At 55.0% G+C, this 114,958-nt stretch carries 105 protein-coding genes, 3 tRNA genes, 7 pseudogenes and 1 other annotated feature (2 of these 116 cut by a window edge); of the genes and pseudogenes, 67 read left to right on the top strand and 48 right to left on the bottom strand.

Going from position 1 to position 114,958, the window contains the following annotated elements:
- The 4 genes in view from dpdI to dpdD are tightly spaced (each overlapping or abutting the next) and all read left to right on the top strand, a layout consistent with a single transcriptional unit that may run on beyond the window.
- Positions 1–315, top strand: partial view of a protein DpdI gene (gene dpdI / locus GVJ63_RS08150; RefSeq protein WP_028715998.1) — the end only. The gene continues 420 nt to the left of window position 1, outside the view; only the last 315 of its 735 coding nucleotides appear in the window; its start codon lies beyond the left edge, outside the window; it ends in the stop codon at positions 313–315.
- Positions 315–4,829, top strand: a complete 4,515-nt coding sequence (dpdJ, locus tag GVJ63_RS08145) for a protein DpdJ (protein ID WP_159226689.1) — start codon at positions 315–317, stop codon at positions 4,827–4,829. The genes dpdI and dpdJ overlap by 1 nt, the downstream gene beginning before the upstream one ends.
- Positions 4,829–5,374, top strand: a complete 546-nt coding sequence (gene dpdK, locus GVJ63_RS08140; protein WP_159226688.1) for a phospholipase D-like domain-containing protein DpdK — start codon at positions 4,829–4,831, stop codon at positions 5,372–5,374. Before dpdJ ends, dpdK begins: the two co-directional genes overlap by 1 nt.
- On the top strand, positions 5,374–7,545 hold the full coding sequence (gene dpdD / locus GVJ63_RS08135; protein ID WP_159226687.1) for a protein DpdD: 2,172 nt from the start codon (positions 5,374–5,376) through the stop codon (positions 7,543–7,545). Before dpdK ends, dpdD begins: the two co-directional genes overlap by 1 nt.
- Positions 7,546–7,579: 34 nt before the next feature.
- Here the strand turns inward: dpdD and queD are convergent, their stop codons facing one another.
- Together queD and GVJ63_RS08125 are read right to left on the bottom strand one after the other, a co-directional pair.
- Positions 7,580–7,942 (bottom strand): 6-carboxytetrahydropterin synthase QueD, encoded by a 363-nt coding sequence (gene queD / locus GVJ63_RS08130; RefSeq protein WP_028716002.1) that lies wholly within the window; start codon positions 7,940–7,942, stop codon positions 7,580–7,582.
- A gap of 630 nt (positions 7,943–8,572) precedes the next feature.
- A complete protein-coding gene (locus GVJ63_RS08125; RefSeq protein WP_235038335.1) occupies positions 8,573–9,061 on the bottom strand; it encodes an inovirus Gp2 family protein in 489 nt (162 codons plus the stop codon).
- 9 nt (positions 9,062–9,070) lie between these two features.
- On the opposite strand from GVJ63_RS08125, the pseudogene GVJ63_RS22220 reads away from it, so the two are divergent.
- From GVJ63_RS22220 to GVJ63_RS08070, 12 genes and pseudogenes are all read left to right on the top strand, one after another.
- Positions 9,071–9,337, top strand: a pseudogene (locus GVJ63_RS22220) (hypothetical protein); the annotation flags it as partial.
- Between the two features lie 200 nt (positions 9,338–9,537).
- Positions 9,538–10,242: a WYL domain-containing protein gene (locus tag GVJ63_RS08120; protein WP_159226685.1), complete on the top strand. Its 705-nt coding sequence runs from the start codon at positions 9,538–9,540 to the stop codon at positions 10,240–10,242.
- Complete coding sequence (locus GVJ63_RS08115) at positions 10,242–10,811, top strand: hypothetical protein (RefSeq protein ID WP_159226684.1); 570 nt, start codon at positions 10,242–10,244, stop codon at positions 10,809–10,811. Before GVJ63_RS08120 ends, GVJ63_RS08115 begins: the two co-directional genes overlap by 1 nt.
- Positions 10,812–10,847: 36 nt before the next feature.
- A complete protein-coding gene (locus tag GVJ63_RS08110; RefSeq protein WP_159226683.1) occupies positions 10,848–11,300 on the top strand; it encodes a YfjS/YafY family lipoprotein in 453 nt (150 codons plus the stop codon).
- Positions 11,297–11,746 (top strand): IrmA family protein, encoded by a 450-nt coding sequence (locus GVJ63_RS08105; protein WP_159226682.1) that lies wholly within the window; start codon positions 11,297–11,299, stop codon positions 11,744–11,746. The genes GVJ63_RS08110 and GVJ63_RS08105 overlap by 4 nt, the downstream gene beginning before the upstream one ends.
- 70 nt (positions 11,747–11,816) lie before the next feature.
- Positions 11,817–12,047 (top strand): DUF905 domain-containing protein, encoded by a 231-nt coding sequence (locus GVJ63_RS08100; protein WP_159226681.1) that lies wholly within the window; start codon positions 11,817–11,819, stop codon positions 12,045–12,047.
- Between the two features lie 98 nt (positions 12,048–12,145).
- On the top strand, positions 12,146–12,967 hold the full coding sequence (locus GVJ63_RS08095) for a DUF932 domain-containing protein (protein ID WP_159226680.1): 822 nt from the start codon (positions 12,146–12,148) through the stop codon (positions 12,965–12,967).
- 30 nt (positions 12,968–12,997) lie between these two features.
- Positions 12,998–13,441 (top strand): antirestriction protein, encoded by a 444-nt coding sequence (locus GVJ63_RS08090; RefSeq protein ID WP_159226679.1) that lies wholly within the window; start codon positions 12,998–13,000, stop codon positions 13,439–13,441.
- Between the two features lie 12 nt (positions 13,442–13,453).
- Positions 13,454–13,996, top strand: a complete 543-nt coding sequence (gene radC / locus GVJ63_RS08085; RefSeq protein ID WP_159226678.1) for a DNA repair protein RadC — start codon at positions 13,454–13,456, stop codon at positions 13,994–13,996.
- Entirely contained in the window at positions 13,993–14,214 is a 222-nt protein-coding gene (locus GVJ63_RS08080) for a DUF987 domain-containing protein (protein ID WP_159226677.1), read from the top strand. Before radC ends, GVJ63_RS08080 begins: the two co-directional genes overlap by 4 nt.
- Before the next feature lie 25 nt (positions 14,215–14,239).
- Positions 14,240–14,596, top strand: coding sequence for a type IV toxin-antitoxin system YeeU family antitoxin (locus GVJ63_RS08075; protein WP_159226676.1), 357 nt, complete (start codon positions 14,240–14,242; stop codon positions 14,594–14,596).
- 38 nt (positions 14,597–14,634) lie between these two features.
- The gene (locus GVJ63_RS08070) at positions 14,635–15,024 is read left to right on the top strand and encodes a TA system toxin CbtA family protein (protein WP_159226675.1); all 390 of its coding nucleotides are present in this window, start codon (positions 14,635–14,637) and stop codon (positions 15,022–15,024) included.
- A 548-nt stretch (positions 15,025–15,572) separates the two neighbouring features.
- On the opposite strand, the gene GVJ63_RS08065 is transcribed toward GVJ63_RS08070, so the two are convergent.
- A complete protein-coding gene (locus GVJ63_RS08065) occupies positions 15,573–15,845 on the bottom strand; it encodes a MarR family transcriptional regulator (protein WP_159226674.1) in 273 nt (90 codons plus the stop codon).
- Positions 15,842–16,888: a hypothetical protein gene (locus GVJ63_RS08060; protein WP_159226673.1), complete on the bottom strand. Its 1,047-nt coding sequence runs from the start codon at positions 16,886–16,888 to the stop codon at positions 15,842–15,844. The genes GVJ63_RS08065 and GVJ63_RS08060 overlap by 4 nt, the downstream gene beginning before the upstream one ends.
- 203 nt (positions 16,889–17,091) lie before the next feature.
- Between GVJ63_RS08060 and GVJ63_RS08055 the strand changes: the two are divergent.
- The 3 genes and pseudogenes from GVJ63_RS08055 to symE form a co-directional block, all read left to right on the top strand.
- Positions 17,092–17,337, top strand: a pseudogene (locus GVJ63_RS08055) (type II toxin-antitoxin system RelE/ParE family toxin); the annotation flags it as partial.
- Positions 17,321–17,644, top strand: a complete 324-nt coding sequence (locus tag GVJ63_RS08050; protein ID WP_159226672.1) for a DNA-binding transcriptional regulator — start codon at positions 17,321–17,323, stop codon at positions 17,642–17,644. The pseudogene GVJ63_RS08055 and the gene GVJ63_RS08050, both read left to right, overlap by 17 nt.
- A 382-nt stretch (positions 17,645–18,026) precedes the next feature.
- Positions 18,027–18,356, top strand: a pseudogene (gene symE, locus GVJ63_RS08045) (endoribonuclease SymE).
- 78 nt (positions 18,357–18,434) lie between these two features.
- Here the strand turns inward: symE and GVJ63_RS22535 are convergent.
- Positions 18,435–18,676 (bottom strand): annotated as a pseudogene (locus tag GVJ63_RS22535) (hypothetical protein); the annotation flags it as partial.
- Positions 18,677–19,087: 411 nt separating this feature from the next.
- Here GVJ63_RS22535 and GVJ63_RS08040 point away from each other — a divergent pair.
- Both GVJ63_RS08040 and GVJ63_RS08035 read left to right on the top strand, forming a co-directional pair.
- Positions 19,088–19,615 carry a DUF2778 domain-containing protein gene (locus tag GVJ63_RS08040; protein WP_159226671.1) on the top strand — a complete coding sequence of 176 codons (528 nt, stop codon included), beginning with the start codon at positions 19,088–19,090 and terminating at the stop codon, positions 19,613–19,615.
- 1,371 nt (positions 19,616–20,986) lie between these two features.
- Positions 20,987–21,625, top strand: coding sequence for an acyl-homoserine-lactone synthase (locus GVJ63_RS08035; protein ID WP_159226670.1), 639 nt, complete (start codon positions 20,987–20,989; stop codon positions 21,623–21,625).
- Between the two features lie 14 nt (positions 21,626–21,639).
- On the opposite strand, the gene GVJ63_RS08030 is transcribed toward GVJ63_RS08035, so the two are convergent.
- Positions 21,640–22,296: a LuxR family transcriptional regulator gene (locus tag GVJ63_RS08030; protein WP_235038334.1), complete on the bottom strand. Its 657-nt coding sequence runs from the start codon at positions 22,294–22,296 to the stop codon at positions 21,640–21,642.
- Positions 22,297–23,097: 801 nt separating this feature from the next.
- Between GVJ63_RS08030 and GVJ63_RS08025 the strand changes: the two are divergent.
- The 4 genes and pseudogenes from GVJ63_RS08025 to GVJ63_RS08010 all read left to right on the top strand — a co-directional run.
- Positions 23,098–23,442 (top strand): annotated as a pseudogene (locus GVJ63_RS08025) (putative T6SS immunity periplasmic lipoprotein).
- Positions 23,443–23,631: 189 nt separating this feature from the next.
- A complete protein-coding gene (locus GVJ63_RS08020; protein WP_159226744.1) occupies positions 23,632–24,408 on the top strand; it encodes a CDP-diacylglycerol diphosphatase in 777 nt (258 codons plus the stop codon).
- 305 nt (positions 24,409–24,713) lie between these two features.
- Entirely contained in the window at positions 24,714–24,962 is a 249-nt protein-coding gene (locus GVJ63_RS08015; RefSeq protein ID WP_010251542.1) for a CopG family ribbon-helix-helix protein, read from the top strand.
- 22 nt (positions 24,963–24,984) lie between these two features.
- Positions 24,985–25,242, top strand: a pseudogene (locus GVJ63_RS08010) (type II toxin-antitoxin system RelE/ParE family toxin); the annotation flags it as partial.
- 137 nt (positions 25,243–25,379) lie between these two features.
- On the opposite strand, the gene GVJ63_RS08005 reads toward GVJ63_RS08010, so the two are convergent.
- The 10 genes and pseudogenes from GVJ63_RS08005 to GVJ63_RS07965 form a co-directional block, all read right to left on the bottom strand.
- On the bottom strand, positions 25,380–26,240 hold the full coding sequence (locus GVJ63_RS08005; RefSeq protein WP_010671740.1) for a ketose-bisphosphate aldolase: 861 nt from the start codon (positions 26,238–26,240) through the stop codon (positions 25,380–25,382).
- Between the two features lie 5 nt (positions 26,241–26,245).
- Positions 26,246–27,670, bottom strand: coding sequence for a PTS fructose transporter subunit IIC (locus GVJ63_RS08000; RefSeq protein ID WP_159226668.1), 1,425 nt, complete (start codon positions 27,668–27,670; stop codon positions 26,246–26,248).
- A 107-nt stretch (positions 27,671–27,777) separates the two neighbouring features.
- Entirely contained in the window at positions 27,778–28,251 is a 474-nt protein-coding gene (locus tag GVJ63_RS07995) for a PTS sugar transporter subunit IIA (RefSeq protein WP_050679765.1), read from the bottom strand.
- A gap of 18 nt (positions 28,252–28,269) precedes the next feature.
- Entirely contained in the window at positions 28,270–29,475 is a 1,206-nt protein-coding gene (locus GVJ63_RS07990) for a PRD domain-containing protein (RefSeq protein ID WP_235038339.1), read from the bottom strand.
- Between the two features lie 126 nt (positions 29,476–29,601).
- A pseudogene (locus GVJ63_RS22480) lies at positions 29,602–29,781 on the bottom strand (HTH domain-containing protein); the annotation flags it as partial.
- Positions 29,782–30,063: 282 nt separating this feature from the next.
- Complete coding sequence (uhpT, locus tag GVJ63_RS07985; RefSeq protein ID WP_159226667.1) at positions 30,064–31,455, bottom strand: hexose-6-phosphate:phosphate antiporter; 1,392 nt, start codon at positions 31,453–31,455, stop codon at positions 30,064–30,066.
- Positions 31,456–31,607: 152 nt separating this feature from the next.
- Complete coding sequence (locus GVJ63_RS07980) at positions 31,608–32,936, bottom strand: MFS transporter (protein ID WP_045140806.1); 1,329 nt, start codon at positions 32,934–32,936, stop codon at positions 31,608–31,610.
- A gap of 9 nt (positions 32,937–32,945) precedes the next feature.
- Entirely contained in the window at positions 32,946–34,445 is a 1,500-nt protein-coding gene (gene uhpB / locus GVJ63_RS07975) for a signal transduction histidine-protein kinase/phosphatase UhpB (RefSeq protein ID WP_159226666.1), read from the bottom strand.
- Entirely contained in the window at positions 34,442–35,035 is a 594-nt protein-coding gene (gene uhpA, locus GVJ63_RS07970) for a transcriptional regulator UhpA (protein ID WP_010251517.1), read from the bottom strand. The genes uhpB and uhpA overlap by 4 nt, the downstream gene beginning before the upstream one ends.
- A 181-nt stretch (positions 35,036–35,216) precedes the next feature.
- Entirely contained in the window at positions 35,217–35,885 is a 669-nt protein-coding gene (locus tag GVJ63_RS07965) for a YecA family protein (RefSeq protein ID WP_010671734.1), read from the bottom strand.
- Between the two features lie 240 nt (positions 35,886–36,125).
- Between GVJ63_RS07965 and GVJ63_RS07960 the strand changes: the two genes are divergently transcribed.
- From GVJ63_RS07960 to GVJ63_RS07950, 3 genes are all read left to right on the top strand, one after another.
- Positions 36,126–37,379, top strand: a complete 1,254-nt coding sequence (locus GVJ63_RS07960; RefSeq protein WP_159226665.1) for a serine hydrolase — start codon at positions 36,126–36,128, stop codon at positions 37,377–37,379.
- A 132-nt stretch (positions 37,380–37,511) separates the two neighbouring features.
- Positions 37,512–38,018, top strand: coding sequence for an RcnB family protein (locus GVJ63_RS07955; protein ID WP_022625353.1), 507 nt, complete (start codon positions 37,512–37,514; stop codon positions 38,016–38,018).
- A gap of 230 nt (positions 38,019–38,248) precedes the next feature.
- Positions 38,249–38,962, top strand: coding sequence for a GNAT family N-acetyltransferase (locus tag GVJ63_RS07950; RefSeq protein ID WP_159226664.1), 714 nt, complete (start codon positions 38,249–38,251; stop codon positions 38,960–38,962).
- 16 nt (positions 38,963–38,978) lie between these two features.
- Here the strand turns inward: GVJ63_RS07950 and GVJ63_RS07945 are convergent, their stop codons facing one another.
- The 3 genes from GVJ63_RS07945 to GVJ63_RS07935 form a co-directional block, all read right to left on the bottom strand.
- Complete coding sequence (locus tag GVJ63_RS07945) at positions 38,979–39,482, bottom strand: hypothetical protein (protein ID WP_159226663.1); 504 nt, start codon at positions 39,480–39,482, stop codon at positions 38,979–38,981.
- 219 nt (positions 39,483–39,701) lie between these two features.
- Positions 39,702–41,993 carry a phosphatidylglycerol--membrane-oligosaccharide glycerophosphotransferase gene (gene opgB, locus GVJ63_RS07940; protein ID WP_010251501.1) on the bottom strand — a complete coding sequence of 764 codons (2,292 nt, stop codon included), beginning with the start codon at positions 41,991–41,993 and terminating at the stop codon, positions 39,702–39,704.
- A 221-nt stretch (positions 41,994–42,214) separates the two neighbouring features.
- Positions 42,215–42,604, bottom strand: a complete 390-nt coding sequence (locus tag GVJ63_RS07935; protein ID WP_010251498.1) for a tautomerase family protein — start codon at positions 42,602–42,604, stop codon at positions 42,215–42,217.
- A gap of 102 nt (positions 42,605–42,706) precedes the next feature.
- Here GVJ63_RS07935 and GVJ63_RS07930 point away from each other — a divergent pair, with 102 nt between their 5' ends.
- Complete coding sequence (locus GVJ63_RS07930; protein WP_159226662.1) at positions 42,707–43,624, top strand: LysR family transcriptional regulator; 918 nt, start codon at positions 42,707–42,709, stop codon at positions 43,622–43,624.
- Here the strand turns inward: GVJ63_RS07930 and GVJ63_RS07925 are convergent.
- A complete protein-coding gene (locus GVJ63_RS07925; protein WP_033769592.1) occupies positions 43,601–44,614 on the bottom strand; it encodes a glycosyltransferase family 32 protein in 1,014 nt (337 codons plus the stop codon). The genes GVJ63_RS07930 and GVJ63_RS07925 overlap by 24 nt on opposite strands.
- Before the next feature lie 504 nt (positions 44,615–45,118).
- Here GVJ63_RS07925 and GVJ63_RS07920 point away from each other — a divergent pair.
- On the top strand, positions 45,119–46,084 hold the full coding sequence (locus GVJ63_RS07920) for a WD40 repeat domain-containing protein (protein WP_159226661.1): 966 nt from the start codon (positions 45,119–45,121) through the stop codon (positions 46,082–46,084).
- Here the strand turns inward: GVJ63_RS07920 and GVJ63_RS07915 are convergent.
- Entirely contained in the window at positions 46,066–46,620 is a 555-nt protein-coding gene (locus GVJ63_RS07915) for a histidine phosphatase family protein (protein ID WP_010671720.1), read from the bottom strand. The genes GVJ63_RS07920 and GVJ63_RS07915 overlap by 19 nt on opposite strands.
- 580 nt (positions 46,621–47,200) lie before the next feature.
- Here GVJ63_RS07915 and GVJ63_RS07910 point away from each other — a divergent pair.
- The 3 genes from GVJ63_RS07910 to GVJ63_RS07900 all read left to right on the top strand — a co-directional run bounded on the left by GVJ63_RS07910 (position 47,201) and on the right by GVJ63_RS07900 (position 50,696).
- Positions 47,201–48,589: an MFS transporter gene (locus GVJ63_RS07910; protein WP_031593277.1), complete on the top strand. Its 1,389-nt coding sequence runs from the start codon at positions 47,201–47,203 to the stop codon at positions 48,587–48,589.
- An 86-nt stretch (positions 48,590–48,675) separates the two neighbouring features.
- Positions 48,676–49,698, top strand: coding sequence for a LacI family DNA-binding transcriptional regulator (locus GVJ63_RS07905; RefSeq protein ID WP_029519642.1), 1,023 nt, complete (start codon positions 48,676–48,678; stop codon positions 49,696–49,698).
- Between the two features lie 11 nt (positions 49,699–49,709).
- Positions 49,710–50,696 carry a nucleoside hydrolase gene (locus GVJ63_RS07900; protein WP_159226660.1) on the top strand — a complete coding sequence of 329 codons (987 nt, stop codon included), beginning with the start codon at positions 49,710–49,712 and terminating at the stop codon, positions 50,694–50,696.
- A gap of 155 nt (positions 50,697–50,851) precedes the next feature.
- Here the strand turns inward: GVJ63_RS07900 and GVJ63_RS07895 are convergent, their stop codons facing one another.
- The 3 genes from GVJ63_RS07895 to GVJ63_RS07885 form a co-directional block, all read right to left on the bottom strand.
- Positions 50,852–51,316 (bottom strand): YbaK/EbsC family protein, encoded by a 465-nt coding sequence (locus GVJ63_RS07895; protein ID WP_010251476.1) that lies wholly within the window; start codon positions 51,314–51,316, stop codon positions 50,852–50,854.
- 94 nt (positions 51,317–51,410) lie between these two features.
- Positions 51,411–52,205, bottom strand: a complete 795-nt coding sequence (gene fhuF / locus GVJ63_RS07890; protein WP_159226659.1) for a siderophore-iron reductase FhuF — start codon at positions 52,203–52,205, stop codon at positions 51,411–51,413.
- Between the two features lie 193 nt (positions 52,206–52,398).
- Entirely contained in the window at positions 52,399–53,496 is a 1,098-nt protein-coding gene (locus GVJ63_RS07885; protein ID WP_010251470.1) for a diguanylate cyclase, read from the bottom strand.
- A 231-nt stretch (positions 53,497–53,727) separates the two neighbouring features.
- Here GVJ63_RS07885 and GVJ63_RS07880 point away from each other — a divergent pair, with 231 nt between their 5' ends.
- Complete coding sequence (locus tag GVJ63_RS07880) at positions 53,728–54,012, top strand: DUF1435 domain-containing protein (protein ID WP_010251467.1); 285 nt, start codon at positions 53,728–53,730, stop codon at positions 54,010–54,012.
- Between the two features lie 161 nt (positions 54,013–54,173).
- On the opposite strand, the gene GVJ63_RS07875 is transcribed toward GVJ63_RS07880, so the two are convergent.
- The 4 genes from GVJ63_RS07875 to rsmC all read right to left on the bottom strand — a co-directional run bounded on the left by GVJ63_RS07875 (position 54,174) and on the right by rsmC (position 55,675).
- Positions 54,174–54,260 (bottom strand) — tRNA-Leu (locus GVJ63_RS07875).
- A 28-nt stretch (positions 54,261–54,288) separates the two neighbouring features.
- Positions 54,289–54,375: transfer RNA gene (locus GVJ63_RS07870), tRNA-Leu, on the bottom strand.
- Between the two features lie 30 nt (positions 54,376–54,405).
- A tRNA-Leu gene (locus GVJ63_RS07865) sits at positions 54,406–54,492 on the bottom strand.
- 151 nt (positions 54,493–54,643) lie between these two features.
- Complete coding sequence (rsmC, locus tag GVJ63_RS07860) at positions 54,644–55,675, bottom strand: 16S rRNA (guanine(1207)-N(2))-methyltransferase RsmC (protein WP_010253598.1); 1,032 nt, start codon at positions 55,673–55,675, stop codon at positions 54,644–54,646.
- A 106-nt stretch (positions 55,676–55,781) separates the two neighbouring features.
- On the opposite strand from rsmC, the gene GVJ63_RS07855 reads away from it, so the two are divergent.
- Genes GVJ63_RS07855 through yjjG form a run of 3 tightly spaced genes read left to right on the top strand, consistent with a single transcriptional unit; the run spans position 55,782 to position 57,303 of the window.
- Positions 55,782–56,192: a DNA polymerase III subunit psi gene (locus GVJ63_RS07855; RefSeq protein WP_022625367.1), complete on the top strand. Its 411-nt coding sequence runs from the start codon at positions 55,782–55,784 to the stop codon at positions 56,190–56,192.
- Complete coding sequence (gene rimI, locus GVJ63_RS07850; RefSeq protein WP_010253603.1) at positions 56,164–56,604, top strand: ribosomal protein S18-alanine N-acetyltransferase; 441 nt, start codon at positions 56,164–56,166, stop codon at positions 56,602–56,604. The genes GVJ63_RS07855 and rimI overlap by 29 nt, the downstream gene beginning before the upstream one ends.
- Positions 56,605–56,622: 18 nt before the next feature.
- The gene (gene yjjG / locus GVJ63_RS07845; RefSeq protein WP_159226658.1) at positions 56,623–57,303 is read left to right on the top strand and encodes a pyrimidine 5'-nucleotidase; all 681 of its coding nucleotides are present in this window, start codon (positions 56,623–56,625) and stop codon (positions 57,301–57,303) included.
- 664 nt (positions 57,304–57,967) lie between these two features.
- Here the strand turns inward: yjjG and GVJ63_RS07840 are convergent.
- On the bottom strand, positions 57,968–58,618 hold the full coding sequence (locus tag GVJ63_RS07840; RefSeq protein WP_010253606.1) for a YtjB family periplasmic protein: 651 nt from the start codon (positions 58,616–58,618) through the stop codon (positions 57,968–57,970).
- Between the two features lie 107 nt (positions 58,619–58,725).
- Here GVJ63_RS07840 and serB point away from each other — a divergent pair, with 107 nt between their 5' ends.
- The 3 genes from serB to nadR all read left to right on the top strand — a co-directional run bounded on the left by serB (position 58,726) and on the right by nadR (position 62,416).
- Positions 58,726–59,703 (top strand): phosphoserine phosphatase, encoded by a 978-nt coding sequence (gene serB / locus GVJ63_RS07835; protein WP_061901779.1) that lies wholly within the window; start codon positions 58,726–58,728, stop codon positions 59,701–59,703.
- Positions 59,704–59,716: 13 nt separating this feature from the next.
- Positions 59,717–61,099, top strand: coding sequence for a DNA repair protein RadA (gene radA / locus GVJ63_RS07830; RefSeq protein WP_010253610.1), 1,383 nt, complete (start codon positions 59,717–59,719; stop codon positions 61,097–61,099).
- Positions 61,100–61,174: 75 nt separating this feature from the next.
- Positions 61,175–62,416 carry a multifunctional transcriptional regulator/nicotinamide-nucleotide adenylyltransferase/ribosylnicotinamide kinase NadR gene (gene nadR, locus GVJ63_RS07825; protein ID WP_010253612.1) on the top strand — a complete coding sequence of 414 codons (1,242 nt, stop codon included), beginning with the start codon at positions 61,175–61,177 and terminating at the stop codon, positions 62,414–62,416.
- Positions 62,417–62,461: 45 nt separating this feature from the next.
- Here nadR and GVJ63_RS07820 read toward each other — a convergent pair whose 3' ends face one another.
- Positions 62,462–63,463 carry a zinc-binding alcohol dehydrogenase family protein gene (locus tag GVJ63_RS07820; protein ID WP_045140797.1) on the bottom strand — a complete coding sequence of 334 codons (1,002 nt, stop codon included), beginning with the start codon at positions 63,461–63,463 and terminating at the stop codon, positions 62,462–62,464.
- A gap of 204 nt (positions 63,464–63,667) precedes the next feature.
- Here GVJ63_RS07820 and GVJ63_RS07815 point away from each other — a divergent pair, with 204 nt between their 5' ends.
- Positions 63,668–64,564, top strand: a complete 897-nt coding sequence (locus GVJ63_RS07815; protein ID WP_010253616.1) for a LysR family transcriptional regulator — start codon at positions 63,668–63,670, stop codon at positions 64,562–64,564.
- On the opposite strand, the gene GVJ63_RS07810 is transcribed toward GVJ63_RS07815, so the two are convergent.
- From GVJ63_RS07810 to deoR, 4 genes are all read right to left on the bottom strand, one after another.
- Entirely contained in the window at positions 64,545–65,147 is a 603-nt protein-coding gene (locus tag GVJ63_RS07810) for a putative adenosine monophosphate-protein transferase Fic (RefSeq protein ID WP_033770937.1), read from the bottom strand. The genes GVJ63_RS07815 and GVJ63_RS07810 overlap by 20 nt on opposite strands.
- Before the next feature lie 12 nt (positions 65,148–65,159).
- On the bottom strand, positions 65,160–65,324 hold the full coding sequence (locus GVJ63_RS07805; protein ID WP_109652447.1) for a YhfG family protein: 165 nt from the start codon (positions 65,322–65,324) through the stop codon (positions 65,160–65,162).
- Between the two features lie 64 nt (positions 65,325–65,388).
- The gene (ettA, locus tag GVJ63_RS07800; RefSeq protein ID WP_031593292.1) at positions 65,389–67,056 is read right to left on the bottom strand and encodes an energy-dependent translational throttle protein EttA; all 1,668 of its coding nucleotides are present in this window, start codon (positions 67,054–67,056) and stop codon (positions 65,389–65,391) included.
- 190 nt (positions 67,057–67,246) lie between these two features.
- On the bottom strand, positions 67,247–68,011 hold the full coding sequence (gene deoR, locus GVJ63_RS07795) for a DNA-binding transcriptional repressor DeoR (RefSeq protein WP_159226741.1): 765 nt from the start codon (positions 68,009–68,011) through the stop codon (positions 67,247–67,249).
- 392 nt (positions 68,012–68,403) lie between these two features.
- Here deoR and rbsK point away from each other — a divergent pair, with 392 nt between their 5' ends.
- The 3 genes from rbsK to GVJ63_RS07780 are packed head-to-tail and all read left to right on the top strand — an operon-like array spanning position 68,404 to position 71,666.
- A complete protein-coding gene (gene rbsK, locus GVJ63_RS07790) occupies positions 68,404–69,321 on the top strand; it encodes a ribokinase (RefSeq protein WP_159226657.1) in 918 nt (305 codons plus the stop codon).
- A gap of 9 nt (positions 69,322–69,330) precedes the next feature.
- Positions 69,331–70,656 carry an L-fucose:H+ symporter permease gene (fucP, locus tag GVJ63_RS07785; protein WP_022625375.1) on the top strand — a complete coding sequence of 442 codons (1,326 nt, stop codon included), beginning with the start codon at positions 69,331–69,333 and terminating at the stop codon, positions 70,654–70,656.
- Positions 70,653–71,666: an aldose 1-epimerase family protein gene (locus GVJ63_RS07780; protein WP_159226656.1), complete on the top strand. Its 1,014-nt coding sequence runs from the start codon at positions 70,653–70,655 to the stop codon at positions 71,664–71,666. Before fucP ends, GVJ63_RS07780 begins: the two co-directional genes overlap by 4 nt.
- 7 nt (positions 71,667–71,673) lie before the next feature.
- On the opposite strand, the gene urtE is transcribed toward GVJ63_RS07780, so the two are convergent.
- The 8 genes from urtE to atzF all read right to left on the bottom strand — a co-directional run bounded on the left by urtE (position 71,674) and on the right by atzF (position 83,317).
- Positions 71,674–72,372, bottom strand: a complete 699-nt coding sequence (urtE, locus tag GVJ63_RS07775) for an urea ABC transporter ATP-binding subunit UrtE (protein WP_010253632.1) — start codon at positions 72,370–72,372, stop codon at positions 71,674–71,676.
- A gap of 1 nt (position 72,373) precedes the next feature.
- A complete protein-coding gene (gene urtD, locus GVJ63_RS07770) occupies positions 72,374–73,165 on the bottom strand; it encodes an urea ABC transporter ATP-binding protein UrtD (RefSeq protein WP_010671705.1) in 792 nt (263 codons plus the stop codon).
- Positions 73,162–74,235, bottom strand: coding sequence for an urea ABC transporter permease subunit UrtC (gene urtC / locus GVJ63_RS07765; RefSeq protein ID WP_061901775.1), 1,074 nt, complete (start codon positions 74,233–74,235; stop codon positions 73,162–73,164). The genes urtD and urtC overlap by 4 nt, the downstream gene beginning before the upstream one ends.
- Positions 74,235–75,800 (bottom strand): urea ABC transporter permease subunit UrtB, encoded by a 1,566-nt coding sequence (gene urtB / locus GVJ63_RS07760; protein WP_159226655.1) that lies wholly within the window; start codon positions 75,798–75,800, stop codon positions 74,235–74,237. The genes urtC and urtB overlap by 1 nt, the downstream gene beginning before the upstream one ends.
- Positions 75,801–75,892: 92 nt before the next feature.
- Complete coding sequence (gene urtA / locus GVJ63_RS07755; protein WP_033756912.1) at positions 75,893–77,161, bottom strand: urea ABC transporter substrate-binding protein; 1,269 nt, start codon at positions 77,159–77,161, stop codon at positions 75,893–75,895.
- A gap of 28 nt (positions 77,162–77,189) precedes the next feature.
- Positions 77,190–77,891, bottom strand: coding sequence for a GntR family transcriptional regulator (locus GVJ63_RS07750; protein ID WP_159226654.1), 702 nt, complete (start codon positions 77,889–77,891; stop codon positions 77,190–77,192).
- A gap of 9 nt (positions 77,892–77,900) precedes the next feature.
- Positions 77,901–81,518 (bottom strand): urea carboxylase, encoded by a 3,618-nt coding sequence (gene uca / locus GVJ63_RS07745; RefSeq protein ID WP_159226653.1) that lies wholly within the window; start codon positions 81,516–81,518, stop codon positions 77,901–77,903.
- 2 nt (positions 81,519–81,520) lie between these two features.
- Positions 81,521–83,317 (bottom strand): allophanate hydrolase, encoded by a 1,797-nt coding sequence (atzF, locus tag GVJ63_RS07740; RefSeq protein ID WP_159226652.1) that lies wholly within the window; start codon positions 83,315–83,317, stop codon positions 81,521–81,523.
- A gap of 269 nt (positions 83,318–83,586) precedes the next feature.
- Between atzF and sltY the strand changes: the two genes are divergently transcribed.
- The gene (gene sltY, locus GVJ63_RS07735; RefSeq protein WP_033756501.1) at positions 83,587–85,506 is read left to right on the top strand and encodes a murein transglycosylase; all 1,920 of its coding nucleotides are present in this window, start codon (positions 83,587–83,589) and stop codon (positions 85,504–85,506) included.
- A 45-nt stretch (positions 85,507–85,551) separates the two neighbouring features.
- Positions 85,552–85,869, top strand: coding sequence for a trp operon repressor (trpR, locus tag GVJ63_RS07730; protein ID WP_010253656.1), 318 nt, complete (start codon positions 85,552–85,554; stop codon positions 85,867–85,869).
- Here the strand turns inward: trpR and yjjX are convergent, their stop codons facing one another.
- Complete coding sequence (gene yjjX / locus GVJ63_RS07725) at positions 85,870–86,388, bottom strand: inosine/xanthosine triphosphatase (RefSeq protein ID WP_010671697.1); 519 nt, start codon at positions 86,386–86,388, stop codon at positions 85,870–85,872.
- A gap of 206 nt (positions 86,389–86,594) precedes the next feature.
- Between yjjX and gpmB the strand changes: the two genes are divergently transcribed.
- The gene (gene gpmB, locus GVJ63_RS07720; protein ID WP_010253664.1) at positions 86,595–87,242 is read left to right on the top strand and encodes a 2,3-diphosphoglycerate-dependent phosphoglycerate mutase GpmB; all 648 of its coding nucleotides are present in this window, start codon (positions 86,595–86,597) and stop codon (positions 87,240–87,242) included.
- A 42-nt stretch (positions 87,243–87,284) separates the two neighbouring features.
- Here gpmB and robA read toward each other — a convergent pair whose 3' ends face one another.
- A complete protein-coding gene (gene robA / locus GVJ63_RS07715) occupies positions 87,285–88,166 on the bottom strand; it encodes an MDR efflux pump AcrAB transcriptional activator RobA (RefSeq protein WP_010253667.1) in 882 nt (293 codons plus the stop codon).
- A 194-nt stretch (positions 88,167–88,360) separates the two neighbouring features.
- Here robA and creA point away from each other — a divergent pair, with 194 nt between their 5' ends.
- Entirely contained in the window at positions 88,361–88,834 is a 474-nt protein-coding gene (gene creA / locus GVJ63_RS07710; protein ID WP_010253671.1) for a protein CreA, read from the top strand.
- A 71-nt stretch (positions 88,835–88,905) separates the two neighbouring features.
- Here the strand turns inward: creA and arcA are convergent, their stop codons facing one another.
- Positions 88,906–89,622 carry a two-component system response regulator ArcA gene (arcA, locus tag GVJ63_RS07705; protein ID WP_010253677.1) on the bottom strand — a complete coding sequence of 239 codons (717 nt, stop codon included), beginning with the start codon at positions 89,620–89,622 and terminating at the stop codon, positions 88,906–88,908.
- 609 nt (positions 89,623–90,231) lie between these two features.
- Between arcA and GVJ63_RS07700 the strand changes: the two genes are divergently transcribed.
- From GVJ63_RS07700 to thrC, 5 genes are all read left to right on the top strand, one after another.
- Positions 90,232–90,936: a tRNA/rRNA methyltransferase gene (locus GVJ63_RS07700; RefSeq protein ID WP_064703485.1), complete on the top strand. Its 705-nt coding sequence runs from the start codon at positions 90,232–90,234 to the stop codon at positions 90,934–90,936.
- A gap of 188 nt (positions 90,937–91,124) precedes the next feature.
- The gene (gene thrL, locus GVJ63_RS07695; RefSeq protein ID WP_071591720.1) at positions 91,125–91,193 is read left to right on the top strand and encodes a thr operon leader peptide; all 69 of its coding nucleotides are present in this window, start codon (positions 91,125–91,127) and stop codon (positions 91,191–91,193) included.
- Positions 91,132–91,250 (top strand) — a sequence feature (Thr leader region). Its footprint overlaps the gene before it by 62 nt.
- Before the next feature lie 26 nt (positions 91,251–91,276).
- Positions 91,277–93,739 (top strand): bifunctional aspartate kinase/homoserine dehydrogenase I, encoded by a 2,463-nt coding sequence (gene thrA, locus GVJ63_RS07690; RefSeq protein WP_010671695.1) that lies wholly within the window; start codon positions 91,277–91,279, stop codon positions 93,737–93,739.
- A gap of 2 nt (positions 93,740–93,741) precedes the next feature.
- Positions 93,742–94,671, top strand: a complete 930-nt coding sequence (gene thrB, locus GVJ63_RS07685) for a homoserine kinase (RefSeq protein WP_159226651.1) — start codon at positions 93,742–93,744, stop codon at positions 94,669–94,671.
- A gap of 3 nt (positions 94,672–94,674) precedes the next feature.
- Positions 94,675–95,958 (top strand): threonine synthase, encoded by a 1,284-nt coding sequence (thrC, locus tag GVJ63_RS07680; RefSeq protein WP_010671693.1) that lies wholly within the window; start codon positions 94,675–94,677, stop codon positions 95,956–95,958.
- Between the two features lie 61 nt (positions 95,959–96,019).
- Here thrC and yaaA read toward each other — a convergent pair whose 3' ends face one another.
- Complete coding sequence (gene yaaA, locus GVJ63_RS07675; RefSeq protein WP_010253688.1) at positions 96,020–96,793, bottom strand: peroxide stress protein YaaA; 774 nt, start codon at positions 96,791–96,793, stop codon at positions 96,020–96,022.
- A 209-nt stretch (positions 96,794–97,002) separates the two neighbouring features.
- Between yaaA and tal the strand changes: the two genes are divergently transcribed.
- From tal to GVJ63_RS07660, 3 genes are all read left to right on the top strand, one after another.
- Entirely contained in the window at positions 97,003–97,956 is a 954-nt protein-coding gene (gene tal / locus GVJ63_RS07670; protein ID WP_010253690.1) for a transaldolase, read from the top strand.
- A 126-nt stretch (positions 97,957–98,082) separates the two neighbouring features.
- A complete protein-coding gene (gene mog, locus GVJ63_RS07665) occupies positions 98,083–98,670 on the top strand; it encodes a molybdopterin adenylyltransferase (protein WP_010253692.1) in 588 nt (195 codons plus the stop codon).
- 106 nt (positions 98,671–98,776) lie between these two features.
- Positions 98,777–100,084, top strand: coding sequence for an MFS transporter (locus GVJ63_RS07660; RefSeq protein WP_010671691.1), 1,308 nt, complete (start codon positions 98,777–98,779; stop codon positions 100,082–100,084).
- 51 nt (positions 100,085–100,135) lie between these two features.
- Here GVJ63_RS07660 and satP read toward each other — a convergent pair whose 3' ends face one another.
- Positions 100,136–100,705: an acetate uptake transporter gene (satP, locus tag GVJ63_RS07655; RefSeq protein ID WP_159226650.1), complete on the bottom strand. Its 570-nt coding sequence runs from the start codon at positions 100,703–100,705 to the stop codon at positions 100,136–100,138.
- A 302-nt stretch (positions 100,706–101,007) separates the two neighbouring features.
- Here satP and dnaK point away from each other — a divergent pair, with 302 nt between their 5' ends.
- The 4 genes from dnaK to nhaR all read left to right on the top strand — a co-directional run bounded on the left by dnaK (position 101,008) and on the right by nhaR (position 107,090).
- Entirely contained in the window at positions 101,008–102,918 is a 1,911-nt protein-coding gene (gene dnaK / locus GVJ63_RS07650) for a molecular chaperone DnaK (protein ID WP_010253698.1), read from the top strand.
- A gap of 104 nt (positions 102,919–103,022) precedes the next feature.
- A complete protein-coding gene (dnaJ, locus tag GVJ63_RS07645) occupies positions 103,023–104,168 on the top strand; it encodes a molecular chaperone DnaJ (protein WP_010253699.1) in 1,146 nt (381 codons plus the stop codon).
- Between the two features lie 804 nt (positions 104,169–104,972).
- Positions 104,973–106,151 (top strand): Na+/H+ antiporter NhaA, encoded by a 1,179-nt coding sequence (nhaA, locus tag GVJ63_RS07640; RefSeq protein WP_010671807.1) that lies wholly within the window; start codon positions 104,973–104,975, stop codon positions 106,149–106,151.
- Between the two features lie 30 nt (positions 106,152–106,181).
- Positions 106,182–107,090 (top strand): transcriptional activator NhaR, encoded by a 909-nt coding sequence (gene nhaR, locus GVJ63_RS07635; protein WP_159226649.1) that lies wholly within the window; start codon positions 106,182–106,184, stop codon positions 107,088–107,090.
- Positions 107,091–107,128: 38 nt separating this feature from the next.
- Here nhaR and rpsT read toward each other — a convergent pair whose 3' ends face one another.
- A complete protein-coding gene (gene rpsT, locus GVJ63_RS07630) occupies positions 107,129–107,392 on the bottom strand; it encodes a 30S ribosomal protein S20 (RefSeq protein ID WP_008925553.1) in 264 nt (87 codons plus the stop codon).
- A gap of 306 nt (positions 107,393–107,698) precedes the next feature.
- Between rpsT and ribF the strand changes: the two genes are divergently transcribed.
- The 7 genes from ribF to carA form a co-directional block, all read left to right on the top strand.
- Positions 107,699–108,628 carry a bifunctional riboflavin kinase/FAD synthetase gene (ribF, locus tag GVJ63_RS07625; protein WP_010671809.1) on the top strand — a complete coding sequence of 310 codons (930 nt, stop codon included), beginning with the start codon at positions 107,699–107,701 and terminating at the stop codon, positions 108,626–108,628.
- A gap of 29 nt (positions 108,629–108,657) precedes the next feature.
- Positions 108,658–111,474, top strand: a complete 2,817-nt coding sequence (ileS, locus tag GVJ63_RS07620) for an isoleucine--tRNA ligase (protein ID WP_010671810.1) — start codon at positions 108,658–108,660, stop codon at positions 111,472–111,474.
- The gene (lspA, locus tag GVJ63_RS07615; protein WP_010253719.1) at positions 111,474–111,980 is read left to right on the top strand and encodes a signal peptidase II; all 507 of its coding nucleotides are present in this window, start codon (positions 111,474–111,476) and stop codon (positions 111,978–111,980) included. Before ileS ends, lspA begins: the two co-directional genes overlap by 1 nt.
- A gap of 3 nt (positions 111,981–111,983) precedes the next feature.
- Positions 111,984–112,454 (top strand): FKBP-type peptidyl-prolyl cis-trans isomerase, encoded by a 471-nt coding sequence (gene fkpB / locus GVJ63_RS07610; protein ID WP_010253720.1) that lies wholly within the window; start codon positions 111,984–111,986, stop codon positions 112,452–112,454.
- The gene (gene ispH, locus GVJ63_RS07605; protein WP_010253724.1) at positions 112,435–113,388 is read left to right on the top strand and encodes a 4-hydroxy-3-methylbut-2-enyl diphosphate reductase; all 954 of its coding nucleotides are present in this window, start codon (positions 112,435–112,437) and stop codon (positions 113,386–113,388) included. The genes fkpB and ispH overlap by 20 nt, the downstream gene beginning before the upstream one ends.
- Positions 113,389–113,611: 223 nt before the next feature.
- On the top strand, positions 113,612–114,427 hold the full coding sequence (gene dapB / locus GVJ63_RS07600) for a 4-hydroxy-tetrahydrodipicolinate reductase (RefSeq protein WP_010253726.1): 816 nt from the start codon (positions 113,612–113,614) through the stop codon (positions 114,425–114,427).
- 469 nt (positions 114,428–114,896) lie between these two features.
- On the top strand, positions 114,897–114,958 hold the 5' portion of the coding sequence (carA, locus tag GVJ63_RS07595; protein ID WP_033756525.1) for a glutamine-hydrolyzing carbamoyl-phosphate synthase small subunit. The gene runs 1,087 nt beyond the window's last position; 62 of the gene's 1,149 nt are visible here — the first part of the coding sequence; the start codon lies at positions 114,897–114,899; its stop codon lies off the right edge, out of view.

Below are 114,958 nucleotides of genomic sequence, written 5' to 3'. Positions count from 1 at the left end.
GAACAACAGCGAACGCTGGGGAATGTGTTGGTGTATGACGGTTATCGCAAAGCGCGCGATAGTTTTAATCGACAGAAGTTAAGCGGCCCAGACAGCCTGTCGGTGGTAAAAAACCTGCAGAAGTATAGCGATGAGATGGTCGCGCTTAAACGTTCAATGGACCCGGATGCACCAGACGATGTTCTGCGCTTTTTTGAGGCGCTGGACAGACATAATCATGCCTCGCTTACGCTGCTGGCGCCGGGCGTGATTGCCTGGTTGGAAGAAAAAGGTATGCTGTCAGCGTTTAACGTTACACGTAAGAGAATGATTTAATGAAGGGAATCGAGCTTTCACTTTTGCAACGCGTGCTGGATGCGCTGGAAGAACAAGAAAATGCGCTTTTGGTATGGGGCGACACTGGCGGTTTTTTTAATCTGGATGAACTGTTAAGCGTTATTGGACGGGTGTTACCTGAAGAAGATGCCGAAATGGTTCTGGATGAGATGCTCGACGGCGGTATGTTAATTCAGGTACCGCATCTCGACGGCCCGCCTGTCTGGCGAACTCGTATGGGTGAAACCGTCCATTTACTTCGCAACCTGCGGCAGTGGATGTTTAATAAAAGTCTGGATGAAAGTAAGACACTGGTCTCTGACTACCGTTTTATTCGCCGGCCGCGCAGCTATCCTGAGCGGAAAGCTGAACCGAACTCCCTTATTTCTGATTGGAAAACACGCCTGAAATTAAGCGATCGGGCTTGTGACATTATGCACCAGATGCTGGCGTCAGATTTCCGCCTGGCGGGCTTTCAGGAACGATCCACTGAGCGCATTCTCCAGTACTGGCAGACGCATCGGATTCGATGCGATGCCGCTAGCGGAACCATCGTTTGTGCTGGAACCGGCAGCGGTAAAACGTTGTCATTTTATCTACCGGCGCTAACCCGTCTTGCGGAGGAGATTTGCGCTAATCCTGAGTGTAAGGTTCGCATTCTCGCCATTTATCCGCGAAAAGAGTTGCTCAAAGATCAGTTTGCGGAGACGTTTTCTCAATGCCGCAAACTAGACGACTATATGCTAAAAGCGGCCGGGCGAAAAATTCGCATTGGTGCCTTTTTTGGAGACACGCCAACAATGGCGGCATGGTCTAAGAAAGACATCAAAGGTCGACCTGGACTGCCGTTCGGCTTAATGAAGTGCCAACATCCCCTTTCGACAAACCCAAAGCAGATCTGCGGGGGCGCGCTGATCTGGCGGCGTGAGGATATTTATGCCGATCGAGAAGTCCTGACCTGCACTCAGTGCCAGCATCAACTGGATCAGCGCGAAATTCTGATCACGCGTAATACGCAACAGCAGCGCGGAAATGCGCCGGATATTCTGTTTACCACCACCGAAATGCTGAACCTACAGATGAACTCCAACTGGACCAATCACCTGTTTGGGGTGGGGGAAGGGAATGGGCCAACGCTGGTGCTGCTTGATGAAGTCCATACCTACAGCGGCACCACTGGTGCGCAGACGGCACTATTGCTTCGTCGCTGGATGCAACGTACCGACTGCCTGCCGCATTTCGTGGGATTATCGGCAACGCTGGCTGATGCCCAGCACTTTTTTGCTAGGCTGGTGGGCGCTCCCGATGAGAACGTGGCGCTTATTAAGCCTAAAACCGAAGAGATGATTGAGGAGGGCGCTGAGTACCTGTTAGCGCTGCGTGGCGATCCTGTGTCTGAAACTGCGTTGCTTTCTACCACCATCCAGACCAGCATGCTGATGGCGCGTATGCTGGACAGCAAGGCAGGCAAGTCAAAAGGGACATGGGGTAAGAAGACATTCATTTTTACGGACACCCTCGACGGTAACAACCGCCTTTACCACGATCTCAACGATGCCGAGGGCTGGAAAACCAGTCCGCAACCGCCGCGAATTTATCGCTCCCCGCTGGCGGTACTACGTACCCCATACGGTTCACCTGATGACACCGATCCTAAACGCAGCGAGCGGCGTAAAACTGAGTTGGGCCAGAACTGGAAAGCAGCCATGGAAATCGGCCACGATCTCTCGGAAAACAAAGTTGTCTCCCGCACCTCAAGTCAGGATGCGGGCGTGGATGCTCTGGCCGATATTGTGGTCGCTACCTCTTCTCTGGAAGTGGGCTATAACGATCCTCAGGTGGGAGCAGTTCTGCAGCATAAAGCACCCAATGATGTGGCTTCATACCTTCAGCGTAAAGGTCGCGCCGGGCGTCCACGAGGCATGCGCCCCTGGATGCTAGTCGTGCTGTCAGAATTTGGCCGTGACCGCGTTGCGTTCCAGCGCTATGAAGGGCTAATGAGCCCTGAAATCAAGCGTCAGGGACTACCGTTGCGTAATCAGCACGTGCAAAAAATGCAGGCCGCGATGGCGACGCTCGACTGGCTCAGCAAAGTGGGCGAGTTCAAAGATCTCTGGGGTATGTTAAAGAAACCCAACCGCACCAAGGAGAATTTTGCGCCACTCAGCAAGATGATTGAGGATGTGCTGGATGGCGGTAGACGGTTGCATGAACTGTCCCGCTATCTTGAAGATGCGTTACACCTCCCTGACAGCGACATTCAGAAGATCCTCTGGAGTCCGCCACGTTCCATTATGTTTGAGTTTCTGCCAAGCATCCTGAGAAGCATCAGAACGCATTGGGCGGTTAATGGGGTGGCGTGGGCTGGCCTGCGATCAGTTGTGCAGGATGGTGAAGACGAGCAATCCAGAAGCAGTTCTCCAGCCCCGGAATATATTCCGCAAAACCTGTTCAGTGAGCTGAATCTACCCGAGCTTGATATCCGCTTAAGACGCGGTTACGACGATGAAGAGAAGTGGGAAACGCTCTCCTTCTGGCAAGGACTGCGTGAGTTTGCGCCTGGGCGATTGTCTAAACGCTACGCGATTAAATCGAGCAAAAGCACAGACTGGCTTGTACCAGAAAATTATGTGCCTGTCGCCGGTGAAGAGTTGCAATCTATTGATTTCCCTGTGCGCGAAGCATTTGGCGAAGGGGTGCAAATAGAATATGAAGTTGAGCATCTCGGCGGCATGATCAAGGTAGTTAAACCCTCTCAGGTCATGACAACCCGCGCCGATGTTCGCCAGATGGCGGATAAAAGTAATGCGCAATTGCAGTGGTGTCTTAGCCTGATCAATCCTGGCATTGCCGCGCCGGATGAGGTACCGAAGGGGGTGTGGAAATCTACGCTGCGTGATATTACTTTTTACAACCATCAGCATATGACCCCGCTGGAGTTGATCCGTTTCTCAACTGGATCGCAGGCCTCTCTCCGGTTCAAGAATAAAGGTCGGGCCCACGTCGCTTTTTCCTGGGTCCATGAAGACGAAAATGTTGGGGTCGGGAGTCGTCAGTGGGTTGATGCAATGCGCCTTCGCTTCACACTTTCGAACGATCGCGTGCAAAACCTGTTGCATCAGGAAGCGATCCAACGAGGTATGCGCCCTGTTTACTTCCAGCATTTGGTCAAACAGTTACCTGAATTTGAGTTCGACAGTTTTAAAGCCGACTGGGCTATTGAGTGCTTTATGGCTCTGCTGGCAGAAACGTTCGCGACGGGAAAATACTCGTCAACCGAGGCGGCATTACAAAGCATGGCGTCGGCGAAGGGGATGGAAAGGCTGGCGGCTATTCCCGCGAGCTTATTCCAACCGGATACGGACAACGACGCTGAGAGCGAACAATTGCTGCAAATTAGCCTGCGGGAACTCCTAGGTCGTCCAGAGATCCAGCAGTCGTTGCTGAACTGTGCTCAGGCATTATTCAAGCCACTGGCTGAAATCGACGGTTTTATCGAGTGGGCGCAACAGATACTTGCGGACACACTGGCCGCTGGCGTGCAGCAAACGTTAAGCACGCTGCTGCCGGATGTGGACGATAGGGCGGTTGTTACCGACTCATTCTGGATGAAAGATCCGGTTAAAGGCAGCGAATGGCTCGAGATTTGGCTGTGCGAAATGGAATCTGGCGGCAGCGGGATCCTGATTCGGCTGCAGCAGAAATGGGCTGAAGATCCAGTAACATTCCTGAATGTGCTGGTGCGCAATCTTTCAGCAAGTGATTACGAGCAGATCGATTACGATTTGTACATGGTGCTGCAATTGCTGACAACGGATGATGCACTTTGCCAGGCGATGGCTGCGGTTCGTGAGGCGAGCAATATGGATGCCAGACGTAAGGCGAATAAAAATCTCCATCTGCAGCTTTCTCTACACGGTTTGCGGCTTTCCCACAGTTTCACGACGGTTCTTTATTCACGGATCCTGCGCGCCGGTAGCAGTGAGGTCACCGACATGCAGCTTTATCAACTGCTTACGGACTGGATATCACTAGAAGCGAATTCGGGCATTGAATTCACTTTGAATACGGTTGCGCACGCGTTGGCAGTCAAAACCCTCGGTGAAGTTAACGATGCGTCGATGGTGTTCAACGCGCAGTGTCGAAACCAGAATTTGCTTTGGCCTCGTGGTTACACGATCCGTCAGGCTGAGCTCAGTTTTTACAACATGTTCTGCTCACGCAGAGTCATGACAGAACGTCTGTTAGCTGGCGCGTTGTTCAGCGAACATATTGATCAAATCCCTCTTGATCACTCCGACTGGCTAACGCACGTGCACGGCGCTTTGTGTAAAGGTGGGCGTGCGGAGCTTATTCTGCCGCGTGAACAGCTTAATCGTTTACATGAGGCGATCCTTACTATGCAGATTGTCCCGGTCGACTATCTTGGCCTGTTGCTTTATCCGCGCCTGGGTGAGCTTCGCCGCGAACAAGATAAGCTGATTTTACGTATTGAACTGGCTGAGGTGGCATAGTGATCGATCAGGCAAAACAGCGGCAGATTTTTTTGCACGGCTCTGCCGGACAACGCCAGTTGAGGGAAGTTCTGAGCGCCCAACTTGTCGCGCTGATTATGCAACCTGAACCAATCTGGTTGGTGTCCCCCTGGGTGAGTAATTTTAGGCTGCTGGACAACCGTTCCGGTAACTGGGACAGCATCGAACCAGCCTGGGGAGGACGGGAGGTCGATTTCATCGAACTGCTGGTCTGCGCAGTGAACAACGGCGCGTCGCTCTCGTTGGTCACCCGAGATCAACCGCTCAACCGTGACTTTGTGACGGCGCTGAAGAAACGATTAAACAATCATGCGGATTTTCGCCAGGAATGGCGTAATCAACTGCACACGAAAGGGCTGCTGACCCCCCATTTCTTCCTCAGGGGCTCGATGAACTTTACCTGGAGCGGTGTTAACCGGAACGAAGAGTTTGTCGAATTGAGCAGCGATCCGCATGCAATCGGCGAAGCGTTGGCTGCGTTCGAGAGCCAGTATCACTTTGGCCAACCACAGGGTGCTTTCTGATGTACGCAGAATGGCTGGATAAATTTTACGCCGATGATAAACATCTGCAGTATGACAAGGCGATAGCTGGTGGTTACAGCATTCCGCAAATGAACACGCTGATTCAGCAGGCGGGAGCTAAGGCCTTGCCTTGTATCCTCCCCTCGACCCGAAGAGGGAGGTGGGTGTTATACGCGCTGGCACAAAATGAACGCAGTCTGGATGAGCTTCGCCGTATTTTGACGGCGGCATTAGGGTCAGCGGATACCAGTGCCGATATCAGCACATTCTATGATTCTGATGATGCCGGGGAAAAAATCCTTCTGGAGAAATCTCCGGGCGGCGTTCTGGCACTGACTTTTTTGCCGCTACCAAACGGTGACAAGGATCGGGTCGATGAGTGGCGTAAGGCAAGAATGCAACGGGTCTACGCTATGCTGCAGACGGTGATGGATCTTTATCGTCGTCGGCCGTTGTTCACTTCGCTGGTCAAAAGACCGACTGGACGTATTCTCAGGGATTTCTATACGGCCTGCCACGCACAGGACGGTAAAAAGGCTGAGTATTATCTTGAGGAGTTACGCGGCAACCAAGCGCTGTCTCCACTCAACCTCCTCTTCTTGGAACTGTTGTCAATGGCGGCCTCTTCGAACTGGGACGCTATCTTAAGCCATCCAAGGTTAGAGGCTTTGCTACGGGGTCGGGTGCCAGAACGAATCCAACGGCTATTGTTGCGATCGACGGGGCATTTCAGGATAAATGCTATTCAGGATGCGCAATTTCCGTCAGATACCCGAGAGGACGCGAGAAGGCTGGTTCTCGATTTAATCCCACTCTACAAAGTGACGCCGCGTTTTACCCACCACGCCAGTTTTTTGCCCGATTGGCAACTCTGGGCAATCGGGGCGGCGTTGCTGGGTATTGATGGATGGCAAACAGCAACGCCGCTCCTGCAGCCCGAATGGACTCAACAAGTTGAGCGGTGGGTTACCGGGCAAAGTTCACTCCCGTTAACGGCAGAAGTGGCCGAAAAAGCGCTCATTCAGGCACCCGTTATCACCGTACTCAGCTTTGATGACGCCAAGGAATTGCTCATCGAAGTCATCACCGCCGATCTTGAGCGCGAGAGCGAGATCTTCGCACAGTTGGCAGCAATGCCAGAGATAACGCGGCAAGAAATAGAAAGAATACCTAAGCTTTGGGATATTTGGCTGGGTCTGGAAAAACGCTGTGAGACCCATGATTATGGCTGGAACCACTGGCTGTCTGATTTACAGTTGGCGACTGAACCCGAGCGCTTTGAATCATTGCGCCAGTCCGCTGTTATGCATTGTATGGACTGGCTGCCAACAACGTTTAGCAGTACACAGTGGCAGACGCTGTTAGGGCAACATTCTCACTCTCAGTCCGGAATGGTATTGCGCGATATTTTGCCAAACTTGCTGAGCTGGCTCCAGGAATACGATGTTCAGGTTTCTGCTTCATTGTGGCCAGACTGGCTAATGTTGTTCGTTGTGGAAGATATTCGCTCGGAAGAGGATGTGCGTCTGGCAGGGATGATTCTGGATAAGTTTCTTTCTGGCCGCTTTACCCGCGAGGAATATACTACAGCCCTCGAAGCAATAGAGCTTGTCAGCAAGGCGAACATCTCTGTACGGACACTGGGGTATTTGCTTGATATATCCGAACTTCTCTACGACAAGGTCACCGGTGATGATGCCGCCCGGTTGGGTTTCTGGATCAAAGTACAGGAGATGTTAAACGAGCGCTGGGAGAGACTGGATGACAGCATGCAGTTTTCTGCACGGATGGTGGAAAAACTGTACCTCGGAGCTCATGCCGGGCGTGCTTTCCCAGGCCAGACCAGCACATCGGACGTTGCTTCCCCGCAGCAAAGGGATCTCAAGGGGAAAACACTGCTAATTTACAGCCTGATGGAAGGTGCCGCCCGACGGGGCAAAGATGCTCTGTGTCATCTATATCCCGGTCTGGATGTCGAATTAAACCATGATCATGTCTCGACACCTGCACTCCTCAATCTTGTTGATAAGGCCGACTATATCATTTTCGCCACTGGCAGCTCTAAGCATCAAGCCTTTTACGCCGTGACGGATCGCCGTCGGGATATTATTTATCCTACAGGGAAAGGGGCGTCCAGTATGGTTGCCGCTTTTAAAGAGGCGTTGGAGTAAATAGATAAGGAATAGCTTCTGCTATTCCTTTTTGTTATTCACCACGGTAAATGCAGCCTGCGGAACATGTCTCCTTCACGATCACCGCGCTTAGGATGGAGAGTTGAGGCTTAATCTGATTCCAGATCCATTCAGCTAGCACTTCGCTGGTTGGGTTTTCCAGACCCGGTATATCATTGAGATAGTAGTGATCCAATCTTTCCAGCGTGGGTTTAAAAATCGCTTTTAGTTCGGCAAAGTCGATAATCCAACCGGTATGTTTATCCACCTCACCGGTGATCTCAAGACGCACGATAAAGGAGTGCCCGTGTAAGCGACCACATTTATGGCCGTCCGGCACATTAGGGAGACGGTGCGCGGCTTCAAAGGTGAAATCTTTGTATAACGTAGTTTTCATGGAGACCTCATTTTTTGTTATACAGTAACAATAAGAGGCAGGATTTTCTAGCATTTCTGAGTTAGCTACCACAACTGTATGGATAGACAATAATATTTCTGTCGAGCTCTGCCCGGACTTTTTTCGAGTGTGAACTTATGTGCAGGCTGAGTATGTTACTAAATTGCGGGATATCGCCGGTCGCAATCTAACATTGACTGGTGCGCGTGGTTCCCACTTAATGGTTAAAGATTGGCGGCAGGAAAATACCTCGGCTTTCTCATGCGGCCACAGTAGTTGGATCGCTAAAGTCTCCTGTACGACAATTCAGGCAATAACATTCACCATTGTAATCGGTTGTGCATTGTGAACATTGCCAACTGGCTTTACTGACCGTGGTGGCAGCATCGCTAGGAAGCGTTACAGTCGTGCTACAAGCCGCTGTTCGCAAGCTTCTGGGTTGACATCCGGGTAGAGGTGCTGACCGTTATCGGTGAGACACGCATCAATAGTCGGCAAACACGCAGGCGTAAGCCGTCCCTGAATAGTAGACAGACGCCATGCGGTTGAAGGGAATGAAAGGGGATCTGCGGTGTGGTTGTCACGCTGTGGCGTAAATTAATCGCCATCAGCAAAACGGATGCAGGAATATCAGCCCTGGCTGCAGCCGAATGAGCGTTCGGTACTGCTGTAGCGTTTGGTGCGATGCTTTGCCATGTAGCTCAGACGGAAAGTCAGTGCATCCACTTTCTCTCTGAAATCAGTTTTTTTGAGCTCAAGGAAAGCGAGAGGGTTATCAGGGAAATGGACTAGTGTCAGATACTCAGGCCAGTCTCGCTTCTTCATGGCACTCAGCCAGGCGTTTTGAATCAGGGATGCCAGACCTTTCCCCTGTTCATCGTAGCTTCCCAAAGCATTGAACGTGTCGGTGTTGACGAGGAGAGCAAGGTGATAATGCTTCTTGCCGCCCAGTTCCGGTTGCTCCAGCACCCAGACGTAACGTACTGAAGTACGATGGCTACGTTTCCCTTCTTTGGCTCTTCTCTGCCGATAAGCGACTATCTGAGATTTCAGTGAGTCGATAAAGCGGGACATCAGTCCTGGGCTCAAATCGGCATCGCTGGTAATACTGTCTCCCACATCCCCGTTTGGGGGCTGAATGCGATGGTAGAGATGATGATGCGCAGCCTGCCTGACCGAGCCGCGAGCCCACTGACAACACAACTGCACGGAAGGCTCTGCACCGAGCCGGTAAAAAAGCAGGCACGCGAGCGCTTTAGTCATGCCGTGGATGAAATGATTGGCAATGTGGAGTCATCATCTTTTCTGCCAGCGCCTGTAAGGGCTGTGATTCGGACGGTGCGGGAAGCTGTGGTGACCGTTGCCCGTGCCGTCTGGGACTGGATTTTCTTCTGACAAACCGATTAATGCGGACACTCCCTGTCCTTCAATAGCTCAATTAATGAGCCACCAGTTCATCAATCAGGCGCAACGGCACATCACGCCTGAAATCCACGCTTTGAAAAAATACGCCTTCCCCTGTCCATACCCTGTCCGACCCCTTCGTTACACTAATCACTTAATTTTCAGCCTGTTAACGGGATGGAGAAAATCTAATGTCCCAGACTGAGCGTCGCCATGAACGGCTGGCGGTTCGGCTGTCCCTCATTATCAGCCGCCTGGTTGCTGGCGAAACGCTGGAAATGGGCCTTCTTGCTGCAGAGTTTGGTGTGTCGATCCGTACCCTCCGCCGGGACTTTCGTGAGCGACTGATGTATCTGGACCTGGAATACCGTGACGGCACCTGTCGTCTGCTCTCAGGAAGCCATCAACGCGAACTGGCTGTACTGACTTTTGCTCGTCAGTCAGGCGTGGAGGTTTTGTTTCCTGACATGGATAACCACATGGTCAGCTCACTGCTGAGTGGGCCCGGTGAGTCTCCGTGTCTCATATGGGCAGAATCGGAGTCATTGTCGCCGCCCAGGCCAGGCATATTTACACGCCTTGTCAGGGCCATATCAGAGCATCGCCATGTGACGCTACTGGCTGAAGGTTGTCGCTGTTCAGGGCTTGCACCATACCGCCTCGTACTCTGTGGTGGGCACTGGTATCTGACTGGCGAGCATCATCATCGCGTGGCGGTGTTTCCGCTTAATGATATCCATGCGGTTACCTTGCACCCGGAACTGTTCGTGCCTGACCTTCAGATTCGCAACGTTCTTGCCGAACCAGAATTCCTCAGGGCTCTTCCCCATTTTCACGTTTTTCACTCACTGCTCGCCAGAACCGGCGACGGTCTTTTACCTCATAAGGAATCATGATGAAAAAATTACTGACCACAACGGCGCTGGCCGTCAGTCTCTGCGCTGGCGCTGTCTTTCCGGCGTCTGCCGAAACTGTCGTGGGAACCGTCAAATTCTGGCAGTACATGCAGGCGGATGGCTGGAAATCAGCCGACGGCATGGATAATGACACACTTAACAATACGCTCTATCAGGCCAGTGTCATTGGCAATTACCCCTGGACTAAACAATTTCTGCTGCGTCAGCGGGGAGGTGGAGCTTATTTTCTCGCCGACAAAAAAACGCATACCGTGCGCAAGCTGAATCTGAAACCTGCCAGCGGTTATTACTCCGACCTGACATCGGTCTATCAGGGTGAAGACCAGGGTAAAGGGTGTTACTTCACTATCATCGACACCCAGTATCAGCTGGAGCTGGCTGACGAACCTCACAGCAATCAGGTGCTTGCTGCATTCCCGGAAAACTGTGTCAACAAACAGCAGCAGGCTGCCCTGGCGGCGAAGCGTGCTGCTTCAGAGCAGAAATTGCAGCAGTGGGTAGCTCAACAGAGTCTGGCTGAGTTGTGCAGACGCACCGGTAATTGCTGAAGCCAGGGAACGGACGATTAATAAGGAATCTGCACCATGAAGAAATTGTATCCACCTGTGCTTGCCGTTCTGACAGCTATCGGTGCCATGGGGGTTTCTGGCTGCGACCGCAAGGAAGATGCGAGTGTGAAAACGATAGCCAGTTTTAAGGACCTGACTCCGCCACCGTTCAGCAAGGTGGTCTCGCATAAATCCGATATTGCCCAGGAGTGGGTAAAGAAGGATGCTTTCGGCACACCGCAATATACGGTGATGAAAACCAACCAGTCGCCGGAAGGCTGTGAGTCAGGCAATTATTACTACATTGCGGATATGCAGCAGAAAACGGTGCAGCCTCTGATTGCTGCCCTGTGTCTTGCGGACAATATCACCCTGAGCTTCCGGATTGAAACTGACAGCTACACGGGTGAAAAATCGGTGGTGTATTCGCACGATGGCAAGGAAATGGGGAAACTCTATCTGCCGGAGAATCAGGAGAAAAATCCATGAAGAAGCTGAAAGGCGTTATCTCAGTTTTTGCTCTGAGCCTTTGTCTGCTTTCACCGGCTCAGGCCGAAGAACAGCGTTACATCAGTATCCGCAACACAGACATGGTCTGGGTGCCGGGCAATGTCTGCGTGTGGCAGTTTCGTCTGGATAACGGCGGAAGTGGTGAGGGGTTCGGGCCTCTGACGCTCTCTCTGCGTCTGAAAGACAAAGGCGGAAACACGCTGGTTATGGGGAATATGGCAGTGGCTGCATTTGGCGACAGCGATGCGACTCGCTCTCAGGAAGCCCAACTGGAGAACGAATGCGTGGAAAACGTTAACTCGGTCGAAATCATGAATGCAACGGAAGAGCGTAATGGTTACCAGATTGACCTGCCACTGTCCGTTTTCGACCTGCAGTACTATCGACCGTTACAAGTCACGGTTGTCGGTGGCAAGGCATCTTAGCCGATTCGTTATCCGTTTTATTCAGCCCCTGTTGCTTATGCCACAGGGGTTTTTTGTTTTAGGAGCCTGCATGGCTGAACTCACTGAATTGCCTGATGGACCGTTTACGCGCCAGCAGGCAGAGGTAGTTGCGTCTCAATATTCCAACGTTGATATAGAGGATGACCAGGGGACACATTTCCGTCTGGTTATCCGTCATGATTGTTGCATGGTCTGGCGAGCCTGGAACTTTGAGCCGGATTCCGGTTACTGGCTGAACAGGTATATCGCTCGTTATGGCATCTGCAAATTCCCTGTATAACCGCCACCAGCACATCACCGTTATAAACAAAGTCAGGCCACACCTCCCAAGGGAGGTGTGGCCTTTTGTATTTTTACCCACTGTATAAGGAGTTATCCATGCGATTAGCCAGCCGCTTTGGCCGTATAAACCAGATACGCCGTGACCGGCCTCTGACCCACGAAGAGCTGATGAGCCATGTCCCCAGCGTGTTCGGGAGTGACAAGCATGAATCTCGTTCAGACCGTTATACCTACATCCCGACCATCACCATCCTCGAAAGTCTGCAACGTGAAGGCTTTGAGCCGTTCTTTGCCTGCCAGACAAAGGTTCGCGACCAGAGCAAGCGGGAGCACACCAAACACATGCTGCGCCTGCGTCGCGTCGGGCAACTGACCGGGCATCAGGTGCCTGAAATCATTCTGCTCAACAGCCATGACGGCTCATCAAGCTACCAGATGTTGCCGGGATTGTTTCGTGGCGTTTGTACTAACGGTCTTGTCTGCGGCCAGTCATTCGGAGAAGTTCGGGTACCGCATAAAGGCAATGTCGTCGAGAAGGTAATTGAAGGAGCTTACGAAGTGCTCGGGGTCTTTGACCGGGTGGATGAGAAACGCGATGCAATGCAGTCGCTGGCGCTGCCAGCCCCGGCCCGTCACGCGCTGGCAAATGCCGCACTGAAGTATCGATTTGGTGAGGACCATCAGCCGGTCACGGTATCGCAGTTGCTGACCCCACGTCGCCGGGAGGACTACAGCGACGACCTGTGGACAGTCTACCAGCGCGTGCAAGAGAACCTGATGAAAGGTGGTCTGTCAGGGCGAACTGCACAGGGGAAAAGTAATCGCACCCGTGCTGTTACCGGTATTGACGGCGATGTGAAGCTCAACCGCGCTCTGTGGGTTATGGCAGAAAACATGCTCGCGTTTTTTGGGCGTTAAACAACAGCACCGGCATAAGGAGATAGTTTAATGGATACACACAACCCTGAGTTCGCTGAGCAGGCAGCAATTACTGCCTCGGTGGTCCCTGACGAGCTACGCATCGACTTCTGGCCGCAGCACTTTGGTTCCATCCCACAATGGATAACCCTTGAACCTCGCATTTTCGCCTGGATGGACCGGCTGTGCGTCGATTATCACGGCGGTATCTGGCGCTTTTCGACGCTCAGCAACGGCGGTGTTTTTATGGCTCCTGAGGCTGAGAGCGATGAGAAATGGACATTGTTCAACAGTATAAATGGCAACGGTGCGGAACTTACTGGTGAAGCTGCGGGGATAGTCGCTTGTTTGATGGCATTCAGCCACCATGCCTGTCGTACCGAATCTGACGCGATGGCTGAACACTATTATCGCTTACGTGACTTCGCGCTGAACCATATGGAATGCAGCGCCATTATGCATCTCATCGACTGAGGAATACCTGACATGAATTCTGCATTATCCCCGGTGTCATCGCAGTCTGAACTCTTTCCACTGACGGTTATGGCACAACATGGTCGCCTGCTCCCCGTGACTCCCGGACTGACACCCTATGCCCAACGGACCATTCGCCGGGCTATCAACTTGCTGGATAAATATCTTCGTCAGCCTGGCATATCCTTTATCTCAAGCACTGCAGCCCGCGACTGGCTTCGGTTACAGCTGGCAGGACAAGAGCGGGAAGTGTTTATGGTCCTCTATCTCGATAACCAACACCGTTTACTGGAGAACGAAACGCTATTTGCCGGTTCGGTTAACCATGTTCAGGTCCATCCCCGTGAGGTGGTGAAGTCAGCACTTCGCTTCAATGCTGCAGCTGTCGTGCTGGCGCATAACCACCCATCTGGCAATCCGGAGCCCAGCCAATGCGATCGCAACATTACGGGCAGGCTTAAAGAAGCGTTAGCAGTGGTTGATGTGAACACGCTCGATCATCTGGTCATCGGCTCAGAGGGCATTGTGTCGTTCGCAGAGCGAGGATGGATATGAAAATCATCAGTAAGCGCCAGGCTATGGCTTTGTACCGACAGCATTCAGGCTCCCGGTTGTTTCGCTTCTGCACCGGCAAATATAAATGGTCTGGCAGTATCTGCCATTATGCTGGCCGGGAAGTTCAGGACATACGTGGTGTTCTGGCCGTGTTTGCTGAACGTCGTCAGGACCGCAATGGTCCCTATGTGATTCTTCGTAGCGTCACTCTCAATTAATCCTTCCCTTTTATCAGGAACAATAATGAACAATCACTCCGAATCCGGTACTAAGCCGGAGAATCTCGCATGCCCGCAGTGGGGGCTAGTACGCACGATTACACCCTGTTTTGGCGCTCGTCTGGTACAGGAAGGCAGTCGGGTACATTTTCTCGCTGACCGGGCCGGATTCAACGGTGCTTTCAGTGACAACGATACATTGCGCCTCGACCAAGCCTTTCCGTTGATTCTCAAGCAACTTGAGTTGATGCTCATCAGCGGAGAACTCTCTTCCCGCCATCAACACTGCGTCACGCTTTATCACAACGGACTCACCTGCGAAGCCGACACACTCGGCTCCTGTGGCTATGTCTACATTGCTATCTATCCTGAGCCGCAGTAAATCCACGCTTATTCCCTTAACAACGCAGAGTAAACACCATGCAAACCATATCACCACACCCGACACGGGCGAATCAGCCCTGCCTGTCACCCATTGAAATCTGGCAGCGATTGCTTACTCATCTGTTATCGCAGCATTATGGCCTGACGCTGAATGACACACCGTTCAGTAATGACTCCACCATCCAGGAGCATATTGATGCCGGAGTATCGCTCAGCGATGCGGTGAACTTTCTTGTCGAAAAATATGAACTGGAAAGAATTGACCGCGATGGTTGCACTGTCATGGAAAAGTCACCGTTTATTACCAGTATCGATATTCTACGTGCCCGTAAGGCCTCAGGCCTAATGAAACGCAGCAGTCACAAAACTGTTACCCGGGTAACGGCAGGCCATCATCAGCAGCTAAAAATCACTAAGGGTACTTAAGAAGTGGGAAGCCAATTAATGTTGATATCGACAACATTGATACAATGCTGTCCAATGTAGGGAAGGTTACCAGTAGCTAGATGATGAGGAGATTGCCAAGGCTAAAAGCCACCTCCTCATCTTTATCTGTATCATCTACTCATGGACGGGCGATTTTTGTTCACTTGGTTTTGCCCTGATTCGAGCCCCAAATCCAATGAATTTTAGTGTTGGTATCTGCGTTGGTATATCAATAATGTTTTTATTTTTCTTACCTTAAAATCAAGGCGTTAATCGTTATGTGCGAGTCCGGCCTTCGCACCAGGTATGCAAATTTTAGTCGCTCAAGGGCGGCTTTTTTGTGCCTGGGATTTATGCTTCCAAAGCCTGAATCAACCTGCCTCAATCCCCATCAGGTAATGGATGCAGGCGGGTTTTGTGGTCTATCCCGTTTCGATAAGGTTTTACCTGCACATGACCCGGAAAAAAGATTCATCATAGCCTTGGCTATGTGAAAGCCCGTTCGGCAAAGCCTGAGATGTTTCATATCCATGATAATTAACCTCAAATCATGGGATATCGGATGGGTTTATAACCTTGCCGATTTGTCCCAATAACTGGTGTCCTTGCTCAGATACGCGATACCTTGGTTTTGATGAGGTTTCGTTATAAACAGTATCTACCATTCCATCGTTCATCAGGTTGGTTACTATCGTCGCAACATTGCTAAATCCGGGAATACCCCGTGTAGCAAGGGTGCGATCCAGTATCATCCATGTCCAGTCTATGTCTTTTTCTGCCATAACTTTTAAGACATTAAGTTCAGTATTAGTCATCTTCATTTCAGTGCATCCGGGTGGAATAAATCACCGTCTTTGAGTTTAAAATCTTCCAGCGTTGCCGTATGGGTATTATTCCACATATCATAACCTGCAACACAGTCCGGTTCACCCGTTTCCCATCCCAAGTTACAGTAACGCTGATATTCCCGACATTCATGAGTGTAGTAGTTTAAATCCACCTTCTCAGGGTACATCTCTCCTTTTACGATGCTTTTCAGCCTGCCTATCATTACGTCATTTGCAGGGTCGTGATCGAATCGAGATATATGTTTTTCAACGGTTGCTATCCCTTCATGGGTTACATTAACGCCATCGGTTGTCAGATTTTCAATCGGCCCTCCGGCTAGTTCCGGGTCAAACTCTCTTCCTGAGGCGGCCCCTCTGGCACCAAAGTGCTCAAGTTCTTCTAACTCAGGAAATCGCATTCTTCCCATTGTCAGCCCGGCAGCAACAGATGCACCGGTGATAAGTAACCCTTTGTTATCCACGACCTGTTCGTAACCCGCTGGTGCATCCCCGCCGAGTTGCTCTGCGGTCTTCCTGAATCCCTCAATATTGCCGTTGTAAATACCCCCAGCGGCCAGAAGCCGACCCGCTGCTTTACTGTTGATGGTTTTTGTAGACTGAGCATATTGAATGGACACTAACGGGCGAACGTAGTATACCGGGCGTTTTAGTTGATGTGAGATCAGGTAGCTAAGCCGGGAGTGTAGAAACAAAGGCAGGTCATTCCGGAGGTTGCCAGAGGATGTTTGCACCCCCGTAATGAAATGACCAATTGCGTCATTTCCCAGTAAAACAACCTTCCCGGATCGAATGTCATCCAGCACGTCTCGGTATGCCATCCAGGGCTGCTGAAAGTGGAACTGACGATATCGGCTGACAAAAAGACCATAGTTGCCCGGTAAATCCCACTCCCGGATGATTCTATTTGGCCGAGCGGTCTCCTCAAGGTAACGCGCTGCCATATTCGGGTGGATGATGTTGGGAAAGTCATCAAGGTAGATATCATCCACTGATTTTGCCTGATAGTGATGAAGCATAATGTCCCTATTAGCGCTACCATTGCACACAGCTTACAAAACGACCGATGTTAAGTGATGTTTAAGACTATCCCTTCATTTAAGAAGAGTGAAGTGTCTGGCGATATCCAGGCGACTAATCAAAAGGTATTTTGGGATTACATGTAAATTATTGTCTGGCACCTCTGACAGAGGGGTTATAGAGGAAAAATACCAATCATCCTGGTGGTGGTGTTTACAAGAAGAGTCTGAACCAGAATCGCGATCGCGCCATTATCCTGGCGAAAGGTGGGGAGCACTGGTTTTACACGTTCCTTTATGCCAAACAGGATATGACAAATATTGATAATCGCGAGCTGGCCGGATTTCGTGAGTTAGCAAAGCACTATGCTGCTCTTAGCGATGAAAAGATCACGGCACTGATTAAGAGTAAAGAACTGGTGGAGATTTGCCATGACTGCAAAAAGTAAATTTAAGAGTCCTGCATTTGAGGCCATCCACAGCGCGGCTTCTGGATTATTAAGCGTCGATGCTATCCCGCAGGAAACGATGCGCAACTTTGATAAAGCGTGCCTCAACAATGTGGATGAGCTGCAACCCATCGAGATTAAGGCGTTGCGTGAGAAGCTGAACGTCAGCCAGCCCGTTTTTGCCAGCTATCTGAACACCAGTGTGTCAACGGTGCAGAAATGGGAAAGTGGGGTAAAGCGTCCAGGTGGATTATCGCTGAAACTGCTTAAAGTGGTGCAGAAGCATGGGTTGAAGGTATTGGTTTGAATTGATTGAACTGGCTTATTTCCGCGCTGATTATTTCAGGAAAATAAGCCCAATATCGACCTGACTGGCTGACAGCAGCGCCGCCGCGTTGCTGGAAAAATTAAATCCAAACGTGCAGTCAGTACAGTTAAAAAAGTCACGCGTAAAAAATATTAATTCTTATTTTTCTGCGCACCTTTCTGGTGCGGTTATTATTATTTCCTGCCAGATAAAACTTACGCTTTATATTAAAATGATTTTATAACTTACTTATTTCACACTGTTTTTAGCTGGACTTTTCTTCTCTTTCCTGATGATATATACAGGTATTTAGCGCGGTGCGGATGTGCTGCAACACACCCGCGCCGCTAATCACAATCACTATTTACGGAGAATAGTAATCATGACTGACGCCCATTCTATTGCACAACCGACTGAACCAGAAGTCTCTCCTGAAAATAACCGGAAATTAACCGTTAGCTATGCAAGCCGCTATCCGGATTACAGCCGGATACCTGCCATCACCATGAAAGGACAATAGCTGGAAGCTGCCGGTTTTACCACTGGCACAGCAGTAGATGTAAAGGTAATGGAAGGTTGTATTGTGCTCACCGCCCGGCAGGAGAGCGAACTGATGCAGTCTCTGCGCCAGGTATGCAAGCTGTCAGCGCGGAAACAAAAACAGGTGCAGGAGTTTATTCAGGTCATTGCCGGTAAACAGAAAGTCGTCTGAGTGTAAAACCGCTCCCGATATCGCATCGGGAGCGGTTAAATATCAGGACGCGATCACTTCCACAAATACATCAGTTGCCTAACTTTCTTTGCTGTTGGCCACATTTTCCTCCTTGCAGACCAGCGCCTTATTACCTGACCGCAAAGAAACGTTATCGCTGAATTTAAAGCTATACCGCTGTGATACAAAGTTAATGCATGGTAGCCCATTCCCTGATCAAAACGGATCTTCAATGTCTGGCCATCTTCAAAGGTCATCGAAAGCTTACGATGATATTAAATATTACGTGGCGAACAGAATGCCATCACGTTGACTGGTTTTGACCTGCTCACTATTAATTAACATATTGCAATGTTATTGCTGTCTTCATCGGCAATTTGAAGGCGTGCGTATAAAAATGGCTCTCCAAATCAGCATTCTTCGTGAGGCCAGAGCCGAGTTTTTTGCCCCGAAACTCCCCGTAAGCATACTATTCACAAAGCTACTTTCTAAACCTGGCGCAGGAAATCTGGCGGTAGGATTATAAAGAGTGTTATCTACATTCAGCACTGAGTTATCAAACTCTATCAGAGTTTTCAGCACGTTGGCGAAATAGAAATACAGTAAGTATTAGATATATCACTAACTCATTGTTGTGTTGAATATTAGACGCAGATCATTTTCATTTTATGATGAGGCATTATGATAAATCACACTCATCTATAAAATGATCAAAGTAGAAGGAGCCAGACATGGCATTAAAAGGAATTTTCACTGTCAATGATGCAGATTACTCACCTTTACTCATGTATGGGATAGGGACGTTTATGGCGTACTCTGGTAACAGGGAATATCGCAATCGTGCAGGATGCATTGCAGTTCCAGACAACGGGCCAATACCTGATGGTTTATATCACATCGTTAAGCGCCCAACCGGTGGCTGGAAAGGTATAATCCGAACTGACTTGCATGATTTCTACTCATGGCCTACTTCAACGCCAGTTATCAAGTATGAATGGTTTGCTTTGTATCGTGATGATGGAAGGATAGATGACCATATGTGGGTTAATAATGTAGAGCGAGGGAATTTCAGACTACATCCTCGCGGGCCTCTTGGTGTATCTTTAGGTTGTATCACTTTGCAACACAGAACTGATTTCATCGCTATTCGGCAAGCATTACTCTCTACTTCACAAGTGAAATTACGTAATGGACTAATGTCTTTTTGCACAATTGAGGTGGTTTTAAATGGAAGCAAAACGTGTCCCAGCGGGGTTTAGAATCCTTATCGCAGTATCTTTGTTTGTAATGACGTTCCTTCTGGTAAGACCGTCAGATCCATCGACACAAGGAGAGCAGCAGTTTTGGACAGAGTTAGCAAAGCTATTTAATCAACGCGATATTGAGGGTTTCGTGGGGATTGCGCTATTAGTGATATGTACAATGGTAACACTCATTGGTTATCAGATTATAGTCAGAGCGATTGAGAGGAAAAGTAACATTAAGAAATGATTTTTATAAGGTGTGAGTTAATTCTGGCAGAAGTTAAAAAATTACTTATAAATTGAATGATGTAAATCCTCTCACATTGTGCATTAAATTATTATGACATGTACGGCTAACTCGTAGATTTTCTTGCCAAAAAATACGTGCATGCGCAATTGATTGAGTTGCATTGTAACCTGCTCACTGTATTCTGGTATACCTCCACCGGGACATCGGGTTTTCGTTGCCAGATTATTTAATTCACTTTCCTGCAGTCCGATTATCCCCCTGGGAATGAAAGAGACAACACAGGGATGCTTATATGGGATTGAGCCTGCCAGAAAACCGTCTTATTTGCCTGTCGAGGGATAATCCGGAACGCTTTCCAGACACGGAGAGCGGTCAAAGGAACAACTAAAAGCCATGATAGAGTGTGGTGATGTGGTATGCCTGAATGATGTGTGTGTTCTGTCCGCCGGGCTGTTTTACATTGACGACAACGGTAAGTTAATTTGCGGCGATGAAAATGCCTTCAGATTCGGTGGAGCGAAAACATTATCGGTGCGTTTAATCCTGCAGTGAGTAAGCGCGATCACTGACGCTCTGACGGAAAACCTGCGCCAACCTCATTAAGGCAGCTCAGCGTGGGAGGCGGGAGACAGCCAGCCAGTAACCTACGGAACAAAACGTCGGCCGGTTACTCGCTGCTGGCGGTATCTGTAACGATAATAGTGAGGGGCTTCGTATAACGGCTGAACAGTTTGGTGGCGATGTCTTCAGCAACTGATAAGTGTCAGACGGGGAAACCCCCGGTTAACCTGTATCACAGATTAGATAATAGTTGCTTTAGTCAATGCAACAGGAAAGCTTGCCCCTTAAAATTATAAAGGGCAATAATTAAACTATAGTTAATTGATGTTTTTCGTATTTTAATATAATTATCGTTTGAGCGCTTATTGCACTCTGTACCCGGTACCTGAAATATCAGATAATCGCGGGTGGGTTTTCCCTGGTGTTGACTTGGTCTTTGACCTCCTGACCGCTAAGCATGGTGAGTGCCCGGTGGTCAGGTACTTTTTTAAGTATAGGGTCTGCGCAGGTGTAATAAAAGCTGTCTTAAAAGACAGGGGTAATGGTTCCCATGTGTGATTATCAGGAATGAATGAATGAATTCTGCTATTGAGTTTTTTTTGCGTGATTACAATGAATTTCCGCCAGAATTATCAACCGAACTCTACCGGCTCAGAAGAAAAACATTTCGTGAGAGGCTCGACTGGAAAGTCGAATGCATTGACGGCATGGAAAAGGATCAATTTGACAACGAAAATACGACTTACCTGCTGGGCATGCATAACGGGAAGTTGCTATGTGGTGCACGGTTTATAGATTCGACGCAGCCGACGATGATGAGCGAAATTTTTCATGAATATTTCGAGGGTATAAGTGGTCTCCCCACCGATATCCCCTGTTGTGAGATTAGCCGGCTGTTTTTAGATAAAGAAAGACGTGACTCTGCAGGCCTGCATGGCTTGCCCGCCAGTAAAGTGTTATTCCTTGCAATGATTTTTTATTGCATGAAGAGAAACTATCGGGGGATGTACGCTGTGGCAAGTCGCGGCATGTATGCAATATTTCGCCATGCAAACTGGAAAATAGAAGTTATTCAAAAAGGCGTTTCTGAAAAAGGGGAAGTTATCTACTACATTTTCATGCCTGCCAGCATGAGCATCGTGGAAGATATTATCACCAGGGACAAAGCCAGTGGCTGGCTTCGTGAGATGTCCCGGCATTTACGCCATCTTTAACCAGTAACGCTGGCTCAGTTGTCCAGCAGTCGGAGCTCCGTCCCTAGTTTTACCGCATGTGTGGCGTTATTCACTCCGAGCTTTTTCATGACGTTGCCCATATGAAATTTTACGGTGCGTTCCGCAATAGATAAAATGACCGCAACTTCGGCGTATGTTTTCCCGGCGCCGACCCACTTAAGTATCTGCCGCTCACGCGGTGACAAAAAAACGTTCTTTTTCTGATTGTGTTGACTGTATAAGTTAAGCGTCTTCTGATGCAATTTAATAAGAAAACTCACTATTTTCGAACGATTTTTTTCCATGTCAATACCAGAATCTTTCTGACTGATAATGGATAGCAAAGCCAGGTTGTTCAGGAAGTCATGCAGAGGGAATGTCTGCCCCTGGAAAATATTATACTGAAAACTTTCATTGAAGATTCGCGTGAGATTGTAGCCGCCTGACAGAATGACGTTGTTTTCCCAAAAAAAATCTTCAACACAACGTAAACTCTGAATGATGACAGGATCAATAAACTGATACTTTCTTTCAAGGTATATATCGAACCACTCAGGGTTGTTATTAATAATACGCATCTGTGAAGGGTCTTTCTTGTTCATAATGGCGTAGGCATAGATAACACCCTTGTAATCCTCAAAGAATGCATTCAGTTCATTCTGGATTAACAAATTGATTCTTGTATCGTTGTAGTATGTATCCTTCACGTCAGTTTCTACCTCCGGGATGAGTGGATAAACCAGTATAATCCGCTTCGTTAGCTGTTGCTAATCGTATTTTAATCCAGCTAGCGGACAGCGGAAATCACATCTGCCAGCAATATCCTGAATATTTTTGCTTTACAAAACGGATGGAAAGACCAGCTTACAAGACTACAGATGAATTATCGGGATTCACAAAAATCTGCGGGGACAGCAGGAACATTCGAATAATGATTCGCGATTTTAAGTTATTGCTGACTGGAGTGAACCGACAGCAGCATTTTTCATAACAAAAATCATGCTGGCAGGCGTAATTAAACAGACACCGAGTCAGTATCTGACTGCTGACGGTTTTTAAATCCTGATGCTTATGCTCCCCTTCGGCTCAACGGCGTTACCGGGTCGTCAGTTCTGCTGCGCTAACCCCTGTGGGTTTCGGACATAGGGCCAGATGGCAAACGTTCAGGTCAACCCTGCAGCCGGCTTAACACCTGCGCTTTCACTGGCCATATAGGTGATGACAAGCGAGTGTTAATCAGCAGGAGGCTCATCAGGTCGTGTAAGTATGCCAGTAACCTGATTACTCTCCTGAACAGCAAGCCTCTATTTTAGCTGACTATTGGTTACTACTGGTTTATGGGATGAGTAAGTGGTTTTTCTATCAGAGGCCCGGGCGCATGGGGATGTACAGGGGCAATGATATGTTGCAGGATGTCCCTTGGCCTTATCAGAAAATCGTAACAGGCAAGGGTCGTTAATCATGAAAACAAGATGATGCTGGGTGTCGTATTTCTCTTAACGGGATGCCCTGGGCCTGGTGACCGAATGGTGGAGCGCGAATCTACAACGGCATTTATCAAAGACAAGCAAGTTTGTGTGGTGTCGCCACTGGAGCCACAAGAAAGGATTACTGCCATTCAAATCAACAGCGATAAAAGCAACTCTCTTCACAAAATTTTTGATGACAAACCTGTTTATGTTCCAAAAGGTGAGTGCCTTCCTGTGTTTGGATTTTAGTTCACAACTGGAGAACGTTATTATTTCGCCTATGATGTTAAATCTGATAAATCAGCGTCGCATTTAGTCACTGCTGATTTTTCTTATTCCAAAGAATAAGGAGGCAGAACATTCACTCAGTTGCCCTAACCACCCTGCAACACCAGCGCTATACTAACCAACCCGAAGCTGGTTACCACTGGCTCCGTGCTAAACTGGATAAACGCTCCCCCAATATGAACCCTTGTTGATGAGGTTGTACCTGCATTGAGTCGCCTGACCGGACGCCATCCGCTGAACGGGAAATTATTGTGGCGATGCCGGTCTCTGCCGCTGGTCATCGTGCTGCTGCTGACAGGATGCGCCCGCTCTGACGCGCTGTGGACGGTCACGCATGACCTCTGCATGAATAACTATCACTACCGTCGCGATCCGGCTCCCTGCCAGCAAATCTATCTGCCGCAAGACAGCACACAGGGCTACAGCATCATCCAGAATCCTCGCCACAGGCTGCACTTTATTCTGGTGCCCACGGTGGCAATGTCCGGCATTGAGAGCATTGCGTTGTCGCGCCCCGGACGTCCTGACTATTTCGGCTACACCTGGTTAATGCGCTATCGTCTGATGTCGGCCTATGGTGCTGAAGTGCCTGAGGATCGGCTCGGCATGGCGCTGAATTCCGCTTATGGCCGCAGCCAGAATCAACTGCATATTCATCTGACCTGCCTGCGGGAGGATGTCTATCGCCAGCTTCAGGCCGAGCGCCCCTATATTAATAATGACTGGCGACCCTTGCCCGACCGTTTGCTGAATCACACCTACTATGCCCGCCGCGTTATGCAGCCTACGGCGATGGGGATTTATCCTGTCTCCTCCGTAGCGCGCCATTTCCATCTGTCGCCGCCGCAGCTGGCAGAGTCTGGTGTGGCGCTCATTCCGGCGACGTTTTCGGGAGAGAAAGGGTTTATCCTGCTAACTACCCGGCGCGGCTGGGATAAGGGCAATCGGGCGTCCGTTGAGTCGCTGCTGGATAAACGCTGCGCAATTCTTTCAGCGCCGCCAGCTGATGTTTCAGACGGGAAGTAACTAAACCTTATCACCCTTAATCCTCCACCGACACAGCCACTCTGCTGTAATCAAATGCTCTGCCAGCAAGAACCCGACTGACGAGGACGATCGCCCGTGCATCGGTTTCGTAAACATTGAATCAGGTTCGTGTCCGCCCAATATAGTGAGATCGCATAGTCATTTATCAGACCAGTCCATAGGTGACAATTAGTGCGAAACAAATCTCAGGATGCTGCCCGCAAAATAAGCTCTGATGTTTTTATAGACAAACCCAAGTTAGACTTAATAAAAGTTATTAACTGTTATTAAAAGAGGTGATCACTATGGGTTCTCTTACAAAACAGACCATTAGCGCACAGATACCCACCGATTTGGCCAATGCTGTAGAAAATCTGGCTGTGGAGCTGGATCGTTCTAAAAGCTGGATCATCAAGGAAGCGTTGACCACCATGCTGGCTGAAAGGGAACGGCGTCATCAGAACATTCAGGCTGGTCTTGCCGATGTAGATGCCGGGCGTGTAGTAAGTCACTCTGACCTTGTTGAATTTGGTAATCGTTTAAAGAAAAGCTGATAAATGGAAATTTAATGGACGGCTTAAAGCTCAGGATGACCTGGAACGCATCTACCGTTTTGCTCTTCAGTACAGCCGCCAGCATGCTGATGATGTCTTAGACCGCCTGATAACCGGCAGTGCTGGCCTCAAGGCACACCCAGCAATCGGCATACAGCAGGTTCGATATGAACCACGTGAAGTTCGAAAGCTAATACTGGATGACTACGAGATTCGTTACGAACTTCGTGATAATACCATCTACATCGTGGATCTTTGGCATACGAAAAAAGAGCGATGAGCAGATCTCTTTTCATTGATGGCTGTTGCTTACTGACCTGATACTTATTTAAAGCTCACTTCTCAAAACCCAAAAAAGACACCGATCCATCAGTGCCTTTCCCATACTCAACTCGCAACCAATCCCCCACCAACCCCTTACCGATACAACGCCGCTTTCCCCACCGAACTAAACAGCGCCATCTTCGCCGCGACAACTTCGCTCGCCGCCTGCATCGGTTTAACAAAGAGGGAATTAGGCTCGTGACCCCCAAGCTTCAGCTCCTGTTCCAGCGCCACGAAGAACGCCTTCTTCATATCGCTGGAGATATTGATTTTACCGACGCCATAACGGATCGATTCCGCGACCTCGCTGTCTTTGTTGCCCGAACCGCCATGCAGCACCAGCGGGATATCAACCACCTTACGGATCTGCTGCAGGCGCTCGATATCCAGCTTCGGCTGCTTCCCTTTGGGATAGAGGCCATGCGAAGTGCCGATGGCGACCGCCAGCGTATCGGTGCCGGTCTCGCGCACAAAGGTCTCGGCCTGCTGCGGATCGGTATAGAGAATCTCGTTACTGCCGCCTTCGCCGCTGCCTTCTGCCACGCCGATGGTGCCCAGCTCCGCTTCCACAGAGACATTAATCGTGTGCGCTATCTCGACAATCTTCTTCGTCAGCGCAATGTTCTGCTCAAAAGGGTGAGACGAGGCGTCAATCATCACCGAGGTAAAACCGGCGTAGATCGCCTTCATCACCTCTTCCAGCGAGCGGCCATGGTCCAGATGGATCACCACCGGCACGCGCGCCTGAATCGCCAGCGTCCGCAGATAGCCGATAAATTCCGGGCCGGTGAAGGCCATCTCTTCAGGATGGATCTCCAGAATCAGCGGTGAATCCAGTCTCTCGGCAGTCTCAACCGCCACACGTCCAAACTCCGCGCTGGCGATGTTAAACGCACCAACGCCAAACTGATGCTGTCGGGCAACGCTGAGCAGATCTTTCATATTGTAAAGCATAGGTTTTATCCTTGTTTTGCAGGAACGGAGATATCTTTTTTCAGGAACAGCAGGATCAGCGCCGTCAGCAGACTGCCTGCGGCAATCGCAAACAGATAACCCATGACATTGCTGATCACGTTAGGAATGAAGATGACGAAAATGCCGCCGTGCGGAGCGCGGGAAGCGCAGCCCAGCATCATTGACAGGGCGCCCGCTAATCCCGAGCCCGCCACGATGGCCGGGATGACGCGCAGCGGATCGGCGACCGCGTATGGGATCGCGCCTTCGGTAATAAATGACAGACCGAGGATGTAGGTGACCTTGCCGGTCTCGCGCTCCTGCTCGGTAAACTTGCGGCGGAAGAGGGTGGTCGCCAGCGCGATGCCCAGTGGTGGCACCATGCCCGCCGCCATACAGGCGGCAATCGGACCGTAAACCCCGCTCGACATCAGGCCAATCGCAAACATACAGACGGTTTTATTCAGCGGGCCGCCCATATCAAAGGCCACCATCATGCCGAACAGCAGGCCGAGAATGGCCGCATTGGTGTTACCCAGCGAACTGAGGAAGTCGGTCAGCCAGCCGAGCAGCATTTTGATCGGCTCACCAATCAGCAGCGCCATCAGTGCGCCGGTCAGCAGCACGCTTAACAGAGGCACGATTAAAATAGGTTTCAGCCCGGCGACCGCTTTGGGCAGATGGATATGGTTGTTGATCAGCAGCGTGATGTATCCGGCCAGGAAGCCGGCAATCAGCGCGCCGAGAAAGCCGGAGCCGGTGTGGATCGCCATCATCCCGCCCACGGCGCCCGCCACGATGCCCGCTTTGCCGCTGACAGACTGGCTGATGCCCAGCGCCAGAATCGGCAGCATCAGGGCAAAAGCGGAACCGCCACCGATGTCAGAGAGCATCTTCGCTATCGGGCTGAAGTTCTCGTCCCCTGGTGTGGCCGCCGTAATCCCGAATGAAAAACTCAGCGCGATCAGAATGCCGCCCGCCACCACAAACGGGATCATCAGGTTCACGCCGGTGATCAGGTGCACATAAATCTCTGAAATCCAGGAGCGGGAACCCGACGCCTCACGGGCACTGTTAGCCGGTTCAGATGCACTGGCCTGCGGGGCGGAGTCGGCAAGTCTCGGAGCCAGTTCGCCGTTAACAATGGCATTTAACAGGCCTTCAGCATCCTTCGCGGCACGGGTAACGGGCACCTCAATCACGTTTTTATGCTGGAAGCGTGCCATCTCAACTTTTTTATCTGCGGCGATTAACACGACGTCCGCCCGATGAATATCGTCTTCGCTGAAAATATATTCGCTTTCAATCGCGCCCTGGGTTTCAACTAATACATTCAGGCCCAGTTTTTGAGCCGCTTTTTTTAAATTACTTTCGGCAAGGTAGGTGTGGGCGACACCTGTAGGACAGGCGGTAATGGCAATAATGTTCATAAATGTTCTCCAGTGAAAATTTTATATTTATGTTTTTCTGTCTGAAGGGATGGCTACAACCTGGAATACCTCCTTAATATTTTAATTCATGTTGCTCTCCGGTTTATTCAGGCTCCCGATCGGGATAACAGTAAATGAAACATCTCTTCGCGATGCGGGACATTAAGTAATTGCTCGACGACATCCTCATCGCCTAACGCGATGGATATTTTGGCGAGCATTTTGATATGGCCCACATCTTTATCGGACTCTTTTACCGCGAACAGAATAACCAGCCGGACTTTGGTGCCGTCGATGGTCTCCCACGGAATGTCGCGGCGTAATCGCCCCACGGCAATGCGGGTTTTGGCGACGGCGGCAGATTTGCCGTGCGGAATAGCAATATGGTTTTCAAATCCGGTAGAGCCTAATTCCTCACGCAGATAGACATCTTTCAGGAAAGCGGCTTTATCGGTGACGGCCCCGGTCTGGCAGAGCAGGTCGGTCAGCTGAGAAATAATCTGCTCTTTGGTCTGGCAATCGACATCGAGAATAATGCACTCTTCTTTTAATACTTCGTTAATAGCCACGGCTGTCGTCATTTTGCTTCTCCATTATCATTAATTAATCGAATTCGATACCAGACACTCCGTTACTCTTGCGATATCTTTCGCCGAGAACAGGGCAGAGACATACACCACCGGTTTTTCCAGCGGCTCCAGCCGGATAGTGGAAATCACCACGTCACACTCATGTCGTTTCAGGGAGTCAGCAATATTTTTCCCTGGCACGATGTCGATAATTTTCCAGTCGGGAAAGGCACGGATGATCCGTCCGTAAAGCAGCTGCGAGGTACCCAGGCCGCTGGAGCAGACCAGCAAGACCCGTTTTACCTTGATGCTGTTTTCGATGGCCGCCTGAATATGCACCGTCAGGTAAGCCACCTCATCGTCACTGATCTCATCCAGGCTGTACTCCTGCGTCAGCTGGCTGATTACCGCTTTAACGGCGGCGAACACCGTGCCCAGCTCGGTCTGGATATCATGCAGCAGCGGATTTTTAATCCGGATGTGATATCTGAGGCGGTTCAGCATCGGCTTGATATGAGAGGACAATGACGCCTGCAGGTTCTGGTCGGTGGTGATTTCAATGTTGATGCGCTGCGCCACCCGGGCGATCAGCGCCTCAGTAAAGCGGGTCTCACGCTCTGAAATCAGCGAGTCATCGTGCTGTGGTGACTCACCACCCGCCTTACCGGAGGAGACCAGATACTGATAGATGGAGTGAGACTCCTCGGCCACCAGTACCGTGTTGTAGGCGGTCTCAATGCGGTCTATCACCGCCAGTGATACCTGCCAGGCGTGATGGTCGCTGACCCGGTTCATCGACACCGCGCGGGCGTCGGTCCTGTGCATCGGCGAGTGGCTCCGGTGGATCAGTACCAGAATATGCGTAAATAAATTGATGTAGTAAGGATCGCTTATCGTATATTGCAGCTGCTGTTCAATAAAATTAATTAATTGCAGGGTAAAATGGACAGCCTGCTGACCAAACTTCTCTGAAAGCTCCTGCAGCGTGCTTTCATCCAGACGGCTTTCCATCATGTCCTGACGGTTATAAATCGATTTTAACACCAGCGCTTTCATCGCCATGCGAATATTATGGTCACTGCCTTTTATGCTGGTTCCGACACGGCTTTTTAATAAGGTTAAATCAAACTGATGTAACCATGCTTCTAATGTTTTTAAATCATTCACTATCGAGGCGCGGCTGATAAAATATTTATCCGCCAGTTCACTGATGGAGGAACTTTTTGGTGAAAGCATTAATAAATCCGATGCTATTTTCAGCATCCTGAAGTTGCTGCTGAAATCATCCACCTCGACAGAGAAAATCCGGCGCGCGGCTATTTCCGACTGCGCATCAGCGAATTTAATTGTGATCCCTCTCCCACTTTTTCCGCTGAGATTGATTCCCTGGTCAGAAAGTTTTTCGTTAATGTCGGCAATATCGCGGCGTAGAGTTCTGGGTGTAATAGACGTTTTTTCTGAAATAGCGTGCAGGCTCACATAACTGTTATGAGAAATAAGCTGTCGCATAATCGTCAGTTGCCGTTCAGTCAGCGCCTTCATCATCATCAGGTTCCGCTTAATCCGTTATTCGCCTTGTCAGTTATCATCTAAACAAAGGCACTATGCCATGTAAATATTAAAACATGGCCACAACCTGGTGGTCAGGCTGACCACCTGACAGTGAATTTCTTAAATAATCGGGGACGAGATGAAAGAATAAGTGAAAGGGGATGGGAGGGTTTGGCGGGCTGACTGGCAGTGATCCGATTGGTGGGGCTACATCAATGGCTGAGGGCGGAACCTGGCGGGAAAGCCCGGCTTACGCCGGGCCTGATTCTATCTTTACGCCATCTTTAAACGCTGCAATCGTTTCTCGCGGCGAATCTTACGCTCTTCCATCACCGCAACCAGCGCCATCAGGCAGATACAGGCGATAGCAGCGGCATCCAGTGCGGCAAAGGTGCCCGCCCAGCCGGTCAGGCCAAATATCGGCGTGCCGTCGGCAATCATGCCCAGGCCCAGTTTGGCGAAGCTGTCACCAATCAGATAGGCGAAGGTGCCTTTGATGCCATCCGCTGCGCCGATTGCCTTTTTCGGTACAAAGCCGACCGCGGCGACGCCGATTAACAGTTGCGGGCCAAACACCAGGAAGCCCAGTGCGAACAGCGACGCCAGATAGACATACTGGTTGCTGGCATGCTGATAGATCCCGAGCGTGGCAATAATCAGCGCTAACGCGACGCAGGCCACCAGCGCACGGCGGCCATTGGCCAGATCGGATAACCAGCCCCACATCAGCGTGCCCACCAGTGCGCCCACTTCAAACAGGGTAAAGCCCTGAATCGCCACCTCTTTAGAGAGTTTCAGCTCCTGGAAGGCGTAAACCGTTGACCACTGATCGATCCCGATGCGCACCACATAGAGGAAGATGTTGGCGAAGCAGAGCAGCCAGATCACCTTGTTCTTCAGTACGTACTCAACAAAGATCTGCCATTTGGTCATCGAATCATCTTCAGCTTCTTTGTCCTCATCGCTCAGCTCTTCGTCAAACAGCTCTTCGGCCTTGCCCAGGCCATAAGATTCCGGGGAGTCGCTGCCGTAGCGCAGGCCGATAAAACCAACAATCAGCGCGATAATCGACGGGAAGATAAACATCCCAATCACGTGGCCGTTGAACAGCACATTGGCGCCAAACAGCGCAACGCCTGCCGCACCGGCACCGCCGAGGTTATGCGAGATATTCCACATGCCAAGATAAGTACCTCGTTTGCGGCGCGGCGTCCATTTGGTGATGGTGGAGTAGCTACAGGAGCCGCCGGTACTCTGGAAGAATCCGCTTAAGGCATAAAAGGCGATCATCAGGAACAGGCTGACGGAGCCGGTGCCCATGCTGGCGCTGAAACCCAGCATACAGATGGCCGAGAGGATCAGCATAAACGGCAGGAACTGCTTGGTGTTTTTGCCATCAGCATAATAGGAGACCAGGGTTTTCCCGACGCCATAGGTGATGGAGAAGCCCAGACCGATCATCCCCAGCTGCGTCATGCTCAGTCCGTAGGTGGTGATCATATCGTTCTGCGCGATATTGAAGTTTTTGCGGATCAGATACATGGTCAGGTAGCCGATAAAGACCACCAGATAGGACTGCATAAACGGCTTGAACCACATCTTGCGCCGCAGTTCGATGGGCAGATCCAGCGTCGGTCTGCGCACCTGTTTGAGGAATGCCAGCATGGAAGGGGATTCTCCTGGTTGGAATAGCTGCAATGGGCAGCGAATGGCTGGCATTGTAAAAACCTGCCGCCAGACTGGCCTGAGACAGCATCCAGGCGAAACCAGGAAAATTTCTTAGTTTTGCCTCACTCGGGGCAAAAAGGAGAGGCGTATCACGCTTCAGGCAGGGGACGCGGCGCCTGAGCATTTAAAAACGGCAGCAGCAGCAACGCGGAGATCCCCGCCGCCGTGGCAATCACCGCAAAGAAGCCGCTCCAGTGCCAGACGTCGATAACCCACGCCAGCGGCCAGCCGGAGAGTGACGCACCCAGATAGGCGAAAAGACCGACGAAGCCGGTTGCCGCGCCCGCCGCATCTTTATGGGAACATTCGGCTGCCGCCATACCAATCAGCATCTGCGGGCCGAAGACAAAGAAACCGGTAGTAAAAAAGCAGGCTGCCTGCATCACATAACTGGTAAAGGGCATCAGCCACAGTGAGCCGACGGAAAGCAAAATCCCGGCTGCAAAAATCAGGTTCATCGGCCCGCGGTTGCCGTTAAACAGCTTGTCCGAGCCCCAGCCCGCGACCAGTGCGCCTATCACACCGCCCAGCTCAAACAGGGTGACTACCGAGTTGGCCGTGACCAGATCTACCCCCAGCGTGTCGGAGATGTAGAGATTTCCCCAGTCATTAAGCGCCGCGCGAACCACATAGACCAGCACGTAACAGAGTGACAGCAGCCAGATGTAGGGGTTGAATAGCACGTAGCGGGTCAGGATCGCTTTGCGACTCAGACCTGCGCCTTCCTGCTGCTGCGCCATCTCCATCTCATCCTGTCGCCAGTCGCCTACCGCGGGCAGGCCGACAGTCTGAGGCCGGTCGCGCAGACGCCAGCAGAGAAACAGTCCGGCGAGAATCGCTAAACCGCCCGCAATCATCATTCCGATTCGCCAGCCATAGTGCAGCGCCACTGCGCCGATAACGATCGGGATAACCGCACCGCCAACGTTGTGCGCGGTGTTCCATAGTGCCCACCAGCCGCCGCGCTCGTTACGTGAATACCAGCTTGTCAGCAGGCGCGCGCAGACCGGCGCGCCCCAGCCCTGGAAAAAGGCGTTGATGGTCCACAGCAGCGCAAAGGCCCACAGTGAGGTGGAAAAGCCAAACAGGATATTGACCACGCCGGTAGCGATCAGCCCCAGCCCCATAAAGTAACGGGCGTTGGAGCGGTCACTGACGATGCCGGAGAAGAACTTCGACAGGCCGTAGGTGATGTAAAATAGCGTCGCCAGCAGGCCAATATCGGTGCGCATCATCACGCCGCTGGCGATCACTTCCGGCGCTGCCGCATTGAAGCTTTTGCGGGTAAAGTAGAACAGGGCATAGCCGATCCAGATGGTCGACATGATGTGCCGTCGCCAGTAGCGATAGCGGCTGTCAATCTCACTTTTGTCCTGCAGCGGAGCGGCGTTAGCGGGCGTTTTCAGAAAGTTAAACACGGTGGTTCCTCAGGCCGTACGCAGCGGCAGATGCACGCTGACGCGGGTTCCATGGGTGCAGGAGATAGTCAGCGATCCACCCAGCGCACTCACGCGTTCGCGCATCCCGACCAGACCAAAGCTCTGCTGACCGGAACCTGGCGGCAGACCGCAGCCATCATCTTCAATCACCAGCAAAACGCGACCATTATGTTGCCAGCCTTTGAGCGTCACGGCGCTGGCGCTGGCGTGTTTCACAATGTTGTTCAGCCCCTCCTGACAGACGCGAAACAGCGTGACGCGCTGCGCTTCGCTCAGCAGCGTCTCATCAATACGCCACTCAAGGTGACTGACGATGCCGCAATCCTCCAGCTCCATCTCACGCATCAGGGAGCGAACTGCCTGTTCAAGTGACAGGTCATCTAGCTGGCGGGGTCGCAGGCGTCCCAGCAGTCGCCGCACTGAATCGTAGACACCCAGTGATAGCTGCTCAATATGGACGCCGCTCTGGATCACCCGGCCATTATCCGGCGCAAGGCGCTGCACAATGCCCGCCTGGGTGCGGATTGCTGTAATCGTCTGACCGATATCATCGTGCAGTTCGCGCGCCACCTCCTGGCGCACGTTCTCTTCTGTCTCGACCAGCCGTTCCGCCAGGCGCCGGTTGCGTGCCAGCTCACTTTGCAGCGACTGATTCAGCTCACGCAGCCGCTGGATACCGGCACCCAGCAGCAGTCCGGTCAGGCTTTGCGCCAGTAGCGAGAGCAGGAGATCGACCGGATGATCGTGCCAGGTCTGGCTGGCGATCAGCGCGATTGCGTTCATCAGCGTCGCGATCAGCGCACCCTGCCAGCCGTAGTGCCAGGCCAGCGCAATAATCGGCAGCGCCAGACAGAATGGCGTAAAGCGTGACAGTTCAGCGGGCAGGCCAAGCTGCAACCAGAGACTGATGACAAACAGCAGCAGATACCAGATAAGATGCCGGGCGCGCCAGTTGACCGGGTGCGAGACCAGCGCCGGCCCCAACGGCTGCCAGCGGGTGCTGGTGAGGTAGTGCCAGATGACCAGGCAGGTCGGAGCCAGCGTCAGACCACCGGTGAGCGTCAGCAACAGCGCGTTCAGCATCTCCTGCTGTCCCGCCCACGCCAGGGATTGCAGCAGCGCCGCGGCGATCAGAGCCGCGCTCTGGCTCAGCAGCGTGCGCCAGTCACGCTGATGGCGGTAATGGGAGATCAGCGCCACCGGCAGCAGCGTCAGTACACTGCCTGCCATTAACAGCGGCAGATGCGCCAGCGCGACCACCTTCGCCAGCCAGATCAGCATGATCCACTCAGCTACCAGCAACACCGGCCAGTAAGCGCGTGGACATTGCAGCATCAGCCCCAGACGCAGGCCAAACGGGAATAGCAGCACCGCCAGCTCCGGGCGTTCCACCAGGTGCAGGCTGATACTCCACAGGCAGAACCAGGCCGCCGAGAAGATGAAAAAGCTGGCGACAATGGAGATCAGCCGCGAGACACAGGGGCTCATTGCCAGCCATCAAACATGCGGCGCGCCAGCTCCACATCATTGCTGACGCCGAGCTTCTCCATCAGATTCGCGCGATGGACATGTACGGTTTTCGGTGACAGTGCCAGCTCAACGGCAATTTCCTTTACCGCCATGCCCTGTGACAGTTTTTCCGCCACCTGACGTTCGCGTCGGGTCAGCGGGTCCTGCCGACCAGCGGCCAGCTTGATCGCAATCTCTGGCGTCAGATAACAGCCGCCTGTGGAGACCGTGCGCACCGCCGCGATCAGCTCATCGGGACGACAGCGTTTAGAGAGGAATCCACGCGCACCGGCATTAAGCGCCTGCTCCACCAGGGCCGGACTGTCATGGACTGACAGCATGATGGTGGCCAGGCCCGTCGGCAGCTTGCTCAGCAACTCCAGACCGGAGAGATCCGGCATCGAAATATCGCAGATACAGACCTGAACGCCCCGGCCCGGTAAACCTGCCAGCGCCTCACGGCCAGAACCAAATTCCGCTACGACCTGGAAATCCGATTCCAGGCCCAGCAACTGGGCAAAGCCGGAGCGGACGATAAGGTGATCGTCAATAAGCGCGATGGTGATCATGTTTATTCCTGGCGGGTAAAATCGCGCTTACCTTAGCGATAAGCACGAAGCTGTTCAAGTCGTGAGCAGTCTATTCAGGTAAGGGAATGGGCAGAGTGATACAGGTCAAACTGTCGTGGATCGTGAGAAAAGCATGCCGGGCTGAATCGCCGCCCGGCAGATCGTGAGGCTAAGCAGCCGATCAGTGCAGACAGCACTGCTTATATTTTTTGCCGCTGCCGCACGGGCAGGGATCGTTGCGGCCAGGCAGTTTCTCTGCCGCGACAGGCTTCTGGGGAACGGGAATCGCTTCAGGCTGGGAGATCCAGTGATCGTGCAGCGCCAGCGCAGCAGGACGGATAGCTTCAATGCTGGCTTCCATCTCGTCCGGCGTCATGGCATCGATCTTTTCAAGATTCTCTTCCACGCCGTGCAGAGCGATGGCGTCCAGCGCGGGTTGCAGGTCCTGCGGCAGGGCAGTCCAGTCGGTCAGCGCGACACCGCGCATGTAGCCGAAGCACCACTCTTCCACCACGGTAAATTCCAGACCTTCCATTTCACGGATGCCAAACAGCGGTTCGAACTGCTCAGGGAATTCAGATAAGCGGTCAGCCACATCATTCATATGCTGGAAGCAAAGCGACATAAAGCGCGTCATTTCACGCTCGTTGCTCCATTTTGGGATCTGCTTCTCGCCACCCCACAGTGCCACCAGCCACTGGCTTGGCTCGACGGTGACGGGACCGGAGAGAACGGCAGTCAGCAGGCCGTCGAGCTCGGAGACATCAATAATCGATGCTTCGCTGCCATATTTTTCCAGCATATCTTCCAGCCATTGCAGCTCTTTTTCGGACAGTGGGCCTTCTTTCATGCGGTTGCCTCCCGGGCATTTCAAAAATTTCAGCGGCGTTGAGCCTTAAAACCGCAGCAGTGTACACCCTTGTGGGCTGCAACACAGCTAACCCTGTTCGGGCGTGCTGCGGTGATTAAACCGCGTTTAGCACCACTTTCACCCCGTTGTGCAGGCGATAGCCCACAGCACTTTATGGTACATTTTTGCGCTCCAGCCAGACAGTTGCGTGTTAAATAATAATAAGTAAATGATTAATATATGAAAAATGGATTTACTGGCAGGCCGGCTGTTGCAGTCTCCCTTGCACGGCTGACCCCTGGCGGCCAGTGGATCAGCAGATTAATGACGCGATTCATGCCAGCCTTTATCTTCCTGCTGGCGGGATGTGGAACCCTGTCGCAAACCTCCGCCCCGGTGGGCGACCGCGTTTATCTGACACACGCCACCTTTCATGAAAATGTCGACGACATCGTGCAGCATTACATGCAACAGAAGCAGGTTCCCGGCATCAGCATTGCGGTCATTCATCGCGGTGGGCCGACCCGCTATTACGCTTTTGGCGTCACCGATCGTGTGCATCGCTATCCGGTCACGCCCGATACCCTGTTTGCACTGGGATCGCTGAGTAAAGGCGTGACGGCAGAAGTGATTATCCAGCTGGTTGATCAGGGTAAGCTGCGCTGGAGCGATACACTGGCCGATCTTCTGCCGGAAGGCGTTCACCTCAGCGCTGACGCGCAGCGCATCACGCTGCTGCAGCTGGTGACGCACACCTCGGGTCTGCCGCGACAGGATATGGATTTGACGATGCTGCAGCAGTTCGTTCGTTATCTGGATACCGGCGAGAACTTCTATGGCAACCTTGATAGCGACAAGCTGCTGAGTTATCTGGCGGACTTCTCTGCGCCCTCGGTACGCCTGCCACACTACTCCAACCTCGGCTATGCGCTGCTCGGTTATATCCTGCGCACGCGTTTTCATCAGGACATTCAGACGCTGGCATCACAGCTTATCTTCACACCGTTAAAGATGAACCAAAGCAGTTTTGTACCGGAAACGCTGACGGGCTATCCGCTGCGTGCGCTGGGCCATGCAGGCGATCAGCCGAAATTTATTCGCCGCGGCACGCTGACGCCTGACTGGCATTTTCACGGCAACATGGTGGCCGCGGCCAGTCTCTACAGTAACGCGCGCGATCTGAGTGCTTATTTGCGCGCACATCTCAGCGCTACCGGTGATGCTGCGCGGGACCGGGCTTTCGCGGCGGTAGATCAGGCGTGGTATCAGCAGGGCGCGCAGGCGCAGAATATCGCCTGGGTGACCGACACTTTCGAAGAGCAGCAGATCACCTATCAGGTGGGCTATATCGGCGGCTATGCCAGTTTTATCGGCTACGATAAACGTAACGGCAATGCGATTGTGGTGCTGCAGAACGGCTTTAACTGGAGTAACTATTTAGGCATTGCGTTGTTGGTCGATCTGGCAACTCAGGATAAAGTGGTCGGACAGTGATCCGCTACCTGGCCTGTGTGCAGTAAAGTGAATAGCGCTGTTTTTCCTTACACATAGCGTCAGTGCGCCGGAACTGAAGTGCGATAAACATTGTCTTTAGCCTGACTGTCAAAATTCAACGTGGAAATCATTATGCGCAGGACTCAACGTGTACTTTTATCAATGGGATTACTGGTTGGCTCGCTGAGCCTGATCCCCGCTGTACAAGCCGCTGGCGAAGCAACGGATACCGTTCCGCCACCGCCGCAGATTCAGCCTGCTAATCCGGATGCGCAGCCCGCTACGCCTGATACGGGCAGCGTTCAGCCGGATGCCGGTGCCGCGCAAAGCCAGGCGCCGACCAGCTCACAATCTAATGATGGTATTACGCCGACCACGCCGGCACCTTCCAATGGCGCGCACCCTAATTACGACCTCAGCACCATCATCATCGACTACAAACAGTACCAAATCGGTGACACAGTGCCAGAGAAGTACACCGATAAAACGTACACCATCAATGAGTGGCAAAAGCGTAATCTGCCTGCTCCGCAGGAAAACACCCACTGGGCCTATATCAACGCCAACTACATTCTTATTACCAATGACACCGGCAAAATCGTCATGGGTAAATCGGGCGATATCTTCTTCCGCGGTTAAATAAGCGATAAAAATCAGCCGGTCGTGATGACCGGCTTTTTTTAGCTCCCAGCAGAAATTTCACCTGCCCGCCGCGATTGTTCCTGCTCTGCCTCTCCTACGACTCCTCATGTGATGCTTCAACAGCCGCCATCGGCCTGCGCCGGAATAACCCTTTTCTAATAATCCAGGTGCATAATCCGCCAGCATCGTGGCAATCTACTGACCTCTATCTGCAGCCAGGAGACAACATGTCACAACATACCAATCAGTTCGGACAGCCGGTCGGTGAGCCAATGCCAGACTGGCAGCCCCGACCTCTGCCCCAGCATCAGGTTTTTACTGGCGAAGTTTGTCGGCTGGAGCCGTTCAGTGTGGCGCGTCATGCTGAGGCACTGTTTGAGGCATGGGCGCTGGCTGAAGATGGGCGTGACTGGACTTACCTGCCTGCCGGTCCCTTTACCGAACGTCCGGCATGGCAGGCGTATGCCGCACAGCTTGAAATTAGTCGCGATCCGCTGCATTTTGCCGTGATCGATCTCGCCACTGAGCAGGCGGTGGGTAGCCTGTCGTTAATGCGCATTCAGCCTGAACATGGCGTGATGGAAGTCGGGCATGTCATGTTTTCGGCCCGGCTGAAGCAGACCCGCATGGCAACGGAGGCGCATTTCCTGCTGATGCGTTACTCCTTTGAGACGCTGGGTTATCGCCGTTATGAATGGAAATGTGATAGCTGTAACGCCCCTTCCCGTAAAGCGGCGGCACGTCTCGGTTTTCGTTATGAAGGCGATTTCCGTCAGGCGATCGTCTACAAAGGGCGTTCACGTGACACCAGCTGGTTCTCGCTTATCGATAGCGAATGGCCGCAGGTGAAAAAGGGCCTGAAGCGCTGGCTGGCGGAGGAGAACTTTACCGCCGACGGTCAGCAGCGCGAAAAGCTGGAGGCGCTGCGCGACAGACTCTGACCGGGTGATAACGGGATCATATTACAATATCTTTCAGGACCGCCGCCAGCAGGGTGGTGGTCATGAGAATAGATAACCGTTTGATCCAGCGCATATCGGTGGTCAGAGTAACAACGTCATTTCTGAGGCTGTCCACAGCCGAAGTTAATCGGAAATTCATTTCACTGAGAGCGACATCCAGCTTATCCACCTTGGCTTCTAACTGATTAAAACGGATGGCCAGTTTGTCCGTTTTTCTTTCAACATGGCCAAGCCGCTCGTCTATCTGATGTACTTTTGTTGTGAGCTGACCAAGCCGCTCATCTATCTGATCGACTTTGGTTGTAAGCTGCCCGAGCCGAATATCTATATGGTTGGCTTTGGTCTGAATCTGACCGAGTTGCTTTCCAACCTGTCCGCCTGGCTGCCTCTGCTGCATATCAGTAAACACCTCCACCATCGCCTCCGCTTGCTGATCGTCGATCCCTGCCTGTTGCAGCGCTTTAAAGGCTTTGTGGGTACTCATCATTGTGCTTGTCATCACGACACCTCCCTGTGCACTTCAGCGATAACGGCATCATGACAGGCAAAAGACGTATCGCCACTAAGCCGGTTATATTTTGCGCGTCTCGCCGAAAAATATCAATTAGTACAACAAGTAACGTGCAGCAGAGTGCGGGCTGTCTCGCAACATTTAGCTGATGGCAGGATGAGGCGACTCTGCGGAAATCCGCAGAGTCGGAAAGAGAAAAAGCGGGCGTCAGGGCTGTGGCACGATTTTAATTTCAACCATGCCGATGCCCAGTTTACGCGGATCCTGACCGGTGATATTGCCGGTGTTACTCAGCTGTGGTTCAGGTGGTGCAATCACCAGACGATGACTGGCGCCTGGGTTATCAAAATGCAGGGTATGGGTCGATATCTCTTCACTCAGTGACAGCAGTTGCTGCTGATCGCCGACTCGCACCGGAATCGCCCGGTGCGCGTTGGGGCCATACGCACGCGCGGTGATCACCAGATCGAACTTCGCGGGCAGCGCATCGATATAGTCGATATGAACCTCGGGCGCGAGATTAGCGTTAGACCAGCGTCCCCAGCTCTCTGGCCGTGAGATGCCGCTGAAGCTTTTAACACTCTCCGGTGCGCCAGGCACGTCAAGCCTGAAGCTATCGGCGCTGTAGCGAATGTTGTTATCTTCAATACGGATCTGCGCGAGGTTCTGCTGGTAACGCGCATCGCTGATAGCGCCCTCGGGGAAACGGACTTTGCCTTTCCACTGCGGTTTGTCGACATGCGTCACCGACGGCGTGCCGCCGAGCTGTCCCATCGCCACACAGAGATCGCCGGAGAGTGCCAGCGAAGGCTGCCAGAGTCGCGCCATTTTAAAACAGCGATCCACCCAGAGGAATTTATCGGCTGAGGCGAAATCCGCCAGCTGATAGCGCAGCGGTGCCGAATATTCCCCCTCCGGCATCGGCTCAACGTGCTTATCACTGATGCGGAACAGAATCGGCAATTTGAAGGTGGTTCCCGAGAAGCTGAAGATATTCTTCGCCTGATCCACCGTGAAGTTGTCTATCTTCTTCGGGAAGTTCCACAGCTGGATAATGTCGGGCTTCCAGCTCGCCACCTTACTCTTCATATCGTCGAACTGGGTGGAGAGTGAAAGCGATGAGAGGCTGCTGCGGCCCAGGCCAATCGCGTTATCGCCGCCGAGAATATCGAGCAGCGTGGCGCCGTTATCCAGCGTGCTGCGCTTCGCCTCCATCAATTCCGCCTGCGGCTTGTCACCACGGATCACCATGAAAAGATTGCGACGGGGCTGTTTGACCAGCCACGGATGCGCAGTGTTGTTCATCGCCAGATGATCCGAGCTCACCACAATCACGGTGTTTTTGAACCACGGCGACGCTTTAATGCGCGCAATCAGGCGCGCCACATGCTCCTGCGAGCAGGCGACCGCACTGAATGACTGATTCGGTTTGCCCTCAATGCTGTAGCTCCTGCGATCGCAGCTGCGTGAGATAAATCCGTCAGGATGATGGGTGTCGACGGTCAGCGTAAACAGCGCAAAAGGTTTACCGGCCTGAGAGAGTTCCTGATACTTCTCAAACACCTCATCCATTACCGTATCGTCGTAATAACCCCAGTTATTACGGTAGGTAGGATCGGCGACGCGGCTTTTCAGCTCCTGCGAACCATAAAGGTTAGCGGGATCAAAACCGTGTGATTTCAGGAAGACATCTTTCCCGGCGAAACGCAGATCGGCACCCTGAATAAACCAGTTCTCGTAGCCGGAGTTCTTCAGGATGTCGCCCAGACAGACGTTCTGTGGATAGAAGCTGGAGAGCGATGCTGACGCATTGCCATCAAATGGGGCAAACAGCGGAATGCCACACTGTGAGGCGACCATGCCCGCAATGGTGTAATCGGTACCTGGCAGCTGTTCGGTTTCGCTGAAGTCGATGCTCTGCTCTTTCTGCCGGCTCAGCTCCGGCGCTAAGCCGGGAAAGGCGATAGGGTCAAAATAGGTGCGCTCTAAGCTTTCACCATAGATGTAAACCACGTTGAGGTGCGGCTGTTCAATGCGATTACGCGGCACTTTATAGAAGTTGTCGAAGTCAGAATCTGCCAGTTGGGTATGCGACACAATCAGGGTCGCGACCTGGCGAAAGGCCGGGGTAGTCTGCACCGAGCCGAGTGCGCAGGCGGCAGCCAGCAGCGACCAGCCCATGTGATGCGGACGCTTACGCCGCCGCAGAATCCACGACAGCAGGCAGAACAGCAGAAACAGTACGATGATCAGGCCAATCGCCGGCACTACATATTTACTGACGCCCGCGCCGGTCAGGCTATTGGTCAGGGTATAGAGCACCGCATCGTTGATGCCGTCACCGGTAAAATAGTTGCTGGCATAGAGGGTGGCGTTCAGCACAACGAAAAGCACCAGCAGAATAAGAACGACAATAAACCAGAATTTGTTACGCCCGGCTTTACAGGAATAGATTGCAATAGCGGCCAGAAACAACGCGACGGACACCAATTCGGACAACGGCAAATCCTCTCTTCAGGGCTACGCGAGGCTTCACGCAACCGGCCACCTTCGGGGGATGGTTTTTCGACAATCTATATTGGCTGTAATCCGGCTGCAACATATCCGGCCCGATTTGTGCGGTGAAGAGCAGATTGGTTTATTGTCATTTCAGAAGTGAGGTTATCAGGCGTGACGGTGGCTGGCGCGCACCGTCAGCAGAGCAGAAGTCAGGGCGATTTTCAGAGTTTGCCGGTGAGATATTGTGCTTCGCCGTCGGCAAAACTCCAGTCACCTTTGTCGTTGGTGATAAAGCTGATCATTAAATCGTTGCCCTGCACACCACAATGTTCACGCAGCTCACGCGCCAGCTCGGCCATGAACAGCTGTTTCTGTTCACTGCTGCGTGGGCTGGTATAGACCCGCACCATCACCAGATTATCGCTCCGGCTGAACCCCAGTCCGGTATCCTGAAACACCATCTGATAGCGCTTGTTTTCCTGAACAATCTGGTAACGATCGCGTTCCGGCACCTTAAAGGCCGTGAGCACGGCGCGGTGTGCCGCATCCAGCAGTGTACGAAGCTCTGATTCTGAACGACCCTGGATAACATCAAATTGCAGCAGTGGCATAGCGGATTCCTCCCGGTGATTAAGAACCCTATGGTGACCCCTTTATCCGGCGGGAAAAAGCGCGTAGCCTGAAATGATTATTCACTATAGTGAACAATCACGATGAAAGAGATGAAAACGGATACGCTGTGGGATCATCTGCATTGGCTGACCGTACTGGCAGAGCAGGGCAGTTTTACCCGCGCGGCAGAGCGGCTCGACGTCAGCAAGGCGGCGATGAGTCAGAAAATTAAAGAGCTGGAGGAGATGGCCGGTGTGTTGCTGGTACAACGCACTACGCGCAGCGTGCGGCTGACCTCTGCCGGTGAGAAGCTGGTGGAGGAGCTACGCGAGCCTTTTGCCCGCATTGAACAGAGTTTTTTCAGCGTGCGGGACACCGCCGGGCCGGTCCGTGGCCTGGTGCGCATTACCGCACCGGTGGCGTTTGCCCGTCAGCAACTGGTGCCGATTATCGGTGAGTTTCTGCGTGATTATCCGCAGGTGCGTCTGCAACTGGATGTGACTGACCGCATTGTGTCGCTGAGCAGCGAGGGATTTGATCTGGCCATTCGACACAGCGACACCCTGCCGGAAACCCACGTGGCACTGCCACTGTGTGACACGCGGACGTTGCTGGTGGCATCACCCGCCTATCTTAATGAACAGGGGATACCTCATACGCCGCAGGATCTGGCGCAGCATAACTGCCTTTACTACCCACGCGGCGTCGAATCACCGCGCTGGCGATTTACCACCTCCGCGGATAGCGAACAGGTCCAGATACGGATTCAGGGCAGCTTTGCCACTAACAACAGCGAGTCGATACGCGATGCGGCCCTGCAGGGGTTAGGGATCGCTATGCTGCCCGATTTCAGCGCCCGGGAGGCGCTGGCAGCAGGGTCATTGCAGCAGGTGTTGCCTGCGTGGCAGCCGGTTGAGGCCTTTGCCGCCCGCCTGTGGATCGTACGACCCTGGGCGGCGCAGGTGCCCCGCGCGGTCACCACGTTTACACACTGGCTACGCGCGCGCTTTGACCGTTGAAGGCAATGCCAGCGCAGGTGGCGTGGTGTGCATCATCTCGCCAATCAGGCTGCTGCGGTTATATAAACCAAGCCGCAGATTGAAGTCGAGATGCAGCCGCTCGTTGCCGGTTAATTTTATAATGGGTGGCGGCGTCTGTGGCCGCTGCTGAAACATCACAGACTGCGCAAAGGCGCTGCTGCTGTCGGCATGCAGGCGCTGATAGAACCAGGCGCTGGCTTCACTTTTACGCAGATAGAGATTAGCCCGCCGGTATTCCCGCATCGCAACCTGCTGCGCCAGCGACAGGAGCTGACGAGACGGATTCTCCATATTCTGCACAATCAGCGGAAAATCATCACGCTTCTTCAGCTCATGGAAATAGTTGCGGATACCGACGTTTTTAACCGGTGCCAGCTGTTTCAGCCATTCGCGGATAAACGGATTTTGCGGGGCGGCAGCAAGAAACCAGCTCTCGGTGACCGGCGCAAGCAGATTCAGCGTCGATTGCTCGTTATAGTAACCAATGAGATCCATTGACCGCGCTTCGTGAACGCGATGCACCCAGGCGAGATTCTCAAACAGCAATGTGCTGCAATCAATGCCGATGCCGCCATAACGGTGAATCAGCTCAAGCCGGATGATTTCACTTTTATGTGCCAGCGTCAGATCGGAAGAGATAAAGTTGAGATCGGGCAGCCACTGCGACAGGGTGCGCTGCGTAATCAGATAAACCTGGTGGTCGGGGTTGTCCCGCCGGATTTTACTGATATTCAGCGCCATTGAGGCAGGCAGGTGATCGTTATGCCAGACCATCCAGACGATTTTTGGAATCTCCGGCAGATCTTTCTGCTGCGCGATCAATACGACATTATCTTCCTGACCCGGATCATATTCCGGTGCCCGACAGAGTTTCTGCTGTTTTCTATTCCATAACATCTGGCTACTGAACGATATTCTTTTCCAGTTACGCCAGATTTTATGCGCTGGACGTTGGCGATGTGAAGTCATGGTACACCTGTTATTTTTATTTTCCCGTCATAGTGCAGGCTCTGCCCGTTCCGCCAGCGGCGGGAACGGCCGGAATTACATACTGACTGCAATCCCGATGAGTGCGGGAATTAATGAATAGTTTTCCCTGGTGGCGACGCAGTGCTGGAGCGCGCGATAGTTTCCTCACGGCTGTTTAATTGCACTGCACCTTTTTAATAAAACATTATTTACACATTAGCTATGTCTTTTTTTGACTTTAGGATAATACGGAAATAATCCGGTCACGTTATGAAAATAATAATGTCGTCACTGTTAATGATTTATTTAAATGCGGGAATAAACGCAGTTAAGGAATATCTGAATATTATTCTTAACCTGCGCGTTATCCTGCGGCCCGGGCCACAGGAACAGTGGCTATTGTACTTAACTGGTGGTGTAAGCCCGGCTCATCAATCCGCGGAATCAGACAGCCTGAAGAGGATTGTCTACGCTTAAGAAGAACTTACTGAGAAAGGAGCGCGCATGCAGAGTGAATCTTACGGGTTACTGGCGGTTGATAAGCAGGGTAATCGCGTCCTGTTTCTTAATCCGGAAACCTTCGCGGTCGAGCGGGAACTGAACGCTTTTCCACCGCGGCCGCATGAACTCCTGATGCTGGCCCCCTGGGGTAAAGCCTATGTACCCATTTTTGGCGACGGCGTTCATGGTAATAACCCGCATCCGGGTCACAAAGTGGCGATTATCGATTTACAGCGTCGGGAGATCAGTGGCTTTATCGATCTGTCGCCGCTGCGGGCACCCCACAGCGGGCAGCTGGGCCGCGATGGCAAAGTCTATCTCTGCTGTGAGCAGAGTGCCGCAGTGGCGGTGATCGATCCGCAGAGCGACAAAGTGGAACAAATCATTCCAATTCCTTCTCACAACGCGCATCGCCTGACGCTGTCACCCAGCGGCCGCAAGCTGTTCACCGATAACGAAGAGGATGCGACCATCACCGTGGTGGATCTCTGTGAAGCAGAGGGGCGGGTTATCGACACCATCCTGCTGCCTGGTCCGATTGCGGGCATCGCTGCCTCTCCGAAACACCCCTATCTGGTCGCCAGCGCCGCTGATGCACCGTTGCTCTATGTGATCGATCGGCAAAGCCACCGCATTCGCCAGCGCCTGACGCTGCCGGGTCATGAACGACCCTGTCAGGTGGTACGCTTCAGCGCCGATGGCGAGCAGCTGGTGGCGATAGGCGATCAGGAACCGCTGGTGACGCTGTTTGACGATCTGCTGAATCCGCTGGGCGACATCCGGGTAGGTAACATGCCGATGGATGGCTGTTTTACGCCAGACAGGCAACAGCTGCTGATTGCCAATCAGGATGATGGCACGCTGAGCGTCATCGATCTGACGCAGCGTAAAGTGATTGCCACGCCGCGTGTCGGAACGGGCTGTGAGGTGCTGGGTTATTTTCCGATCGGTCAGATAAACGGACGATGATAGATCGCGGAACTCCAGTGGCGGCTGCTGGCGTGCTTCTCCGCCTGCCAGCCGCGTTTACGTAATTCGCGCGCAATCATCTTGTTCATGATGCCGTGACCCAGCAGCAGCACCGTGCCATGCCGTGAGTGATCGATCAGCTTCTCTGCCGCCGCTGAGGCGCGGCTGCGCGCATGTTGCAGCGACTCCGCTTCACCCGCATACCCGCAGAACCACAATAGCCGCAACAGGGCCAGCCAGCACAGGGTAGGCAGCTGCACCGCGCCGGTTCGCAGCAGTGGCACGGCGACTTCGCTGAACACGGCATCAACCTCATGGGGCTGCAGACCGAGCTGGCTCAGGGAGGATTGCGCGCGGGGCAGGGGACTGCAGACAATAAACGTAGCCTGACGGGCAATTTCGATGCTGCGCGGCGGCGGTCCGTCACTAACCTGTGACAGATCGTAGGCTTCGCACCAGTCTGCCAGTGCCTGCACGCTCTGGCGACCCGCAGCCTGGTGGTCAGGTTTACCGTGTCGCATCAGGATAATTTTCATAGCATCTCTGTCCGCCCTTTTTGTCAGGGTAACGTATTGTCTGCGCTTACAGCGATTTTTCAGAATAAATACACCTGTCATCTCATGGTCACAGGCGTGTGCGACAACAGAGCCCGATGAAAGGATTTTAGTTAGTCTTATAACGCTTAATCATAAGAGAAAATGGTAACTTATAGTCGATGGTAATTTTTTTCAGGCGATGTGTTGCGGGTAACTGGCTGAATTTGCGCTAAAAATGCGTGATGACGGGATGTGATAGTGAAGTTTTACTAATAATTTTCATCAGGATCTATTGATTTATCTACGCGCGTAGATACACTAGGTCCCCAGTGATTGCTCACGGTGCCCGATGCACAGTAGGCCCATCGATTGTTAAGTTACATTCGCTCAGTTTAAGCGACCGGTGAAAAATACACCGGCGAAATGGGGCGAAGAACAAGATTCCAACACCAGGGAATCCTTTAACCTTTCATCATGGTTAGTCAACTGAACGTCGTCACCGGGGAATTTCCGCTTTTATCAGGGAATCGACCCATGGACGGGCGTTTATCGATCTGCATACTCATTCAGGGATAGGGTTATGACGGCACACAACTCCGTTAATCAGCAGGCATCACTGTCATCCACTTCAGCCGCCGATGAGCGGTTTAACACCCCTTCAGGCCGCAAAGATTTCTGGCGCGCCACTTTCTCATGCTGGCTCGGAACGGCAATGGAGTACGCGGATTTCGCGCTCTATGGCCTGGCGGCCGGTATTATCTTTGGCGACGTCTTCTTTCCGGAATCAACCCCTGCAATGGCACTGCTCTCCAGCTTTGCTACCTGGTCAGTCGGCTTTGTTGCCCGGCCTATCGGCGCACTCTTTTTCGGCTGGCTCGGTGACCGCAAAGGCCGAAAGGTGGTGATGATCTCCACCATCATTCTGATGGGCGCTTCCACGACGTTTATCGGCTTAATCCCGAGCTATGCCTCTATTGGCGTCTGGGCTCCTGCCTGTCTGGTTCTGCTGCGCTTTACGCAGGGTTTTGGCGCTGGCGCGGAGTTATCGGGCGGGACGGTGATGCTGGGCGAATATGCGCCGACAGAGCGTCGCGGACTGATCTCCTCCGTGATCGCACTGGGTTCTAACAGCGGCACACTGCTGGCTTCGCTGGTCTGGTTGCTGGTGGTACAAATGGATCAGCAGAGCCTGCTGGAGTGGGGCTGGCGTATTCCGTTCCTCAGCAGTGCGCTGATTGCGCTGGTTGCCTTGTGGATTCGACGTCATCTGCGCGAAACGCCGGTGTTTGAGCGCAGAAAAGCGGAGATGGAAGCGGAACGCGCAGGCGTGCTGGCCGCTCCGGTGGTGGATCAGCGGCCTTTCTTCCAGCGTACCCGTGCCTTCTGGACCATGGTTGGCCTGCGTATCGGCGAAAATGGCCCCTCCTATCTGGCGCAGGGCTTCATCGTCGGTTACGTCGCAAAGGTGCTGATGGTCGACAAGTCCGTACCAACCACTGCGGTGTTCCTCGCGTCGTTGCTGGGTTTCCTGATCATTCCTTTAGCGGGCTGGCTCTCTGACCGCTTTGGTCGCCGGGTGGTTTATCGCGTGTTCTGTCTGCTACTGATGTTCTACGCCTGGCCCGCCTTTACGCTGCTCGACACGCGTGAACCGATGCTGGTGATCCCGGTTATCGTGGTCGGTATGGCACTGGCGTCGCTGGGTATTTTTGGTGTGCAGGCGGCATGGGGCGTGGAGATGTTCGGCGTTCATCATCGCTACACCAAAATGGCAGTAGCTAAAGAACTGGGCTCGATTTTGTCCGGCGGAACCGCACCACTTATTGCCGCTGCTATGCTTTCTTATACCGGTCACTGGTGGCCGATTGCGGTTTATTTCTCGGCGATGGCCGCAATTGGGTTCTTTACCACCTTTGTCGCGCCTGAAACGCGAGGGCGGGATCTCAATCTGCCTGAAGATGCCATCTAGCTTTGCCTGAGGATGCCATCTGCCAGGATAGCGCGAAAAGCAGCAGGCCGTGTAAAGCGGCCTGTTTTTTTATGGAGGAACGTGATGTGCCTAAGTCGTTAACGGGAAAAGTGACCCGCAGTGAAGTTGCGAAAGCGGCAGGCACCTCAGTGGCAGTTGTCAGTTATGTCATTAATAACGGGCCTCGTCCGGTTGCCGAGGCGACCCGTCAGCGGGTACTGGAGGCGATTAAAGCCACCGGTTACCGGCCAAATGCGGCAGCACGTGCACTGGCTTCCGGTAACACCAAAACCTTCGGGCTGGTGGTGCCCAACATCGGCAATCCTTTTGTGGCCTCAATGGCGCACGTGTTGTTGCAGGAGTCGATGAATCACGGCCACGTCATGCTGCTGGGTGATGCAGGTGATGACCGCAAGCGCGAACTGGAGTTAATTCAGGGACTGCTTAATCGGCAGGTCGATGGACTCTTTTACAACAGCGTCGATCGCCATCCTTACATTGACCTGATTAAAGCCAGCGGTACGCCACTGGTCATGCTGGAGCGGGTTGAGCCTCAGCCGGGCGTTAACATGCTGCGGGTCAATGAGCGTCAGGCCGCCTGGCAGGTGACGGCACATCTGTTGAGTCATGGTTATCAGCAGGTCGGCATAATCAGCGGCCCGGTCGATATGCTTAACGCGCAGGATCGTATTCAGGGCTGGCGTGATGCCATGCAGGATCGCGGGCTGCCGATTGATGAATCGCTGATGTTTCCCGCCAGCTACACCCCACAGGGCGGATACGCTGCGGCACAAACCATGATCGCCCGGGGTCGTGTGCCTCGTGCGCTGTTTACCAGCAACGAAGGTCAGGCGATTGGCGCGCTTCGCGCCTTTTCCGAACATCAGATTCGTGTGCCGCAGGATGTGGCGCTGGTCTGTTTTAACGGTACCAATCACTCGTCGTTTCACGTCCCGACATTAACGACCGTGCGCCAGCCACTGCGTGAGATGGCTCGCTCTGCGATTCATATGCTGAAAGAGGGACAGAGCGAAGCGCAATTAAAGGAGTTTCCACACTACCTTGAAATCGGTGAATCCTGCGGCTGTGAGCCGCAAAGCCAGAGTTAGCCTATAAAAATATGAAAAGAATTATTATTGACTGCGATCCCGGCAACGGTATCGCGGGTGCCAACACCGATGATGGGCTGGCGATTGCGCTGGCCTTAGCTTCACCTGCACTGTCGCTGGAATTGATCACCACCGTGGCCGGTAACACGCCATGTGAAGTTGGCGCGCGCGTCGCCAAAGATCTGATCGTCCGGCTGGGATTATCTATCCCGGTAATCCAGGGTGCTACGCAGGCGCTACAGGAAGATCCTGCGCCGTGGCGCGAGACGCTGGATAACCGGGTCAATCAGCTTGCACTGGGTAAGATGTGGCAGGGCGTGCGCCAGCCAGCGGATGTCGCGGCGGATGCGTTTGATGCTGCTGACGCTATCGGCAAACTGATTTGCGACAATCCGGGCGAGATTACCCTGGTGGCGATTGGCCCGCTGACGAATGTGGCGCTGGCAATGCAGCGCTATCCCGCCATGGCCGACGCTGTGGCGGAAATTGTCATTATGGGCGGCGTATTTACGCTGGATGATTATATCAAAGACACCAATTTTGGCCTGGATCCGGAAGCGGCCCATCAGGTGCTGCACAGTGGTGCAGCAGTAACGCTGGTTCCGATGGATGTCACCACGCAGACGCTGCTGACCCAGCAGGATTTGACCCGCCTGACCGCCGTCGATCATCCACTGACCGAATTTGTGCGCGACACGCTGCGTCCGTGGATCGACTATTCGATGGCGACCCGGCATCTGGCGGGATGCTGGATCCACGATGCGCTGGTAGTCGCCTGGTTGCTGAATCAGCGGGTCGCGGCAGGCATCGATTACCGGGTGGATATTGAACTGCGTCCCGGTGCGACGCGCGGCAAAAGCTGGCGTTATCGTCAGCCCCTTCGGCTCACTGTCGGCGTGCCTGAGCAGTGCGGCGCATCGGTGCATGTGCTGCATCGTGTCGATAACACGCTGCTGTTATCGATTATTGAACAGGCATTTAAGCGCCTGAAATCCTGATGTCGTGGGCGATTAACTCGCCCGCGTGCTGGCGGCAGCGGATCGGTTTCCAGAAGGGCGCGGTGGCCATCAAACGCTGACGGTATCCGTCAGTTTGTCAGCCGCATCAGGACGCGGGCAGAAGGTGCAGGGCTTGTGTGAGCTGATACCCGGCATTACATTGCTTCGCACACGTCGATCCAGCGGGCGTTAGTCAGTTCAGCCATCAGCTGTGGGGTAATGCGGACGGCGCTGTGGATAGCGCCGGCGGCGGGCAGGACTTCCTCGAAACTGCGCAGTGAGACATCACAGTAAACGGTCAGCGGGTTCTCAAGGCCGAAAGGACAGACGCCGCCCACCGGATGGCCGGTCCAGTTAATCACCTCGTCCACGCTCAGCATTCGCGCTTTCGCCCCCAGCGCCGCTTTCAGCTTGCGATTATCCAGCCGGGCATCGCCTCGTGTCACAATCAGCACCACGTCGTTTTTCACTTTCAGTGACAGGGTTTTGGCAATCTCTCCTGGCGTCACGCCATGGGCGCGGGCAGCCATCCCGACCGTCGCAGTGCTTTCGGCCAGTTCAATAATTTCAATTTCAGGGGCGTGTTCGGCGAAGAACTGGCGCACGGACTCCAGGCTCATCTTTCTCTCCAGGCTGATCGAAGGCGTAAAAATTGCCACAAGCCTCAGTGCCTGTAAACGAGATAAACGGAGAATTCAGCGTAATTAAGTCTGTTTAGCTGCCGCTCAGGGTGCAGTTGCCGCATTGTTCGACATCGGGAATGTGATAACGCTGGCAGCAGCTGCGACGGACCAGTTCGCCGTTGCGCGGGATCATGGTGCGGTAGAGCGGGTTTTCGCTGCCATCCAGCAGCCGCTGGTTGAAGAACAGCGCCTGCTCCAGTTGCAGCACCAGCGACTCATCGATCTGGCTTTTCAGTTCACCCAGGAACCACTGGAATGAGTAGCCCATATTGTTCCAGATGAGTCGGGCGTTGATATCACCATGCTGCGTAATACCATTGACCACCGGGATCAGATGCTGCTGAATCAGCCGATCGATACGCTGCTGAGGGTTGAGGTAGCGCGCTTCTTCATCTTCCTGGACATCGATCCAGAAAGTGGCCGGATGACCATTCTCATGAAAACCGACGCGGATATGCTCTGGCGAGCAGTCCAGCGCACGCGACTCCTGCAACAGCGCCATGATCAGTGTGGGCAGCAGCAGACCAAAATACCATTGCGCCCAGAGTGACTGCACCGGTTTCGCTTCACGAACCGCATCAGGATGATCGCGATAGAGATAATCGCTGTAGCGCTGAATAATTGGGGTAAAGGCTTCTGATTGTGACCAGGCGGCGAGGGTCAGCGTGTCGCGCGGAGCAGGCTGGCTGAGCTTCGTCGATTCAAGCAGATAGCTGCGCTGTTGTTGCAGCCGCTCATGCAGACTTTCCGCCAGTGGACGGTCATTCTGCCGGAAGATCATCGACTGAGCGTTAAAACGCTGTTCCTGAGCTGAAACGGTTGCCATGACGACTCGCGAAAAGTGTAGATAAGAAAGCAAATGATAATCGTTATTGATTAACTCTACAAGTCGTGTAAAAAATCGTCGTTGCGGGTGGGAAAACGGCGGGGTTGAGGTCAGTTATCCGATCGGACAGAGCAGCAGAGAGCCGGGCATATCGCGCCGAAGCCTCCGTTATTACCGATGGCGTTACGCTTAATTATGCATGTTCACTGGCGGTCTGATGCTGTTTTCGGGGTAAATCCTCCCAGGCGAGAATGGTATTCCGGCCCTGATTTTTAGCCACATATAATGCGCTGTCAGCATTGGCGACCGCCAGGTCAAATTCATTATCGTAAATAGGCGCGATGCCGGCACTGATGGTGACGTGGGTTGAAACGGTTTCATTGAAAAGATGAGGAATTTCTAAATCCAGCACGTACTGACGGATTCGCTCTGCCAGTTTCATGGCGATGGAACTGTTCACATTGGTCATCAATACCAGAAACTCTTCGCCGCCATAGCGGGTGACAACATCGCGTGAACGCACCGCATCACGAATTGCGACAGAGACCCGCGCCAGCGCCTGATCGCCCATCGCATGCCCGTAATTGTCGTTATAGGACTTAAAGTGATCGATATCCAGCAGCAGCACATAGTGGCTGCCAGCATGGTTTTCCAGAATATTATCGAGCCGGTTCTTAAGACCACGACGGTTATAAAGCCCGGTCAGCGGGTCGAGCATGCTGAGGTCGCTGAATGTCTCTTTCTCTTCGTAGAGCTGATGCATCAGGCGCAGAGTAAAGTTGTCGGCACGGCGGCGCATCAGATGCTGTAGTGAGAAACCAATCAGCGGCAGCGTAATGGTTAGCAGGATCAGTGGCAGGTGCTGCGCATTGTCGAGCAGCAAAACGGTGAGCACCGGTGGCGTGACATGCAGACAAAAAGCCCCCAGATAATCGCTCAGGGCGATGGCACTGATAAATAACACACTGATCAAACTGATAATAAGAAAGCCACCATCAAAATAGAACACCTGATGAAAGCGATAATTAATATGCCAGGCCCAAAGCATTCCCAGCAGCAGCGCCACAGGATTTAACAGGGGAAGTTTTACTTTAGGCCATATTAAAAGGGAAATTAACATAATGCCGCTAAAGGCCGCGACACTCATTACCGGCAGGGTCGTCTCACTTTTCTCACTGCTCATTATTGGCAGTAGATGAAATAGCGAAACGGCGATATTCAGAAACAGGAAAAGCATCACTGAAAGCCGGTATTTACTCTGCTTCAGCTCTTCATAGGATTGTAATTTCATTATAAGTACTCGTGACGACCCTGAAATACTAAAGCGCACGCCGGCAAAATCAGGTTCTGCCAGACAATGAGCAAATTATTGCTGTTGCTGTTATTAAAGGTGTTATCGGCCGCAATCTAGCATTTTCCAACTGGTCTGTCATCTTCGTTGCCGGGCGTGACAAAAACAGGCTGCAGTGCAGGCAAAACTGTCATATGATAATGGGAATGCTTATCATTTGAGGTTTGTGTCATGGGGATAGCGATTATCGCGGCCTGCGGCCTGTGGGGAGTCAGTTGGGCACTGGGTAAAAAGCTGGATAGTGCGTGGGGCGTGTTGCTGCCGTGCATTGCGCTGCCGCTGTTCGCCTTATGGGAACCGAGCTTCAGCCAGTGGCGGATGGTGATGACGGTTGCGCTGCTGCTGACTGTCGTGATGCTGTTTAACCAGCGGCTGCGTCACTATCTGCTGCTGCCATCCTGTCTGGCGTTAGCGGGCGGACTGGCGGCTGTCTCTGTGAATTTTCATCTGAATTAACATAAGCGGAGTGGGTACAACCGGCGTACGGGGTAAAGCGGCTGGAAAAGGTAAAGCGACCGGAAAACGGAACAACTGGAAAAGGTAAAACGAGCAGGGGGTAAAGCGAAACCGCAGGGGAAAAGAAGAGATGAGCGGGAAAGGCCTGAAGATGACAACGTTGGTGCGAAGAGAGGGACTTGAACCCTCACGTCCGTTAAGACACTAACACCTGAAGCTAGCGCGTCTACCAATTCCGCCACCTTCGCATCGAGTTGTCTGTTCATATCACCGCAATGGTGCGAAGAGAGGGACTTGAACCCTCACGTCCGTTAAGACACTAACACCTGAAGCTAGCGCGTCTACCAATTCCGCCACCTTCGCGCAGTGCTCGCGATATGAAACTTGTGATTTTGGTGCGAAGAGAGGGACTTGAACCCTCACGTCCGTTAGGACACTAACACCTGAAGCTAGCGCGTCTACCAATTCCGCCACCTTCGCATACCCGTAACACCTTGAGAATGTTACAACCACGGAGGCGCATTCTAGAGATTTTACTCTTTGCGTCAACAACTATTTCGTCGGGCTGAAACGATCGCTGTAAAAAGCAACGTTTTCAGCCCGGCAAAGCAGTTAACGGCAGGAAAAACCCTTAGCGCGTTTTGGCACCGCGACCATAGACGGCACGGTAAACTTTGAAGCGGCCGGTTTGCGCGATGACTTCGTGACTGCCGAAGGCTTCATCCAGCGCCTGCGGGTAGGGCAGGAAGGTGTTGGCAACGATACGCAACTCGCCGCCGGTATTCAGGTGCTTCACCGCACCACGAATCAGCGCCTGTGCGGCGTCGAGGCTGGTCTGAGTGCCTTCATGGAAGGGCGGATTAGAGATAATCATGTCGAAACGACCGGTCACGTCAGAGAAGACGTTGCTGGCGAAGACTTCGCCCTCGATGCCATTGGCGGCCAGCGTCGCTTTACTCGCTTCAATCGCCGCTGCGTGCACGTCACACAGCCACAGACGCACTTTAGGCGAACGGGCAGGCAGCGAGGCGGCAATCACGCCCGCGCCACAGCCCATATCCAGCACTTTACCTTTGGTGTGTGGGGTAAAGGTCGACAGCAGCAGGGCACTGCCGCTATCCAGACCGTCACGGCTGAAGACGCCAGGCAGGGTATGAATCGTCAGACCATCAAGCTGATACTGGTGACCAAAAGTGCTGGCATCGAATTCAGGCTGTTTGTCGAGGCGACCGTGGTAGAGACCACAGCGACGCGCGCTGTCGATCTTCTCCAGCTTCACCCATGACTCCATCATGCCTTCGGCGCTGCGCACGCCGCTGCGGTTTTCACCGACCACGAACACGTCGCAGCCCACCGGCAGCAGCGACAGCAGGTTCTGCAGCTGGAACTGCACTTCCGGCTTATTCTTGGTCCAGAAGTAGACCAGGGTATCGCAGCCCTGCACATCTTCGGCCTGCGCAACCATTCCGTAACGCGCCTGCTCGCCCATACGGCGGCTCAGGTTTTGCCAGTGATGATATTGCTGGGTGTGAACGCGCGATGAGGCGGTTTCCAGCTGAGCGGGCAGGTCATCCTGCAGATCGCCAGCAAATAAAACATGGCGGGCGGTAAATTCATCACTGTGGCGCAGAATGACTTCGCTGGCCGGGGTAAAAGCAGACATGTAGGGCTCCTGTAAGATCTGAGCGGGGATTATAGTGGTTTGTTGGCGCATGTTCGATGGGTTTGCTAGCATAGCGTCGCATTCAGGCAGCAGAACAGGTAACACCATGACGTCCAGGCGCGACTGGCTTTTACAGCAAATGGGAATTACGCAGTACCAACTGCGCCGCCCGCGCGTGCTTCAGGGCGAAATTGCCGTCACGCTGGCACCGGACACGCAGTTAATTATTGTCGCTGACGCGCCCCCCGGTTTACATGAACCGCTGATGCGCGATGTGCTGCATGCCCTCAATCTGCAACCCGCTCAAGTAATGACCGTGACACCGGATCAGCTGCAAATGCTGCCGGAGACGCTGAACTGCGCGGGCTGGCTGCTCGGCGTAGAGAGCGAACAGACTTTCAATGGCGTGGCATTAACCAGCGCCTCTTTTAATGAACTGATCAGCAGCGGCGTCGCCAAACGCGCGCTCTGGCAACAGATGTGTAACCATGACAGCCATCTCTTTACTCACCCCTGACGATCTGGCGCAGGCCTTCGCCATTGAGTGTCGTAGTCACGCGTTTCCCTGGAGTGAAAAGACGTTTGCCAGCAATCAGGGCGAGCGCTTTATCAATTTACGTCTCGACGTTGACGGCAAAATGGCCGCCTTTGCGATTACGCAGGTGGTACTGGACGAAGCCTCGCTGTTTAACATCGCGGTCGATCCCGCTTTTCAGCGCCGGGGATTGGGCCGCCAGCTGTTGCAGCATTTGATCGATGAGTTGATCAAACGCGACGTACTGACGCTGTGGCTGGAAGTGCGGGCCTCGAACCTGCCCGCCATCGCGCTCTATGAGCAGCTTGGATTCAATCAGGTCAGTCGTCGCCCCAACTATTATCCCACCGCCAGCGGCCGTGAAGATGCCATTCTCATGGCACTGACGCCGTAGCGGTGTTAAGGAGCTTTAATGATTGATAACTGGGATTGCATCCTGTTTGATGCCGACGATACCCTTTTTCATTTCGACGCCTATGCCGGTTTGCAGCGCCTGTTCGCCGGTTATGACGTGCAGTTCACCGACCAGGATTACAGCGATTATCAGGCGATAAATAAGCCGCTGTGGGTCGATTATCAGAACGGTGCTATCTCCGCGTTACAGCTGCAGACTCAGCGTTTCAACCACTGGAGCGAAAAGCTCAGCGTTGCGCCGGAGATCCTCAACAGCGGCTTCCTCAGCGCAATGGGAGAGATCTGTACGCCGCTGCCGGGCGCGGTCAGCCTGATGAACCAGCTGCATGGCCGGGTGAAAATGGGCATCATCACCAACGGTTTTACTGCGCTGCAGCAGACGCGTCTGGAGCGCACCGGTTTTCGCGATTACTTCTCGGCGCTGGTGATCTCCGAGCAGGTCGGCCAGCCAAAACCGGCGCCAGAGATTTTTGATTACGCACTGAATCTGATGAGCAACCCGAATCGTGAGCGGGTGCTGATGGTGGGTGATACGCCAGAGTCAGACATTCTGGGCGGCATGAATGCCGGTATTAAAACCTGCTGGCTCGATCATGGCACCCGGCCATTGCCGGAACATATTAAGCCCACCTGGCAGGTCAAATCGCTGGGCGAGCTGGAAGCGCTGCTCATCGGCTAACGCAAGACGCCTCGCAAATCAGCATCTTTCCCATAAAAAAGGCCCGCACAGCGGTAATGTCAGTCAGTTAAGCGACAGGTGATAACGCAGTCTGGTGCCGGGCAGGGGCTGGCGGTCCTCGCGCCGCTGCGCGGTTCCTTCACTTCATTCCTCTGCCTGACGGACCGCCGGGGATGGCACATCCTGTGCCGCCCCGCCTTTCGCCCGCGTCCTGCGGGCTCTCCTGGCAGACTCATTCTGTTCAGCGCTGCGGATTGCCTGCCCCTGCCCGGCACCTGCCTGCTCTGAAACTTCAGTGTGAATTGTTAAAAAGGGCACGAGAGTGGAGGCCTGAGCGCCTCTGCTGCTGAAAGGGCTATCCGCAGCGCTGAGGCGTGACGGCGGGCCAGAAGTCCACGCCGGGAAGCGTGGACAGTTCGGGGCCGGCCAGGGAGGGCCGATCCCCGAACGGTTCGTCGGCACAACGTCAAAGCCGAAGGTACCGCGTGAGCGGCGCGAGGACGGCCCGGCAGCAGCAGAGGTGCGCTGGCCCGCACTGAGGCTCGCTCGCCCATAAAAAAAGCTGCCACGTCTGACCGTGACAGCCTTTACAAATCTAATCTTAACTGACCAGCATTACCGTTGTGCGGGCCTTTTTTGTTTTATCTTTACCGCAGCCGGAGCGTTACTCTTTCTTCTCGTCGTCCTCATCCCGATCCTCTTTCACCGGGGTGCTGGCGGTGAGCAGGAACGGCGACTGCTGCCAGCGGGTGCGGCGGTGGCGCAGCAGGGTGCGTGAGAGAATAATGCCAATTGCCAGCGCCAGCAGCATCATCAGACGCAGAATATTGGTGGTGTTATCGACCTGATGTGAGTCGGTGACCAGCACGTGGGTATCCAGCGTCACGCGCAAAAAGCCCAACGGACCCTCGTTTCCGGCCAGCGGCTGCACAATCTGATGGTTGAAATAGCTGCCCGCGCGCTGGCCGTCGAGCGCCAGCCGATCGCGGACATTGATGTTTTCACCGCTGTGCGCCACCAGGCTGCCGTCGCCGTCATAGACCGATGCATCCAGAATACGGCTGTTAGCCGTCATCTGATTAAGAATGGCTTCTATCTGAGTCCGGTTATTTTCACTGTTGTCCATCAATGGCTTAAGGCTGAACGCCACCTGGCTGGTCAGCGTATGCGCCAGCTCCTCGACCTGTTCAGAACGCGCCGCCTGATGGCCGAGGCTGAACCAGGATGCGCCCTGCATCAGCACGACCAGCAGCGCCATCGAGATGAGAACGATCACGGTACGATGTAAGCGAAATTTCAGTGCGGTTTTAGCCATTAATCATCCGGGTCATATCACAACAGAAAGCCTGGAGATTATGTTGCCAGAAGCGGCGCAGACAAGGTAGCCTCTTGCGTGGTTTTGTTGTCCCTACAGGAGCTCTGATGCCAAATCGTTTAACCTGGTGCGATCTTCCCGCCGATGTCTCCCTCTGGCCGGGTTTGCCCCTTTCTCTTAGCGGTGATGAAGTGATGCCGCTGGATTATCGCGCTGGCCGTACCGGCTGGCTGCTGTATGGCCGCGGGCTGGATAAGCAGCGGCTGACCGATTACCAGCACCAGCTGGGTGCCGCCATGGTGATCGTCAGCGCCTGGAACGTCGATGAGTATCGGGTGATTCGCCTGGCGGGATCGCTGACGCCGTTTGCCAGCAAGCTGGCGCACGACGCCGGCCTGGATGTTGCGCCGCTGGGCAAAATCCCGCATCTCAAAACGCCAGGCCTGCTGGTGATGGATATGGACTCCACCGCGATTCAGATCGAGTGCATCGACGAGATTGCAAAACTGGCGGGCTGCGGCGAGCAGGTGGCGGAAGTCACGGAACGTGCGATGCGCGGCGAACTCGACTTCACCGCCAGCCTGCGTCAGCGCGTGGCCACGCTGCAGGGCGCGGACGCCAATATTCTGAAACAGGTGCGTGATGCCCTGCCGCTGATGCCAGGCTTAACCACCCTGACGCAGAAGCTGCAGGCGCTGGGCTGGCAGGTTGCCATCGCGTCTGGCGGCTTTACCTACTACGCCGAATACCTGCGCGACAAGCTGCATCTGTCGGCGGTGGTGGCTAATGAACTCGAAATTCGCGACGGCAAACTGACCGGCAACGTGCTGGGACCGATTGTCGACGCACAATACAAAGCCGATACCCTGAAGAAGCTGGCGCAGCGTTTTGACATCGCGCCGGAACAGACGGTGGCGATCGGCGATGGTGCCAATGACCTGCTGATGATCAAAGCCTCAGCACTGGGCATTGCGTTCCATGCTAAACCTAAGGTGAATGAGCAGACTGCGGTCACCATTCGCCATGCCGATTTAATGGGGGTGTTCTGCATCCTCACCGGCAGCCTGATCCACGAAGAGCGTTAACTGAGGTATTGATTTGGCCAAAGCGGCAAAACGCGCATTTGTCTGTAACGAATGTGGCGCAGATTACCCACGCTGGCAGGGGCAGTGCAGCGCCTGTCACGCCTGGAACACCATCACCGAGGTGCGCATTGCCGCCTCGCCCGCGGCTGCGCGTAACGAGCGCCTGAGTGGCTATGCCGGCAGCGCCGGAACCAGCCGGGTGCAGAAGCTCTCTGAAATCAGCCTGGAGGCGTTACCGCGCTTCTCTACCAGCTTCAAAGAGTTTGACCGGGTGCTGGGCGGCGGGGTGGTGCCGGGCAGCGCCATTCTGATTGGCGGCAGCCCCGGCGCAGGCAAATCCACGCTGCTGCTGCAGGTGATGTGCCGGTTGTCAGAGGGGATGAAAACCCTGTATGTCACCGGTGAAGAGTCACTGCAGCAGGTGGCGATGCGCGCCCATCGTCTGGGATTACCTACCGAAAATGTGAATATGCTGTCGGAAACCAGCATTGAGCAGATCTGCCTGATCGCCGAACAGGAGCAGCCGCAACTGATGGTGATCGACTCGATCCAGGTAATGCACATGGCGGAGATCCAGTCCTCGCCCGGCAGCGTCGCCCAGGTGCGTGAAACCGCCGCTTACCTGACGCGCTTCGCCAAGACGCGCGGCGTGGCGATCATCATGGTTGGTCACGTTACCAAAGATGGCTCCCTGGCCGGACCGAAAGTGCTGGAACACTGTATCGACTGTTCAGTGCTGCTGGATGGCGATGCCGATTCCCGCTTCCGCACCTTGCGCAGTCATAAAAACCGCTTCGGCGCGGTCAATGAACTGGGTGTGTTTGCCATGACCGAGCAGGGCATGCGTGAAGTCAGCAACCCGTCAGCTATTTTCCTGTCGCGCGGCGAAGAGATCACCTCGGGCAGTTCGGTGATGGTGCTGTGGGAGGGAACGCGACCGCTGCTGGTGGAGATTCAGGCGCTGGTCGATCACTCGATGATGGGCAATCCACGCCGCGTGGCAGTGGGTCTGGAGCAGAACCGCCTGGCGATTCTGCTGGCGGTGCTGCACCGGCACGGCGGATTGCAGATGGCCGATCAGGATGTGTTCGTTAACGTGGTCGGCGGCGTCAAAGTCACTGAAACCAGTGCTGACCTGGCGCTGATGCTGTCGATGGTGTCGAGCCTGCGCGATCGTCCGTTGCCGCAGGATCTGGTGATCTTCGGCGAAGTGGGACTGGCGGGCGAAATCCGTCCGGTGCCCAGCGGTCAGGAGCGCATCGCTGAAGCGGCGAAGCATGGCTTCAAACGCGCCATTGTGCCGGCAGGGAATGCACCGAAAAAACCGATTGCCGGGATGCAGGTTTTCAGCGCGAAGAAGCTGGCCGATGCGCTGGCGATTCTGGACGATCTGTAACGCGCCTGCGGCCGCCAGCGAAAAGCCGCTGGCAGGCCGCTCCCACCTTAACCGCATTGATGCAGGAGGCACGACATGTCGTCGTTTGATTATCTGAAAACGGCCATTCGCCAGCAGGGCCACACGCTGCAACAGGTCGCTGATGCCAGCGGCATGACCAAAGGCTATCTGAGCCAGTTGCTCAATGCCAAAATCAAAAGCCCCAGCGCGCAAAAGCTGGAGGCGCTGCACCGTTTTCTGGGTCTGGAGTTTCCGCGCCGCGATAAAACGGTCGGCGTGGTGTTTGGTAAATTCTATCCGCTGCACACCGGCCATATCTATCTGATTCAGCGCGCCTGTAGCCAGGTCGATGAGCTGCATATCATTATGGGCTACGACGAGCCACGTGACCGCGAACTGTTTGAGAACAGCGCGATGTCACAACAGCCCACGGTCAGCGATCGACTGCGCTGGCTGCTGCAGACCTTTAAGTATCAGAAAAATATCCGCATTCACGCCTTTGATGAGGAGGGGATTGAGCCCTATCCACACGGCTGGGATGTCTGGAGTAAGGGCGTCAGCGCGTTTCTCAGCGAGCACGGTATTGCGCCGGATTGCATCTACACCAGCGAAGCGCCCGATGCGGAGATGTATCAACAGCATCTTGGCATTCAGACCGTACTGGTCGATCCCAGCCGATCCTTTATGAGCATCAGCGGCGCGCAGATCCGTCAGGATCCTTTCCGCTTCTGGGATTATATCCCGACCGAAGTGAAACCTTTCTTTGTGCGCACCGTGGCGATCCTCGGCGGGGAGTCGAGCGGTAAATCGACGCTGGTGAATAAACTCGCCAACATCTTCAATACCACCAGTGCCTGGGAATATGGCCGCGACTATGTCTTCTCCCACCTGGGCGGTGATGAAATGGCGCTGCAATATTCAGATTACGACAAGATCGCGCTGGGCCAGGCGCAGTACATCGATTTCGCGGTTAAATATGCCAATAAAGTGGCCTTTATCGACACCGACTTTGTGACCACGCAGGCGTTTTGTCTGAAGTATGAGGGGCGTGAACATCCGTTTGTGCAGGCACTGATCGATGAATATCGCTTTGATCTGGTGATCCTGCTGGAGAACAACGTGCCGTGGGTTGCCGATGGCTTGCGCAGCCTGGGCAGTTCCGTGGATCGACGGGAGTTTCAGTCGATGCTGGTGACGATGCTGCGGGAAAACAACATCGAATTCCTGCACGTGCAGGAAGATGATTATGACACCCGGTTCCTGCGCTGCATTGAACTGGTGAAAGCGATGCTGGGCGAGAAAAACGCCCAGCCGTAACGCATGCTGTAACCCGGTCTGCCGCAGGGCAGCCGGGTCAGCGCATTAATACACCATCACCACTTTGCCGCGCATGTGGCCTTCCAGCACGCGCTGATGGGCGGCAGTTAACGTCTCAACGCTTAGGCCGTGCAGCGTCTCGCTCAGTGTGGTTTGCAGCTTACCTTCATCCAGCAACGCCGAGACGGCATCCAGAATCTCACCCTGACGCGCCATATCCGGTGTGTTAAACATGCTGCGGGTGTACATTAGCTCGAAGTGCAGTGCGGCACTCTTCAGCTTCAGCTGATCCATCGACAGCGGATGTTCATTTTCCACGATGGTGCAGATATGGCCCTGCGGGGCGATCAGCTTTGCCATGGTCTCCCAGTGACCGTCGGTATCATTCAGGCAGAAGATATAATCGACCTGTTTAATGCCCTGTTTTTCCAGCTCACCAATCATATCTTTGTAGTTGATCACCAGATCGGCGCCGCGATCGCGGCACCACTGCGCGGAATCTTCACGCGAAGCGGTGGCAATGATCTTCACCTTGCTGCGCAGTTTCGCCAGCGGGATCGCCAGCGATCCGACGCCGCCTGCGCCGCCGACGATCAGCAGCGTCTGATCTTCCGTTGCTGACTCAAGGTTCAGTCGCTCAAACAGTCCTTCCCAGGCGGTCAGGGCCGTCAGCGGGATCGCAGCGGACTGCGCCCAGTCCAGGCTCTCTGGCTTGTGACCGGTAATGCGTGAGTCAACCAGCTGCTCGGTGCTGTTACTGCCAGGACGGGTCAGGTCACCCGCATAAAAAACTTTATCGCCTGGCTTAAAGTTGCTGACTTTGCTGCCCACTTCCAGCACCACACCGCTGGCATCCCAGCCGAGGATGCGTGGCTGCTCTAATCCGTTCTTCTTCGCCCCTTTGTGAACTTTGGTATCGACCGGGTTGACCGACGCGGCTTTGACTTCGACCCGCAGGTCATACTCCCCTGGCGCTGGGGTTTCAGGGAAAATTTCAGTGAAGTTTTCAGGACTTTCCGGATTAATTGCGATAGCGCGAATAGACATACATTTTTCCTGTTTAGTCAGGCTGGAAGCCTGGATCTGGTGGTTGCCATTCTGGCCCTGAAGAGTGCTCACACTCCGCAGGGGCTGTGCCACGCTGTCCGTGGCAGACTGGCTGATGATTCGGAACAGGCTTTAAGTGTAGAACCTGATTTTAGCAGTGATAAGATGGACAATCTTTCATAGAGTGTTCGTCTGAGGTGAACAATGGCATTTCGCCAGTGGCAGGATATGGCACTGTTTGCGCTGGTGGCGGAGTGCGGCAGCTTTACCGGCGCGGCAGAACGTGCAGGGCTGCCAAAATCGAGCGTCAGTCAGCGCATCAGCCAGCTGGAGCAGCGGCTGGGGATTCGTCTGCTGAACCGCACCACCCGCCAGCTCAATCTGACCTTTGCCGGTGAGCGTTATCTGCTGCATTGTCAGGAGATGATGCAGGCCAGTGAACGCGCCGATCAGGCGATCGCCAGCCTGCGTGAAAATCCCAGCGGGCGTCTGCGTATCACCAGCCCGGCGGGGATTGGTGCCACGCTGCTGGCGCGCTGTAACGCGGCGTTTTTACGTCTCTATCCCGATGTGACGCTGGATGTCTCGATCTCCGATGAGATGCGTGATCTGGTGCAGGAGGGCTTTGATGTGGCGCTGCGCACCGGTCAGCCGCAGGAGTCCTCGCTGATTGGCCGCCGGATAGGCAACTGCCCGCGACTGCTGGTCGCTTCACAGCGCTATCTTGATCAGCATCCGCCGCTGGTTCATCCACAGCAGCTGTCTGCCCACCGCTGTATTGCGCATCGTGCCTGGAATGAATGGGTGTTGCAGCGCGATGACGAGTTTTACCGCTGGCTGCTGCCGCCAGGCCATCTCACGGATAATTTACTCTATGCGCGCGAATCTGCGCTGGGCGATGCGGGCATTACGCTGCTGCCGCACTTTCTGACCGACGGGGCGATGGCGGATCCCCGGCTGGTGCCGGTATTGCCGGAATGGGAAATCGAGGGGAATGAGCTGTGGCTGGTCTATCCGGGCCGTAAACTGAATTCACCTGCGCTGGCGCGGTTTATTGAATTCGCGCTGCAGTCACCGGTGTTCAGGGAGTTTTATCGCTGACCGGTACAATGTGGCGCAGGAACAGTGCCGCCATTTTTTCCGGGCCACTCTGGTAACCCGCGATATTTGCCGCTAACCAGTCGCTGGGGCTCACGCCTTCCCAGTTCACCTGATAGCCTGCGTGAAGAATGATATGTTCGAACAGAATGCGTAATGCCCGGCCGTTTCCTTCCCGAAAGGGGTGCAGAATATTGAACTCGCAGTAATACCAGGCAACCTGATGACAAAAAGCTTCATGGTCAGCCTGCTCCAGCCATCTTTCGCACGCCAGTTTTGCAAATAATTTCTCCGCTTCACGCAGAATAAAAGCGGGCTGGCAAAAGCGGGTCTCTCCTTTGCTGATAGAGATATCACGTATCTGCCCCGCCCAGCTATAAAGCTCGTTAAACAGGCAGTAATGAATGTGACACAGTGACTGAAGGGTAAAAGGAGGATGAGAGAGCTTAATGGTGTGAATGGTCAGCGCGGTAACAGCACGCTCAGCCTGATCCAGCAGGGTTTGTTCGCGGATATCATAGCGATTGATCAGCACATCGGAATCGGGATAACAGTAGTGATCTCGCCAGACAAGATAACGATTCACGTTGGCTTCCTGTTACTGCTTATAGCGACGTCGAACCTGTTCCAGGGTCGATAACTCAGCATCTGCTGAAATACGTATCCCCTCCAGCAGGGAACTTGCGGCAAAGTTTGCGACTTTAGTGGCTTCATAAATCGCTTCAGCTTTTTTAGCCACTGGCCGCTCAGCTTTTTTCTTCATTGCGTTCAGCCCTTAAAACGTCACTGGTGAAGCAGGAGGAGGCCTGAGCCTCCCCCTGACATCGTTACTTCGTCATACGCTTATACTTGATGCGCTTCGGCTCCAGCGCTTCGGCGCCGAGAGTACGCTTCTTGTACTCTTCATATTCGGTAAAGTTACCTTCGAAGAATTCGATGTTGCCCTCATCCTGATAATCCAGGATGTGCGTGGCGATACGGTCCAGGAACCAGCGGTCATGCGAGATCACCATGGCACAACCCGGGAACTCCAGCAGGGCGTTTTCCAGCGCGCGCAGGGTTTCAATGTCCAGGTCGTTGGTTGGTTCATCGAGCAGCAGCATGTTGCCGCCAACCTGCAGCAGCTTCGCGAGGTGCAGACGACCACGCTCACCACCCGACAGTTCGCCTACGCGTTTGCCCTGATCGACGCCTTTAAAGTTAAAGCGGCCGACATAGGCGCGGCTTGGCATCTCGGTGTTACCGATGCGCATGATGTCCTGACCGCCGGAAACTTCTTCCCACACGGTTTTGGCGTTATCCATGCTGTCGCGGAACTGATCCACGGACGCCAGCTTGACGGTTTCACCCAGTACAATCTCGCCAGAATCAGGTTGTTCCTGACCAGACATCATGCGGAACAGCGTTGATTTACCCGCGCCGTTTGGACCGATAATCCCGACAATCGCGCCTTTCGGTACCGAGAACGAGAGATCGTCAATCAGCACACGGTCGCCATAAGACTTACGCAGATTGCTGACTTCCAGCACTTTGTCACCCAGACGGGCACCTGGCGGAATGAACAGTTCGTTGGTTTCGTTACGTTTCTGGTAGTCGGTGTTGTTCAGCTCTTCAAAGCGTGCCAGACGGGCTTTGCCTTTAGACTGCTGGCCTTTTGGCCCTTTGCGTACCCACTCCAGCTCTTTCTCAATCGACTTGCGACGAGCGGCTTCAGAGGAGGCTTCCTGCGCCAGACGCGCATCTTTCTGCTCCAGCCAGGAGGAGTAGTTACCTTCCCACGGAATCCCTTCACCGCGGTCAAGTTCCAGAATCCAGCCTGCAACGTTATCCAGGAAGTAACGGTCATGCGTAATCGCGACGACGGTGCCTTCGAAGTCGTGCAGGAAGCGCTCCAGCCAGGCGACAGATTCGGCGTCCAGGTGGTTCGTCGGTTCGTCCAGCAGCAGCATGTCTGGTTTTTCCAGCAGCAGGCGGCAGAGGGCGACGCGACGACGTTCACCACCGGAAAGGGTGGCGATTTTCGCGTCCCAGTCAGGCAGGCGCAGCGCATCGGCAGCACGTTCCAGCTGGGTATTCAGGTTGTGGCCATCGTGAGCCTGGATGATCTCTTCCAGACGGCCCTGTTCCGCGGCCAGTTTGTCGAAGTCTGCATCTTCTTCAGCATAGAGCGCATAGACTTCGTCGAGACGCTTCAGTGCGCCAACGACTTCTGACAGCGCTTCTTCTACCGACTCACGCACGGTGTGTTCAAGGTTAAGCTGCGGTTCCTGCGGCAGGTAGCCAATCTTGAGGCCTGGCTGCGGACGCGCTTCCCCTTCGATATCTTTATCGATGCCGGCCATGATGCGCAGCAGGGTAGATTTACCCGCGCCGTTCAGGCCGAGTACGCCAATTTTTGCGCCAGGGAAGAAGCTGAGCGAGATGTTTTTCAGGATATGTCGCTTCGGCGGAACCACTTTGCCGACGCGATGCATGCTATAGACGAATTGAGCCACGTTGGTTTGAGCCTCTGGGTCTGTTGGTCGTTTGAATGATGTCGAAGTTTAGCCTTTTTCACCGTTTAATCCCAGCCGGGGGGCGGCGAATATTAGCGTGGCGGAGCCGATGCCGGGCGATCCAGGCATAACTGACTGATTTCCACACTCAATCGCTGACAGAGTCAGGAGAGGATGTCAGAAAGAGGCGTCAGGGCAGGAGCAGCGGGATCGCCTGCTGGGCCAGCCAGTTTTGCAACGCCTGATCGGGCGCGCTGTCACTCACCAGCAGATCAAAGCGCTGCAGCTCGGCGATGCGGGCAGGCAGCACCTTGCCATATTTACTGCCGTCAGCCACCAGCACCGACTTTCGGGCGCGCAGCATGGCGTGATGTTTCATCATCAGTTCATTGGTGTTGTAGCAGGTTGCGCCCTGATCTTTATCGATGCCCGCCGCAGAGATAAAGGCCAGCGTCGGGCAGAGATCGTCAAGGATGGTATGCACGCCAATCGGCGTAAACAGCGCGTTGTCGGCATGAAATTCACCGCCGCTGAGAATCACGTTACAGGCAGGTTTCTCTTTCAGCGTCAGAAAGGTATTCATGGCGCAGCAGATGGCGGTAAACGACAGGGTGTCGGGAATCGCATCCACGATGTAGGGCAGGGTGGTGCCGCAGTCAAAAAAGACCGTATCGTTCTCGTTGATCAGGCTGGCGGCCGCCTGTGCCAGTCGCTGCTTTCTGGCGGCATTCTGGCCATGCTGATCGCTGACAAAATAGTGGCTGGCATGACTTTTCGGATCGCTGACGATATAGCCGCCCAGCAGGACCACGCTGGAGCCCGGCTCGGTTAAATCGCGGCGAACGGTCATCTCTGAGACGCCGAGCAGCTGGGCCGCATCTTTCAGATGCAGTTTGTCGGTGCGTTTCAGCGCCTGCGTCAGCTTGTGAATGCGTTCGTCGCGCCGGGTTTCCATGGTCATCTCTCTGTTCCCTATCCTGCAGTGCGGAGGAAAGACGCCGGGATCGACGTCAATACGCTACAAACCTCACAGATTTGAATGAGTTGCGTCTCATCCGCCAGGCTGGCAGTCAATCTTACCCGCATTCCGTGAGGGCCGCAAACCTCCGCCGTGCTGTCAGCGCGTGGTGATATCGGCACATCACCGCGGGCGGTTGTGGCTTTCACCATCCGCGTTCAATGATGTTAGATTGTTATAATAATAACACTGAAAATCCCATTGCATGCCGTTGTTCGCCCATCACCACCGTGTCAGGATGTGGTTTTTGTCACATATTTAACCTTTAAGAATTGTTATTGTTACTTTAATAACATTTTAAGTTTAAAAAACATCCGGGAGAAAAGGTCATGACAATTGCGGTCATCGGCTCAAACATGGTCGATCTGATTACCTATACCAACAGCCTGCCGAAAGCGGGCGAAACCCTTGAAGCGCCCGACTTTGCCATTGGCTGCGGCGGTAAAGGGGCCAACCAGGCGGTTGCGGCGGCAAAAATGGGCGGCAACGTGATGATGGTCAGCAAGGTCGGTGACGATCTCTTTGCTCCGAACACCGTTGCAAATCTTCAACAGCAGGGCGTGGACACGCGCTTCGTCACCACCGCACCGGGCACCTCCAGCGGCGTGGCACCGATTTTTGTCGATGACCAGTCGCAGAACCGCATTCTGATTATCAAAGGTGCTAACCAGCAGCTGAAACCGGCCGATATCGACGACGCGGCTGAAGCGCTGAAAGCCTGCCAGCTGATCATCCTGCAGCTGGAGATCCCGCTGGAGACGGTCTATTACGCCATCGATTTTGCCCGCCAGCGTCAGATCACAGTGATCCTTAATCCGGCGCCGGCCGTCGCCACGCTTGATATTGATTACGCCTGCAAATGCGACTTCTTTATGCCCAACGAAACCGAGCTGGAGATCCTCACCGGTCTGCCGGTCAGCAGCGATGAAGAGGTGATCCTCGCCGGACAGTCGCTGCTGAAACGCGGCCTTAAAAATCTGATCATCACCCTGGGCAGCCGGGGATCGGTCTGGATGAGCGGCGACCAGGTGCATCGCGTGGCTGCCACACCGGTTCAGGCGGTCGACACCAGCGGCGCGGGCGATGCCTTTATCGGCTGCTTTGCGTATCTGCTGGTGGAAACCGGCGATGTGGCCGCCGCCATGACCCAGGCGTCTGCCTATGCCGCCTGCAGCGTCACCGGGCGCGGCACCCAGCGCGCCTATCCCGACGCAGAGAGTTTCCAGCGTTTTCTCAACCGTAACTGAGGTTCTGCCATGCAACAGAAAATTGTTCAGCAATCTGATGGCTATCTGAATAAAACGCCGCTGTTCCAGTTCATTCTGCTGTCGTGCCTCTTTCCGCTCTGGGGCTGTGCGGCGAGTCTTAACGATATCCTGATCACCCAGTTTAAAAGCGTATTTGCCCTGAGCGACTTTGCCAGTGCGCTGGTGCAGAGTGCCTTTTATGGCGGCTATTTTCTGATTGCGATCCCCGCGTCGCTGGTGATCCGCAAGACCAGTTACAAGATGGCGATCATGATCGGCCTGGCGCTCTACATCGCCGGCTGTATCGCCTTCTATCCCGCCTCGCACATGGCGACCTACACCATGTTCCTGGCAGCGATATTTGCCATCGCCATCGGCCTGAGTTTCCTGGAAACCGCCGCCAACACCTACAGCTCGATGATTGGCCATCGTGATCACGCCACGCTGCGCCTCAACGTCAGCCAGACCTTCTATCCGATCGGTGCGCTGATGGGGATCGTGCTGGGTAAATATCTGGTATTCCAGGATGGCGACAGCCTGGAGAGTCAGATGGCGACCATGACGGCAGAGCAGGCGCATGCGTTCCGCCTGACGATGCTGGAACACACGCTGGAGCCCTACAAATATCTGGTGATGGTGCTGGTGGTGGTGATGCTGCTGTTTATGTTCACCCGCTATCCGCGCTGTAAACCCGAAAGCAGCGAGATGTCGCGCCCCTCGCTGGGCGAGACTTTCCGCTATCTGGCTGGCAACCGACACTTTAAACGCGGAATTGTGACCCAGTTCCTCTATGTCGGCATGCAGGTGGCCGTCTGGTCGTTTACCATTCGTCTGGCGCTGACGCTGGGGGCGACTAATGAACGTCACGCCTCGAACTTTATGATCTACAGCTTCATCTGCTTCTTTATCGGCAAGTTCGTGGCGAACTTCCTGATGACCCGTTTCCGCGCAGAGAAGGTGCTGATTGCCTATTCGGTGCTGGGCGTGCTGACGCTGGCTTATGTGATGCTGGTGCCGAACTTTACCGCCGTCTACGCCGCCGTTTTTGTCAGCGTGCTGTTTGGTCCCTGCTGGGCGACGATCTACGCGGGAACGCTGGCGACGGTCGATAACAAATACACCGAAGTCGCGGGCGCGTTTATCGTGATGGCGATTGTCGGTGCGGCCTTTGTCCCGGCGCTGCAGGGCCTGGTTTCGGACTCACTGGGTTCAATGCAGCTGGCATTTGGCGTCTCGCTGCTCTGTTTCGCCTGGGTCGGATTCTACTTCTATGGCGAACTGCGCCATAAAAAACAGCCGGTTGCGACCGGTCGTCTGGCGGAGGAGTTACCATGAAAACCCGTTTACCCTTAGCGCGTGAACAGTTTCACACCACACCCTGGGTGCTGCTGGAGAGCGATGATTTCCGGGTTGAGCTGTTTCGTTATCCGGCGGGCATTGAGGCGGTGCGCATTCATAACCGACGCGGCAGCGTGACCGTGCTGCCGTTTCTCGGGCAGATGATCTGGGACGCAGAGTTCGACGATCATAACCTGACCATGGGTCACAGTTTTAAGCAGCCGCTGCCCGCAAATTCGATCATCGACACCTATGGCTGTTTCGCGTTTCATTCGGGACTGCTGGCCAACGGCTGTCCCGCACCAGAGGACGATCATCCGCTGCACGGTGAGATGGCCTGCGCCCGCATGGACAGCGCCTGGCTGGTGCTGGAGGATCAGACGCTGTCGCTGGAAGGGGAGTGTGAATATGTCAAAGGCTTCGGCCATCACTACCTGGCCGCACCCGCCGTCCGCATTCCGGCCGATCAGTCCCGGCTGACGATTGAAATGACAGTCACTAATCTGGCTGGCGCGCCGATGCCGCTGCAGTATATGTGTCACCTCAACAGCGCGTGGATCGATCAGGGCCGCTTCCGGCAGTCGATCCCCGAACAGGCATTCCAGCTGCGTCGCTCGATCCCGGCGCATCTGCGACCAACGCCCGCCTGGCGGGATTACACCGATCGGCTGGCGCGCGATCCGCAGGCTTTACAGCAGCTCGATCAGCCGCAGCTCTGCGATCCGGAGATCGTCTTCTTCGCGGACGATCTGCCGCAGTATGGCGATGAGGTGCAGTTTGAGTTGCATGCGCCGCAGGGCTATGCGCTGATGACGCGCTTCTCTACCGCACAGTTCCCGCACGCCACTCGCTGGCTGCTGCACAACCACGATCAGCAGGTGGCGGCCTATATTCTGCCCGCCACCTGCCGGCCAGAGGGCTCTCTTGCCGCGCAGCAGGCTGGCACGCTGATCACCCTGGCGCACGGTGAACAGCGCCACTTTTCTGTCGAGACCGGCTTACTCTGAGCCGGGTTTAAATTGCCACCAGGCCGCGCACACCCTCTGCTTCCATGGTGTCGCCGCGGCCACGCTGCACAATTTCTCCGCGCGACATCACCAGATAGCTGTCCGCCAGCTCCGCCGCGAAGTCATAAAACTGTTCCACCAGCAGGATCGCCATATCTCCCCGTTGCGCCAGCTGGCGGATCACCGCGCCGATCTCTTTGATCACCGAAGGCTGGATCCCTTCGGTCGGCTCATCAAGGATCAACAGCTGAGGCCGACAGGCCAGCGCCCGGCCAATCGCCAGCTGCTGCTGCTGACCGCCAGAGAGGTCGCCGCCCCGGCGTGACTTCATCGCCAGCAGCACCGGAAAGAGCTGGTAGATCTCCTCCGGCACTTCACGCGCCTGCGCAGCCGGAAAGCGTGACAGCCCCATCAGCAGATTCTCTTCCACCGTCAGACGCGGAAAGATTTCCCGCCCCTGGGGCACCCAGGCGATGCCAGCCTGCACCCGCTGGTGCGGCTTGCGGCCATTCATGCGCTGCTGCTGCCAGTGAATCTCGCCCGACTTCGCCGGGATCAGCCCCATCAGGCATTTCAGCAGCGTGGTCTTCCCAACGCCATTGCGCCCCAGCAGACAGGTGATTTCGCCAATCTTTACCTCAAACGACAGGCCGCGCAGAATATGACTGCCGCCATAATATTGATTCAGTTCAGTAACCTGTAACATTTCAGCGCCCCAGATAAACGTCGATAACCTGCTCGTTGGCCTGCACGTCGCGCAGCGAACCCTCGGCCAGCACCTGACCCTGATGCAGCACCGTCACGTGGTCGGCAATGGTTTCGACAAAGCCCATGTCATGCTCCACCACCATCAGCGAATGCTTGCCCGCCAGGCTGCGGAACAGCTCGGCGGTGTAGTCCGTTTCGGCATCGGTCATGCCCGCGGCCGGTTCATCCAGCAGCAGCAGATGCGGCTCCTGCACCAGCAGCATGCCGATCTCCAGAAACTGCTTCTGGCCATGCGACAGCAGGCCCGCGCGACGCTGGCGTTCGCCGCCCAGCCGCAGCAGTTTCAGCACCTCATCAATGCGGTCACGCTGTTCGCCGCTGAGGCGGGCGCGCAGGCTGGCCCAGACCGATTTATCGGCTTTAAGCGCGATCTCCAGATTTTCGAACACGGTTAACGCCTCAAACACCGTGGGCTTCTGGAACTTGCGGCCGATCCCGGCGCGGGCGATCTCCACCGGCGAGAGACGGGTCAGATCGCTGTCCTGGTCGTAGATCACCCGGCCGGCATCGGGCCGGGTTTTGCCGGTGATCACATCCATCAGCGTGGTTTTGCCCGCACCGTTGGGGCCGATCACGCAGCGCAGTTCCCCGACGCCGATCTGCAGCGAAAGATCGGTCAGCGCCCGGAAGCCTTCAAACGACACGCTGATCTTCTCCAGTTGCAGCACCGGATCGCGCTGCACCCGATGGCGATCCGCCAGTTGAGTTTGGGTAAACAGGGCATCACTCATTTTTTCCTCCGGCGCAGCAGGCCAATCACGCCGTGCGGCAGAAACAGCGTGACCAGGATAAACATCAGCCCCAGGAAAAAGAGCCAGTATTCGGGGAAGGCGACGGTGAAGAAGCTGCGTGCGCCGTTCACAATCGCCGCGCCCAGCAGCGGGCCTATCAGCGTGCCGCGTCCGCCCAGCGCCACCCAGATCGCCGCTTCAATCGAATTGGCCGGTGACATCTCACCCGGATTGATAATGCCGACCTGCGGCACATAGAGCGCCCCGGCCAGGCCGCACAGCACGGCGGAGAGCGTCCAGACAAAAAGCTTGAAGCCGCGCGGGTCGTAACCACAGAACATCAGGCGGTTCTCCGCATCCCGCACCGCAGTCAGCACCCGGCCAAATTTGCTGCGCGCCAGGGCGAAGCCGATCGCCAGGCTCAGCAGCAGCAGCAGCACCGTGGCGATAAACAGCCCGATACGGGTGGGGGTTGCCGTCACCGAAAAGCCGAGCAGGGTGGTAAAGCCGGTAAAGCCATTGTTGCCGCCAAAACCGGTTTCGTTGCGGAAGAACAGCAGCATCCCGGCGTAGGTCAGCGCCTGGGTCATGATGGAGAAGTAGACGCCTTTAATCTTCGAGCGAAAGGCGAAGAAGCCAAAAATCAGCGCCAGCAGGCCCGGCACCAGCATGCTCAGGCAGAGCGCCCAGACGAAATAGTCGGTGCCGGTCCAGAACCAGGGCAGTTCACGCCAGGAGAGAAAGGACATAAAGGCGGGTAAACCCTCGCCTGCGGCCTGGCGCATCAGATACATGCCCATGGCATATCCACCCAGAGCGAAAAAGAGGCCGTGGCCCAGCGACAGCAGTCCGGCGTAGCCCCACACCAGATCCAGCGCCACCGCGACCACCGCGTAGCAGAGGATTTTGCCGACCAGCGTCAGGGTATAGGTGGAGATCGCCAGCGGATGCGTAGCGGGCAGCAGGGCCAGAAACGGCATCACCAGGAGCACCACGGTAATCGCCAGGCCGATGCTGATGGTCAGGCGCGGCGCGGTGCGCGCCACGCGAAGCGTGATGGGTTGCGTCATCAGTCAGTCACCCTTCCTTTTACCGCAAACAGCCCCTGCGGACGTTTCTGAATAAACAGCACGATAATCACCAGAATCAGGATCTTGCCCAGCACGGCGCCAATCTGCGGCTCCAGCACTTTGTTGAGAATGCCCAGGCTGAACGCGGCAACCACGGTGCCCGCCAGCTGACCGACGCCACCCAGCACCACCACCAGGAACGAGTCGATAATGTAGCCCTGGCCCAGCTCCGGTCCGACGTTACCGAGCTGCGACAGCGCCACGCCACCCAGCCCGGCAATGCCCGAGCCGAGTCCAAACGCCAGCATATCGACGCGGCCGGTCGGCACGCCGCAGCAATCCGCCATGGCGCGGTTCTGGGTCACGGCGCGCACGTTCATGCCAAGGCGGGTCCGGTTCAGCAGCAGCCAGGTGAGCGCCAGCACAAACACCACAAACAGGAACACCGCGATGCGGTTCCACGGCAGCACCAGATTGGGCAGCAGCTGTAAGCCGCCGGAGAGCCACGCCGGATTCGCCACCTCCAGGTTTTGCGCCCCGAACAGCACCCGCACCAGCTGGATCAGCATCAGGCTGATCCCCCAGGTGGCGAGTAGCGTCTCCAGCGGACGGCCATAGAGATGGCGGATCACCGTGCGTTCCAGCGCCATGCCGATGGCGGCGGTGACCAGGAAGGCGACCGGCAGCGCCAGCAGCGGATACCAGGCTAAATAGTGCGGCGCAAACTGCTGAAACAGGCTCTGTACCCACCAGGTGGCGTAAGCACCGAGCATCAGCATTTCACCGTGCGCCATGTTGATCACCCCGAGCAGGCCATAGGTGATCGCCAGACCCAGCGCGGCCAGCAGCAGTATGGAACCCAGCGACAGGCCGCTGAAGGCCTGCCCCAGCAGATCGCCCCACATCAGCCGTTTCTGAATCTGTTGCAGACTTTCCGCCGCGGCGGCCCGCACCGTGGCGTCCGGCTCATTCGCGGGCTGGGTCAGGCGTTGCAGGCTGGCTTGCGTATTGGGATCGCTGGACTCACCCAGCAGTTTCACCGCCCGCAGGCGCACCATCGGCTCGCCATCCGCCAGTTGCAGGTTCGCCAGCGCCAGCGCCAGTGCGGCATGAACCCGGCTGTCCTGCTCGGCGGCAAAACGCTGCTCCAGCAGCGGCAACTGGTCGGCAACGCCCTCACTTTGCAGCTGCTGCGCTGCGCGCAGACGCAGGGCCGTATCGCTGCTCACCAGCTGGTGGGCGGCCAGCGCGTTGTTAACCAGCACGCGCAGGCGATTGTTCATAAACAGCTTTTTCAGGTTTCCCGTGGGCTGCGCCATCGCATCCAGCGGCTGCAGCGTGGATCCCTGCTGGCTGAACGGCTGTTTATTCTGGTCGATGACCACCGTTTCGGCATGCAGCGCTTCCAGCAGCGGCAGACGATGGCTGTCCGGTGCGGCGGCCCACTGCTGCAGCAGCGTGGCCTGCTGACTGCGGCTGGCGGCGGCAAAGTCAGCCGCCGGTCCGGCACTGGCCAACAGCGGCATCAGCAGCAGCAGGCTGAAAAAGCAGCGACATAGATTCATAAAAGGAGCCTCGTCAGGGGAGGGCAGCACGGCGGGGTGCCGTGCTGCCGCTTCACAGCGGGTGACGCTGCGTATCTATCAGCAACCCGCGATTACTGCGCGGTCTTCACCGGGTGATCGGGTTTTTTGTCGTTACCGGCAATGTACGGGCTCCACGGCTGCGCACGTACCGGCTGATCGGTCTGCCACACCACGCTGAACTGGCCGTTCTCTTCCACTTCGCCAATCATGACCGGCTTATGCAGATGATGGTTGGTCTGATCCATGGTCAGGGTAAAGCCATCCGGCGCTTTAAAGGTCTGACCGGCCATCGCCGCCCGCACTTTGTCCACATCCGTGGTGCCCGCTTTTTCCACCGCCTGCGCCCACATATGAATGCCAACATAGGTCGCTTCCATCGGGTCGTTGGTGACGACGGTGGCGGCGTTCGGCAGGTTATGTGCTTTGGCATATGCGCGGTAGTCGGCGACAAACTTCGCGTTGGTCGGATTATCGATAGACTCGAAATAGTTCCAGGCGGCTAACTGACCCACCAGCGGTTTGGTGTCGATGCCGCGCAGCTCCTCTTCGCCCACCGAGAAGGCGACCACCGGAATGTCAGTGGCTTTAATCCCCTGGTTCGCCAGCTCTTTGTAGAACGGCACGTTGGAGTCGCCGTTGATGGTCGACACCACCGCCGTTTTGCCGCCAGCCGCAAACTTTTTGATGTTGGAGACAATGGTCTGGTAGTCGCTGTAACCAAACGGCGTGTAGACCTCTTCGATATCTTTATCCGCCACGCCTTTGCTGTGCAGGAAGGCGCGCAGGATCTTGTTGGTAGTACGCGGATAGACATAGTCGGTACCAAGCAGGAAGAAGCGTTTCGCGCTGCCGCCATCTTCGCTCATCAGGTACTCCACCGCCGGAATCGCCTGCTGGTTAGGCGCAGCGCCGGTGTAGAAGACGTTGGGTGACATCTCTTCCCCTTCATACTGCACCGGATAGAACAGCAGGCCGTTCAGCTCTTCAAACACCGGCAGCACCGATTTGCGCGACACCGAGGTCCAGCAGCCAAACACCACCGCCGCCTTATCCTGAGTCAGCAGCTGCCGTGCCTTCTCGGCAAACAGCGGCCAGTTAGAGGCGGGATCGACCACCACCGGCTCCAGCTTTTTCCCCAGCACGCCCCCTTTGGCGTTGATCTCATCAATGGTCATCAGCGCCACATCTTTCAGCGGCGTTTCCGAAATCGCCATGGTGCCGGAGAGCGAATGCATGATCCCCACTTTGATGGTGTCAGCCGCCTGCACACTCCAGGCGAACCCCATGCTGACAACGGTGGCGGAGAGGGCGAAAGCCTTGATCAACGAACGTCTTTTCATCATCTGAAACCCCTGAGTAGTTGTTGTGTTATTCGGTGAGCTGGAGCCGGGCCTGCTGAAGGCGGTGCAGCGTGATCTTTCTGACCTCCGCCTTACTCACGGCGATGTGATCGGTCAGGATGCGTTGCGCCCCGGCGGTCTGCTGCTGAAAAATCGCCTGTAAAATCTGTGCATGTTCCTGATAAGTGGCACAGATGCGATCGTCACGAGTGAAGTCGAGCCGGCGGATAATGCGGATCTTCTCGGTGAATTCGGCGTGAATGCGTGCCATCTCCGGGTTACCCGCTGCCGCCACCAGCGTCATGTGAAACGCTTCGTCATGCTGCGACACCACCAGGCCCTCTGTAAGCGCCTCCGCCTCGCACCAGAACTGGTTCAGTTCGTTTAACAGCTCGGCACACTGCGGCGCGGGCAGGGCGCAGAGGCGTTTGACCGCCTCGCACTCCAGCACGGTGCGCAGGTCATACAGCGATTCGAACCAGGCGAAATCGAAGTTCTTAATCTGCCAGCCGCTGCGAAACCAGACGTCGACAAAGCCTTCGCGTTCCAGCCGGAACAGCGCCTGACGGACCGGGGTGCGGCTGACCGCCATCCGTCCGGCGATTTCGCTTTCGCTGAAGCGATCGCCGGGCATCAGGCGAAAGGCGAAGATATCGGCCTTCAGCGCCTGATAAACCCGTTCCGCCAGCGCTTCCGGGCGGGCTTTAGGGGAGTGGGGTTGCGTTGTCATTACCGCTCCTTATTCCAGCCACAGCAGGTTATCGCCAGGACTGACCGGACGGCCCGCCTGGCAGGCAATCCGCGTCACACGACCGGCCTGCGGGGCGACAATCGCCAGCTCCATCTTCATCGCCTCCACGATAATCAGCGTCTGCCCGGCGCTGACCTCGTCGCCCGGCTGCACCAGCACTTTCCAGATGTTGCCATTGAGATCTGCCTGCACCGCCAGCCCGCTCTCCTCCTCTTCGCTGACGCTGGCGCGCGTTTCATCCTCCGGCGACGCGTTCTGCTCCTCCTGCGCCCATAGCTGCACTTCCTGTTCAAAAGCGGCGGCCTGGCGCTGGCGGAACGCTGCAATTTCAGCGGCGTGGTCGGCGAGGAACTGCTGGTGGGCGGCAAAATCAAACTGCGTCTCTTCAATACGAAGGCTGGCGCGGCCTTCGCGGAAATCTTCGCGCAGCTGGGTCAGTTCGGTTTCACTCACCGGATAGAAGCGCACCTGATCGAAGAAGCGCAGCAGCCACGGCGCATCGGTAGCGAACTGCGGATTTTTCAGGAAGGTGTTCCAGATGGGCAGCGTGCGGCCCACCAGCTGATAGCCACCGGGCGAATCCATGCCGTAGATGCACATGTACATGCCGCCGATCCCTACGGTACCTTCGGCGGTGAAGGTGCGCGCCGGACTGTATTTGGAACTCAGCAGGCGATGGCGTGGATCGATCGGAACGGCACAGGGCGCGCCAAGGTAGACGTCGCCCAGCCCCAGCACCAGATAGCTGGCGTTGAACAGGGTATCGCGCACCTCATCGCGGCTGCTTAAGCCGTTAATCCGCTGGATAAAGTCCACGTTGTTGGGCAGCCAGGGGGCGCTGGCGCGCACCGTCTCCTGATAGCGGCTGACGGCGCCCAGCGTGGCGCTGTCTTCAAATGCCATCGGCATCCACACCACGCGGGAGGGCACTTTCAGCGTGCTGACGTCGCCCAGCGTCGCTTCCAGCGCCAGCAGCAGCGACATCAGCCCGGACTGGTGAATGATGCGGCTGTCGTAGCGCACCTGCAGCGAACGCACGCCAGGCGACAGCTCCTCTACGCCAGGCTCCGCCTGCGCCGTCAGCGCATTCATCAGCAGATGGACACGCAGACGCAGCGCCAGATCCAGTACGTTGTCGCCATACTCAATCAGCACATATTTGTCGCCCGCCTGGCGATAGACCACTTTCGGCGTGCTGGTCGTGGCCTCCAGAGCGGCCAGAATCGTGGCGGAGCCGTGGGCGGTTTCGGCCAGTGACGGCACGGCAAACGTGGGCGGATGCTCAGGGCGCAATGTCTCAATCAGATGCATCTGCGCTTTTTCCCGCGCCAGCGCATCGTCTGCGGTGATGGGGTGGAAGCGGATGGTGTCGCCAGGTTTAACCTGGCCCACTTTCCACAGCTCGGCTTTGGCGATGGTCACCGGACAGACAAAGCCGCCGAGGCTTGGGCCGTCGTGCGTCAGGATCACCGGGAAGTCGCCGGTGAAATTGACCGCGCCAATGGCATATTCACAGTCGTGAACGTTGGAGGGATGCAGGCCCGCTTCGCCGCCGTTGGCGCGGGTCCAGGTCGGTTTCGGGCCGACCAGCCGCACGCCGAGGCGGTTGGAGTTGTAGTGCACCTGCCAGTCACTGGCAAAGAACGCATCGATGGCGGCCTGGGTGAAGAAATCCGGTGCGCCGTGCGGGCCGTAGAGCACGCCGATGCGCCACTCGCTGCCGTAATGTGGAATCAGCGCCGCATCGAGCGGCTGCGGATCGCTGACCGGGGCAGGCGTGGTGCAGGCTGCCCGCTCAGGCTGGGAGATCGCCAGCATATCGGCAACCCGCAGGGTGCGTCCGGCGTGACCGCCAAACTGGCCCAGCGAAAAGGTGCTGCGGCTGCCCAGATACTCCGGCACGTCGAAGCCGTTACGCACGGCCAGATAGCTGCGGCAGCCCGTCCGGGCGCGTCCCAGCGCCAGAGTCTCTCCCGCTTTCACCGCCAGCGGCTGCCAGGTGCTGACCGGTTCGCCCTCCAGCGTGGCGTCGCAGTCAGCACCGGTCAGCGCCACGATGGCATCACAGTGGAAACGCAGCGTCGGCCCCTGCAGGGTAAATTCCAGCCCCGCCGCCGCGTCATGATTACCGACGATGCGGTTAGCCAGCCGAAAAGCGAAGTCATCCATCGGGCCGGAAGGCGGCACGCCGATATCCCAGTAGCCGAGGCGGCCAGGATAGTCCTGAACCGAACTGAAGGTACCGGGTTGCAGCACTTCCACCACGGAGGAGGCAGGCACCACGCTGTCGAGGTAGCGCGTCCAGACGTTGCCGCTGCGAAACGCGTCGCTGGCGGTAATCTGGCGCAGATAGTCGAGGTTGGTGGCGATGCCGTGCAGCTGAGTGGCATCCAGCGCATGGAGAAGTTTTTTCAGCGCCGCATCGCGGGTGTCGGCATGCACGATCAGTTTGGCGATCATCGGATCGTAGAAGCTGGAGACCTCGCTGCCGGTTTCGATGCCGCTGTCGACCCGCACGCCGTCAGGGAAAGTTACGCCGGTTAGCAGGCCGGGGCTGGGTTGAAAGTTCTTGAGTGGATCTTCCGCATAGAGCCGCACTTCAATGGCGGCGCCCTGCGGCGCCTGCTGCAGACGTGACCAGTCAACCGCATCGCCCGCCGCCACCTGCAACATGCACTCCACCAGATCGAGTCCGGTGACGCACTCAGTGACCGGATGCTCCACCTGCAGGCGGGTGTTCACTTCCAGAAAGTAAAAGGCCTGCTGGTCGACGTCGTAGATATACTCCACGGTGCCTGCGCTGCGGTAGTTCACCCGCTCGCCGAGCCGCACCGCCGAGGCGAGCAGGGCGTCACGCGTCGCCGGAGACAGACCGGGCGCGGGCGTCTCTTCCACCACCTTTTGATTGCGGCGCTGCAGTGAGCAGTCGCGTTCACCCAGCGCGACCACAGTGCCGTTACCGTCACCAAAAATCTGCACTTCTACGTGGCGGGCGCGATCGATGCAGCGTTCCAGAAACACGCCCGCATCACTGAAGAACTGCTCGCCAAGACGGCGTACGCTCTCCCAGGCGCTGGCGAGCGCTCCGGCGTCGGCACAGCGCGTCAGGCCAATGCCGCCGCCGCCCGCCGTGCTTTTCAGCATCACCGGATAGCCGATCTTATTGGCCGCCTGCATCGCCTCCTCCAGCGACGCAAGCAGCGGTGTGCCGGGCGTCATTGGTACACCCGCACTGGCTGCCAGCTCACGGGCACGGTGCTTAAGGCCGAACTCACCAATCTGCTGCGCGGTGGGGCCGACAAAGGCGATCCCCGCCGCTTCACAGGCTTCGGCAAACGGCTGGCTTTCTGAAAGAAAACCGTAGCCCGGCCAGATAGCCTGGGCGCCGCTCTGCTGAGCCGCCGCCAGAATTTTGTCGATGCGCAGATAGCTGTCGCTGGCTTTATCGCCGCCCAGCGCGATAGCGATATCCGCCTGCTTAACGTGCTGCGCGTTGCGGTCAGTATCTGAATAGACCGCGACACTTTTGACGCCAAGGCGCTTCAGCGTCCGAATGGCGCGGCAGGCGATTTCGCCGCGATTGGCAATCAGTACGGTGGTGAACATGATCAGTGACTCCCCTGTGATGCCAGCCAGTTGCGCCAGCCGCCCGTCTCAGTAATCTCCAGCGCGTTGTTCAGCGCCGCACCTTCGCAGATAAAGCCTTTCACCACCCGGCCATCCGCCAGCGTCAGACTGCCGATGCCCAGCGGTGCGGGAATCTCCGCCACAAACTCACCAAAGCGCGCCAGCGGGATATCCCACAGCTCCACGGTGATAGCGGCGCCCTGTTCGTCACGCATCAGGCCGGGTTTTTTGATCGCGCCCTCCAGCAGGGCAAACAGGCGATAGTGTGGCGCGGTCTTCGTCTCTTCCACCCAGACGGCATGGCGATCGGTGAGCTGAAAATTAAGCGGCATTCCGGTGAGATGCGCGCCCACCACCGCCAGCCGGACATGGTCGGCGGAGGCGGGCAGGCTGGTGCGCCAGGCAGGGCAGGGCCGGCCGGTCGCGCCCAGCGGCAGAGCAAGCTGCTGCTGCCAGCGAATGCCAAACTCAGCCAGCGCCCGATCGTGCCAGGCGGGCGCAATCAGCGTGATGCCTGCCGGGAGATCGTCATTGCGGAACGGTGCGGGCAGCGCCAGCGCGGCGAGGTCGGCAAGGTTGGTAAAGTTGGTATAGGTGCCAAACTGCGAGTTGTAGTGAATCGGCTCCTGCTTCATCTCCTCCAGGGTATGAATCGTGGGCGAGGTCGGCACCACCAGCGCGTCAAACTGTGCCAGCGTCTGCTGAATCTGGCGCGTCAGTTCGGCCCGCAGATACTCCGCCTTATAGGCGTCGACTGCGCTGTATTTCAGGCCGCTGGCAATAATCTCGTGTACCACCGGATCCATCTCCGCCGGGCGATCAAGCATCCCGCCCACCGCCGCCGTGCGTTCGGCGACCCAGGCACCGTAGTAAAGCTGTTCAGCCAGCTTCCGGAACGGGGTGAAGTCGATAGGGTGCAGCGTCACGCCACCCGCCTGCAACGCCTCCAGCGCCTGGTCCCAGGCGGCTTCGGCGGCGGCATCATCAAAAAACTCCGGGTTCAAAGGTACCGCAAAATGGGGATGAACCGGCAGGCTGGCCGGGGCGGTGCGCGGATTAATGCGCGAATAGGCGTCACCGGCATCATAGCCACCCATGACGCTGGCGACGCTAAAGGCATCTTCTGCAGTCAGCGCAAACACGGAAATCGTGTCGTTGAGGCGGCAGGCGGGCACCACGCCGCGTGCAGAGAACCAGCCCTTGGTCGGCTTCAGTCCGACAATATTGTTAAAGCCCGCCGGAACGCGGCCCGATCCCGCGGTATCGGTGCCCAGTGAAAAGGCGACCAGCCCGCGCGCCAGCACCGACGCAGAGCCGGAGCTGGAGCCGCCACTGACGTAATCGGCATCAAAAGTGTTACTGACCGCGCCAAACGGGGAGCGGGTGCCCACCAGGCCGGTAGCGAATTGATCGAGGTTGGTTTTGCCGATGACTATCGCGCCGGCGGCTTTCAGCCGGGTGACCGCTACCGCGTCTTCGCTGGCGGTATAGGTAAAGGCGGGGCAGGCGGCGCTGGTCGGCCAGCCCGCCACATCAATGTTGTCTTTGACGGCGAAGGGAACACCAAACAGCGGCAGCGATCCGGGATCGCGCTGATAGTGCGCCAGCAGTGGCTCAATCTGAGCCGCTAACTGATCCGGTGTCGCCAGATAGATCCAGGCATTATCGTGTGTGTCGAGAGCCGCCAGGTGTGCGCTCAGCAGCGAAGTAATCTGTTGCGGCGCCTGCTGATAGCGCTGCTGCCAGGCGTGAAGCGTCAGGCCAAAGGTTGAAGTCATACGAAGAATTCCAGCTGGTATACAAGATGGAATTCAACAGAGCAAAGGCTGTGCCACTTTTTTAACGCAATGATTCAACAGTTTAATGCGTGTAGTGATAAGATTTTCTGATGATAATTTGCACAATTACGGCGCGCGCGCTGAACGATGACGGTGCGTTTACCTTTCGTGTGCGTAAATTTTGTGAAGAACATGGCAAGAGTCCGGTGGCCTGGTTAGCATGAAGACTGTCTGGCAACTCGCCGGCCCCAGCAACAGAGGAGATTTACGTGGTGAAGTGGCGTAACTGGATAATAGGGATCTGCATGGCCGGCACGGCCAGCAGCGCATGGGCCGATTCGCTTGATCAACAACGGCAACGTTATCAACAAATTAAACAGGCCTGGGACAGCAATCAGATGGCCACCGTGGATCAGCTGTTGCCCACGCTACAGGATTATCCGCTCTATCCTTATCTGCAATATCGCCTGCTGGCACAGGATCTCGATCAGGAGACCACCCTGGCGGTACAGAACTTTATTCGCCAGTATCCAACGTTGCCACCCGCGCGTTCGCTCAGCACCCGCTTTATTAATGTGCTGGCTTACCGACAGGACTGGCAGGGTGTGCTGAACTTCAGTCCGACCGAACCTAAGCCGGTGCAGGCACGCTGTAACTGGTATTACGCCAAATGGGCCACCGGTCAGCAGCAGGCCGCGTTTGACGGCGCGAAGCAGATCTGGCTGCGTGGCACGGCGCTGCCCGCGGACTGCGATAAGCTCTTTTCGGTCTGGCAGGCGTCCGGTCAGATTTCGCCAATTACGATCCTGGAGCGTATCCGGCTGGCGATGAAAGCAGGCAACGACAGCCTGGTGAGCTATCTGGCGAAAACGTTGCCTACTGACTATCAGACCATGTCTGACGCGATACAGGCCCTGCAGCAGGATCCGTTAACGGTCAGCACCTTCGCCAGCGCTGTCGGGCCAACCGATTTTACCCGCCAGGCAACGATTTACGCCTTTACGCGTGTGGCGCGGCAGGACATGGAAAATGCCCGCAGCCTGATTCCGATCCTGGTCCGGGCGCAGAAGATGGGGCCGGAGGATGAGCAGGCGCTGAAGGAGATTGTGGTCTGGCGCATGATGGGCAGCGATCTCACCTCTGAGCAGGCACGCTGGCGCGATGCGGTGGTGATGAACAGCGAGTCTACCGCGCTGGTAGAACGCCGGGTACGACTGGCACTCTCTCAGCATGACCGACGCGGCCTTAACACCTGGATCGCCCGTCTGCCGCTGGAAGCCAAAGAGAAAGATGAATGGCAGTACTGGCAGGCCGATCTGCTGTTTGAGAAAGATCGCAAAGAGGAAGCGGAAGAGATCCTGCGCAAACTGATGCAGGCGCGTGGCTTCTATCCAATGGTGGCCGCACAGCGGCTGGGCGTTGACTACCCGTTGCAGGTGGATGAAGCGCCGAAGCCTGACAGTGCCACGGTGCAGGGACCGGAGCTGGCCCGCGTTCGCGAGCTGATGTACTGGGGTCTGGATAACCTGGCGCGCAGCGAGTGGAGCAATCTGATCGGCAGCCGCACGCACACGCAGCAGCAGATGCTGGCGCGCTACGCCAATGAGCAGGACTGGTGGGATCTCAGCGTGCAGGCGACCATCACTGCCAAAATGTGGGACAGCCTGAAAGAGCGTTTCCCGCTGGCGTGGCAGAGCGTCTATGAGCGCAACACCGCGGTGAAGCAGATCCCGCCGAGCTATGCGATGGCGATTTCGCGTCAGGAGAGCGCCTGGAATCCGAAAGCGCGTTCACCGGTCGGCGCCAGCGGTCTGATGCAGATTATGCCTGCCACGGCGGCGCATACCGTGAAGATGTACAACATCCCTGGCTACAGCAACACCAGCCAGCTGCTCGATCCGGAAACCAATATTCAGATCGGCACCCAGTATCTGGAATATGTCTATCAGCAGTTCAATCAGAACCGGATTTTCGCCTCGGCGGCCTACAATGCCGGGCCGGGCCGGGTGCGAAGCTGGCAGAAAACCAGTGCAGGCAATCTTGATGCCGTCGCGTTTATCGAGACCATCCCGTTCTCTGAAACGCGTGGCTATGTGAAGAATGTGCTGGCGTACGACGCCTACTATCGTCACTTCATGGGCAAGCCTGACAAGATCCTGTCAGATGCTGAGTGGAATCGCCGTTACTAGCTGTGCTAAGCTTCCGTACTCTTTAGCGAGTACGGAAGCCTCTTCATGACCCATTCTGATTCCCCCACCGATGCGCATCCGGCAGAAGATAGCTGGCAGCGCTTTGTCGTGCTGATGCAGCAGGCCTTTGCTGATGGTCATGCGCTGCCACTGATGCAACTGATGATGACGCCCGACGAGCGGGAAGCGTTCGGCACCCGTCTGCGGATTATCGAAGAGTTAATGAACGGCGAGATGAGCCAGCGCGAACTGAAAAATGAGCTCGGCGTTGGCATTGCGACCATTACACGAGGCTCGAACAGCCTGAAAGAGGCGCCGCCGGAGCTGAAACGCTGGCTGGAGGCGCGTCTGGGACGCGCCTGATCACTGCTGGTAAAGCGGATGGATGAACGGGCAGAGCGCCAGAATCAGTGCCTGATGATAGACACTGGAGCGGCTGAGCAGGCCGTTTGTGAACGCCCCGATAGCGCCACCCTGGTGTTTAATATTTTCGATGCCGGTTAACCGCGCCATCTCGTCGCCCAGCTCCCGCCCTTCACGCAGACCCGCCAGCACCACCGGCGGCAGGGTGAAACTGGCCGAGCGCGATTCGCCGCGCTGCTTCTGATTTTCTACCACCATCCAGGCAAACGCGCTGTCATCTTCGATGCCCGCCTCAATCGCTACCCAGAACGCCGCTTCTGGCCGGACCTGCCGGGCATTCATCACGCGCTGACGTGCGCCAGTTCGCGTTTCGAGATGGGTTAACGGTTGTGCTGCTACGCCGCTATCGACCTCGACCCCTTCAATATGGCAGGATCCCTCGCCGAAAACGTCGTTGAATGCCTGAGCAATCGCATGAATTTTCGCTGGATTGGTGGTGGCTGCGACAACATGGTACATAATTGGTTGAACCCTCAGGTGATTAAGCGCCTGGTCCATCGGGCTGTTTGATTTGTCATTCTGAACCCGGGCAGTGCTCACAATCCTCACGTACTTTCCGTACGCGCCGGTTGTTTCGCGCTCTCCGTGTGCAGACTGACTGCAACAATGACGCCTGATGGGGTAAGCTCTAAAGCGATTTTTGTCGCAGTATAACGGAAACTAACATGCTACAGGTCTATCTTGTTCGTCACGGTGAAACGGTATGGAATGCGGAGCGTCGCATTCAGGGTCAGTCCGACAGTCCGCTGACGGAAAAAGGTGAGCAGCAAGCCTGGCAGGTGGGTGAGCGCGTGAAACATCTGGGCATTACGCACATTATTGCCAGCGATCTGGGGCGAACGCGCCGCACCGCGGAGATTATTGCGGATGCCTGCGGTTGCTCAGTCACGCTTGATCCGCGGTTGCGTGAGCTGAATATGGGGGTGCTGGAGAAGCGTCCGCTGGATGGCTTAACCGCGGAAGAAGAGCAGTGGCGCGCCACGCTGGTCAACGGCACCGAAGGGGGCCGTATTCCTGAAGGGGAGTCGATGACTGAGATGGCGACGCGCATGCACGCCGCGCTGAATGCCTGTCTTGATCTTCCAGCCGGAAGCCGTCCACTGCTCGTCAGTCACGGTATGGCGCTGGGGGCGCTGGTCAGCACGATTCTCGGTCTGCCTGCCTATGCGGAACGTCGTCTGCGTCTGCGTAACTGCTCACTCTCACGTGTTGATTATCAGCAGAGCGCCTGGCTGGCAGAAGGCTGGATTGTCGAGACGGCGGGGGATATTTCCCATCTGGATGCGCCTGCACTCGACGAGCTTCAACGCTGATTTACTTAAAAGGCTGCCGTCGCGATGACGGCAGCCTTAACGTCAGCTGGCTACGGTCTGGCGGCGAATGGGAATCAGATATTCGCAACGGATCTCGGTCGGTGGCTCAGCGCGTTTTTTACCGCCATCGGTGTAAAAGCGTTCGATGTCCTGTCCCTGACGACGGGTCAGCCCCAGCGTCGGCATGCAGGTGCCGTAGAGCAGCAGGATAAACTCCTGCAGATTGACGCGCGGGCCGGTATAGGTGAACTGCACGTAGTCGCCCGCTTCCAGAATCACGTTCTGCCCGGAGTGCAGGTTGACCGCGCTGTCAGCAGGCACCGCCGTGGTGTAGAGAATCTCCTGCTCGTCATCTTTGTCCTGGCTGGCGCGCACCTGATGCAGGCCATACAGTACCGGCGGCACCGTATCGGTTTCCAGCAGGAACTGCTTCCAGAAGTGCATACGCATCTCGTCGCGGTAGCTGGAAATCTGCTCCAGAATACAGGTGTAGTTCTGGGTTTGTCCTACCAGCACCGTCTCCGGCAGGGTGACGTATGCCGGTTCCGGCTGCGTCTCATCGTCCAGCCGAATAGGGGGACGAATACCGAATGAGTTCCAGTCGGAAGAGCGGCGATACCACGCTGGTGTCTGAGCAAACTGTTTTTTGAATGCGCGAGTAAAAGTCTGTTGTGAATCAAAACGATACTGCAGTGCGATGTCCAGAATCGGGCGGCTGGTCAGGCGCAGCGCCACGGCGGCTTTAGACAGACGACGCGCACGAATATAGGCACCTATTGCGTGTCCGGTTACGTCTTTAAACATCCTCTGTAAATGCCATTTAGAGTAACCGGCTTTCTGGGCAACATTGTCCAGTGAAAGGGGTTGATCCAGATGGCTCTCCAGCCAGACAAGCAAATCGCGAATGATACCGGCTTGGTCCATAAAACATCCTCATACTCTGGTGGTGCAGCTAAACGCATTCGAAGAATATTAGCACTCATTGCTCAAAAGACGTGGGCCGTTTTCCGGGGAAGGTTGTGCTAAATCAGTACGGGCTTCAACCCGTTTTGGTTTGGTCATTAACTCGATTAACAGTACATTACATTCTCATCTATTCCATTTGCAATGGTAACTCCATGACAATATTCCGACTTATGATCGCTGCGCTGACCACGCTGACCTTTTCCAGCCCGCTGTTTGCCGAACAGATTGGCTCTGTTGATACGGTATTCAAGATATTCGGGCCTGACCACAAGATTGTCGTTGAGGCTTTCGATGATCCGGACGTTAAAAATGTAACCTGTTATATCAGCCGGGCGAAAACCGGGGGTATTAAAGGCGGACTGGGTCTGGCAGAAGATACCTCTGATGCCGCGATCTCCTGTCAGCAGGTGGGGCCGGTCGAACTGAGTGATAAAATCGCGCAGGGCAAAGCAGAGGGTGAAGTGGTATTCCGCCAGCGCACCTCATTGATCTTCAAGAAGCTGCAGGTTGTACGCTTCTTCGACAAAAAGCGCAACGCCCTGGTCTATCTGACCTATTCCGATAAAGTGGTTGATGGCTCACCGAAAAATGCGATTAGCGCTGTGCCAATTATGCCGTGGCACTGATCATGCCGTCACACTAAGGACAAAAAAAACGCCCGCAGGGGCGTTTTTTATTTGCCGCGTCTGACAGGGGTTTAATCCTGCAGGTCACCGCAGAAGCGATAACCTTCACCATGAATGGTGGCGATGATCTCTGGCGTGTCCGGCGTTGATTCGAAATGCTTACGAATACGACGGATGGTGACATCGACAGTGCGATCGTGTGGCTTGAGGTCGCGGCCGGTCATTTTTTTCAGCAGATCGGCACGGGTCTGAATTTTACCCGGGTTTTCGCAGAAGTGCAGCATGGCGCGGAACTCACTGCGTGGCAGTTTGTAGTGCTCGCCGTTCGGGTTGATCAGTGAGCGGCTGTTGATATCCAGCTCCCAACCGTTGAACTTGTAGCTCTCTACCTGACGACGCTCTTCGCCTGGCATGGCCAGATTCATGGTGCGCGACAGCAGGTTGCGGGCACGAATAGTCAGCTCACGCGGATTAAACGGTTTGGTGATGTAGTCGTCAGCGCCAATTTCCAGACCAAGAATTTTATCGACTTCGTTGTCACGGCCGGTCAGGAACATCAGGGCGACATTGGCCTGCTCACGCAGTTCACGGGCCAGCAACAGGCCGTTTTTACCGGGCAGGTTGATGTCCATGATGACCAGGTTAACGTCATTGTCGGTCAGCACCTGATGCATTTCAGCACCATCAGTCGCCTCATACACCACATAACCTTCCGCCTCAAAAATACTCTTGAGGGTATTACGCGTGACCAGTTCGTCTTCAACGATAAGAATGTGCGGGGTCTGCATGTTTAGCTACCTAAAATTTGCCAACAAATTGAAAACAGGGCGTACAGCGGTATGGCGTTCTCCATCATCGAGAGCGGCGGGCCGCGCTGAACCGTTGTACGAAATCATATTTTGATAAGCCATCTATCAACGTCAACAACAGTATTAGCTCAGCCAGTCAGGATGAAAATTGCATGCCCCGGGCGTTAATGATAATGGCGCATATCCTAACTGTATTAACAGCAACCTAACAGCACCAACTACAACCGATAAGCATAAAAACAACGCTTCGTTGACTTATATCAAATGCAATTGTAGCACGTTAACACTTTTGTGAAAAACTTCTCGCAGATTGCCTGTTTAGCTCACAAAAAGCATCATTTTCGTTACATTTTTTACGCAGTCGGGCCAAAATAAAACCCGCCGGAAATCACATTCTATCTCGTTGAAGTTAAATGCTTTAATAATGATTTCTTTAATAAAGCTCGTTTCAGGGATAAAAAGATTCAGGCCATCACTTTTAACCAGTTTTAACATGGTTAACACACGATTTTCTTATTACCTTCTGGCGACTGAATCATTAACAGCCATGTTAATATGGCGTGATGTTAATGGACCAATGGAATAAATATGCTTTTTCCCCTGATTCTCGTCTCGCCCGCGCGGCCAGAAAATATCGGCGCTGCGGCGCGTGCCATGAAAACCATGGGATTCAGTCAGCTGCGCATCGTTGCCAGTGACGCCTGGCAGGATCCCGCCGCGCGCCGGGTGGCACATGGTGCCGGCGAAATTCTCGACAACGTTCAGACCTTTGCAACCCTGGCCGACGCGTTAGCGGACATCGATTTTTCGGTCGCGACCACCGCGCGCAGCCGGGCAAAGTTTCGTTATTACGCCACACCGGAGCAGGTTGAAACGCAATTGCTGGAGAAACGCCAGTGGGTAAACAGTATGGCGCTGGTGTTTGGCCGCGAAGATAGCGGGCTGACCAACGAGGAGCTGGAGCTTGTAGACCTGCTGACCGGCATCCCGATGGCGAATGACTATCCTTCACTCAATCTCGGACAGGCGGTGATGGTCTACTGCTATCAGCTGTCGAAGCTGAATCAGGTTGAGGCACCAAAAGCCTCTGCGGCGGATGGGCAGCAGTTGCAGGCGCTGCGTCAGCGTTTCCATCAGCTGCTGGCGCAACTGGAGGTCAGTGATGATGAGAAGCTGTCAGACTGGATCGATCAGCGGGTGGGGCTGCTGGAACAGCGCGACAGTGCGATGCTGCATCGTCTGCTGCACGATATTGAAAAAAAACTCACAGATAAATCCTCGGCAAAAAGCTGATTTTACAGCAACAGATCGCAGGGAATTTCTGCATCGCAACCGATCGAACAGCGTTTTACGCTTTCACCGGTGGCTGTGCGCAGTGGTGGAAATCTGTCCGCCGGACAAATCGGGTTGACTTAATGTGCGCTTTGCTTTACTTCTGGAAGCAAGACGGACAGACAAAAACAGACAGAAAATAAATCTAAATGCGTAAAATCAGCCTGAACACCACAATTATTACCACCACCATTACCACAGGTAACGGTGCGGGCTGACGCATACAGGAAAAACAGAAAATAAGCCCGCACCTAAACAGTGCGGGCTTTTTTTTCGGCTTAAATTCAGGAGAGTTTATATTATGCGAGTGCTGAAATTCGGCGGGACCTCGGTAGCGAATGCGGAGCGGTTTCTTCGCGTCGCTGACATTCTGGAAAGTAATGCGCAACAAGGACAGGTTGCAACCGTGCTCTCTGCGCCAGCAAAGATCACTAACCATCTGGTGGCGATGATTGAAAAAACCATCAGTGGTCAGGATGCTTTGCCGAATATCAGCGACGCCGAACGCATCTTCAGCGAGCTGTTGCAGGGACTGGCTGACGCGCAGCCGGGCTTTGAGTACGATCGACTGAAAACCCGCGTTGACCTGGAGTTTGCGCAGCTGAAGCAGGTTCTGCACGGTATCAGCCTGCTGGGGCAGTGCCCGGACAGCGTCAACGCGGCGATTATCTGCCGCGGTGAAAAACTCTCGATTGCGATCATGGAAGCGCTGCTGCAGGCGCGCGGCCATGAGGTCAGCGTGATCGATCCGGTGGAAAAATTGCTGGCGGTCGGCCACTACCTTGAATCCACTGTCGATATCGCTGAATCAACCCGCCGCATAGAAGCGAGTCAGATTCCGCCGCAGAACATGATCCTGATGGCGGGGTTCACGGCTGGTAACGAGCGAGGCGAGCTGGTCGTACTGGGCCGTAACGGTTCTGACTATTCAGCCGCTGTGCTGGCCGCCTGTCTGCGCGCCGACTGCTGTGAAATCTGGACTGATGTGGATGGCGTCTATACCTGCGATCCGCGTCAGGTGCCGGATGCGCGCCTGCTGAAGTCGATGTCCTATCAGGAGGCGATGGAGCTCTCCTATTTCGGCGCCAAAGTGCTGCATCCCCGCACCATCGCGCCCATTGCCCAGTTCCAGATCCCCTGCCTGATCAAAAACACGGCCAATCCGCAGGCACCCGGCACCCTGATTGGAGCAGAAGGCGAACAGGATGAGAACCCGGTAAAAGGCATCACCAACCTGAATAATATGGCGATGGTCAATGTCTCCGGTCCTGGCATGAAAGGGATGGTCGGGATGGCGGCCAGAGTCTTTGCGGCGATGTCGCGCACCGGCATCTCTGTAGTGCTGATCACCCAATCCTCTTCCGAATACAGCATCAGTTTCTGCGTGCCGCAGAGCGAGCTGGCGCGGGCGCGTCAGGTGCTGGAGGAGGAGTTCTACCTGGAGCTGAAAGATGGCCTGCTGGATCCGCTGGATATCATTGAAAACCTGGCGGTGATTTCAGTGGTGGGCGATGGCATGCGCACGCTGCGCGGCATTTCAGCCAAATTCTTCTCGGCGCTGGCGCGCGCCAATATCAATATTGTGGCGATTGCTCAGGGTTCCTCCGAGCGTTCAATCTCGGTGGTGGTGAACAATGATGAAGTGATCACCGGGGTTCGCGTGGTGCATCAGATGCTGTTCGCCACCGATCAGGTAATCGAAGTGTTTGTGGTCGGCGTCGGCGGCGTCGGCGGCGCGCTGCTGGATCAGTTACATCGCCAGCAGGCGTGGCTGAAGAAAAAGCATATCGACCTGCGCGTCTGCGGCATCGCTAACTCCCGTGCGCTGTTAACCCACGTCCACGGCATCGATTTAAGCAACTGGCAGGCGGCATTAGGCGAAGCGAAAGAGCCGTTCAATCTCGGTCGTCTGACCCGTCTGGTAAAAGAGTATCATCTGCTCAATCCGGTGATTGTGGATTGTACTTCCAGCCAGGCGGTCGCCGATCAGTATGCTGATTTTCTCAGCGAAGGTTTCCATGTGGTGACGCCAAACAAAAAGGCCAACACCTCATCCTGGAATTACTATCAGCAGATGCGCGCCGCCGCTGCCAAATCGCGGCGTAAATTCCTTTATGATACCAACGTCGGCGCCGGACTGCCGGTGATCGAAAACCTGCAGAACCTGATGAACGCCGGTGATGAGCTGCTGCGCTTCTCCGGTATCCTCTCTGGCTCGCTGTCCTACATTTTCGGCCAGCTGGATGACGGAATGTCACTGTCGCAGGCGACAACGATGGCGCGTGAGATGGGCTTTACCGAGCCCGATCCGCGTGACGACCTCTCCGGCACCGATGTGGCGCGTAAGCTGCTGATCCTGGCCCGTGAAGCGGGTCATCAGCTGGAGCTGAGCGACATTGAGATTGAGCCGCTGCTGCCCGCCAGCCTGACCGAAATCCAGGACATTGAGCAGTTTATGCAGCGTCTGCCTGAGCTGGATAACGCTTTTGCCGCCCGGGTTGCGCAGGCGCAGGATGAGGGCAAAGTATTGCGCTATGTTGGCGTGATTGAAGAGGGCGGCATCTGCAAAGTGAAGATCGACGCCGTTGACGGCAACGATCCACTCTATAAGGTGAAAAACGGCGAGAATGCGCTGGCGTTTTACAGCCGCTACTATCAACCGATTCCGCTGGTGCTGCGCGGATACGGTGCAGGAAATGATGTCACAGCGGCTGGTGTCTTTGCCGACCTGCTGCGGACGCTGTCATGGAAGTTGGGAGTTTAATCATGGTAAAAATTTACGCACCGGCCTCGATTGGTAACGTCAGCGTCGGCTTCGATGTGCTGGGCGCGGCGGTTTCGCCGGTAGATGGCTCCCTGCTGGGTGACTGCGTCTCCGTAGAAGCGGCAGAGCAGTTTTCACTGACCAACGCCGGACGTTTTGTCAGTAAGCTGCCCGCCGATCCAAAAGAGAATATTGTTTACCAGTGCTGGCAGCGTTTCTGCCAGGAAATCGGCAAAGCGATCCCGGTGGCGATGACGCTGGAGAAGAACATGCCCATCGGCTCCGGGCTGGGTTCCAGCGCCTGCTCGGTGGTGGCCGGTTTAATGGCGATGAACGAGTTTTGCGGCAAGCCTCTCAGCGACAGCACGTTACTGACCCTGATGGGCGAGCTGGAAGGGCGAATCTCGGGCAGCGTGCACTATGATAATGTCGCCCCCTGCTTCCTCGGCGGCATTCAGCTGATGCTGCAGGAGAATGACATTATCAGCCAGGCGGTGCCGGGCTTTGATGACTGGCTGTGGGTGATGGCCTATCCGGGCATTAAAGTCTCAACCGCAGAAGCGCGCGCCATTTTACCGGCGCAGTACCGCAAAGAGGACTGCATCAGGCATGGCCGCTTGCTGGCTGGCTTCATTCACGCCTGCCATACGCGTCAGCCGCAGCTGGCAGCTAAACTTATGCAGGATGTGATTGCCGAACCTTACCGGACCCTGCTGCTGCCAGGCTTCACCGAGGCGCGGCAGGCCGCGAAAGATATTGGCGCACTGGCGTGCGGTATCTCAGGCTCTGGTCCGACACTTTTCGCCGTTTGCAATCAGATGGAAACGGCACAGCGGATGGCTGACTGGCTGAGCCAGCACTATCTGCAGAATGATGAAGGCTTCGTCCATATCTGCCGTCTCGACACGGCTGGCGCACGACAATTGGGATAACGCATGAAACTCTACAATCTTAAGGATCACAACGAGCAGGTCAGCTTCGCCCAGGCGGTGAAACAGGGTCTGGGTTCGCAGCAGGGTCTGTTCTTTCCGCTGGAACTGCCGGAGTTTGAACTGACCGACATCGACGCGATGCTGGAGATGGATTTTGTCAGCCGCAGCAGCAAAATTCTCTCGGCTTTCATTGGTGACGAGATTCCGGCCCAGCAACTGCATGAGCGTGTTAAAGCCGCTTTTGCTTTTCCGGCCCCGGTGAAAGCCGTTAGCGAAGATATCGCCTGTCTGGAGCTGTTCCACGGCCCGACGCTGGCGTTTAAAGATTTCGGCGGCCGTTTTATGGCGCAGATGCTGTCGTATGTCTCAGGCTCAGATGAGCAGATCACCATTCTGACCGCCACCTCCGGTGATACCGGCGCGGCCGTGGCGCACGCCTTTTACGGCATGAAGAACGTGCGCGTGGTGATCCTCTATCCGCAGGGCAAAATCAGTCCGCTGCAGGAGAAACTCTTCTGTACTCTGGGCGGCAACATCGAAACCATCTCTATCGACGGCGATTTTGATGCCTGCCAGTCGCTGGTGAAACAGGCGTTTGATGACGAAGAGCTGAAGCGCGCGATTGGCCTGAACTCGGCTAACTCCATCAACATCAGCCGCCTGCTGGCGCAGATCTGCTACTACTTTGAAGCGGTTGCACAGCTGCCTCAGGAAAAACGTAATCAGCTGGTGGTGTCAGTGCCGAGCGGCAACTTTGGTGATTTGACCGCCGGTCTGCTGGCGAAATCGCTGGGCCTGCCGATCAAACGTTTTATCGCCGCCACCAACGCCAACGACACGGTGCCGCGCTTTCTGGGCAACGGCGAGTGGCAGCCAAACCAGACGGTCTCTACGCTGTCGAATGCCATGGATGTCAGCCAGCCTAATAACTGGCCGCGTGTGGAAGAGCTGTTCCGCCGTAAAACCTGGCGCTTAACCGATCTGGCCTGTGGTGCGGTCTCGGATGAGACCACGCGCGCCGCCATGCGTGAACTGGCTGAGATGGGCTACATTTCCGAGCCGCATGCCGCCATTGCCTGGCGTCTGTTGCGCGATCAGCTGCAGGAAGGGGAGTATGGTGTGTTCCTGGGAACCGCGCATCCGGCGAAATTCCGCGAAAGTGTGGAAGCGATCCTTGAACAGACCCTGACGCTGCCGCCGGAGTTAGCGGAGCGCGCCGACCTGCCGCTGCTGTCGCATCAGATGAAGGGTGATTTCGCCTCGCTGCGGGCGTTTCTGCTGAAGTAAACCTGTGAAAGGCTTCCCGGTTGCGGGAAGCCTGTTTGTGGAAAGCAGAGGGCGCGGGGTGTTACTGCTCTGCGCGCTTAAAGACCAGCTCGCTCTCGCTGCTGCTGGCTGCATCAAAACGATAGCCATCCAGATCAAACGCCTTAAGCTGTTCCGGCTTCGTCAGGCGCTGCTGAATCACATAGCGACTCATTAATCCACGCGCCTTTTTGGCATAGAAGCTAATCACTTTGTAACTGCCATTCTTCTCGTCGAGGAACACCGGCTTAATCATCTGTGCCCGCAGCGTCTTCGGCTTAACCGCCCGGAAATATTCGTCCGAGGCGAGGTTGATCAGCACCTCATCACCCTGTTCCGCCAGCGCGGCATTCAGCGTTTCAGTGATGAGATCGCCCCAGAAGGTGTAGAGATCTTTGCCCGCCGGATTCGCCAGGCGAATGCCCATCTCCAGACGGTAAGGCTGCATTAAATCGAGTGGACGCAGTACGCCATACAGGCCTGATAACATGCGCAGGTGCTGCTGAGCAAAATCGAAATCCTGATCGCTGAAGGTCTCTGCCTGTAAACCGGTGTAGACATCACCTTTGAACGCCAGGATCGCCTGACGGGCATTCTTAGGGGAAAAATCGGGCTGCCAGCTGTTAAAGCGCTCGGCATTGAGGTGCGCCAGTTTATCGCTGATGCCCATTAACGAGGCGATGCTGGCGGGTGACAGCTCGCGCGCAATTTCAATCAGCTGTTGTGACTTTTCTAACAGCGCAGGCTGGGTGAAACGCGTTGTCGCCAGCGGGCTTTCATAATCCAGCGTCTTGGCGGGAGAGATCACCATCAACATAGTTGCTTCCTCGGTTAATGCCTGGTTTAACAGGGCATTGGCTGCTTATCAGGCTTCGCAGTGTACCAAAAAAGCCGCAAAGAATGACGAATCACACCTATTTGTTCGCGCTATCGTAAACGGCATTCCCTGACCTTGCGCCACCGTTGCCGCGTGATATTATCGCAACAGCCTTTTTTCACACTGACAGTTAACTAAGAGAAAAGAACATGACGGACAAACTTACCTCCCTGCGTCAGCTCACCACCGTCGTCGCCGACACCGGTGATATTGCAGCCATGAAGCTGTATCAGCCACAAGACGCCACCACCAACCCTTCTCTGATTCTCAACGCCGCGCAAATTCCTGAATACCGTAAACTGATCGATGAAGCGATCGGCTGGGCGCGTGATCAGAGCAGCAACAAAGAAGAGCAGCTGCAGCTGGTTTCTGACAAGCTGGCCGTGAACATTGGTCTGGAAATCCTCAAACTGATCCCAGGCCGCATCTCGACGGAAGTGGATGCGCGTCTCTCTTACGACACTGAAGGCAGCATCGCCAAAGCCCGCAGCCTGATCAAACTCTACAATGATGCCGGTATCAGCAACGACCGCATCCTGATCAAACTGGCCTCTACCTGGCAGGGCATCCGTGCTGCAGAGCAGCTGGAAAAAGAGGGTATCAACTGTAACCTGACGCTGCTGTTCTCCTTTGCTCAGGCGCGTGCCTGTGCTGAAGCGGGCGTGTTCCTGATCTCTCCGTTTGTTGGCCGTATCCTCGACTGGTACAAAGCCAATACTGACAAGAAAGAGTATGCCGCGCACGAAGATCCAGGCGTGGTTTCAGTTTCTGAAATCTACAACTACTACAAGCAGCACGGCTATGAAACCGTGGTGATGGGCGCCAGCTTCCGTAACGTCGGCGAAATTATCGAGCTGGCTGGCTGTGACCGTCTGACCATTTCTCCTGCGCTGCTGAAAGAGCTGGCGGAGAGCGAAGGCACCCTGGAGCGTAAACTGAGCTACAGCGGCGAAGTGAAAGCGCGTCCGGCGCGCATGACCGAGTCTGAGTTCCTGTGGCAGCACAACCAGGATCCGATGGCGGTTGCGAAGCTGGCAGAAGGTATCCGCAATTTTGCCGTTGATCAGGGCAAACTTGAGAAGATGCTGGCAGAACTGCTGTAATCTGTTGACCGTGGCGGCGCAGGCTGCCACGGTTTTCCCTTTTCCGACCCTTTCACTTTATATTATCCTCTCGGCTATTCCCCTTTTACTCCAACCGCACCGCGGTAAATCACAGCGAAGCTAATCATGAATACATTACGCATTGGCCTGATCTCGGTCTCCGATCGCGCCGCGAACGGCATTTATCAGGATCAGGGTATTCCCGCGCTGGAGAGCTGGCTCGGCAGCGCAATCAGCAGCCCGTTTGAGATTGAGTCCCGACTGGTGCCCGACGAGCAGCCGATGATTGAGCAGGCGATTTGCGAACTGGTCGATGAACGTTTTTGCCATCTGGTGTTAACCACCGGCGGCACCGGTCCGGCCCGACGCGATGTCACGCCCGATGCCACCTTAGCCGTTGCCGATCGTGAAATGCCTGGTTTTGGTGAGCAGATGCGCCAGATCAGCCTGCAGTTCGTACCGACCGCGATTCTGTCGCGTCAGGTCGGGGTGATCCGCAAGCAGTCGCTGATCCTCAATCTGCCTGGTCAGCCGAAGTCGATCAAAGAGACGCTGGAAGGGCTGAAGGATGAGCAGGGCAACGTAAAAGTTCACGGCATCTTTGCATCTGTACCTTATTGTTTACAGTTGCTGGAAGGGCCTTACGTCGAAACGCATTCCAGCGTAGTAGCAGCATTTCGGCCTAAAAGCGCTATACGTGAGATAAATAACTAAATATTCCCCATTTCAGGCATAAGCTATAGCCTTGCTGGTGTGGCAAAAGATTGACGGTATAGTAATAAGATCTTTACAACCTTATCTCTTTTGCCTCTGGAATATTATGAATCCGACTCACACTCAGCGTCTGACCGGTAAGGATTACAAGACCCTGGCGCTGGCCGCGCTGGGCGGCGCGCTGGAATTCTACGACTTCATTATCTTCGTCTTCTTCGCCACCGTGATTGGCGAACTCTTTTTCCCCTCGGATATCCCGGAATGGCTGCGTCAGCTGCAGACGTTTGCCATTTTTGCCGCAGGCTATCTGGCTCGTCCGCTGGGCGGCATCGTGATGGCGCATTTTGGCGATAAGCTCGGGCGCAAAAAGATGTTCAGCCTGAGCATTCTGCTGATGGCGCTGCCGACCCTGATGATGGGCGCTTTACCCACCTGGCAGACGATTGGCATTGCTGCGCCACTGCTGATGCTGCTGATGCGGATGTTACAGGGCGCGGCGATTGGCGGTGAAGTGCCGGGCGCCTGGGTGTTTGTCGCGGAACACGTGCCCTATAAACGTATCGGCATCGCCTGCGGCACGCTGACGGCCGGGCTGACTATCGGCATTTTACTGGGTTCGCTGGTGGCCACGCTGATCAATACCTCAATGTCGCAGCAGGCGATCCATGATGGCGGCTGGCGCATCCCGTTCTTCCTCGGCGGCGTGTTCGGGCTGGTCGCGATGTACCTGCGTCGCTGGCTGCATGAGACGCCAGTGTTTATCGAGATGCAGCAGCGTAAAGCGCTGGCGGAAACTCTGCCGCTGAAGACCGTGCTGGCAGAGCATAAAAAGTCGATTGTCATCTCTATGCTGCTGACCTGGCTGCTCTCCGCCTGCATCGTGGTGGTGATCCTGATGTCGCCGGTCTGGCTGCAAAAACAGCAGGGCATCGCGCCTGCGCTGACCCTGCAGGCCAACAGCATCGCCACCGTGATGCTCTGCATTGGCTGCATTATTGCCGGACTCGCGGCCGATCGCTTTGGTGCCAGTCGTACGCTGTGTGTCGGCAGCCTGCTGCTGGCGATCTGTAGCTGGCAGTTTTATCACCTGACCGCCCTCTATCCACAGCAGCTCTTCCTGCTTTATGGCGTGGCGGGTCTCAGCGTCGGTATCGTTGGCGTGGTGCCCTTTGTGATGGTGCGCGCCTTTCCGGCAGAAGTGCGTTTTACCGGACTCTCATTTTCCTACAACCTCTCCTATGCGATCTTTGGCGGGCTGACACCGATCTTTGTGTCGCTGCTGATGAACGTCTCAGAGATGGCACCCTGCTGGTATGTGATGGCGCTGGCGCTGGTGGGATTGCTGACGGGGATCTGGCTGCGGCGTGATGTCAGCCACGAGCCTGGCCTGCAGCAGGGGATTAACTCTTTGTAATGCGGGGACGCGGAGCCAGGCTCCGCGTCTTTTTTATGCGTAAAGGCAGGCTTAGAGTGGTTTCGCGCCAATCGGCAGAATGGTGCGGCCAAAGGTTTCGTTCAGCACTTCACCCATCGCCAGATAGCAGGCGCTGGCACCACAGAGTATCCCGACCCAGCCCGCGGAGACCACCAGCGCCGGCAGGTGCATAAGATGAGCCACGGCCAGCAGCAGAAACAGCAGCGTGAGCGAGCCGAAAACAAACTGCAGCATCCGCGCACCTTTCAGCGTACCGACGAACATAAACAGCGTGAAAATGCCCCACAGTGCCAGCCAGGCCCCCAGGAAACGTTCGTCTGGCGCTTTTGCCAGACCCATTTCAGGTAACAGCAGGATCGCCACAAAGCTTAACCAGAACATGCCGTAAGAGGTAAAGGCGGTCAGCCCGAAAGTGTTGTTCTTTTTAAACTCCAGCAGACCGGCCAGCACCTGCGCAATCCCGCCATAAAAAATGCCCATGGCTAAAATCGCCACGTCCATGGCAAACAGGCCCGTGTTGTGCAGGTTCAGCAAAATGGTCGTCATGCCAAATCCCATTAATCCCAGCGGGGCAGGGTTAGCCAGCGTTGAATTTGCCATAGTTCCTCGGCAGTAAAATGATCGTTGATGTAATAAACGGATTTCGTCCTGCTCCCTGAGGGGAGCAAGGCGACGCATCATATTCAGCGTTGTGGCAGCGTTCTTTGATCCCGACAGGGCCAAAGGTAAAAATTTTTTTTTGGTTTAGCCCTTGATGCGCATCGAAGCGGCCCCATTTACTTGTCATCGAGCGTTGTGAACGTTGGAAAAAAAGCATGTGCTGGCAGTTGAATGCAAACAACCCGCCCACATAAAAGGTTCACAACCCAAATTGGCAACGAATTTAAGTGGGAGATGTTTAGATGGGTAAGATTATTGGTATTGACCTGGGTACAACCAACTCTTGTGTTGCGATCATGGATGGCACTAAAGCACGCGTGCTGGAAAATGCCGAGGGCGATCGCACCACGCCTTCAATTATTGCGTATACACAGGATGGCGAAATTCTGGTCGGTCAACCGGCTAAACGTCAGGCAGTGACCAACCCGCAGAATACCCTGTTCGCAATTAAGCGTCTGATCGGTCGTCGCTTCCAGGACGAAGAAGTACAGCGTGATATTAAAATCATGCCGTACAAAATCACCGGCGCTGACAACGGCGACGCATGGCTGGAAGTGAAAGGTCAGAGAATGGCACCGCCGCAGATCTCTGCTGAAGTGCTGAAGAAAATGAAAAAGACCGCCGAAGATTACCTCGGTGAGCCAGTGACTGAAGCGGTTATTACCGTACCTGCTTACTTCAACGATGCGCAGCGTCAGGCAACCAAAGACGCCGGCCGTATCGCAGGTCTGGAAGTCAAACGTATCATTAACGAACCGACTGCTGCTGCACTGGCATATGGTCTGGATAAAGGCCAGGGTAACCGCACCATCGCGGTTTATGACCTGGGTGGCGGTACCTTCGATATCTCAATCATTGAGATCGACGAAGTTGACGGCGAAAAAACCTTTGAAGTTCTGGCGACCAACGGTGATACCCACCTGGGTGGTGAAGACTTCGATAGCCGCCTGATTAACTATCTGGTTGCTGAATTCAAGAAAGACCAGGGCATCGATCTGCACAACGATCCACTGGCGATGCAGCGTCTGAAAGAAGCGGCAGAGAAAGCGAAAATCGAACTTTCTTCTGCACAGCAGACCGACGTTAACCTGCCATATATCACGGCAGATGCGACTGGTCCTAAGCACCTGAACATCAAAGTGACCCGCTCTAAACTGGAGTCACTGGTTGAAGATCTGGTTGCTCGCTCAATCGCGCCACTGAAAGTTGCGCTGCAGGATGCCGGACTGTCTGTTTCAGACATCAACGACGTTATCCTGGTGGGTGGTCAGACTCGTATGCCACTGGTTCAGGCCAAAGTGACTGAGTTCTTCGGTAAAGAGCCACGTAAAGACGTGAACCCGGACGAAGCGGTCGCGGTTGGTGCTGCGGTTCAGGGTGGTGTACTGGGTGGCGACGTGAAAGACGTGCTGCTGCTGGACGTTACCCCGCTGTCACTGGGTATCGAAACCATGGGTGGCGTGATGACTTCGCTGATCAGCAAGAACACCACCATCCCAACCAAGCACAGCCAGGTCTTCTCGACTGCTGAAGATAACCAGTCAGCCGTGACCATTCACGTGCTGCAGGGTGAGCGTAAGCGCGCCAATGACAACAAGTCACTGGGCCAGTTCAACCTCGACGGTATCCAGAACGCGCCACGCGGTCTGCCGCAGATCGAAGTGACCTTCGACATCGATGCGGATGGTATCCTGCACGTGTCGGCGAAAGATAAGAACAGCGGTAAAGAGCAGAAAATCACCATCAAAGCCTCTTCAGGTCTGAGCGATGAAGAGATCCAGAAAATGGTGCGTGATGCGGAAGCGAACGCTGAATCTGACCGCAAGTTCGAAGAGCTGGTACAGACGCGTAACCAGGGCGATCAGATTGCCCACAGCACGCGTAAGCAGCTGGAAGAAGCCGGCGACAAACTGTCAGCTGATGACAAAGCGCCAATCGAAGCCGCTCTGGCCGCGCTGGAAACTGCGCTGAGAGGCGAAGACAAAGCGGAAATCGACGCCAAAATGCAGGCGCTGATGGAAGTGTCCGGCAAACTGATGGAAGCAGCACAGCAGTCTCAGGCGGGTGCAGCGGATGCCGGTGACGCGTCAGCGAAGAAAGATGACGACGTTGTCGATGCTGAATTCGAAGAAGTGAAAGACAACAAGAAATAATTGCCCCTGACCGGGCGCGACGGTTGGCCTGACAGCCGTTGAAACCAGCACGGGCGTAGGAGATCTCTCCACGCCCGTGCGATCATGTTAAGGGCTAAATAAACATGGCGAAGAGTGATTACTACGAGATTTTAGGCGTCGCCAAATCCGCGGACGAGCGTGAAATCAAAAAGGCTTACAAACGCCTGGCAATGAAATTTCACCCGGACCGTAATCCCGGTGACAAAGAAGCCGAAGCCAAATTCAAAGAGGTCAAGGAAGCGTACGAAATCCTGACCGATGCGCAGAAGCGTGCGGCCTACGATCAATATGGTCATGCAGCCTTTGAACAGGGCGGTATGGGTGGCGGTGGATACGGCGGCGGCGGCTTTGGTGGCGGCGGCGCAGACTTCAGCGATATCTTTGGCGACGTGTTCGGTGACATCTTTGGTGGTGGACGACGTCAGCGCGCATCCCGTGGCGCCGATTTACGCTACAACATGGAGCTGTCGCTGGAAGAAGCGGTACGCGGCGTGACCAAAGAGATCCGCATTCCAACGCTGGAAGAGTGTGACGTCTGCCACGGCAGCGGCGCGAAAGCGGGAACGCAGCCACAAACCTGTTCAACCTGTCACGGTGCAGGCCAGGTGCAGATGCGCCAGGGCTTCTTCACCGTTCAGCAGGCCTGTCCGACCTGTCATGGTCGCGGCTCGGTGATTAAAGATCCGTGCAACGCCTGTCATGGTCATGGCCGCGTTGAGAAGTCGAAAACGCTGTCAGTGAAAATCCCGGCAGGGGTCGACACCGGCGATCGCATTCGTCTCAGCGGCGAAGGCGAAGCGGGCGAGCAGGGCGCACCAGCAGGCGATCTCTACGTTCAGGTCTCGGTGAAGAAACACCCGATCTTCGAACGTGAAGAGAACAATCTCTACTGTGAAGTGCCGATCAACTTTGCGATGGCAGCGCTGGGCGGTGAGATTGAAGTACCGACCCTGGATGGTCGCGTGAAGCTGAAAGTGCCGTCAGAAACTCAGACCGGCAAGCTGTTCCGCATGCGCGGACGTGGCGTGAAATCTGTGCGTGGCGGCGCGGTCGGCGATCTGCTGTGTCGTGTCGTGGTGGAAACACCGGTCAGCCTGAATGAGAAACAGAAAGCGCTGTTGCGTGAACTGGAAGAGAGTTTTGGCGGCCCGAGCGGCGAGCATAACAGCCCACGCTCCAAGAGTTTTTTCGACGGCGTGAAAAAATTCTTTGATGATCTGACTCGTTAATTCTGCCTGATAAAAAGCGGAGCCCCGGCTCTGATGCCAGTCAGTTAAGCGACAGGTGATAACGCAGTCTGGTGCCGCGCAGGGGCTGGCGGTCCTCGCGCCGCTGCGCGGTTCCTTCACTTCATTCCTCTGCCTGACGGACCGGCGGGGATGGCACATCCTGTGCCGCCCCGCCTTTCGCCCGCGTCCTGCGGGCTCTCCTGGCAGACTCATTCTGTTCAGCGCTGCGGATTACCTGCCCCTGCCCGACCCCAGCCTGCTCTGAAACTTCAGTGTGTAGTGTTAAAAAGGGCACGAGAGTGGAGGCCTGAGCGCCTCTGCTGCTGAAAGGGCTATCCATAGCGCTGAGGCGTGACGGCGGGCCAGAAGTCCACGCCGGGAAGCGTGGACAGTTCGGGGCCGGCCAGGGAGGGCCGATCCCCGAACGGTTCGTCGGCACGACGTCAAAGCCGAAGGTACCGCGTGAGCGGCGCGAGGACGGCCCGGCAGCAGCAGAGGTGCTCAGGCCCGCACTGCGGCTCGCTCGCCCGGAAAAAAAGCTGCCACGTTTGACCGTGACAGCCTTTACAAATCTAATCTTAACTGACCAGCATTAGAGCCCGGCTCCGCTTTTTTTTACTTTAAATCCCCTGCCTGTGATGGCTGCATTATCTCTCCCTCACCGCAGCACTCATAAAAAAGCCGGCGTTTACTGCTGCTACTGCTCGGCGAAACCGAGCATATAGCGCGGTATAAGCTGCTTTTAACGAACTATATGAATCGTTACACTGTTTAACATTCTGTCTCTGCTCAGGAAGATGAACGTTGAACAAGCCGCGCAAATTAAAAAATCTGCTAAAAAGTTTTATTGAAAGTGATGCCAGCAATGGCGTGATGTTGATCGTGGCGGCGGTCGCGGCGATGATCCTCGCCAATACGGCCGCTACCGCCCAGGGTTACCAGGCGTTGCTGAATGAACCGGTACAAATCCGCTTCGGAGCGCTGGATATCAGCAAAAACTTGCTGTTGTGGATCAACGATGCGCTGATGGCGCTTTTCTTTCTGGTTATTGGCCTGGAAGTAAAGCGTGAGTTGATGGTCGGCGAACTTGCCAGCCGTGACAAGGCGATCTTCCCGGTCATCGCGGCAATAGGCGGCATGGCGTTACCCGCCCTGATCTTCCTGCTTTTCAACCATGGTGATGAGATTGCACGTAACGGCTGGGCCATTCCTACCGCAACCGATATCGCTTTTGCGCTGGGTGTGCTGGCCCTTCTGGGCAGCCGTGTTCCCGTTGCGCTGAAAGTCTTTTTGATGGCACTGGCGATTATTGATGACCTGGGTGCCATTGTGATTATCGCTCTGTTCTATACCAGTGATCTCTCAGTACTCTCCCTGTGCGTGGCTGCTGGCGCAATTGTCGTGCTGGCACTCCTGAACCGCTTTAACGTCCGTAGAATCTCAGTCTACATACTGGTGGGTATCATACTCTGGACCGCCGTGCTGAAGTCGGGCGTCCACGCAACCCTGGCTGGCGTCATTGTGGGCTTCTTCGTGCCTCTGGAGAAGAAAGAGGGGCACTCTCCAGCGGAACATCTGGCGCATGGTCTGATGCCGTGGGTGAACTGGATGATTCTGCCGCTGTTTGCCTTTGCTAATGCCGGTATCTCACTTGCTGGCATTACGCTGAGTGATGTCCTCTCGCCTGAACCGTCAGGTATCATCTTCGGCCTGTTAATCGGTAAGCCATTAGGCATTACGCTCTTCTGCTGGCTGGCGGTAAAACTGCGGCTGGCAGTATTACCCAACGGCACAACCATACGCGATATTATGGCGATTGGTGTGCTGTGCGGAATTGGCTTCACTATGTCAATTTTTATCAGTTCGCTGGCCTTTGATGCCGCGCATGAACAGCTGGTGACCTTTTCTAAACTGGGCATACTGACCGGCTCTCTGCTTTCAGCCGTCATCGGCTATACGCTGCTGCGAATTAAACTGCGTTAATGGGGAGGAGGCGAAAGCCTCCTTTTTGCTATGAATCAGCTCAATTTCAATCATCTCTACTACTTCTGGCACGCCTGCCGTGCGGGATCAATTACGGCGGCAGCAGAGGCACTCTCCCTGACGCCGCAGACCATTACCGGGCAGATTAAGGCACTGGAGGAGCGCCTGCAGGGCAAGCTTTTCCGGCGTCAGGGACGGGGCCTGGTACCGACTGAACTGGGGCAGCTGGTTTTTCGCTATGCTGACCGCATGTTTATGCTGAGTCAGGAAATGCTGGATATTGTGAATTACCGCAAAGAGTCTCATCTGCTACTGGATGTTGGCGTGGCAGATGCGCTCTCAAAGCAGCTGGTCAGCAAGGTGCTGGAGACGGCGGTGGTCGCAGAGGAGAAAATTCATCTGCGCTGTTTTGAATCGACCCACGAAATGCTGCTGGAGCAGCTCAGTCAGCACAAGCTGGATATGATTATCTCTGACTGCTCCATCGACCCCACCCAACAGGAAGGGCTATTTTCGGTGAAGCTGGGGGAATGCCCGATCAGCTTCTGGTCAACCCAGCCGCTCAGCGATCTCTCTTTGCCGGCCTGCCTGGAGACGCGTCCCCTGCTGATTCCGGGGCGCCGCTCCATGCTGGGGCGCAAAATCCTCAACTGGATCAGCACCCAGGGAGTGCAGGTGGAGATTCTCGGTGAGTTTGATGATGCGGCACTGATGACGGCGTTTGGTGCGCGACAGAATGCGATTTTTGTCGCGCCTTTGCTGGAGATGGGTCAACGTGAGGGGATATATGAAGTCGGGCGGCTCGACGCGGTATCAGAGGAGTATCACATACTCTTCGCGGAGCGGATGATTCAGCATCCGGCGGTGCAGCGACTCTGTCACGCAGACTTCAGCGAACTCTTTCCCCGCCAGGGGACAGACGAAAAAAAACCGGCGTAAGCGCCGGCTTTTTTAACAAAGCGATTAACAACAGGCGATTAAGCCAGTTTGTTGATCTGTGCAGTCAGGTTAGACTTATAACGTGCAGCTTTGTTCTTGTGGATCAGACCTTTAGCAGCCTGACGGTCCACGAGTGGTTGCATTTCATTGAATGCGTTCTGCGCAGCAGCTTTGTCGCCTGAAGCGATCGCCGCGTATACTTTCTTAACGAAGGTACGCATCATAGAGCGGCGGCTAGCGTTATGCTTACGGCGTTTCTCAGATGTTACGGCGCGTTTCTTAGCTGATTTGATATTAGCCAAGGTACAACTCCCAAATGTGTTCTATAGAGACAAATCAAAGGCCGAGGACTATGCCCTTCTAACCTGATTTTGTCAATGGATTTGTGCAAATAAGCGTCGCCCTGAGAGCGGCACTCGGTTACGTATTTGATGGCGCAGGATTCTACCAGCTTCCCCTCGCTGAATACAGTATTTCGCGACAAAATTCTTAACATGCGCTTCTGCAACAGGAAATGCAGCGCCTAAAGCATGAAAGGCGTGCTGACGGGTTAACCTGAGTCGCTTTCAAGGGTATAATCCGCCGATTTCCACCGGTTTGGGCCAGCCATGAAGTTTATCCGCGGTATTCATAATCTTAACGAGCAGCATCGCGGCTGCGTTCTGACCATTGGTAATTTCGATGGCGTGCACCGTGGGCATCAGGCGCTGATGTCGCGGCTGTGTGAAGAGGGAAGTAAGCGTAATCTGCCGGTGGTGGTCATGGTTTTTGAGCCACAGCCGTTGGAGCTGTTTGCCGGTGACAAAGCGCCGGCTCGTCTGACGCGTCTGCGTGAAAAACTGCGATACATGGCGGAAGCCGGCGTCGATAAAGTGTTGTGCGTGCGGTTCGACCGTCGCTTTGCGGCCTTGTCCGCCCAGCGTTTTATCAGTGACCTGTTAGTCGAAAAGCTGGACGTAAAGTACCTTGCGGTAGGCGATGATTTCCGCTTCGGCGCTGGTCGCCAGGGTGATTTCCTGTTATTACAGAAAGCCGGTGCGGAGTACGGCTTTGAGGTCGTAAGCACCGAAACCTTCTGTGATGGCGGTAAGCGAATCAGCAGTACTGCCGTGCGTCAGGCGCTGGCCGTGGATGATTTAGCGCTGGCGCAGTCGCTGCTTGGTCACCCTTTCACTATTTCCGGCCGCGTTGTGCACGGTGATGCACTGGGACGCACGCTGGGTTTCCCCACGGCGAACCTCCCTTTACGCCGCAGCGTCTCGCCGGTGAAAGGGGTTTATGCGGTAGAGGTACGGGGTCTGACGCCCGAGCCACTGCCAGGTGTCGCCAATATCGGCACCCGTCCGACCGTAAAAGGTTTACGCCAGCAGCTTGAAGTTCACCTGCTCGACATCAATATGGATCTCTATGGTCGTCACATTGATGTGGTGCTGAAACAGAAAATACGAAACGAGCAGCGCTTTGCCTCACTGGAGGCGTTGAAAGAACAAATTGCGAACGATGTGGTAACGGCCCGGCAGTTCTTTGGGCTGCTTTAACCTGAGCGAAAAACGGAATCGAGAATCTGATGAGTGACTATAAATCTACCCTGAATTTGCCGGAAACGGGATTCCCGATGCGTGGCGATCTGGCCAAACGCGAACCGGGAATGTTGCAACGCTGGTATGCCGACAATCTGTACGGCATCATCCGCGAAGCCAAAAAAGGGAAAAAAACCTTTATCCTGCATGATGGCCCTCCGTATGCGAACGGCAGCATTCATATTGGTCACTCCGTTAACAAGATTCTGAAAGACATTATCGTTAAGTCGAAAGGCATGGCGGGTTATGACTCGCCGTATGTGCCGGGCTGGGACTGTCACGGTCTGCCAATCGAACACAAAGTTGAGCAGATGATCGGCAAGCCAGGCGAGAAAGTCACCGCTGCTGAATTCCGCGAAGCGTGCCGCAAATACGCCGCGGAACAGGTTGAAGGCCAGAAGGCGGACTTTATCCGTCTGGGTGTGCTGGGCGACTGGGATCGCCCTTACCTGACCATGGATTTCGGTACCGAAGCCAACATCATTCGTGCGCTAAGTAAAATCATCGGCAACGGCCACCTGCACAAAGGCGCGAAGCCCGTGCACTGGTGTCTGGATTGCCGTTCTGCCTTAGCAGAAGCGGAAGTGGAGTATTACGACAAAACGTCACCGTCGATTGATGTGATGTTCAACGCCATTGATGCCGACGCGGTGCGTCAGGCGTTTGGTGTGGCACAGGTTAATGGTCCGATTTCACTGGTGATCTGGACGACGACACCGTGGACGCTGCCGGCTAACCGCGCCATCTCGTTAAACGCGGAATTTGAGTATCAGTTGCTGCAGATCGACGGTCGCGCGCTGATCCTGGCAAAAGATCTGGTCGAGAGCGTCATGAAGCGCGCCGGTGTCAGCGAATGGCAGGTACTGGGCGAATGCAAAGGCGCGGCGCTGGAGCTGCAGAAATTCCAGCATCCGTTCCTGGCGCTTGAGTCGCTGGTGGTACTGGGCGATCACGTCACCCTGGAAGCGGGTACCGGTGCAGTCCACACGGCACCTGGCCACGGCCCGGATGACTATGTTATCGGTCAGAAATATGGCATCGAAACCGCCAATCCGGTCGGACCGGATGGCCGCTATCTGCCAGGCACCTATCCGACGCTGGATGGGGTCAACGTCTTTAAAGCCAACGACATGATCGTTGAGCTGCTGAAAGAGAAGGGCGCGCTGCTGCACGTTGAGAAACTGCTGCACAGCTACCCGCACTGCTGGCGCCATAAAACGCCGATCATCTTCCGCGCCACGCCGCAATGGTTCATCAGCATGGATCAGAAAGGATTGCGTGCGCAGTCGCTGAAGGAGATCAAAGGCGTGCAGTGGATCCCGGACTGGGGCCAGGCGCGTATCGAATCGATGGTGGCGAACCGTCCCGACTGGTGTATCTCTCGTCAGCGTACCTGGGGCGTACCGATGGCGCTGTTCGTTCATAAAGAGAGCGAAGAGCTGCACCCGGACACGCTGGCACTGATGGAAAAAGTGGCGCAGCGCGTTGAGCAGGAGGGGATTCAGGCCTGGTGGGATCTCGATCCGCGCGAGCTGATGGGCGACGATGCCGATCATTACGTAAAAGTGCCGGATACGCTGGATGTCTGGTTTGACTCCGGTTCAACCAGCTATTCCGTGGTTGATGCGCGTCCGGAATTTGGCGGACATGCGCCTGACCTTTATCTGGAAGGGTCCGATCAGCATCGCGGCTGGTTTATGTCCTCGCTGATGATCTCCACGGCGATGAAGGGCAAAGCGCCTTATCGTCAGGTACTGACGCACGGTTTCACCGTGGATGGTCAGGGCCGCAAGATGTCGAAATCGATCGGTAACACGGTTGCGCCGCAGGATGTGATGAACAAACTGGGCGCCGATATTCTGCGCCTGTGGGTGGCATCAACCGACTACTCGGGCGAAATGGCGGTCTCCGATGAGATCCTTAAACGTTCTGCCGATGCCTATCGCCGCATCCGTAACACCGCGCGTTTCCTGCTGGCTAACCTCAGCGGCTTTAACCCGGCTACCGATCTGGTGAAACCGGAAGAGATGGTGGTGGTGGATCGCTGGGCCGTCGGTCGCGCTCAGGCGGCACAGGCCGATATCGTTGCCTCTTACGAGAACTACGATTTCCACGAAGTGATCCAGCGTCTGATGCAGTTCTGTTCAATTGAGATGGGCAGCTTCTATCTCGACATCATCAAGGATCGTCAGTACACCGCGAAAGGCGATGGCCTGGCGCGTCGCAGCTGCCAGACCGCGCTGTGGCATATCGTCGAAGCGCTGGTACGCTGGATGGCACCGATCATGTCCTTTACGGCGGATGAGATCTGGGGCTACCTGCCAGGCGAACGTGCCCAGTATGTCTTTACCGAAGAGTGGTATCAGGGGCTGTTTGGCCTGGCTGAAGATGAAGCGCTGAATGACGCCTACTGGGCTGAGCTGCTGAAAGTGCGTGGCGAAGTGAACAAGGTGATCGAGCAGGCGCGTGCGGATAAACGTATCGGTGGCGCACTGGAAGCAACGGTAACGCTCTATGCCGATCCGGAGCTGGCGGCTAAACTGCAGGCGCTGGGTAATGAGCTGCGCTTTGTGCTGCTGACCTCTGGCGCACAGGTGGCTGATTACGCCCTGGCGAACGACGAAGCGCAGCAGAGTGAGCTGCTGAAAGGTCTGAAAATCGCGCTGCACAAGGCGGAAGGCGAGAAATGTCAGCGCTGCTGGCATTACACTACCGACGTCGGACAGAATCCTGAGCATGCTGAGGTCTGTGGTCGTTGTTACACTAACGTAGCCGGTGACGGCGAACAGCGTGAATTTGCCTGATGCGTAAACCTATTTTATCAACCGGATTGCGCTGGCTGTGGCTGGTGCTGGTGGTGATTGTTGTCGACTTCGCCAGCAAGCAGTGGGTGATGAACAACATGATGCTGCATGAAACCCAGCCACTGATGCCCTACCTGAACCTGTTCTACGCGCACAACTACGGCGCGGCGTTCAGTTTCCTGGCGGACAAAGGCGGCTGGCAGCGCTGGTTCTTTGCCGGTATTGCGCTGGCTATCGTGATCTCACTGGTCGTGATGATGTATCGTAATCATGCCAGTCAGAAGATCGCTAACATCGCGTATGCCCTGATCATCGGCGGCGCGATAGGCAATCTGTTTGATCGCTCATACCATGGCTTTGTGGTCGATTTTATCGATTTCTATGTCGGTAACTGGCACTTCGCTACATTTAATATCGCTGACTGCGGCATCTGTATCGGTGCTGCATTGGTGGTGCTGGAGGGCTTTTTCAGCCCGAACGGCAAACAGGCTAAACAGAAAGGGTAAGTGATGACTGAGTCCGTACAGCGCGAAAGCGCGGTGTTGGTGCATTTTACGCTGAAGCTGGAAGATGGCTCGACGGCGGAATCGACCCGTGCAAACGGCAAGCCCGCGCTGTTCCGTCTCGGTGATGGCAGCCTCTCTGCGGCACTTGAGCAGGCACTGCTGGGGCTGAAAGCGGGTGAAACTAAACAGTTTACCCTGGAACCGGACGACGCCTTTGGCGGCGTCAGCCCTGACCTGATCCAGTATTTCTCGCGTCGGGACTTTATCGATGCGGGTGAGCCGGAAGTGGGAGCCATCATGCTGTTCAGCGGCATGGGCGGCAGTGAAATGCCTGGCGTGATCCGTGAAATCTCCGGTGACTCTATCACTGTGGATTTCAACCATCCGCTGGCAGGTCGTCGTATTCAGTTTGATGTAGAGGTGCTGGAAATCGATCCCGCACTGGAGGCCAACGATGCAAATCCTGTTAGCTAATCCGCGCGGCTTCTGCGCTGGCGTTGATCGTGCCATCAGTATTGTTGAGCGCGCGCTGGAGATGTATGGCGCGCCAATCTATGTCCGTCACGAAGTGGTGCATAACCGTTACGTGGTAAACAGCCTGCGTGAGCGCGGTGCCATCTTCATTGAAGAGATCAGTGAAGTGCCGGATAACGCGATTCTGATCTTCTCCGCGCACGGCGTTTCTCAGGCGGTGCGTGCCGAAGCCAAAGCGCGCAATCTGACTATGCTGTTTGACGCCACCTGTCCGCTGGTGACTAAGGTGCATATGGAAGTGGCTCGCGCCAGCCGTAAAGGCGTTGAGGCAATACTGATTGGTCATGCAGGTCATCCGGAAGTCGAAGGCACCATGGGGCAGTACAACAACCCTAATGGCGGCATGTATCTGGTGGAGTCACCGGAAGATGTCTTCAGACTGACAGTGAAAGACGAAAACAATCTGAGCTTCATGACGCAGACCACGCTCTCTGTGGACGACACCTCTGACATCATTGATGCTCTGCGCCAGCGCTTCCCGGCGATTATCGGGCCGCGTAAAGATGATATCTGCTACGCCACCACCAACCGTCAGGAAGCGGTTCGTACTCTGGCTAAAGATGCGGAAGTGGTGCTGGTGGTGGGGTCGAAGAACTCCTCTAACTCTAACCGTCTGGCTGAGCTGGCTCAGCGTGCCGGTAAGCTGGCGAAGCTGATCGACTCTGCGGATGATATTCAGGAAGAGTGGGTAAAAGGCGTGGCCTGCATCGGCGTCACCGCAGGCGCGTCAGCGCCCGATATTCTGGTGCAGCAGGTGATCCAGCGGCTGCGTGAACTGGGCGGCGAAGCGGCAATTGAGCTGATTGGCCGTGAAGAGAATATTGTCTTCGAAGTGCCCAAAGAGCTGCGTGTCGAAGTGCGTAACGTGCAGTAACTCTGCGATATTACTGATAAAAAGGCCGACTCTGTTCGGCCTTTTTTGTTTTTTGAATCTGACAAAAAAAGTCGTTATTTGCTGCGGTGATTGCTTTTACTGATAATCACGGGCGGCTGGCATAAAATTCTTATTATCACGGATTAATAGTGGCGTGACTGTTAACTCATCGTTAACCTGATGACGCTTTGGATGCATAGTTTTGTTTTAGGAATGAATAAATATGAACACAATCCGCATTGCTATTGTGGGCGCGCCGGGCCGTATGGGCCGTAATCTGATTCAGGCAACGCAGCAGGCAGAAGGCGCTGAACTGGGTGCGGCACTGGCTCGCCCGGGCTCATCGCTGACCGGCAGCGACGCTGGTGAATTAGCGGGCATCGGAAAAAATGGCATCATCATCGCTGACGATTTACGCGCGGTGATTAACGATTTTGATGTGCTGGTCGACTTCACCCGCCCGGAAGGCACGCTGGAGTATATGGCGATCTGCCGTGAGCAGGGCAAAGCGATGGTGATCGGCACCACCGGTTTTGATGAAGCAGGCAAAGCGGCCATTCGCGCCGCGGCGGAAGATATCCCCATTGTGTTCGCCGCTAACTTCAGCGTGGGGGTTAACCTGGTGCTGAAGCTGCTGGAGAAGGCTGCCAAAGTGATGGGGGAGTACGCAGATATTGAGATCGTTGAAGCGCACCACCGCCATAAAGTGGATGCGCCCTCCGGAACCGCGCTGGCGATGGGTGAGGCGATTGCCGATGCGATGCAGTGGAAACTGGATGAGCATGCGGTCTATACGCGTGAGGGCCACACCGGCGAACGCCAGCCGCAGAGCATCGGTTTTGCAACAGTACGCGCGGGTGACATCGTCGGTGAGCATACTGCGATGTTTGCAGATATCGGCGAGCGCGTAGAGATAACCCACAAGGCTTCAAGCCGTATGACCTTTGCAAATGGCGCGGTTAAGTCCGCTTTATGGTTGAAAGATAAGAAATCTGGCCTGTTTGACATGCGGGATGTGCTGGATTTGTCGATGTTGTAAGTGTTGTGAACCATCGTGATGTGGTTGTTTCAATCGATAATCGCTTGATTGAAAAGGGGCAATGTTTTCATTGCCCTTAATTTTACCTTAAATTTGCCTTAAAGATATAAAAGTTAGCTCTGACTCCTGTTTTTGCCTGTTTTCTTCATTTATTTGCTCTGCCGGATGCTGTTTTTGACCATTTGGTCAAAAATAAAGGCCGCGCTGCTTCTGTTTTGCTTTTACGCTGCCTGGCAAACGATTATTCCGCCGAGTTTTCCTCTATTTTTACTGCTTATGCCCGTTATTTTCCTCAGAAGGCAGATAAGGGTGAAAAAATCCCGCCGCAGGGTAGACAATGGCCAGGGCGATCATTAGAATGCGCGCAATTTGCCAAAAATCGACAATTCAGGCGGTTTTTGCATTGATTCAGGCGGCTATTTTGAATTAATATGCAGATATTGTGACTGTTTATTCCCTGGAGGATGTTTTGATTAAGTCAGCGCTCTTGGTTCTGGAAGACGGAACCCAATTCCACGGTCGGGCCATCGG

It is taken from the genome of Pantoea sp. 18059 (assembly GCF_902706165.1).
Taxonomy (GTDB): Bacteria; Pseudomonadota; Gammaproteobacteria; order Enterobacterales; family Enterobacteriaceae; genus Pantoea; species Pantoea agglomerans.
The sequence above is the reverse complement of the archived record's forward strand: the minus strand, read 5'-3'. Positions and strand labels throughout refer to the sequence as shown.

Coding starts and splice junctions, on each gene's coding strand:
- dpdJ (WP_159226689.1), top strand. CDS start 315: ATGAAGGGAATCGAGCTTTCACTTTTGCAACGCGTGCTGGATGCGCTG.
- dpdD (WP_159226687.1), top strand. CDS start 5,374: ATGTACGCAGAATGGCTGGATAAATTTTACGCCGATGATAAACATCTG.
- queD (WP_028716002.1), bottom strand. CDS start 7,942: ATGAAAACTACGTTATACAAAGATTTCACCTTTGAAGCCGCGCACCGT.
- GVJ63_RS08120 (WP_159226685.1), top strand. CDS start 9,538: ATGTCCCAGACTGAGCGTCGCCATGAACGGCTGGCGGTTCGGCTGTCC.
- GVJ63_RS08115 (WP_159226684.1), top strand. CDS start 10,242: ATGAAAAAATTACTGACCACAACGGCGCTGGCCGTCAGTCTCTGCGCT.
- GVJ63_RS08110 (WP_159226683.1), top strand. CDS start 10,848: ATGAAGAAATTGTATCCACCTGTGCTTGCCGTTCTGACAGCTATCGGT.
- GVJ63_RS08105 (WP_159226682.1), top strand. CDS start 11,297: ATGAAGAAGCTGAAAGGCGTTATCTCAGTTTTTGCTCTGAGCCTTTGT.
- GVJ63_RS08100 (WP_159226681.1), top strand. CDS start 11,817: ATGGCTGAACTCACTGAATTGCCTGATGGACCGTTTACGCGCCAGCAG.
- GVJ63_RS08095 (WP_159226680.1), top strand. CDS start 12,146: ATGCGATTAGCCAGCCGCTTTGGCCGTATAAACCAGATACGCCGTGAC.
- GVJ63_RS08090 (WP_159226679.1), top strand. CDS start 12,998: ATGGATACACACAACCCTGAGTTCGCTGAGCAGGCAGCAATTACTGCC.
- radC (WP_159226678.1), top strand. CDS start 13,454: ATGAATTCTGCATTATCCCCGGTGTCATCGCAGTCTGAACTCTTTCCA.
- GVJ63_RS08080 (WP_159226677.1), top strand. CDS start 13,993: ATGAAAATCATCAGTAAGCGCCAGGCTATGGCTTTGTACCGACAGCAT.
- GVJ63_RS08075 (WP_159226676.1), top strand. CDS start 14,240: ATGAACAATCACTCCGAATCCGGTACTAAGCCGGAGAATCTCGCATGC.
- GVJ63_RS08070 (WP_159226675.1), top strand. CDS start 14,635: ATGCAAACCATATCACCACACCCGACACGGGCGAATCAGCCCTGCCTG.
- GVJ63_RS08065 (WP_159226674.1), bottom strand. CDS start 15,845: ATGAAGATGACTAATACTGAACTTAATGTCTTAAAAGTTATGGCAGAA.
- GVJ63_RS08060 (WP_159226673.1), bottom strand. CDS start 16,888: ATGCTTCATCACTATCAGGCAAAATCAGTGGATGATATCTACCTTGAT.
- GVJ63_RS08050 (WP_159226672.1), top strand. CDS start 17,321: ATGACTGCAAAAAGTAAATTTAAGAGTCCTGCATTTGAGGCCATCCAC.
- GVJ63_RS08040 (WP_159226671.1), top strand. CDS start 19,088: ATGGCATTAAAAGGAATTTTCACTGTCAATGATGCAGATTACTCACCT.
- GVJ63_RS08035 (WP_159226670.1), top strand. CDS start 20,987: ATGAATTCTGCTATTGAGTTTTTTTTGCGTGATTACAATGAATTTCCG.
- GVJ63_RS08015 (WP_010251542.1), top strand. CDS start 24,714: ATGGGTTCTCTTACAAAACAGACCATTAGCGCACAGATACCCACCGAT.
- GVJ63_RS08005 (WP_010671740.1), bottom strand. CDS start 26,240: ATGCTTTACAATATGAAAGATCTGCTCAGCGTTGCCCGACAGCATCAG.
- GVJ63_RS08000 (WP_159226668.1), bottom strand. CDS start 27,670: ATGAACATTATTGCCATTACCGCCTGTCCTACAGGTGTCGCCCACACC.
- GVJ63_RS07995 (WP_050679765.1), bottom strand. CDS start 28,251: ATGACGACAGCCGTGGCTATTAACGAAGTATTAAAAGAAGAGTGCATT.
- GVJ63_RS07990 (WP_235038339.1), bottom strand. CDS start 29,475: ATGCTTTCACCAAAAAGTTCCTCCATCAGTGAACTGGCGGATAAATAT.
- uhpT (WP_159226667.1), bottom strand. CDS start 31,455: ATGCTGGCATTCCTCAAACAGGTGCGCAGACCGACGCTGGATCTGCCC.
- uhpB (WP_159226666.1), bottom strand. CDS start 34,445: ATGAGCCCCTGTGTCTCGCGGCTGATCTCCATTGTCGCCAGCTTTTTC.
- uhpA (WP_010251517.1), bottom strand. CDS start 35,035: ATGATCACCATCGCGCTTATTGACGATCACCTTATCGTCCGCTCCGGC.
- GVJ63_RS07965 (WP_010671734.1), bottom strand. CDS start 35,885: ATGAAAGAAGGCCCACTGTCCGAAAAAGAGCTGCAATGGCTGGAAGAT.
- GVJ63_RS07960 (WP_159226665.1), top strand. CDS start 36,126: ATGAAAAATGGATTTACTGGCAGGCCGGCTGTTGCAGTCTCCCTTGCA.
- GVJ63_RS07955 (WP_022625353.1), top strand. CDS start 37,512: ATGCGCAGGACTCAACGTGTACTTTTATCAATGGGATTACTGGTTGGC.
- GVJ63_RS07950 (WP_159226664.1), top strand. CDS start 38,249: ATGTCACAACATACCAATCAGTTCGGACAGCCGGTCGGTGAGCCAATG.
- GVJ63_RS07945 (WP_159226663.1), bottom strand. CDS start 39,482: ATGACAAGCACAATGATGAGTACCCACAAAGCCTTTAAAGCGCTGCAA.
- GVJ63_RS07935 (WP_010251498.1), bottom strand. CDS start 42,604: ATGCCACTGCTGCAATTTGATGTTATCCAGGGTCGTTCAGAATCAGAG.
- GVJ63_RS07930 (WP_159226662.1), top strand. CDS start 42,707: ATGAAAGAGATGAAAACGGATACGCTGTGGGATCATCTGCATTGGCTG.
- GVJ63_RS07925 (WP_033769592.1), bottom strand. CDS start 44,614: ATGACTTCACATCGCCAACGTCCAGCGCATAAAATCTGGCGTAACTGG.
- GVJ63_RS07920 (WP_159226661.1), top strand. CDS start 45,119: ATGCAGAGTGAATCTTACGGGTTACTGGCGGTTGATAAGCAGGGTAAT.
- GVJ63_RS07915 (WP_010671720.1), bottom strand. CDS start 46,620: ATGAAAATTATCCTGATGCGACACGGTAAACCTGACCACCAGGCTGCG.
- GVJ63_RS07910 (WP_031593277.1), top strand. CDS start 47,201: ATGACGGCACACAACTCCGTTAATCAGCAGGCATCACTGTCATCCACT.
- GVJ63_RS07900 (WP_159226660.1), top strand. CDS start 49,710: ATGAAAAGAATTATTATTGACTGCGATCCCGGCAACGGTATCGCGGGT.
- GVJ63_RS07895 (WP_010251476.1), bottom strand. CDS start 51,316: ATGAGCCTGGAGTCCGTGCGCCAGTTCTTCGCCGAACACGCCCCTGAA.
- fhuF (WP_159226659.1), bottom strand. CDS start 52,205: ATGGCAACCGTTTCAGCTCAGGAACAGCGTTTTAACGCTCAGTCGATG.
- GVJ63_RS07885 (WP_010251470.1), bottom strand. CDS start 53,496: ATGAAATTACAATCCTATGAAGAGCTGAAGCAGAGTAAATACCGGCTT.
- GVJ63_RS07880 (WP_010251467.1), top strand. CDS start 53,728: ATGGGGATAGCGATTATCGCGGCCTGCGGCCTGTGGGGAGTCAGTTGG.
- rsmC (WP_010253598.1), bottom strand. CDS start 55,675: ATGTCTGCTTTTACCCCGGCCAGCGAAGTCATTCTGCGCCACAGTGAT.
- GVJ63_RS07855 (WP_022625367.1), top strand. CDS start 55,782: ATGACGTCCAGGCGCGACTGGCTTTTACAGCAAATGGGAATTACGCAG.
- rimI (WP_010253603.1), top strand. CDS start 56,164: ATGACAGCCATCTCTTTACTCACCCCTGACGATCTGGCGCAGGCCTTC.
- yjjG (WP_159226658.1), top strand. CDS start 56,623: ATGATTGATAACTGGGATTGCATCCTGTTTGATGCCGACGATACCCTT.
- GVJ63_RS07840 (WP_010253606.1), bottom strand. CDS start 58,618: ATGGCTAAAACCGCACTGAAATTTCGCTTACATCGTACCGTGATCGTT.
- serB (WP_061901779.1), top strand. CDS start 58,726: ATGCCAAATCGTTTAACCTGGTGCGATCTTCCCGCCGATGTCTCCCTC.
- nadR (WP_010253612.1), top strand. CDS start 61,175: ATGTCGTCGTTTGATTATCTGAAAACGGCCATTCGCCAGCAGGGCCAC.
- GVJ63_RS07820 (WP_045140797.1), bottom strand. CDS start 63,463: ATGTCTATTCGCGCTATCGCAATTAATCCGGAAAGTCCTGAAAACTTC.
- GVJ63_RS07815 (WP_010253616.1), top strand. CDS start 63,668: ATGGCATTTCGCCAGTGGCAGGATATGGCACTGTTTGCGCTGGTGGCG.
- GVJ63_RS07805 (WP_109652447.1), bottom strand. CDS start 65,324: ATGAAGAAAAAAGCTGAGCGGCCAGTGGCTAAAAAAGCTGAAGCGATT.
- deoR (WP_159226741.1), bottom strand. CDS start 68,011: ATGGAAACCCGGCGCGACGAACGCATTCACAAGCTGACGCAGGCGCTG.
- rbsK (WP_159226657.1), top strand. CDS start 68,404: ATGACAATTGCGGTCATCGGCTCAAACATGGTCGATCTGATTACCTAT.
- fucP (WP_022625375.1), top strand. CDS start 69,331: ATGCAACAGAAAATTGTTCAGCAATCTGATGGCTATCTGAATAAAACG.
- GVJ63_RS07780 (WP_159226656.1), top strand. CDS start 70,653: ATGAAAACCCGTTTACCCTTAGCGCGTGAACAGTTTCACACCACACCC.
- urtE (WP_010253632.1), bottom strand. CDS start 72,372: ATGTTACAGGTTACTGAACTGAATCAATATTATGGCGGCAGTCATATT.
- urtD (WP_010671705.1), bottom strand. CDS start 73,165: ATGAGTGATGCCCTGTTTACCCAAACTCAACTGGCGGATCGCCATCGG.
- urtC (WP_061901775.1), bottom strand. CDS start 74,235: ATGACGCAACCCATCACGCTTCGCGTGGCGCGCACCGCGCCGCGCCTG.
- urtB (WP_159226655.1), bottom strand. CDS start 75,800: ATGAATCTATGTCGCTGCTTTTTCAGCCTGCTGCTGCTGATGCCGCTG.
- urtA (WP_033756912.1), bottom strand. CDS start 77,161: ATGAAAAGACGTTCGTTGATCAAGGCTTTCGCCCTCTCCGCCACCGTT.
- GVJ63_RS07750 (WP_159226654.1), bottom strand. CDS start 77,891: ATGACAACGCAACCCCACTCCCCTAAAGCCCGCCCGGAAGCGCTGGCG.
- uca (WP_159226653.1), bottom strand. CDS start 81,518: ATGTTCACCACCGTACTGATTGCCAATCGCGGCGAAATCGCCTGCCGC.
- atzF (WP_159226652.1), bottom strand. CDS start 83,317: ATGACTTCAACCTTTGGCCTGACGCTTCACGCCTGGCAGCAGCGCTAT.
- trpR (WP_010253656.1), top strand. CDS start 85,552: ATGACCCATTCTGATTCCCCCACCGATGCGCATCCGGCAGAAGATAGC.
- yjjX (WP_010671697.1), bottom strand. CDS start 86,388: ATGTACCATGTTGTCGCAGCCACCACCAATCCAGCGAAAATTCATGCG.
- gpmB (WP_010253664.1), top strand. CDS start 86,595: ATGCTACAGGTCTATCTTGTTCGTCACGGTGAAACGGTATGGAATGCG.
- robA (WP_010253667.1), bottom strand. CDS start 88,166: ATGGACCAAGCCGGTATCATTCGCGATTTGCTTGTCTGGCTGGAGAGC.
- creA (WP_010253671.1), top strand. CDS start 88,361: ATGACAATATTCCGACTTATGATCGCTGCGCTGACCACGCTGACCTTT.
- arcA (WP_010253677.1), bottom strand. CDS start 89,622: ATGCAGACCCCGCACATTCTTATCGTTGAAGACGAACTGGTCACGCGT.
- GVJ63_RS07700 (WP_064703485.1), top strand. CDS start 90,232: ATGCTTTTTCCCCTGATTCTCGTCTCGCCCGCGCGGCCAGAAAATATC.
- thrA (WP_010671695.1), top strand. CDS start 91,277: ATGCGAGTGCTGAAATTCGGCGGGACCTCGGTAGCGAATGCGGAGCGG.
- thrB (WP_159226651.1), top strand. CDS start 93,742: ATGGTAAAAATTTACGCACCGGCCTCGATTGGTAACGTCAGCGTCGGC.
- thrC (WP_010671693.1), top strand. CDS start 94,675: ATGAAACTCTACAATCTTAAGGATCACAACGAGCAGGTCAGCTTCGCC.
- yaaA (WP_010253688.1), bottom strand. CDS start 96,793: ATGTTGATGGTGATCTCTCCCGCCAAGACGCTGGATTATGAAAGCCCG.
- tal (WP_010253690.1), top strand. CDS start 97,003: ATGACGGACAAACTTACCTCCCTGCGTCAGCTCACCACCGTCGTCGCC.
- mog (WP_010253692.1), top strand. CDS start 98,083: ATGAATACATTACGCATTGGCCTGATCTCGGTCTCCGATCGCGCCGCG.
- GVJ63_RS07660 (WP_010671691.1), top strand. CDS start 98,777: ATGAATCCGACTCACACTCAGCGTCTGACCGGTAAGGATTACAAGACC.
- satP (WP_159226650.1), bottom strand. CDS start 100,705: ATGGCAAATTCAACGCTGGCTAACCCTGCCCCGCTGGGATTAATGGGA.
- dnaK (WP_010253698.1), top strand. CDS start 101,008: ATGGGTAAGATTATTGGTATTGACCTGGGTACAACCAACTCTTGTGTT.
- dnaJ (WP_010253699.1), top strand. CDS start 103,023: ATGGCGAAGAGTGATTACTACGAGATTTTAGGCGTCGCCAAATCCGCG.
- nhaR (WP_159226649.1), top strand. CDS start 106,182: ATGAATCAGCTCAATTTCAATCATCTCTACTACTTCTGGCACGCCTGC.
- ribF (WP_010671809.1), top strand. CDS start 107,699: ATGAAGTTTATCCGCGGTATTCATAATCTTAACGAGCAGCATCGCGGC.
- ileS (WP_010671810.1), top strand. CDS start 108,658: ATGAGTGACTATAAATCTACCCTGAATTTGCCGGAAACGGGATTCCCG.
- lspA (WP_010253719.1), top strand. CDS start 111,474: ATGCGTAAACCTATTTTATCAACCGGATTGCGCTGGCTGTGGCTGGTG.
- fkpB (WP_010253720.1), top strand. CDS start 111,984: ATGACTGAGTCCGTACAGCGCGAAAGCGCGGTGTTGGTGCATTTTACG.
- ispH (WP_010253724.1), top strand. CDS start 112,435: ATGCAAATCCTGTTAGCTAATCCGCGCGGCTTCTGCGCTGGCGTTGAT.
- dapB (WP_010253726.1), top strand. CDS start 113,612: ATGAACACAATCCGCATTGCTATTGTGGGCGCGCCGGGCCGTATGGGC.